This is a genomic window from Aquabacter albus (assembly GCF_040049275.1).
Lineage (GTDB): Bacteria > Pseudomonadota > Alphaproteobacteria > Rhizobiales > Xanthobacteraceae > Aquabacter.
The window spans coordinates 1-110,582 of the sequence record NZ_JBDZDT010000010.1 but is presented as its reverse complement, the minus strand read 5'-3'; the positions used below and the strand labels follow the sequence as shown (position 1 = coordinate 110,582).

Here is a 110,582-nt window from a genome sequence, read left to right as displayed (position 1 = left end):
GGCCTCGCCACCTTCCTGCGCGCCCAGGGGGCGAGCATGGTGACGGTCGGCCCCATCGAATATGTCTTCGCCTCCGACAACCCGCTTTACGAGACGTTGGAAGCGCGCCTCTCGGGCCGCTGACAGCCGCCTCCCGGCGCTCGCCGACGGCTTTTTTGCGGATCGAGGGTGCAAGCTCGGGCGAGGCATTTTATACCTCTGGACGCGACGCATTCTGCGTCCATGTCCCGGCTCTGGAGCTCTTCCATGACACGTCCCGCTAAGCGCGTCGCCATCACCGGCGCGGCCGGCCAGATTTGCTATTCCCTTCTGTTCCGCGTGGCCCATGGCGACGTGTTCGGTCCCGACCAGCCCGTCATCCTGCATTTGCTCGACCTGCCGCAGGCGCAGGCCGCCGTGGGCGGCGTGGTGATGGAGCTGGACGATTGCGCCTTCCCGCTGCTGGCGGGGATGGTGGTCACCGACGACCCGAAGGTCGCCTTCCGCGATGTGGACGCCGCCATCCTGGTGGGCTCGCGCCCGCGCTCGAAGGGCATGGAGCGCCGCGATTTGCTGCTGGCCAATGGGGAGATTTTCAAGGTCCAGGGCCGGGCGCTCAACGAGGCCGCCAAGCGCGATGCCCGCGTGCTCGTGGTGGGCAACCCCGCCAACACCAATGCGGCCATCCTCGCCCAGAACGCGCCGGACTTCCCGACCGCGAACATCAATTCCATGATCCGGCTCGACCACAACCGCGCCATCTCGCAGCTCGCCGCCAAGGCCGGCTTGGACGTGGCGAGCATCGAGCGCATGGTGGTGTGGGGCAACCATTCCCCCACCATGTTCGCCGACTGGCGCTTCGCCACCTCCGGCGGCAAGAGCCTGCCCGAGCTGATCGGCGATGAGGCCTGGTATCGCGAGACCCTCATCCCGACCGTCGCGCGGCGCGGCACTGCCGTGCTCGAAGCCCGCGGCGCGTCCTCCGCGGCGTCCGCCGGGAACGCGGCCATCGACCATATGCGCGACTGGATCCACGGCACCAATGGCGGCTGGGTCTCCATGGGCGTGCCGTCGGACGGCAGCTACGGCATTCCCGAAGGGCTCTATTCCGGCTTCCCGGCAGTCTGCGCCAACGGGAGCTATGACGTGGTCAAGGGGCTTCCCATCGACGACTTCGCGCGCACCATGATCGACCGCTCGGTGGCCGAGCTGAAGGAAGAGCTGGACGCGCTGAAGGCGTGAGAAAGAGGTGCTGCGGCGGGAGCACCGCCGCAGCGCCTGCGCATCCCAGGCGGCGCGCTCAGCGCCCGGGCACTTCCTGCCGGACATTCCGGCGGGCCATGGCATAGGCGCGGCGCACCGCCGTGCCCTGCTCCAGCCGGCCGGCGAAGGCATTGAAGGCGCGCCGGGCCGGTTCCTCGATGCGGGCATGGGTGAAGGCGGACAGGGCCAGCACCACCGCGAGCATGAGGGCGAGGAGCAGCAGGCTCGGGACCGTGCCCCCGAGATCGTAGAGCGCCTTCTCGTGTCCCTCGACGGCGACGCGCGTTTCTACCGCGCCGAGCGCCCAGACGGCGCAGATCGCGCCCACCAGCACCAATTGGTGCGTCATGTAGATGGAATAGGACCACCGGCCCAAAGCCGCGAAAGGCCGCGCCCGCAGGAGGCGCGAGAGCGCGCCCTCCTCCCGCGCGAACACAAGCACGGCGGCGCCGAACGCCAACGGCGCGGCGAGGCTGAGCACGGCCACCTCATCCGGGCCCGAGCCGGCATGGACCACGAACAGGCCGGCCATGACGACCGCGGCCACCTCCCAGAGGGTGGCTCCCGGCAGCCGCACATCCCCAAGGCGGCGATGCAGCGCATGGGCGGCGACGCCGGTGAAGAAACCGGCCACGCAGCGAAAGAGGCCGAAATCGGCGGTGGAGTTCATGTAGGTGGGAGAGGCCATGGCAAGCACGGCAAGGCCAACGCCCGCCACGCCCAGCGCCCAAAGCGCCCCCCGGCGCAGCACCAGCACGCACAGGGCTCCGAACAGGAGGTAGGTGTAGAATTCCGCCCCGATGCTCCAGCTCGGCGCGTTCCAGGCCATGCCGTGTAGGTTCATGGCGTTCAGCAGGAAGAGATGGATGGGGATGGCGATGAGCGAATATTCGCCGGGTCCCGCGGTGAGGTCGAAGCGCTCCGGGTGAGGCACAAGATTAATGAGGCCGATGAAGGCGATGAAGGCCGCCAGCATCGCCCCGTGCAGCGGCCAGAGCCGGCCGAACCGGCGCACCACGAACGCGCCCCAGGCCGCGCCCGAATTGAGCCGGGCGGCATAAGCGTGCGCCACCACGAACCCGCTCAGGACGAAGAAGAAATCCACGAAGAGATAGGCATTGGCAATCAGCCGCTCCCCGCTCAGCGGAGATTGAAATATGAAGCAGAAATGAAAGAGAACCACCAGAATCGCACAGATCCCGCGCCACGCATCCAAAGCTTCAAAACGCACCATAGACCATACCTCCGACACGGGAATGCGGAGGTGGCGTGTAAGGTTCCTATCTGGACAATGATTGTTCAAAAAGTGGAGGAGATGTGACCTTTCGGAAGGCCATTAATGGGTCGCATTTACTTCGAAAATGGAACGATCTTCAATTTTCCATGACCGCATATGGGCTCACGCAGCGTCATTTTGCGTCGGCTCCTGAATGATCACGCCGGCCCATTCCAGCCCCCGGTACGTCTCGTAGCCGGGGGTGAGGTGGAAGGCGGTGGTGCGGCCGTCGGTGTTATGCTCCACCCCGCTGCGCCGGCCCTTCGTATCGAGGGCGATCCGATCGCTCAGCTCGCCACGGCGGTTCGATGCGGCGAGGATGCGTCCCCGCGCATCCACTAGGAGCACGCGCGAGCGCGCGGCTTCGTCCGGCGAGAGGCGCACGCCCTCGATAACGGCACGGGCCTGGGGCTCCCAATCGAAATGGATGCCGAGCACGCCGATGGGCCGCCCGTGGGTCTGGCCGCCCTCGCGCACCGCCGCCGCATAGGTGGCGACGGGCGCCCCTTCGAGGGCCGCGCTGCGCGTGACGTCGGCCACCGCATAATCATCGCCTGAGCCGGAGGCGAGCGCCTGCTGGAACCATGGCTCGCGCGAAACGTCGAGGCCCCGCACGGAGGGGTATCGGTTCGGCCGCCCGTGCGCCACCACGCGCCCCTCGGGCGTGCAGATCCAGAGGTCGAGATAGACCGTGTAGGCGGAGAGGATGACGCCGAGCCGGCGCTGCGCCTCGGCGAGGATCTCCGGCACGGGCTCGGCGGCGGCCGCTACCACGGCCGCGTCGGTCGCCCACCAGCGCACATCGCAGGTGCGCTCGTAGAGATTGCGGTCGATGATCTCGATGGCGTGCAGGCAGAGATCAGCCAGCCTCTGGCCGCGCACGTCCTGGGCCATGCGCCGGCCGACGGCGCGCAATTCGTCGAGGGCGGCGGTCAGCTCCGTCGCCATCTCCGAGGCGAGCTGGCCGATTTCCGCGCTCACTCCCTTCACCTCCTGCGCCACGATGGCAAAGCCCCTGCCGGTGTCGCCGGCGCGGGCCGCCTCGATGGTGGCGTTGAGGGCCAGCATCCGGGTCTGGCTGGTGATGACCTGGATGGCCTTGGCCTTGCCGGCAGCGATGGCCGCGGCCCGGTCCGAAAGCGCGATCACCTGTTCGGGCGTATCTGAGGAGACAGATGCTTGAGGTAGGGAAGCCAGCGAGCCATGCATCGTGGACACCCATTCTACGCACAATCGTACGTAATATTCCACAAAAACACACACAAATACTCTGCCGCCTAAACAAACACTCCCTACATCAGGCTTATATAACCATTAATGCCTGTATATTTAGGGTAATGCGCCAGGCGTAACGATCGCATGACATCGGCCATCACGCGTGTGCCCAAATAATGATCGATATGCACTGGTGGCCTGCTCAAACCCTTTCCCAGGCGGGATCGCCGCCCTAATGTTAGCGTGACAGTTGCGGCCCGAAGTTTCCCCGGAGTTGTAAGATGCGTGACGCCGAACCCCATCCCGTGCGCCTGTCGGACTACCGGCCGCCGGACTGGCTGGTGGACACGGTGGACCTCGACATCTCCCTCCACCCCACTGCGAGCCGGGTGATTTCCCGCCTCGCCTTGCGCCGCAACCCCGAAGGGCAGCCCGATGCGCCGGTGGCGCTGGACGGCGACGGGCTGACTTTGGTGCGCCTCGCCATCGCCGGCGTGCCGGTCGCCGGCGGCGCCTTTGAGGCGACCCCGGACAGCCTGACGATCTCCGTCCCTCCGGCCGATCGCTTCGTGCTGGAGGTGGAGACGCTGGTGGACCCCACCGCCAACACCCAGCTCATGGGCCTCTACCGCACCAGCGGCAATTATTGCACCCAGTGCGAGCCCGAGGGCTTCCGCCGCATCACTTACTTTCCCGATCGCTCGGACGTGCTCGCGGTCTACACCACCCGCATCGAGGCGGACCGGGAGGAGGCGCCCGTCCTCCTCGGCAACGGCAATCTTGTGAAAAGCGGCCCCATCGAGGGCACGAGCCGGCACTATGCGGTGTGGCACGACCCCTGGCCGAAGCCGAGCTATCTGTTCGCCCTCGTGGGCGGGCGGCTCGCCAAAGTGCCGGGCCATTTCGTTACCGCTTCCGGCCGGCCCGTGGAGCTGGGCATCTACGTGGAGATCGGCAAGCAGGACCGCGCCGGCTACGCCATGGATGCGCTGAAGCGCTCCATGCGCTGGGACGAGCAGGCCTTCGGCCGGGAGTACGACCTCGACGTGTTCAACATCGTCGCCGTCTCCGACTTCAACATGGGGGCCATGGAGAATAAGGGCCTCAACGTCTTCAACGACAAATACGTGCTGGCGACGCCCGAGACCGCCACCGACGCGGACTATGCCAATATCGAGGCGATCATCGCCCACGAATATTTCCACAACTGGACCGGCAACCGCATCACCTGCCGCGACTGGTTCCAGCTCTGCCTGAAAGAGGGCCTCACCGTCTTCCGCGACCAGGAATTCTCCTCCGACCAGCGCTCGCGCCCGGTAAAGCGCATCGCCGACGTGCGGCTGCTCAAAGCCCAGCAGTTCACCGAGGATGCGGGCCCCCTCGCCCATCCCGTGCGGCCGGAAATGTATCGGGAGATCAACAACTTCTACACGGCGACGGTGTATGAGAAGGGCGCCGAGGTGGTGCGCATGCTGAAGACGCTCCTCGGCGAGGACGGCTTCCGGTCCGGCATGGACCTGTACTTCAAGCGCCATGATGGCCACGCCGCCACCATCGAGGATTTCCTCGCCTGCTTCGCCGACGCGACGGGACACGATTTGTCCCATTTCGCCCTCTGGTATTCCCAGTCCGGCACGCCGCGCCTGGAGGCGACCGGCACCTATGACGGCGAGGCCGGCACCTTCCGGCTGGACGTCTTCCAGTCCACGCCGCCCACCCCGGGCCAGACCGACAAGAAGCCCGTGGTCATCCCCCTCGCCCTCGGCCTCGTGGGGCCGAACGGCCACGACATGCCCCTGGTGCTGGAGGACGGGCGGAAGGTGGACCATGGCGTGGTGGAGATCACCAAGCACCGCCAGAGCTTCGTCTTCACTGGCCTCGGCGCCCGCCCGGTCGCCTCGCTCAATCGCGGCTTCTCGGCGCCCATCAATTTGTCGAACAACCTTTCCGCGGCCGACCTCGTCTTCCTCGCGGCGCACGACAGTGATCCCTTCAACCGCTTCGATGCCATCCAGGCGCTGGCCCTCGATCTTTTGAAGCGCGGCGCCGCCGAGGGCGCCCTGCCCGTGCCCGATGACCTCATCGACGCGGCCCTGCGCGTGCTGGACGACCCCGCCCTCGACCCCGCCTTCAAGGCGCAGGCCCTTGCCCTGCCCGGCGAGAGCGAAGTGGCCCGCGAGATCGGCACCAATGTGGACCCGGACGCGGTCTTCGCCGCCCGCAAGGCGCTGCGCCGCGCCTTTGCCGAGGCGCTCGCCGACGGTTTTGCGCGCACCTATGAGGCCATGGCGACCTCGGGCCCCTATTCGCCCGGTGCCGCCGCCGCCGGACGCCGGGCGCTGCGGAACCTCTCGCTTGATTACCTCACCCTGCCCGGCACGCCGGAGGCGATCGCCCGGGCGCAGGGCCAGTTCCGCGCGGCCGACAACATGACGGACCGCTTCGCCGCCCTCGCCATCCTCGCCCAGCATGATGTGCCGGAACGGCGCGCGGCGCTGGACGCGTTCTACCGGAGGTTCGAGAGCGACCCCCTGGTGACCGACAAATGGCTGAGCCTCCAGGCCCAGATCCCCGAGGCGGCGACCCTTGACCGGGTGCGCGACCTCACGCTCCTGCCGGTCTTCTCCATGTCCAACCCGAATCGCGTGCGCGCCCTCATCGGCGCCTTCGCCACCGGCAACCCCACCCAGTTCCACCGGCTGGACGGCCAGGGCTATGATTTCCTCGCGGACGTGGTGCTGAGCCTCGATTCCAAGAACCCCCAGGTGGCCTCGCGGCTGCTCTCGGCGTTCAAGACCTGGCGCCAGCTCGAACCCCGGCGCGCGGCCCTCGCGGAGCGGTCCTTGCGGAAGGTCGCGGATGCGGCAGGGCTTTCAGATGACGTCGCGGATATTGCGATGCGGTCGTTGGCCTAGCCGGACCTGGGCAGGATTAGGGCCGGTTTGCCCTCAAAAACGGGATAATAAGATTCAATTTATGCGTATTATCCCAAGGGACGCATGAGCATACGTTGCACTGCATCAAACCAGGGCCGGCCGTCGCCGGCAGATGCAAGGAAACAGGATCATGCGTTATCTCGCAATCGCCCCCCTCGCCGTCGCTGCGGCGATGAGCTTCTCCACCCTCGCCATGGCCGACGAGTATACGACCGCGCAGAACAAGGAAGACTACGCCGTCTCCGCTCTGTCCGCGCAGATCGCCCAGGAGCATGGCGCCGCTCCTCTCGGCTTTGCAGCCGCCCCGTCCCGCGCCAGCGCGGTGAATGCCATCTATGCGGCCCCCACCGTGAGCCAGGCTGATGCCCTGGAGCTTCACCTTGGCGACCGCGGCCTCGGCGGCAACTGACCTCTACAACAGCATTAAGCAGCGCCGGCCTTCGCCGGCAGATGCAAGGACTTAAGACAATGCGTTATCTCGCAATCACCCCCCTCGCCATCGCTGCGGCGATGAGCTTCTCCACTCTCGCGATGGCCGATGAATATACGACCGCGCAGAACAAGGAGAACTATGCGGTGCTCGCCTCCCAGTCGGCGCCGATCGTTCAGGAGCATGCGGCCTATGCCGTTGCGCCCCTCGGCTATGCCCCGAACGAGAGGCTTCTGCCCAGGGAGGCAAGCCCGACCAGCTTCACGCGCCACGTTGCCCAGGCGCCGGCGGCGACCCGCCCCGCCGTCAACAACCTCAACGGACCGGTCTTCTCTGATAGGGATGCCCATTGGGGTCCGTCCCATGGCGCCTCGCCTGCTTTGAACTGATCCCCCGGTCCGCAAGGACCTGGAAAGGTCGGATGGCGCTCGCCACCCGGCCCTTTCGCGTCAGCAGCCTCAGCATGGAAGCCGAAGGAGCTGGCGCGCTATAATGCCCGGCGGCGGAGACATCCGCCGCGCCGGGTGTTCCTTTGGGAGGAGCAGATGGCCCGCTTCGACGATGTGGAAGTCTTCCTGAGGGTGGTGGAGCGCGGCAGCTTCAACGGCGCCGCAGAGCAGCTCGGCCTTCCCTCCACCACGGTCAGCCGCAAGGTGAAGGCGCTGGAGGATCGGCTCGGCGTCCAGTTGCTTCACCGCACCACCCGCCGCGTCTGGCCGAGCGAGGCCGGGCACACCTATTACCAGCAATGCGTCGATGCCATCGCCGCTTTGGAGCGGGCCGACGCCTCCGTGCGCGCCCTCACCCAGGAGCCGGAAGGGCCGCTGAAGGTGCTCATCACCTATGCGCCCGCCATCCTCATCCTCGAGCCCGAGCTCGCCGCCTTCCGCCAGCGCTATCCCAAGGTGCAGCTTCACCTTACCCTGGACAGCCACCCCCTCGATCTCATCGAGCATGGCTTCGACGTGGGCGTGCGCTCCGGCCCGGTGCGCGATTCCAGCTATCACATCCGCCGCCTCGGGGGGCACTCGCTCACCCTCATGGCGAGTCCCTCCTATCTCGACCGCGTCGGCCGCCCCTCCCACCCCCGCGAGCTGGAGCAGCACGAGCTCATCGCCGTGCGCCATGGCCCCGGCCCGCTGAGTTGGGACCTGGAAGGGCCGGGCGGCGAGCATTCCCTCAAGATCACGCCCCACCTCGTCACCAACGACCCCATCCTGGCGCTGCGCCAGACCGTGGCGGGCGGCGGCATCCTGATGCTCTCGAGCTGCCTCGCCCGCCGGCGCATCCAGGCCGGCGAACTGGAGATGGTCCTGCCCGGCTGGCACCGCCGCGAGCCCTTGGACACGGTCGCGCTCTTTCCGGCCCGCGCCACCCTCGACCTGAAGGTCCGCGTGTTCGTGGACTTCATGGTGGAGATCTACAACCGCTGGTCCCGGCCGGACGAAGAAGAGGCGATTTCCGAACTTCTTAACGCGAGCGGTAAAGAGGCCCGGACAACCTGAAGATTTGCCTCTTTTTTTCCGCCTTGACTCCTCTGGACTCTAGACAGCAGCCTCCCGATTCGATTCAAATCGACCTTGATTCGGAGAGATGCGGCAACGTCCCTCCAGGTCATGCGAGGACGTAGGTCGGGGGAGCGGGACTGCTTCGTCGGCCGGGACACCGGAGGAGGCCGGCGATGGCACGCGCCAACGCTGCGAGCGCTGGCGTGCGCGGTCAAGCCATAGGTGGATTGGCGCGATCCGTCGCACGTCCTGCCTACCAGCGGCTCCTTGAAGCCGAGCCTTTTCTGCGCCGTATCGTCCCCGCTCTCATCATCACTTTCCTTGTCGTCATCGGCATTGGCGCCATGGTGCAGATCCATGGCCACCGCCAGGCGGTGCTGGACAATGCCAAGGACGACCTCTCCCTTCTCGCCCTCGCCACTGCCGAGGGCCTGTCGCAGAAGCTTGGCGGCAACCTCTCCCGCGCCCAGGCCGCCCTCAAGGAGGCGCTGCCGCCGCGCGCCACCCTCGGCGGCCGGCGCATTTATGTGACGGACCCCGCCGGCCGCGTGCTCGCCTCCGCGCCGGAAGGCCTGCCGCAGGTGGCGAGCCTTGCCGACATCCTCGACCCCTCCCAGCCGCTCACGGTCTTCGCCGAGCGCGCCGGCGTGCTGGAAGTGCCGGTGAAGGACGAGGCGGCGCTCGCCACCGTGCGGAACCTCAACCCGCCGCTGGGCCAGATCGTCTATGTCCAGCCCATGAGCCGGGCGCTTGCGGCGTGGTCGGATTCCACGACGCTCACCATCACTCTCTTCACCACCACCGGCGCAGTGTTGCTCATCCTCGGCTTCTCCTTCCACTGGCAGGCGAGCCGGGCGCGGGAGGCGGACCACATCTACGACACGGTGCGCATGCGCATCGACACCGCACTCAACCGCGGCCGCTGCGGCATGTGGGATTGGGACATGGCGCGGGGCCGCATGTACTGGTCCGACACCATGTTCGAGATCCTCGGGCTGGAGCGGCGCGACGACCTCCTCTCCTTCGGCGAGATCGCGAACCTCGTCCATCCCGAGGACGGCAACCTCTACGACCTCGCCAAGGAACTGGCCGAGCGCCCCGGCGCGTCGGTGGACCGGGTGTTTCGCATGCGCACCGCGCGCGGCGACTATGTGTGGCTGCGCATGCGCGCCGAAGTGGTGCAGCAGGCGGGCGAGGACGGCCCTCACCTCATCGGCATCGCCATGGACGTCACCGAGGCGCAGCACATGGCGGAGCGCACGGTGACCGCCGACATGCGCCTGCGCGATGCCATCGAGAGCATCTCCGAGGCGTTCGTGCTGTGGGACAGCCAGAACCGCCTCGTGCTCTGCAATTCCAAGTTCCAGACCCTGCACGAGCTGGCGGACGAGGCGATCCAGCCCGGCACGTCGTTCGAGACCATCGCGACGGTGGGCCGCCACCCCGTCACCCGCACCCCGCTGAAGCCCGAGGACAAGCCCGAGGAAGGCTCCCGCGCCTTCGAGGCACAGCTGTCCAACGGCCGCTGGCTGAAGATCGCCGAGCGCCGCACCAAGGATGGCGGCTACGTCTCGGTGGGCACCGACATCACGCCGCTCAAGCGCCATGAGGAACGCCTCATGGACAATGAGAAGCGCCTGATGGCCCTGGTGGCCGACCTCCGCAAATCCCAGCAGACCCTGGAGCACCAGGCCCAGCAGCTCGCCGAGCTGGCCGAGAAATACTCCGAGGAGAAGACGCGAGCCGAGGACGCCAACCGCGCCAAGAGCGAATTCCTCGCCAACATGTCCCACGAGCTGCGCACGCCGCTCAACGCCATCATCGGCTTCTCGGAGATCATGGAGAGCGGCATGTTCGGTCCGCTCGGCTCGGAGAAGTACGCCGAATATTGCAACGACATCAAAGGCTCCGGCACCTACCTCCTCGACGTCATCAACGACATCCTCGACATGTCCAAGATCGAGGCCGGCCGCATGCAGCTGGAGCTGGAGGAGGTCCGCCTCGACGAGATCGTGGCGGATGCCATGCGCGTCATGGCGCTGAAAGGCGAGGAAAAGCAGCTCGACATGACCGCCGAAGCGAGCGAGGGCCTATCCCTGCGCGGCGACAAGCGGGCGCTGAAGCAGATCCTCCTCAACCTGCTCTCCAACGCCGTGAAGTTCACGCCCGAGAGCGGGCGCATCTCGGTGCGGGCGCGGGTGAATGGCGGGGCGGCCGTGATCGCCATCGAGGACACCGGCATCGGCATCCCCAAGCACGCACTGGCGAAGATAGGCCGGCCGTTCGAGCAGGTGGAAAGCCAGTTCACCAAGACCCACAAGGGCTCGGGCCTGGGCCTCGCCATCGCCAAATCGCTCACCGAGTTGCACGGCGGCGCCATGCGCATCCGCTCCACCGAGGGCGAGGGCACCAGCGTCGTCATCCGCCTGCCGCTGGACGCGGGCGCCGCCAACGCCAATGACGCCTTCCGGCTGACAGCGGTGGTGTAGCGCCGGAACCCACGGCGCAAATTCCAGCCTTCCGAAGAAAAGCGCATCTCCCGTTTTTCAGGGTTCATGCTAGAACCTTGGATACGTGATCTTCGCCGCTGCAATGCACACAAGATTGCCGGTCGGGACCACGGGGGGCGATCGACATTTTCTCATGCTGCAGTTGCATTCTCCATTCGAAGTCGACTTGGAGTGCTGCTTCGCGGGCGGTGAAACTACTGTCGTTGCGCCATCGGCCTCAGCAGAGTTTCCCGCTCAACCGAAGAAAGCACCCTCATGGCAACGCTGCTTGTAAAGAACGCGCTCGTCGTCACCATGGACCCGCAGCGGCGGGAGCTGAAGGATGCCGGGCTTTATGCGGTCGACGGCGTCATCCAGGCGGTGGGGCCGAGCAACACGCTGCCCGCCACCGCCGACACCGTGCTGGACCTGAAGGACCACATCGTCCTGCCGGGCCTCGTCAACGGCCACCACCATCTCGACCAGACCCTCACCCGCAACCTGCCTTCCGCGCAGAACAACAACCTGTTCCGCTGGCTGCAGGCGCACTACCGCGTCTGGGCGGCGCGCACGCCTGAGGCGAGCCGCACCTCAACCCTCGTGGGCTGCGCCGAGCTGGCGCTCTCCGGCTGCACCACGGTGTTCGACCACGCTTACGTGTTCAAGAACGGGTGCAAAGTGGACGACCAGATCGCCGCCGCCGCCGAGATCGGCGTGCGCTTTGCGGTCTCGCGCGGCTCCATGTCCCTCGGCCAGTCCAAAGGCGGGCTGCCGCCAGACGATTGCGTCGAGGACGAGGACGACATCCTTCAGGACAGCGAGCGCGTCATCGCCCGCTATCACGATGCCAGGCCCGGCAGCATGACGCAGATGGTACTCGCCCCCTGCTCGCCCTTCTCGGTGACGCCGGAGCTGATGCGCGAGAGCGCGATCATCGCCCGACGGCATGGCGTGCGCCTCCACACCCATCTGTGCGAGACCCTGGACGAGGAGCGCTTCACGCTCCAGCGCTTCGGCAAACGGCCGGTGGACTATATGGCGAGCCTCGACTGGCTGGCGGACGACGTCTGGTACGCCCACGCCATCCATGTGAACGATGCGGAGATCGCCGCCTTCGCCCGCACCGGCGCCGGCGCCTGCCACTGTCCCTGCTCCAACATGCGCCTCGCCTCGGGCATCGCGCCCTTGTGGAAGTATCGCCGCGCCGGCGTGCGGGTGGGGCTGGGCGTCGACGGCTCCGCCTCCAATGACGGCAGCAACATGCTGGGCGAGGCGCGCCAGGCCATGCTGCTGGCCCGCCTGAAGATGGGCCTGCGCCCGCCCGAGGGACCGGACACCGACGTGCCCACTTCCGACCCGTCCCGCGACAACGAATGGATGACCGCGCGCGAGGTGCTGGAGATCGCGACCCTGGGCGGCGCCTCCCTTTTGGGCCGCACCGATATCGGTGCGCTGGCGTCCGGCATGATGTGCGATTTCTTCGCGCTGGACCTGAACGCGCTGGGATTTGCCGGCGGGCTGAGCGACCCGGTGGCCGCCACCCTCTTCTGCGCCCCCCAGACGGCGCGGGTGACGGTGGTTGGCGGGCGCGTGATCGTGAAGGACGGCCGGATCGTCACCGTGGACATGGAGCCGGTCATCGCCGAGCACAACCGCCACGCGGCCAGGATGGCCGAGGTGGGGGCGTAACGGCGCCCGCCGCGAAACAAGGCGATCGTCATGGCCGGGTTTGACCCGGCCATCTCCCTCAGGATCGCAGCAAGATTCCCTCTCCCGCTTGCGGGGGAGGGGGCGCATCGCGCATTCGGGGATGGTCTGCCCTACCCCGCCATCTCCTCGAACACCCGCGTGAAAATCTCCCGCACCTTGGCCTGGGTCTCGCCCAGATAGGCATCAAGAGTGGGGAAGTCCGGCATCTGGCCGGCGCGGGCGAGCAGCGCCCGCAAGGCGGGGCTCACCTCCTGCGACAGAGCATGGGTGTCGAGGGAGAGCCGCAGGACCTGGGTGAGGTCCTGGTAAAGGGCGCAAGCCTTGGCGAGAACCTCGATGTCCGCCGCCGGCAGCAGGTTCAGCCAGCCCGCCACCGCCAGGATGCGCGCCGTGGCGGTGTCCACCAGTTCCGGGTTCCGTGCGCCATGGACCAGCACGAGGTACTGGGCGATGAACTCCACGTCCACCTGCCCGCCCGCTGCGTGCTTCAGGTTCCAGCGCTTGTCCTCGCCCTTCTCGTCGGCGATGGCACGGCGCATATCGAGGATGTCGCCGGCGATGCGGCGCGGGTCGCGCGGGCGCGCCAGCACCGTGCCCACCGCCCGCTCCACCCGCGCGCCGAACGCCGCGCTCGCGGCGATCACGCGGGCGCGGGTGAGCGCCATGTGCTCCCAAGTCCAGGCCTCCTCCAGCTGATAGGCCTCGAACGAGGTGAGCCGCGTCGCCACCGGCCCGGCGCGGCCGGAAGGGCGCAGACGCAGGTCCACGTCATAGAGCTTACCGGCATTGGTGAGGCTGGTGAGCGCAGTGACGAGACGCTGGGTGAAGCGCGCGAAATATTGCGCCCCCGTGAGCGGGCGCGGCCCGTCCGAGGCGGGGTCCGCCTCGGGGTCGAAATCATAGAGCACGATGAGGTCGAGGTCGGAGCCCGCCGTCATCTCCCGCCCGCCCAGTTTGCCCATGGCGAGCACCGCCGTCTCGGCGCCGGGGATGGTGCCGTGGGCCTCGCGGAAGCGCACCCACACGCGCTTGTGGAGCGCGCGGATGATCACCTCGGCCAGCGTCGCATAGGCCTCGCCCGCCCGCTCCGCCGGCAGCGTGCCCGAGACGATGCGCACGCCGATGAGCACGTGCTGCTCCTGGCGGAAGCGGCGGGCGCGGTCGAGCTGGTCCTCGTCGCTCTCGGCGGCGTTGAGCAGGTCTTCCAGCCAGCCTTCAAGGGTCGGGCCGTCCGGCAGCGTGTCGAAGAAGGCCGGGTCCAGCAGCGCGTCCATGAGCGAGGGCCGCCGCGCCAGCGTCTCGCCGATGCGCGGCGCTGCCGTAAGCAGGGTCGCCAGCAGGCGCAGGAGATCGGGGTGGCGATGCAGGGCGATGAGCAGCTGCGGGCCGGACAGATCGGCAAGGAACTTGTCCATGGCGAACATGGCCCCGTCGGGGTCGCCGCCGCGCGAGAGCTGTTCGAGGAGGAGCGGGACGAGGGTCTCCAGCGTCTCGCGCGCAGGCGCATAGCGCAGCACCCGGTGATTGCCCGTGAGCCAGCCGCGCACGATGCCGCTGGCCGCAGGCGGATCGCGGAAGCCGAGCCGCTTCAGCTCGGTGAGCGTCGCCTTGTCGTCCTGGTCGGCGGGGAAGAGGAGCTGGCAGTCGAAGGCGGCCGGGGCCGGCGCATCCTCGAACAGCTGGGCATAATGGCGCTGCACCCGCGTCAGGCGCTCCACCAGCGCCGCCGCGAAGGCGTCGCGGTCCGCATAGCCCATGAAGCGGGCGAATTGCGCCAGCATCTCCCTCTGCTCGGGCAAGGTATGGCTCTGCGCATCCGCCACCATCTGGATGCGGTTCTCGACCCGGCGCAGGAATTCGTAGGCCTCGGCAAGCTCGTCCCGCACGTCGGAAGCAATCCAGCGGTCCTGGACCAGCGCATCGAGGGCGGAGAGCGTCCGGGGGGAGCGCAGGTTCGGGTCGCGCCCGCCGGCGATGAGCTGCTGGGTCTGGACGAAGAATTCCACCTCGCGGATGCCACCGCGCCCGAGCTTCACATTGTGGCCTTCCACCGCCACCACCTCGTGGCCCCGGAAGGCGTGGATCTCCCGCTTCATGGCGTGGACATCGGCGATGGCCTGATAGTCCATGATGCGGCGCCAGACGAAGGGCGAAAGGTCCGCCAGGAAATCGCGGCCCACATCCAGGTCGCCGGCCACCGGGCGCGCCTTGATATAGGCCGCGCGCTCCCAGGTGGCGCCTTCCCGCTCGTAATAAGCGAGCGCCGCCGCGGTGGAGAGCGCCACCTGGGTGGAACCGGGGTCCGGCCGCAGGCGCAGGTCCACGCGCAGCACATAGCCGTCGCCCGTGCGCTCCTGGAGCATGCGCACCAGTGCCTTGGTGATCTTCACGTAGAAGGGGGAGGGCTCCACCCCGTCAGCGAGGGGGGCGACCTCCCGGTCATAGACCACGATGAGGTCCACATCCGAGGAATAGTTCAGCTCCCGCGCGCCGTGCTTGCCCATGGCGATGACGGCAAGGCCACATCCCTTAGCCGGCTCACTCGGATCCGGGAGCAGCAGTCGCCCCGCTGCGCCGGCCTCGGCCAGCAGGTAATCCAGGGCAGCTGAAATCGCCGTGTCGGCCACGTCGGTCAGCGCCCGCGTCACGTCGGTGAGATCGAGGGCGCCGCCTATATCGGCCAGTGCGATGACCAGGGCCGCCTCCGCGCGCATGCGCCGCAGAGCCGTCATGGCGGTGGCTTCATCGGCAGCGGCGCGCACCCGCGCCTTTCCCTCCGCCACGAGCGCCGCCACCCGCACAAGCGGCGGATCGGCGAGTGCCCGCAGCAGGCGCGCGGGCTCGAAACGGATCAACTCCAGGAGGAAGGGGGAATCCTCTGCCACCCCCAGTATGACCCGGCGAGCGGTCGGATGGGCCGAAAGCAGCGCCTCGATCTCGGCCCGGCCCACAGAGTCCAGCCGTTCCAGCGCCTGGGAAAGCTTCAGCGACGCCGACTCAGAATCCGCAACAACCGGCCCCTCCCGCATCAGGGATGCGAGACCCTCTCGATTGATCGAATCCGGTGCGGTCGAAACGGGCATTGCCTCCCCTAAAGGCACAAGCCCGCTCTATTGCGCAAGCCCTTCCGCGATTCGCGTCGGAAGCCGGAGCGTCACGCGCAGGCCCGGCCCGGCATCGGACATGGTCAGCGCCCCTCCATGGAGCCGCGCCACCGCTGCCACTAGGGACAGGCCGAGGCCCGAGCCCGGGCGCGTGCGGGAGGCATCGAGCCGCACGAAGCGCTCCACCACCCGGTCGCGATCCTTAGCCGGAATTCCTTCTCCGGAATCGGCCACTTCCAGAAGCGCCGCGTCGCCCTCGCGCCGCAGGGACACCCGGATGCTGCCGCGCGTGCCGTCCTTCGGCAGGCCGTATTTGATGGCATTGTCCACGAGGTTCGCCAGCGCCTGGGCGAGCAATTCCCGCACGCCATGCACGGTGACGGGCTCCGCCTCCACGGTGAGGTCGAGGCCCTGCTCGTCGGCCAAAGGCTCGTAGAGTTCGCCCACGTTCTCGGCAATGTCCTTCAGGTCCACGTCCACCATGGTGTCGCGCGCCTGCCCCGCCTCCGCGCGGGCGATCATGAGCAGCGCATCGAAGGTGCGGATGAGCGCAGCGCTCTCCTCGATTGTGGTCTCCAGAGCGGTGCGGTACTGCGTTTCGCTGGTCGCCCCCCGCAGCGCCTCCTCGGCCCGGTTGCGCAGGCGGGTGAGCGGGGTTTTCAGATCGTGGGCGATGTTGTCGGAGACTTCCTTCAGCCCCACCATCAGGCCCTCGATGCGGTCCAGCATGGTGTTGAGGGAATGGGCGAGCCGGTCGAACTCGTCATCGGTGCCGTCCACCGCGAGCCGGCCGGAGAGGTCGCCGGCCATGATGGTTTCGGAGGTGGCGGTCATGGAATCGATGCGCTTCAGCACGCGCCGCGTCACGAAGAAGCCGCCGACGACGCCCAGCACGAGGATCAGCAGCAGCGCGCCCTGGGCCGGGCGCACCACCATCTGGCGCACCGTGTCCCGCTCCTCCACGTCGCGCCCCACCAGCAGCCGGTAGCCGCCGGGCAGCAGGAAGACCTGCACGAAGGCGAGGTTCTCCTTGGCGCCCGGCTCCTCGGAGCGGCGATAGGGCGTGAAGCGCGTGCCCTGGGATTCAAGCAGCCCCAGCGGCAGGTCCGACACGTTGGAGGCCAGCACCTCTCCGGCGAAGTTGGACAGCAGGTAGATGGACGACCCCGGCCGCCGCGTGCGCCGATCGATGGCGAGCACGAGCCTTTGGATGCCGCCCATGCGGTATTGCTCGGCGAGCGAGCGCACCTCGGTCGCCACATTCTCCGCCACCTGGCTCTCGATGAGCTGGCGCGTGTGCCACGCCACATAGCCGATCATGAACAGCGCGAAGACGGCGAAGACGAGCAGGTACACCGCCAGCAGCTTGAAGGCCGTGGTCCGGATGAGCCGGGAGAGGTTGCGGGGGAGCTTCATGGCGCGCTCCGGCCCTTGTCCTGGACAAGCGAAAGCGAAGCTTGAGCGCAGATCCGGGATCCAGCGCAAAGGACCGCCGAAGGCGCTTCAACCCGTTTCCGCTGCCACGCAGCGGGAACGCAAAAACGCTGGTCGCGGATTGCCGGCTTCGCCGACGTCTTGCGCTGGGTCCCGGATCTGCGCTCAAGCTTCGCCGTCGCTTGTCCAGGACAAGGGCTACCGTGCAGCCTCAGCTTGGCTATGATGGGGCCATGGCAGACTTCGCGGTCTACATCCTGGCGAGCCAGCGGAACGGCACTCTCTATACCGGCTCCACCGGCAACATTGTCCGGCGCCTTGAGGAGCATCGGTCTGGGGTCGTCGCCGGCTTCACGCAGACTCACAGCGTGAAGCTTCTCGTCCATCTGGAAACCTACCTCACCATCGACGAAGCCCGCGTCCGGGAAGCGGCTCTGAAGAGATGGCGGCGAGACTGGAAAATCGCTCTCATCGAAGAGCACAACCCCGATTGGCGCGATCTGGCGCAGGACCTCGCCTGAAGCGCCGTTGTCCTGGACAAGCGACGCCGCAGGCGGAGCGCAGATCCGGGACCCAGCGCAAGACTCCCGCGAAGCGGTCACCCCGCGACCAGCGCTTTTACGTTCCCGCTGCGTGGCAGCGGGAACGGGTTGAAGCGCCTTCGGCGGCCCCTTGCGCTGGGTCCCGGATCTGCGCTCGCGCTGCGCGCTCTCTTGTCCAGGACGAAGACCTGCGATCCCCCTCACCGCAGACCTTCGCGCACCATGTAGCCCGCTCCCCGCACGGTGTGGATCAGCGGCACGTCGAAACCCTTGTCGATCTTCGAGCGCAGCCGGGAGACGTGCACGTCGATCACATTGGTCTGCGGGTCGAAATGATAGTCCCACACATTCTCCAGCAGCATGGTGCGCGTCACCACCTGCCCCGCATGGCGCATGAGATATTCCAGGAGGCGGAATTCGCGCGGCTGGAGGGGAATGTCCTTGCCGCCCCGGCTCACCCGGTGGGCGAGGCGGTCCAGCTCCAGCTCGCCGACCTTGTAGAGCGTGTCGGCCGCCTGCGGGGCGCCGCGGCGGGACAGGGCCTCCACGCGCGCCAGAAGCTCAGTGAAGGCATAGGGCTTGGGCAGGTAATCATCGCCCCCGGCGCGCAGGCCCACCACCCGGTCGTCCACCTGTCCGAGCGCCGAGAGAATCAGCACCGGCGTCGCCTCGCCGCGCCGGCGCAGCTCGGCCACCACGGAGAGGCCGTCGCGCTGCGGCAGCATGCGGTCCACCACCAGCACGTCGTAGCGGCCGTCCAGAGCGAGGGCGAGGCCCTCCTCCCCGTCGGCCGCATGGTCCACCACGTGGCCGGCCTCGCGGAAGGCCTTGCGCAGATAGTCGGCCGCGTCCCGGTCGTCCTCGATCAGGAGAAGGCGCATGGCGAAATCATCATCCGTGCTGAGAAGGGCGCTCATGCTTCCATATCCCGGTTCGCGCCGCCATCACATGGCAGCGTCATGAAAAAAGGCCGGCGCAGAGAGCGAAAAGCCCTCCACGCCGGCGGAACCGAGGCGGCAACAGGGGCGACGTTGGCCGCCGGGGTTCAGAAGGCCGGCGCCCCCTCCCCCGTGGGAGCGCCGGGAAAGCGGGCCTCAGCCCGCCTTGTCGGCGAGGGAGACGGCGACGAAGCGCACGCCCTGCTCGCCCTTGACCCGCATGAGCACCGCCTTGCGGTTCTCCGCCTTCGCGGCGGCGAGGCCGTCGCGCACATCGTTCGCACTCGACACCGCCTTGCCGCCGACATCGAGGATGACGTCGCCGGAGCGGATGCCGCGCTGGGCAGCGGCGCCATTGGGATCCACCTCGGTGACCACCACGCCCTCGCTGCCGGCGCCCTGCACGGACTTGGCCGGAGCCAGCTGAAGGCCGAGGCGCGGCACATTGGTGCCGGGCTTCTCCGCGCCGTCCTTGTCTTCGAGGCTCGCCTGCTTCTCGTTGGGAAGCTGCTCCAGCTTCACATCGACATTCATGGTCTTGCCGTCACGGACCACCACCAGAGCGACGCTGGAGCCGGGCTTCATCATGCCGATGCGGCGCGAGAGGTCACGGGCATCCTTCACGGTGTCGCCGTTCAGCTTCTGCACCACGTCGCCGCTCTTCAGGCCGGCCTTGGCGGCAGGCGTGTCGGGCTGCACCTGGGCCACCAGCGCGCCCTGCGCCTCGCTGAGGCCGAGGCCGGAGGCGAGGTCGTCGGTGACGGGCTGGATCTGCACGCCGATATAGCCGCGCGCCACCTTGCCCGTCTCGCGGAGCTGGTTCACCACCGTCTTCACGGTCTCGGAGGGGATGGCGAAGGCGATGCCCACGTTGCCGCCCGAGGGCGAGACGATGGCGGTGTTCATGCCGATGACTTCGCCATTGAGGCCGAAGGTCGGGCCGCCGGAATTGCCCCGGTTCACCGCCGCGTCGATCTGGATGAAGTCGTCATAGGGGCCGGCGCCGATGTCGCGGCCGCGGGCCGAGACGATGCCGGCGGTGACCGTGCCGCCGAGGCCGAACGGATTGCCCACCGCGATCACCCAATCGCCGACGCGCGGGGTCGAGTCAGAGAGCTTCACCCACGGCAGGTCGCTCTTGCCCTCGATCTTCAGCAGCGCCACGTCGGTGCGCGGATCGGTGCCGATCACCTTGGCGGTGTATTCCTTGCCGTCAGTGGTGGTCACGTCCACTTCGCTCGCGCCCTCCACCACGTGGTTGTTGGTCACCACGTAGCCGTCGGCGGAGATGATGAAGCCGGAGCCCTGGCCCACCACGCGGCGGCCACCCGGCTCGCCGCGCTGCGCGCGGGGCGCCTGGCCGCCCTGGCCGTTCTCGAAGCCGAACCGCTTGAGGAAGCGCTCGATCTGGGGCGGGATGTCGCCGCCACCGAGGCCGTCCTCGTTCATGGCCATGTTCTTGGCGTCGACGTCCTTCTTGATCTTCACGGACACGACGGCGGGAGAGACCTTCTCCACCACGTCGGCGAACGAGTTCTGGCCGGCCGACTGGTTGGTGGTGATCTGCGCATTGGCGGGGGTGGTATAGGGCGGGATGAACTGGCCGGCGACGACGCCGGTCATGGCGAGGCCCACGACGCCCGCGAGAAGGGCGGCGCGGCGGCGGCGGACCTGGGAATTGGGGGAGGTGAAGCCGGTCATTGGGATCACTGTCTCTCTGGATATCGCCCCACCATGGGGCAGCCTCGAGAACGGATCGTAGGGACCGGTTTGTTACAGCGGGCTGGCGGGGGGATTACCGAGCTGTAATGTGCGTCACGCCTGCGTGAGAAGGGTTAAGACCCTGTATTCTCTGCAAGGCCCGGCCCCCGAGGAGGCCAGGCCAGGATCAGGAGCGTTCAGACCCAGAAAAGTTCGGGCACGGCCCCCTGGACGGTATTCACGGTGCTCAGCGTGACGCGATCGGCCGTCGTGCCGGTATCGTTGTCCGTGTCGAACACCGCGGTCGCAGTGAAGATATTGCTTTGACCCAGAATGCCCGTGAGCCCCGCCACCGAGGCAAGGTTGAGCGAATAATCCCCGCCGCCCAGCGAGGTGAGGTCATCCTGGTCGGCAATCAGCGTAGCCGGTCCGCCGTCGACGCTGAGGGTGAGGCCGAAGCTCACCAGCTCCGCTCCGAAAAGCGGCGAATTGGCAAAGACATCCCCCAGATCGGCCGCGGTGCCCACCACTTGCGAGCCGCCGGTATTGTCGAGCTGGTCCAGGGTCGCGGTGTTGATGCCCGCCCCGAAGCCCACGGCGGAGATGCTCGATATGGCCTTCAGCGCGGAGGCCTCATCGGCATGGGAGCCGATGTTTGGCATGCCGTCCGAGGCGAACAGCACGTAATTGTCCTCGGTGTTCGAGGGGTCGGCGCTTGCAAAGAATGCAAGGGCGTCCTGAAGCGCGGCCTCGTAGTTCGTGCCGCCGCCGTTCGAATAGTCCGTGATCGCCAGTTGCGAGATGTCGTTCAGCGCGGAGTTGTAGAGATCATAGGTCGTGGAATTGTCTGAACCCACGGAGAAGCGGATCAGCTGCACGCTGATGGTGTTCGAGGCTCCGGCATACTCCTCCCGCAAGGCATCGATGGTGTTCTGGACCGCCTGGATCTCCTGGACATATTGCGCGAGGCTCACGCTGCCGGATGCGTCGTAGATGAAGGCCACATTGATGGCCGCGCTCGGCAGGTCGCCGGACTGAAGCCCCACATTCACGAAGCTGGTGGTGTTCGCCGTGCGGTCTTCCGTGGTGAGGGTGAGGCCGAGCGCCTGGCCGTTCGGGCCCGCATCCATGTCGCTCGATACCTCCACCAGGGGGTCGATGATGTTGATGGTCACGCTCGCCTGGTCGGTCCCGCCCCCATTGTCGCTGATCTGATAGGTCAGCGTGTCGACGGCGCTGTTGTCGGCGGGGGTGTTGGTGATGGCGTCGTCATAGGTGATGGTGCCGTTGGCATTGGCCACGGCGCTGCCGAGCATCGGCGCAGTCGTGATCTGGACCGAGGAGGGAACGATGCTGCCGTCGGAATCGGTGTCGTTGGCCAGCGCACTGATGGTCTTCAGGTCGCCCAGCTCCAGATAGACGGTATCGTTGACTGCGTTGGGCACCGCATTCTGCGGCTCCGGATCCACCTTCGTGCCGGTCGCGGAATAGCCGGACAGGGCGATGCTCGAATAATGATCGGTGACCACCACGGCAAGATTGGTCTCGACGGCGGTGTCCGGCCCGACAGCCTGAACATCCACGTTGAAGCCGGCAAAATTCTCCTTGATGTCCACGTCGACATCAACGTTTCCATGGGCCTCGAAGTCGCTTTCGTAGTCGACCTTGGTATCGAAATCCATGCTGAGATCGAAGTCGAACTGCTTCGACACATCCAGCTCGAACTCGAAATCTTCCGCCGGATCGAAATCATGCGCGTGTGTATCGGACATGTCCGCCTCCTCGAGGTTGAATTGGCGGAACAGGCCGGCAGAGCACGGCTGTTTCCAGCCGGGATCTCGCAGCCGGATCCGCGCTTGTGGCCCTCGGGGCATGGAACGACGTCGTGCGGCTCGTGACGACACGATGAGGCGCTACGCGCGGAGCGGTCCTCAGGAAAGCACGCCCAGATTCTGACCGATCACGGCAGCATAATGCACCCGAGAACGATCATATTTACCTGAGATTCTACGAGGGTCTTCGGCTTATTAGCCGGACTCACCTTCTGAATGAACAAACATCCAGGACTTCGATTGCTTTAACATCTACCCACTTGAAGCAAAAAGACTTAACTGAAGGGGAGCGAGCCGCATGCGTCGAAGGCATCAGCGTGCTGCATGAGGCAGGCAGCGGCCCCGAGGCGGATTGCCGGCTCCAGAATCCTCGCCTTTCGGCGGATGAACAAACGGCTGAGGCCATGCTTGCCGCGTATGCGGAGGCGGTGTCTGGACTGAAAGAGTGCGGGAGGCAATGACGGCCGAACCCCTTCGCCGCTGCGTGAAAGCAGCGAGGACGGCTCAGTCCTGCGGCCCTTTTTCTGCGAGCAGCCGCGCCACCCGGGCCTCTTCCTCTGACGTCAGCGGCGTGGCGGGCGCAGCCTCCCGGCGGCGACGCATCCCAACCCATGCCACCACCCCGCCGAGGACCAGCACCAACACGGGTGCACCCCAAAGGAGGGCATTGCGCCAGGAGAAGACGGGGCGCATCAGCACGAACTCGCCGTAGCGGGCCACCAGGAAATCCAGGACTTGGCTGTCGCTGTCCCCCGCCTTCAGACGGTCGCGCACCAGGATGCGCAGATCCCGTGCGAGAGGCGCGTCGCTGTCGTCGATGGACTGGTTCTGGCAGACCATGCAGCGCAATTCCTGCGACAGCACCCGCGCCCGCGCCTCAAGCGCCGGGTCGGGAAGCACCTCGTCCGGCTGCACGGCGAAGGCGGGGAGCGCCAGCAGGAGAAAGAGGGCGGCAAGAACAGCGCGCACGGCCCTCACTCCGCCGGCACGGCCGAGGGCGCCCGGCGGCGGGCGGGCTTGGGGGCGCCGACGCGCAGCCGGCGGTCGGCCAGCGAGAGGAGGCCGCCCAGCGCCATCACCACCGCGCCGAGCCAGATGAGGGTCACGAGCGGCTTCCAGGTGGCCCGCACATTGATGTGCCCGTCCGGCGTCTCGTCGCCCACCGCCACGTAGAGCTGGCTGAAGCCGAAGGTGCGGATGCCGGATTCCGTGGTGGCGGACTGGCGCGCCGTGAAGAGGCGCTTGGCCGCCTCCACCGTGCCGTCGGAGACACCGCCTTCGCGAATATCGAACACCGCCACCCGGGCGTTGAAATTGGGGCCGGTGCGGTTCTCCAGGCGCGACAGGGTCAGGTTCCGCTCGCCGATAGTGACGGTATCGCCCACCTTCATGGAGGCGATCTTCTCCAGGCTCCAGGCGCTCTCGCAGACAATGCCGATGAGGCAGACGCCCACGCCGAAATGGGCCAGCGCCGTGCCGAAGGTGGAGCGCGGCAGGCCGGCAATGCGCGCCAGCGAGACCTTGGCCGGCACCCGACCGATGGCGCCGCGCTCGGCGATGTCGGTGATGGCGCCCGCCATCACGAACACGGCGATGCCGATGAAGACCGGCGCGAGCACCGGCCCGCGATCCTCCGCCGCCGCCGTCACCACCGCCGCTACCACGGCGAAGCCGGCGGCCAGCACGAGGCGCTGGGCAACGCCCATGAGGTCGCCGCGCTTCCAGGCGAGCAGCGGACCGAACGGCACCGCGAGGACGAGCGGCAGCATCAGGCCGCCGAAGGTGAGATTGAAGAAGGGCGGGCCCACCGTGATCTTGTCGCCGGTCAGCGCTTCGAGCGCCAGCGGATAGAGCGTGCCCACGAACACGGAGGCGCAGGCCGCCGTGAGGAACAGGTTGTTCAGCACCAGCGCGCCCTCGCGCGAGATGGGCGCGAACAGCCCGCCCTGGCGCAGGTCCCCCGCACGCAGGGCGAACAGGCAGAGCCCGCCGCCGATGAAGAAAGCGAGGATGGCGAGGATGAAGACGCCGCGCGTCGGATCGGTGGCGAAGGCGTGCACCGAGGTGAGCACGCCGGAGCGCACCAGGAAGGTGCCGATGAGCGAGAGCGAGAAGGCGAGGATGGCGAGAAGGATGGTCCAGACCTTCAGCGCGTCGCGCTTCTCCATCACCACGGCGGAATGCAGCAGCGCGGTGGCCGCGAGCCAGGGCATGAGGGAGGCGTTCTCCACCGGGTCCCAGAACCACCAGCCGCCCCAGCCCAATTCGTAATAGGCCCAGTAGGAGCCCATTGCGATGCCCAGCGTCAGGAAGATCCAGGCCGCCAGGGTCCAGGGGCGCACCCAGCGCGCCCAGGCGGCATCGATCCGCCCTTCCATCAGCGCCGCCATGGCGAAGGCGAAGGCGATGGAGAGGCCCACATAGCCCAGATAGAGCAGCGGCGGGTGGATGGCGAGGCCAGGATCCTGGAGCACCGGGTTCAGGTCCGCGCCCTCGGCGGGCGCCGGAGCGAGGCGCGCGAAGGGGTTGGAGGTGAAGAGTATGAAGAGGAGGAAGGCGGTGGCGATGGAGCCCTGCACGGCCAGCACGTTCGCCTTCAGCCGGTCCGGCAGATTGCCGCCGAAGATCGCCACCAGCGCGCCGAACACGGCCAGCACCAGCACCCACAGGAGCATGGAGCCCTCATGGTTCCCCCAGGTGGAGGTGATCTTGTAGATGATGGGCATGCGCGAGTGGGAATTGTCCACCACGTTCACCACCGAGAAGTCAGAGGTGAGATAGAGCGTCACCAGGGCCGCGAACGAAAAGCTGACGAACAGGAACAGCACGAGCGCCACGGGCACCGCGACGCCCATGAGCGCGGCATCGCCCTTCCGCGCGCCCCAGGCGGGCAGCACGGTCTGCATCACCGCCAAGGCGAGTGCGAGAATGAGGGCGTATTGCCCGAGCTCAGCGATCATTCGGTACCACTCCGGGCCGCAAGCTTCGTCCCCTCTCCCGCTTGGGGTGGACGGACACATCCATCATTGGGTCAGCGCTCCGCCGGGCTTGCCGGCATCGCTCGCGGCTTTCTTCTGGGCGTCTTCCATCCAGTGGCCGGACTTCTTCAGCGTGTCGGCCACCTCGCGGGGCATGTAGCGCTCGTCGTGCTTGGCGAGCACGGTGTCGGCAGTGAAGGTGCCGTCCGGCTTCAGCATGCCTTCGGCCACCACGCCCTGCCCTTCCCGGAACAGGTCCGGCAGCAGGCCGGCATAGGCGACGGTCACCTGGGCATTCCCGTCCGTCACCACGAACTTCACGCTGGTGCCCTGCTTCACAAGGCTGCCGGCCTCCACGAGGCCGCCGAGGCGCAGCCGCTCGCCGGGCGCGACCTGCCGCTGCGCCACCTCAGTGGGGGTGCGGAAGAAGACGATGGTGTCGTTGAGGGCGGTGAGGATCAAACCGGCGGCGAGCCCGAGCACGCCGAGCGCAGCGCCGATCAGCACCAGGCGGCGGCCTTTTCGCGTCACGTCCCTGAAGCCTTTCTCACGCTCATCCCCCGACCCCGAGTTCCTTCGCCGTCGCGTTGATGCGCGCCGCGGCCGCCTCATCTCCCGGAAAGGCCGCGCGCGCCGAAGAAAGCGCCGCGCGCACCTTGTCCTCATTGCCCATCACGCGCCAGGCCCGCGCGAGGCGCAGCCAGCCGTCCAAATCCCTAGGGTCGGCATTCAGCCGCTCCTGAAGGCGGTCCACCATGCCCTGGATCATGGCGGAGCGCTGATCATTCGTCATCGAGGCCGCAGCCGCCACGTCCTGCGCGCTCGGCCCGGGCGCCGTGGGCGCAGGGGCAGCGGCCGAAGGAGCGGCGGGCGCGCCGATCCGCGCCAGGGCCGCGCGCACCATGCCGAGCCAGGGCGCATTGGGCGGCGCGTCCTGCGCCATCTGGCCCCAAATGGCGGCGGCATCTTGGCGCCGGCCGTCCTGCTCGGCGGCAAGGCCCAGGAAAAAGCGCGCCTTGGGCATTTTCGGGTCCAGCGCCACCGCCGCGGTGAAGGCGCCGACGGCGTCCTGCGTCACCATGCCTTCGCTGCGCACCACCATGGCCTCGCCCAGCGCCGCCTGAAGCTCGGCGGAGGAGCCCAGCAGCCGGATGGCCTGGGCATAGGCCCGCACCGCATCGTCCGCGCGGCCGAGCTTGAGATAGACCGGCGCGAGGATCTCATATCCCCTGCCGTCATTGGGATTGGCGGCGAGATGGTCCTCCACCCGCCGCACCAGGATCGCGATATCCGTGCCGTCCGGCGGGGCCGCCAGCCGCTGGGCGAGCGGAAGGCCGGGCAGATCCGGAGAGCCGAGCTTGAGGTAAAGCCCCGCGCCGATGACGGGAATGACCACCAGCGCCGCCACCGCCGCCATGCGGCGCCGGTTGCCCGCGCTGGAGACGGCCTCAGGGGCGGTGTCGGCTGCCGCCAGCATGCGCCGGGCCACCTCCACCCGCGCCGCTTCCACCTGCTCGGGGGGCAGGCGGCCGGCGGCCTGGTCGCGGTCAAGTTCAGCCAATTGATCGCGATAAACGGCGAGGTCCGCCTCGCGGGCCGCGCGCTCGGTGCGCCGCCGGCTGAGCGGCCACAGCACGGCCATCACCGCCAAGGCGGTCATGAGCGCAAAGGCCGCAAAGAGCGGAGCAGAGACCATGGCACATGCCGTTACCGGAGGACGCCGGCAAAGCAAAGGATGCTTTCGGTCGCGGGACGGCGTGACGCGCCCGCCTCGCAAAGGCGTGATCTGGACGCGATTTGGTATAAAGGAGCTGACGCAAGGGGGCCACGTCCTGGAAGGCCGCACATCTGCCGCCTTCCAAGACGTGGCCCCGGCTTCGGCACGAGAGGGACACAATGGGCCTGTTCGATCATCTGGGCACCGCCATGGGAAAGGGCGGCGCCTTTTCCGGTTTTCTCACCTCCGCGCTCGCCAGCCAGCTTCCCGCGCGCCTTTCTGCGGCGCTGGCGGTGAGCCCCTATGGCAATGTCGACGGCCTCCTCGACCGTTTCCGGGAGGGTGGCTTCGGGGCGGAGGTGGAGTCCTGGCTGGGCGCGGAAGCGAATCTTCCCGTCACGTCCGAGCAGATCATGGAGGTGATCGACCCCATGACCATGGGCGACCTCGCCTCGGCCCTGGGCGTGCCTGCGGCCATGCTGCCCGGCCTGATCGCGCAGTATCTGCCCGTGCTGGTGGACAAGCTGAGCCCCAACGGAGTGGTGGAGATGCCGCAGGGGTGACCGGCCTTGTCCTGGACGAGCGAAAGCGAAGCTTGAGCGTAGATCCGGGACCTAGCGCAAAGCGCCGCGGAAGGCGCTTCAACCCGCCAGCGCCACCGCGCGGCGATGGTGCAAGGACGCTGGTCGCGGGGTGACGGCTTCGCCGGGGTCTTGCGCTGGGTCCCGGATCTGCGCTCAGCCTGCGGCTTCGCTTGTCCAGGACAAAGCCCCCGACCTCACACCCCCGTCGTCACCACCGTCCACGTGCCCGTATCGGACCGGCAGGCGGCGCCGCGGGCGAGCTGCGGCTTGTTCTGGATGAAGATGGTGTGGGAGAAATCGCGGCAGCGCACATAGCCCGGGCGCTGATAGGCCGGGCCGGCAATCACAGTGCCGTGGATGCCGTTCTCGCCGCGCCAGCCCACCGGGGTTCCCGGCCCGCCATCCTCCAGCGCCGCCACCTCGGCATTGGTGGCCCGCTGGCGATCCGCCTCGTCGAGGCTGCCGCCAATGGCATTGTTCAGCATGCCGCCGGCCGCCACAGGCGCCGGCGCGCGGGGGTCCGGTGCCCCGCCCGTTCCGGTGAGCGCGCTCACCATGCTGGCGCCCGGCTGGCCGCCATCGGTCACGCAACCGCAGAGCGTGGCGGACGCCAAAGCAACGACAAGCACCCTAGCCGCAATCATCGCCCCCGTCCCCGAGAGCGCCGCCGCGCTCCCGCTCCTTCCATAGAGCCGGACCAGAAAGGGAGGATTGGGGCGAAAGGGCGGCTGGCGCAAGGGGCAGATGGGGCGTCATCACGCCGCCGGGAGCACCAGTTCCACCCTGAGGCCGCCAATGGAGGCGGTGCCAAGCTCCAGCCGGCCGCCATAAAGCGAGGCCAGCTCCTGCACGATGGAGAGGCCAAGCCCCGATCCAGGCTTGGATTCATCGAGCCTGCGGCCCCGCCGGCCCACCTCCGCCCGCCTCGCCGGCGCCAGCCCCGGCCCGTCATCGGCGATGATCAGGTGCAGGAAGCTGCGGTCGAACGCCTGCCGTGGCGGCTCGGAATATATTTCCACCTCCACCCGCCCGTGGGCCCATTTGCAGGCATTGTCCACGAGGTTGCCCACCATCTCCTCGATATCCTGCCGCTCGCCCCGGAAGCGCACGTCCTCCGCGCCGCGAATGTCGATGGCGAGGTCCTTGGCGCGGTGGATCTTCTCCATGGTGCGCGCCATGGCGACGAGGATGGGCCGCACCTCGCACACGGTCGCGGGCACGGAGACGCGGGCGGCCATGCGCGCCCGCTCCAGATGGTGCGCCACCTGCCCGCGCATCACGCCCGCCTGGTCGCGCACCCGTTGCGCCAAAGGATCGTCCCGGGTGCCGGCCTCGTTGAGCAGCACGGAGAGCGGGGTCTTCAGCGCATGGGCGAGGTTGCCCACATGCATGCGGGAGCGCTCGACGATCTCGCGGTTGGCGTCGATGAGCGCGTTCACCTCGCGCACCAGCGGGCCGACCTCCTCGGGATAGTCGCCCTCCAGCCGTTCCGCCTTGCCCGAACGCACCGCGGCAAGGGCCTCGGAGATGCGCTTCAGCGGCTTCAGCCCGAAGCGGATCTGGAACATGACCGTGAGCAGGAAGGCGAGGCCGAGGATGGCGAAGGTGCCCACCAGCGCCAGGTTGAAGCTGGCAATTTCCCCGTCGATCTCGGTGGCATCGCCCGCCACCAGGATGACGAAGCGCCCGTCTTGTCCGAGGTCGAGGGCGCGCTCCACCACCCGCAGGCGCTGGCCTTCCGGGCCCCGCAGATAGCCCTCCCGCAGCCCGCCGGCACCGTCCTCCGCGCCGCTCTGCTCCAGCAAGGGCAGCACCGCGTCCACCAGCGAGCGGGAGGCGCGGGTGCGCCTTGCCTCGCCATCGGTGCGGGAGACCTGCCAATACCAGCCGGACAAAGGGAAGAGGAACAGCGGCTCGCCCAGAGCCTGCGGCGCGGGCAGTTCCGGGCCGGGGCTGTTGCCGGCCACCTCCGCCACGATGGTCTTCAGATAGATGTCGAGGCGCCGGTCGAAGGCGCGCTCCGTGCCGGAGCGGTAGAGCGAGGAGAGGACGAAGCCCACCACCAGCAGCACGGCGGCGGTGACCACCACCGCCGACAGGAACAGACGGAAGGCAAGCGAGCCGGTTCCGGGCTGCGGGGTCATGGGCCGGCGGATTGTAAACGGGCGGATCGAATGTGATGCAACGCTCTCTCCCGCCGGCGAGGCGGGACTCCCATCGCGCACTCCCTCCCCCCTTGAGGGGGAGGGGAAAATCGGAGGGGCCGGCTCTCTTCCTCGGCCTGCATTCCGCCGGCCATCACCGTCATCGCTGCGCCTCGGGCGGCGCGAGGAGGTAGCCGAGGCCGCGCACCGTCTGGATCACGTCGCACTCGATCTTCTTGCGCAGGCGCCCCACGAACACCTCGATGGTGTTGGAATCGCGGTCGAAATCCTGATCGTACAGATGCTCCACCAGCTCCGCCCGCGACACCACGCGCCCTGCATGGTGCATGAGATAAGCCAGCAGGCGGTATTCATGGCTGGTCAGCTTGACCGGCGCGCCGTTCACCGAGACACGGCCCGAGCGGGTGTCGAGCCGCACCGGCCCGCAATTCAGCTCGCTGGAGGCGTGGCCGGTGGCGCGGCGCAGCAGCGCGCGCAGGCGCGCCAGTACCTCCTCCATGTGGAAGGGCTTGGCCACATAATCGTCGGCCCCGGCGTCGAAGCCCTGGACCTTGTCGCTCCAGCGGTCCCGCGCGGTGAGAATCAGCACCGGCATGGTGCGGTTGGCGCGGCGCCAGTTCTCCAGCACCGAGATACCGTCCAGCTTGGGCAAGCCAATATCGAGAATCACCGCGTCATAAGGCTCGGTATCGCCGAGATAGAGGCCCTCATCGCCATCGAAGGCGCTGTCCACGGCATAGCCCGCATCACCCAAGGCAGCGACAAGCTGCCGGTTGAGGTCCGGATCGTCTTCAATGACCAGAAGGCGCACGTGTGCCGTCCCCGCTCCGCTTCACCGAGCCGGACATTGCCAGAAGACGCGCCGAGCGTCACCCGTGCCGGAAATCGATTATGAAAGCCGGGATCGGCAACGGACGCCTCTTATCCTGAGACGGAAGAAGCGGGGTGAGGGGGGACAGGTCGCTCAGAGTCTGAGGCGGTTCTTCCCCCTCACCCTTGGCTGCTCGGCAGCCACCCTTTCTCCCGGGGGGAGAAAGGTAAGACGGCAATAGCCGCATGTTTACAACGCCTTCCCCGCCATTCAGTTCCACCCGCACAAGGCCCGGCCCACTGCATTGTGGCTCTTGGCCTGGCGGATGGTCTCCGGCGTGTCGGCCGCCGACCAGCGCAGCGGCCGGGCGGCGGCGCAGAAGACGTCAGTCCCGCCGGAACCCGTCGTCGTCGCGCAGCCCGCCAGAAGAAGCATCAGCAGCGGCGCGCGCACCCTGCGCCACCTGGATCGCATCCTGAGCATCCCGTTCCTCCCGTGCCTGACGATCCGACCAGCCTTGCTGGCGCTGGCGTCGGCCATAAGCGAGCGCGGCGAGAACGGCGCCCGCCGCGGCGCCGAGCCGCAGCGCATTGGCGGCGCCGATGACCCGCGCGATGAAGAGCAAGGCGGGAATGGCGGCTGCCGCCACTCCCAGGGCCTGCACCCACCAGGGCAGGCCGTAGATCAGCGCTTCGGTGAGGCTCATGCCGCCCTCTGCCGCGTGATGAAGACGAAGGCGGCGATGCCCACCGCCAGCAGCACGGCGGCGGCCAACGCCCATTGAAGCGGGCCGGAAACGGCGGCAGCATTGGCAAGGGCGCCGGCGACCGCAAGCCCGCCGGCAAGAGCCTCGGGGGTCTTGGCCACCTCCTTCAGCGCAAGATCGGCGGGCGACGCCTTTGCCGTGCCGTCCGCCCACGGGACGGCCGCGCGGCCCGCGGCCGGTTCGCCGCGCACCATGGCCGTCGCGTCGCGCCTGACATCGGCGACCCGCGCCGCCCATCCCCTGCCGAACACCGGCCAGGTCTTCAGGCCCTTCAACATGGCAAGGCGCCGGTCGCACAGGCCGTCCACCACCGCCGCCTTGTCGGTCGCCGCCAGCGCGGCCGCGACCGTGACCGCGCCGATCTGCCCGTCATCGGCGACACCGAGCGCGCGCTGGAGCCATTTCGCCGCCTGGGCCGGGCCGGAATTCACGCCGGCATCGAACACCGCATAATCGATGCCCGGCGGCAGGTCGTCGCCCCACACCGCGTCCCAATACTGCCGGCGGTAGATGTCCCTGAGCTCAGCCTCCTCCAGCAGCTTCACGCTGCGCGCGGGAAGCCCCCTCCCCTGCCTGTGGGCATCATAGACCCGCTGGATCACTCCCTTGTTGGTCGGCCCGCCGGGGTCGGCGGGGTGGTTCGAGTAACCGCCCTCGTGGCGCAGCACGCGGGCGAGCGCGGCGCCGAAACTGGACGCTGCCATTCGGGTCTCCTATGATTCCGATGTTGGGAAGGGGAGTTCGGCCGCACCAGTCCGCCGGCGTGCCCCACGCTCGATCGCGCCTATGGGCCTGCAACGGGGCGTAGTGGTATGGAACGGATATTGGGCCGGAGCTTCCTGGTCCTGACGCTGGTCTTGATGACCTTCGTTTTCTATTTGCAGGTCAACTCGCTGGGCATGTATCTGCCGCTACGCGTTCTGATGCACTGGGAAGACCGGAAGAACGAAATCGAGTGCTATTACTTCACCGGCGTGACCATCCACAAAGTGACCTATCATAATTCCCGCGCCGTCTGCCCGCGCTGGCTGGATATCTACTGAGGCCCCTCACGGCGCGACCGCACCCACCGCCAGGAGGTAGGTGCGGACAGCCGCGTAGAGGCCGGCCACCTCCCCATCCGTGAGCCCGTCGCCCATAAACGCGAAGGCGATCCGCCGGGTGGTGAATTGCTGCGTGTTGCGGGCGCCGATGTAGAAATTGCCGCTTCCCGGCGCGACGGCCCCCACCGGAGAGACCACCGCGTTCGCGCCGTTCACATGGCTGGTGAAGCTGCCGAAGGCCAGTCTCGATGCGGAGAACAGGCCGAGCGAATGGCCGGCGGACGGGCGTGCATTGTCGCCCGCCCGGTTGAGCGTCACGTACATGTTGCCGTCGCCCGCCCAGGGAAGCAGGTAGGACTGGCCGCCGGTCGATACCCCGCCCATGAGCGCGGACGACCCCTGCTGGTTGGTCAGCGACCACGCCCCGATGCTCGCCGCGTTTTGCGTGAAGTGCGGCGCGGCGGCGGTTGCAGGATTGAAGCTTGTATCGAGATAGCTGTTGGTGCCGTTGCCGGCATATCCCCGATCCGCCAGGAAGGCGGGCGTGTTCACGGCGGTCAGGTTGTAGTGATCGGCAATCCAGTTCAGCCGTGCCGCCTGGGCGTCATGCGCGGCGAGCATGTAGAAGGCGTCGAGCTTCTGCCACAGGCCCGCCGCCAGCAGCGCGGACACAAGCGTTGAAATCTCGGCCGCGCGCGGCGCCGGCGCGGCGGGCGACATGCGGGCGAGCAGGCCCGCCACCTCAGAGGGCAGCGGTTCCACCGGGTGCGCGCGCCGTCCGCGATAGACGGCCGCGCTCGGGATGCCCAGGCCGAGCCGGGTCATCGGTCGCTCAAGGCATAGAGGGCGACGCCGGCGGTGGTGCCCGTCGCCCAGACGCGGCGCACCTGCACGGGCGGCAGCGGCTGGAGGCCGGGCGGCGCCAGCACATCCACCGTGTCCGCATCGCTCGCCGCACCGACGCAGGTGAGGCGCACGCTCGCCTCCCCGCCCGCCACGGCCTCGGGCACATAGAGCCACAGGCTCTTGGCATAGACCGCGAGATCCTCGGTGTCGGACGGCGTGACGCGCCGCAGCCGGCGCGCCCGCGAGGAGGCGGAAGTTGCAAGGGTGCGCAGGGGATCGCGCGCGGGATCATAGGCCATGGAGGTCTCCTTGAATGCGCGTCAGGCGACGGCGGCGGGGCAGAGGATGAGGTGGACGGCGACGCGCACCCGCCCGCCAGTGAAGGCGGCGCCATTGGCGCTGAGGCGCACGGGGGTCGGGGCATAGAAGGCGGTGGGGCCGATGACGCCGACATTCACCGAGCCGGGCACGGCGCCCAGCGAACCGCCGAACTTCGCCCGCTCGGCGGGAATGCCGCAATCGTAGGACGCTGCCCCCGTCACCGTGAGGAGGGTGCGGGTGGAGACCGCGAGCACTATGCCCCGGTCGGGGATGGAGATGGCGGCGTCGGTGGCGGCGCCAGCGAGCGTGACGTCCTCCTCCAGCACCAGCGCCTCCACCGCCGCGCGGTTCACGCTGGCGGCGAGCGGGGAGACGAAGGCGGTGCCGTCGAACACCCGCATGCGCCGCTGGTCGGCCACATAAGCGTGGAAGCCCGGCCGCGCGGGATAGAAGTCCCACGCCCCGGCCTCATAGGCGGCGATGGTGCCGGCTCTCCCGCTCCAGATGCCGAGCGCGCCCGCCGGCACGTACCAGCACTGCCCGTCGGAAGGCGCGCCAGGGGGCGAGGTCTCGGTCACGCTCTGCAAGGCGAGCTGCGCCAGCGCATCGAGCGCGCGGATGGCGGCATTGTGCGTGACATGCTTCTGCGCCTGTGCGGCGGCGATATAGGGCAAGCCCAAGCGGGCCGTGGTGTCGGGCATGGGGGCTTTCCGGAGGTGCGAGTGCCGCGGGTTTCCCTCTCCCGCTTGCGGGGGAGGGCTAGGGAGGGGGCGTGATCGGCGCTATGGCCCCGGAGCCAAGGGTTGTCCTGGACAAGAGAGCGCGCAGCGCGAACGCAGATCCGGGACCCAGCGCAAAAGTGCTGCGAAGCAGTCAATCAGCGACCAGCGTGAAGAACATCTCCGCCGCGTGGCGTCGGAGATGGGGTGAAGCGCCTTCGGCGGTCTCTTGCGCTGGGTCCCGGATCTGCGCTCCGCCTGCGGCGTCACTTGTCCAGGACAACCGCTTCCGCCAAGCCCGACCGCACCCGAAAGCGCTCAAAGCACGCACGTCGCCTGCACGAACGCCCCTGGCCCGAGGACGGCCGAGAGCTGCGCCACGCGGAAAGTGACGGCGCCGAGCGGGCCGCCGAAATCGGCCGCCTCCAGCGCGGCGGGATAGGTCAGCGCGGGCGCCCCCACGTCGAAGCTGCGGCGGATGTCGGCCCCGGCCAGGATCTCCACGCGATAGGCCTCCATGGCCTCACCGAGGGGGGCGTCCACCGCATCCCAGTCGCCGTCCGTGCGGGTACGGCGGATCCAGGAGAGCGCGATGCCATCGGGCGCGCGGCGCGCGGCGAGGTGCACCGGCGCGAGTGGGGTCAGCGCCCGCCCGCTTACGGCCCCCGCCACCTCGCGCACCATCTCGTCGCCATGGTCCCGGTCGGCGCGGCCGACGCGATAGATGAAGCTGCGGCCATAAGAGGAAAGCCCGCTTGCGCCCACCGCGAGATTGCGGTCGACGAGCACGATGCGCGTGCCCGCGGGCCAAGGCGTGGCCCCCGCCGCCTCCGTCCCCACCTGGCCGCGCAGAAGGCCGGAGAGCGCATAGACCCCCGCCTCCAGCAGCTCGGCATCCAGGAACTGGACGATCTCCGGCGCGCGGCCCTCGGCCACGAGGGCGAGCGCATTGGCGCCGTCCAGCACCTGCGTCTCGCTCGCGCCCATGAGCAGCCCGCCCGCCACGCGCACCGTGAGGCGGGCGGAGCGGTCGAAGCGCCAGACGGGGCCAGGGGCGAGATCATCCAGCGTCTCACCCAGCGTGGCCGGCGCGCCGATGGCGGCCACCGGCTCGAAGCTCGCGCCGTCCGCCGAGCGCCACACGGCGAGGGTGCCCGGCCAGGGCGAGGCGAAGGCGGCCATGTGCTGCAGCGGCACCGGCTCGCCCGCCTCCAAAAGCGGCAGATCGAGAAGCTGCACCTCCGGCGGCCCGAAGGCGGCGGGCAAGTGCACCGTGCCGGGGCTCGCCATGCGCAAGGCGGTCTCGAACACTTCAGGCTCGATGGCGCGCGCCGACACCGCCCGCCCCTCCGTATCCTCGATGCGGGTGATCTCGAAAAGGCGCGCACGGCCACCGTGCGTGACCTCCACAACGTCGCCCGGCGTCAAGGCGAGGCGCGAGGGCGGCAGGGCGAAGGTCGCGCTCTCGCGCCCGGCCCAGAGATCCTGAAGCCAGATGTCCGCCGCCCGGCCCATCATGGCGGCGGTGGCCACCACCGGCACCTCCGCACGCGCCACGTGCCGGCTCGCTCCCACGAGGCGCCGGGAGGCGACGGAGGCGGTGCGGTAGTCGGCGCCGCTATCGGTGAAGGTAATCCCCACCTCCAGCGGCAGCTCGCTTTCCTGCGCCCGCACCAGGGAGAGCGGCGGGCGGTCCTCCTCCATCAGCAGGTCGGCCTCGTCGATCTGCGCCACCGCCGCTCCGCCGCGCGGCGTGAACGTGATGCCCCCGTCGGTCTCCGTCGCCTCGAAGGCGAAGGCGCGGGCGAGCGGCTCCAGCGCGGCGCGGGCGGACATGGGGCGGTCCACCAGATAGCCGTCCACCACGCCCACGATCCCGCCGGTTGAGACGGCAACCCCATGGTCCGCGCAGAGGGTCCGCACGAGATCGCCCAAAGGCGCGGCGCCGAGCCGGCCGGTGAGCCAATGGCCGGTCTCCCAGTTCGCCCCGTCCGCCCACACGGAGGTGGCGAGGGGAAACTGCGGATAGGGCCGCGCATCCCAGGTCCAGAAGAAGACGGCCCCCTCCTCCACCATGCGTCCGGGATAGAGGGTGGCGGAGGGATTGTCCGTCTCGTCCAGGGTATCGAAGGCAGAGAGCACCGCCTCCAGCACGCAGCGCTGCATGAAGTCGTCGCGCCTCCGGCTGGAGAAAGGCGGGTAGCCGCCATCGATGGATTTCGGGTCCGGAAACACGCTGGGCCGGTTCGCGCCCTTGTCCACCGCCGGGCAGCCGGCCTCCATCAGGCGGATGGGCTTGGAGCCGGCGACCCATGCGGTGGCACCGCCCTCGCGCACGCCGCCGAAGCGCTCATGATGGGGGCGGCTCCACCAGTTCCAGAGGTCCTTCTGACGGTAGATCCACGGCTCCCCATAGGCGCCGTCGGTGATGGCCGCGCGCGCCTGCCCGGCCCGCGCGCCGTCGCTTGGATAGTACCAGTCATAGGCCTCGCCCGAGCGCAGGCGCGCCTTCAGGAAGGCGGTGTCATAGATGCTGCGGGCCTCCTGCGCGTCCAGATGGCCCGCGCCGTCGCGCCAGTCGGTGATGGGCGCGTAATAGTCGATGCCGATAAAATCCACCGCGCCGGAGGCCCAGAGCGGATCGAGGGGATAGCGCACGTCGCCGCCCTCGAAAGTCTGGGCGCCGTACTCCGTCCAGTCGGCGCCATAGGAGACCTGCGTGCCCGGCGCGAGGATGCCTTTCACGTCCTCCGCAAGATCGACCAGCGCGGCGGTTGCCGGAAAGCTTCCCCCCGGCCCGCGCACCCGCGTCAGCGATGCCATCTCCGAGCCGATGAGGAACGCCTCCACGCCCCCCGCCAGCCGGGCGAGGTGGGCATAGTGGAGCACCATGCGCCGGATGCTCCATTCGTCCGGCCCGAAATAGAGGAGCACCCCGCCGAAGGTGGAGAAATGGGCCGACTGGGCGTTGCCGAACAGGTGCGCCACCTGGGTGGCGGCGGCCGCCGTGCCGTCCACAGAGCCGGCGCGGCCCGGCGCGGGATCGCAGGTGATGCGCCCGCGCCAGGGATAAGGCGGCTGGTTCGCGCCGCCGGTCCAGGGGTCCGGTCGCCCGTTGCCGGCCGGCACGTCCATCATCACGAACGGGTTCAGTGTCACCTTGAGGCCGCGGGCCCGCAGCGCCTGGATGGCGGCCATGACGCTGGCATCCGAAGGCGTGCCGCCATAGGCCGCGCGGCCCTCATAAGTGGAGGTGGGCTGCGCCAGGATGCGCGGCAGGCCGTTCACGTTCCACACATAAGGGGTGGTCTGCTTTCCCACCCGGTCCACCTTCGGCCGCACGCTGCAGGCACCGGCCCTGAGATCATCCCCGAACCAGGAGACCACCAGCGACACCCGGGTCAGGTTCGGGCAGACCGAGAGGAACTGGTCGAGGGAGGCCTCGAAGTCGCTGCCGGCGGTGACCACGTGGCGGTTCTCCGCCTCATAGGCGCCCGCCCCCACCACCCGCTGCACTTGGCGCGGGTCATAGCCGAACTCGGTGGCGCCGGGGATCAGGGTCACCGCCCGGATAGCGCGCTCCAGGCCGCCGATGGCCCGCTCCACCTCCACCGTGATCTGTGGGACGCGGTTGCCGAACTTCGCCAGCGGCAGGCGCTCGAACACGAGATAGGCGAGGCCCCGATAGGCGGGGACGTTGCCCGCCCCCTGCTTCGCCGCGATCCAGGGATCGGGGCCCTGGCCCTGCGTCCCGAGATAGGCGCGCATGGTGATGGAGGTGTCGTCCAGCGGCTTGCCGTCGGCCCAGATGCGGCCGATGCGGGTGATGGGACCCTCGCACAGGGCCAGGGCGAAGCTGGCGAAATAGGCATAGGAGATGGAGGTGGTGGTGGCGCGCGCGAAGCGCCCGCCCTTGCCGCCGGAGGACTGCACTTGGGTGGAGACCACCTCCTCCAGCCGCGTCGCCCAGATCACCTGGCCCGAGAGGCGCACCCGGCCATAGATGCGCGGGATGGGCGCGCCTTCATTGGAGGTCATCACGTCGAGATCGGAGAGGCGCGGGCCCTCCACCACGCGGCTCCTGCCGCCGCCCGAAAGCGCCGCATCCGCCATCGCCCCGCCAACGGCGCCGAGCGCCCGCCCGGCAATGGCGCCGACGGGACCGAACAGCGTGCCGCCCACGAGCGATCCCGCCGCGCCGAGAAGCAGCGTCGCCATGAAGGTCTCCGGAGTATGAGTGAGGGGGACGGGATGGGGATGAGCGTGCCATCCCCTCTTTGCGCCGTCATGGCCGGGCTTGACCCGGCCATCCACGTGGCTCCGCTGGATACGGACAAAGGGATAGACGTGGATGAGCGGGTCAAGCCCGGGCATGACGGTCGCTCTGGTGGAGAGCTTGTCCCGGGCTCCGTGTTCGAGCTGCGCTCTCACTTGGCCAGGACAAAACCCCCAGCTAGCGCCCAGCCCCGGGAAACGCGAACGCCAGCGCGAGCCGGCGCCGCCACCAGGGCGCAAGGTCGCCCTCGCAGACGCAGGCGCCATCATAAGCGTGGATCATCCGCCCCGCGTCCGAGAGGATCGCCGCATGCTTTGCCGGCAGGTGCGGGCGGAAGCGGAACAGCAGCACGTCGCCCGGCGCCATCTCCGCGAGCACCACCGGCATCATGTGCCGCGCGGCGGTAAGCGCCAGCGTCTCGGCGCGCCCCGCCTCGGCCCAATCGGGGGCATAAGCGGGCATGGCCTCGGGCTCCGGCCCGATCACCGCGCGCCACACGCCGCGCACCAGGCCGAGACAGTCCGCCCCCGCCCCGCGGACTGAGGCGCGGTGGAGATAGGGCGTGCCGATCCAGGCCCGCGCCTCGGCCACGATGGCGTCCCGCAGCGCGGCGCTCATTTCAGCACCGAGCCGTCATGCCCCCCCTCGCCGGGCACCGCGATGGCCACCACGAAATCATTGCCCGGCATCTGCGGGAAGCCGCGGAAATTGTCCTGGTTGCCGAAGCGGTCGCGGCAGGTGGAGAAGCGCTTGTCGCAGCCCGCCGTCACCGTGAAGCCGTCGCCCGGCGCCATGGGCTGGGGCGGTCTCTGCCAGAGCTGGAGAATGCCCGGCGCATGCACCTTCACCTCCGTGGCGAAGCCCGCATTCGCGCCCGACGTGAAGGCGACGCGCCCCTCGGTGAACGTGCCCTCGGAGAAGCCCTCTAACCCCGACACCGCGAGCCGCAGCGCCCCCTCCACCGCGACGACCGAGCCGGTGCCTTGCCGGCCCGACGCGGCAAGGTCGATGCCGCAGCGCGGATCGCCGAGATCGGCATCGCAGAGCGCGCCGAAGACGCGCCCGCGCACCTGGTTGAGGGCGTCCGCCGGCGAGCGCAGTTCGGCGATGAAGCTGCCGCCCTCGCGCCGCACCTCGCCGATGGTTCCCCGCCGCAGCAGCATGCGGTTTTCCGGGTTCGACCAATCGATGAGGAACTGGTCCACGCTTGCTCCGTCATAGCGGCCGGAGGCGAGGTCCTCCTCGCGCAGCGCGGCGTCGCTGAGCGCCCCGTGCAGCTCCGCGCCGGTGACCCCGAGGCCCTGCGCAACGGCGCTCTCGCTGCCCGCGATGCCCGAGGCGGCGATGAAGGCGAGGCCGTCCACCATGAGGTCGCGGTCATGGTCGGTGAAGCCTTGCACCAGCCCGTCGCGGCGCGTGATGCGCCAGCCATGGCAAAGCGTCGTCGCGCGCTCGTCCAGCATGGCCTGGAGGGCGGAGGGAACCTCTCTCATGATATTTTCTCTTTCCAGACTGGGGCTTGCAACGCGCAGCGGACGACGCGATCCAGGCCCGTCGCGCTCCCTCTCCCCGCGGGGGAGAGGGCTGGGGTGAGGGGGAACCACCCTCTCCAATCCTGAAGCGCCGGAGCCCCCTCACCCGGCTGCTGTGCAGCCGACCTCTCCCCCTCGGGGAGAGGTGGCCCGCTCGGCCACCGCGCTCCTCAATGGATGCCTCAGAGTCCCTTCAAGGACGGATCTCGATGACCGGAATGCGGGGGATCTCCCCCGCCGCGAAGGCGGTCAGGTTCACTTCCAGGAAATCCGTGTCGAAGCGCACCGGCACGTCGAACCGGAAGCCCGCCGAGACCCACGCGCCGGGCCACGGCACATGGCCCGGCAGGAAGGTGACGAGGCCGCGTGTTGGATCCACCGCGAAGGCGGTTCCCTCGGCCTGCTCCACCCCCGCGACGGCGATCCGCACGCTGCCCGCGACGGGCTTCGCGATGGCCCGCATGTACGGCGCATGGAGGCCGCCATAGGTCTTCACGAGCGGGAAGACGGAGCGGCTTCCATCGCCGGTTCCCAGCCCCTGGTCCGTGGGTGCGATGAGGGTGCCAGGAGGGCTCGAGGAATGGTCCAGACGGTCCCGCCATCGGAAGCCGTAGAGGCGCCCGCGGCGCTCCTCAAAGAAGGCCACCACGTCGTGCAGAACGGCGAGGGTTTTCACCCCGTATCCGGCATCAAATCTGCGCCGCGAATCAGCCCGCCGCGCATTGCGCTCCTCGCGCCCCGACACGCTCGTCGTCACCTCAGTGACACGCTCCGGCCCGCCCGATGCCCCCAAAGAGACATCAAGGGGGAACAAAATCTCATGAAAGGCGGGCATATTCTTTACTCTCCTGCCAATTCTGAGCGTTTTTCAATATCCGCCGGCTTGACATAGTTTACCCGCGCGCTTTGACTTCCATCTCCTCATCGAGGATGGAGCCAAAGCATGGCCACGAAGCCCGAGAAGAAGCCCGCCGCCGCCCCCGCCAAAGCGCCCGCGAAAGCGGCTGCCAAGGCCCCCGCGAAGCCCGCGGCCGCGGCACCCAAGACTGCGACGAAGACCGCCGCGAAGGCCCCGGCCAAGACGGCCGCCAAGGCCCCCGAGAAGAAGGTCGAAGCCGCTCCTGCGAAGGCGCCTGCAAAGGCCCCCGCCAAGGTTGCTGCGAAGGCTCCGGCGAAGACCGCTGCCAAGGCGCCCGCCAAGGCCGCTGCCAAGCCTGCTGCTGCCCCGAAGGCTGCGGCCAAGCCGGCTGCCGCCCCGAAGGCCGCCGCGGCCCCCAAGGCTGCTGCCAAGCCGGCCGCTGCCCCGAAGGCTGCCGCTGCGAAGCCCGCTGCCGCCCCCAAGGCTGCCGCCAAGCCGGCTGCAAAGGCTGCGGCGAAGCCCGCCGCTGCGAAGGCCCCCGCCAAGGCGAAGGCGCCCGCCAAGAAGTGATGTTCGCGCAGGCCCGCGCGGGCCTGCCGGCGGACCCGGAAGACCGGGTCCTCATGCGGTGCCGGAGGAGCTTCCTCCGGCCGAATTTCCGCACCGGAATGGGCGGTGCGGGGTTACTTTGGAACTACTTTGCGCCCGAAGGCGCAAAGGCGAGGGGTTGTCCGCTCTCCGAAGCCCCTCTTCCACCCCTCGCGGCGCGTTTGTTCACGCCGCTTTCACCCCGGTGACACCCCCTTTTTTGACGCGCGGCGCGCGGCCTTTTCCAGGCTGCGCCGCGCGTGCGCCAAGGGGCCGTTCACACCCCCCTCTGGCCCCGCGCCACGGCCCGCGCCACCAGCCCCGACAGATAGACGTCGGAGCGGCGGAAGGCGCCCGCATCGGGCGTGCTGACATTCACCACCACGGAGGCGTGCGGCCCCCCGCTCCCCTCCATGCGCACGCCCAGCGCACCGTCCGCGCCGCGCGCCAGAGGCAGGATCGCCTCGGCCCCCTTCTCGCCCATGAGGCCGGCGCCGCCGGCGAGGGGAAAATAGGTGGGCGCCGCCACCACGCCGCCCTTCGCGAAAGGCCGCACGGCTCCCTCGGCAATCACCCCGCCTTTGGCGAAAGGCGAGATGCCAAGCACGCTGGAAAACGCGCCCGCAATGCCCTGCTCCACCGGCTTCAAGGCGAGGTTGAGGGCAAGGTTCGAGAAGCGCTGGCCGATACCCTCCACCACGTCGTCCACATCCTTGCCGCGCACCGCGACGCCGGTGAAGGCATCGGCCAAAGTCGAGGCGAAGCCCCGCGCCAGCCGTTCGGTGTTCGCGAGCTCCGCGCGGAAGGCGCGGGTATCGGCGGCGATCGCCACCGAGACGCTGTCGATGGGGGCATCGAGCGCGGCCATGACGTCTCCTTTTTATACTGTTGATGCATCCGGAAAGCGCAGCATCAGATCCTCGAGCGCGGCCCGGTCGAGCTGCGCGGATGCGCGCGCGAGAATGCCGAGCGCGGCGGCGAGCTCGCGCGGTGTCATGCGCCAGAACTGGTCCGGGGGAAGCCGCAGGAGGCCGAGGCCGGCATGCATGGCCTCATCCCAGGGGAAAGGCTCCGCACGCGGCCGCGCCGGCTGTGTCACGCCTGCTGCGGCTCCTGAGGGCGCGGCGCCTCCCGCAGGCCGAAGGTGGCGGCGAGCAGCGCATTGACGAGGCGCACGCAGCCCACCGCACCGTCCTCCACGCGCAAGGCGGCGACCTCGTCCTCCGTGATGTTCTCCCCCGCCCCGCGCAGCCCCGCCGCGATGATGCGCATCGCATCGCGCGCCGCGAGCCGGCCCTCGCCGAGGCGCTCCGCCAGCGCCATCAGGTCGGCGGCGCCGAAGGCTGCCTCAAGTTCTGCCAGCGCGCCGAGGGTGAGGACGAGGGTGCGGGGATGGCCGTCAAGGACGGCCTCCACTTCGCCGCGCCGGGGATTGGGCATGGGGGTCTCCTTATGTTGAAGAACGGCTGCGGTCCCAGGTCCAATCGTCATGGCCGGGCTTGTCCCGGCCATCCACGGGGCTCCGCTGGTGCTTAAGGGAGGGACGTGGATGCAATGAAAGTCGGCTGTTGCCGACTTTCACACTTTTGAAGCCGAAGTCGGAAACATCCGACTTCGGGACAAGCCCGGGCATGACGGCCTGGAGGAGAACGCGGCCTCACAGTACCGCGAAGGTCAGCTCCCCAGCGCTTTCCAGCGTCAGGTCGAAGGTCACCTCGCGGTCATGGTCGCCGCCAATGTCGAGGCCGGTCACCTGGAACGGGCCGGTCACCGTCCCGAAATCAGGAATCAGCACCTGGCAGTCCTTCAGCGCCCCGTCGAAGAAGGCCGCGCGCACCATCGCATCGGAGGTCGCGTCCTTGAACACGCCGGAGCCGGCGATGCTCGCCCGCTTCAGCCCCGCACCGGCGAGCAGCTCGCGCCAGCGGCCGGCGGAATCCGCATGGGTCACGTCCACGCCTTGCGCATTGAAGGCGAGGCGGCGCGAGCGCAGGCCAGCCACCGTCACGTAGGACACCCCGTCATGGATCTTCAGCAGCAGGTCCTTGCCCTTCTGCGCGGCCATCATTCTCTCCTTTGTCTGTGACCAACGCGATCGGTCTCCGACCGATCGCGAGTGGGTTTCGCTCAGGCGCCGCGCGGGCTTCCCCATGGCCTCGGCCATGGGTGAGATCAGGCGGGCTCGGTCACGGCGCGGAAGCGCATGAGGGCGTGGAAGGTGCGTCCGTCGCCCTCGCGCCGCACCTCGGCGGTGGTGGCGCGCAGGTTCGCGAGACGGTGGCCGTCCAGCGCCAGCGGCGCATCGTGCAGCGCCTGCTGCACGGCGGCGGCGATGGCGAAGGCCTCGCGCCGTCCCCCGGCGCGGGACCAGGCATGCAGCGTGAGGCTCTGCTCGGTACCTCCCTCGGTGGCAGTGGACCAGTCGGCCACCAAGGCCTCGCCGAGGGTCACGAAGGGAAATTCGGCCGTGGAGGGCGGCGTGTCGTGGATGCGCGCGCCGCCCAGCAGGGCAGCGAGCGGCGCGTCGGAAACGAGGCGGTCATGGAGCGCCTGCCGCAGAGCCAAAGCCGCGCTCATGCCCGCCGCCTCAGCGCGGCGAGCGCCGGCGCGAGCCAGGGCGCGGGGGGAAGCGTCAGCGTGCCGGTCTCGCGCGCCACGGCCTCGGGATCGGCGCTGCCGACCCGGCGCGTCGCCCCCTGCCCGGCCCTATCGACGGAGACGCCCGCGCGCGCCGCCTCCGCCGCGAGGGCCGAGGCGGCCGCGTCCACGGCGTCCGACGCGAGGCGCGGCGCGAGCGCAGCGTCCAGGCGCTGGGCGAGCCCCTCGATGCCGGTGATGCGGGTGGTCACGATCATGCCTGCTCCTCCTGACAGCGGCAGCGGCTGAAGCGGCCGCGCCCGTCCGGGTCGGCCACCGCCTGCACGTGGAAGACGCGCGTGCCCATCACCAGCCGGTCGCCCGGCGCCAACGTGTTGGGCGCCCGCACGGTGATCCGGTGGGCGAGCGTCGCAATGGGCCGCTCCTCTGACAGCGAGGGGGCGGCGGACAGGGTCTCGATGGCGCCCCAGAGGCGGTCCACCGTGAGCCAGGTGCGGGAGATGCCGCCCATGCCGTCCGGCAGGTCGACGCCCGTCTGGTGCTGGAGCGGATGGCGCAGCGCGGCCGCGGTCACAGGCGCACCGTGCGGTAGGGCTTCAGCAGGGCGGCGACGCCCTCCGACAGCAGCCCGGCTTCACCCGCTTCGTCGCGCCGCTCATAAAGATGTCCCGCCAGCAGCCGCACCGCCTGCACGAGATCGGCGGGCACATCGGCCGCCGCCCCGTAGCCTAGCACAAGGTCCAGCTCGATGCCCCCGAGCGTCCGGCTCGGCGCCGGTGCGCGGGCGCGGTCGAAGGCGATCACCGCCGGCGTGCGGTCGCCGCGCAGGGTGAAGAGGTCGAGCGGCAGCGCCGTCTCGCTCCCGTCCTGGTGGCGCAGCCGCGCTGCGGGGATCTCGGCCACCGGCGCCAGGGGCGCGAGGATGAGGCCGGAGGGCGGCCACCCATCGCGCGCGACGCGCCAAGTCTGGGTGAGGAGGATGCGCGAGGCCGCGCTCTCCACCATCTGCCGCGCCGCCGTGAGGAGGGTTGAGAGCACGATGTCCTCCTCGTCGTGGGTCACGCGGAGGAAGGCTTTCAGGTCGGCAAGGGTCAAAGGCTCCGCTTCGGGGCCTGTGAGGAGGAGGGGCATGGGGTCTCCGCAAGGTGGATGTCGCAGGTCCGACGGGCGGCCCCCTCTCCCCAGTGGGGAGAGGGTTGGGGTGAGGGGGAACCACTCTCTCAAGTCCTGAACCGCCGGAGCCCCCTCACCCGGCTGCTACGCAGCCGACCTCTCCCCCTCGGGGAGAGGTGAGAAACTCAGCCATCCGGGTCGTTTGGCGAGTACTCAAACGGTCCCGCAAGGGGAGGAGAAAAGGTCTCGAATTGACGCCGCCGCCCGCCCGCGCCAGAAAGCAAGTGATGAACCGCTTGTCCTTCTCCCGCCTCCGGCGTGCCGCTGCGGCACTGGTCGCCACCGCCCTCCTGCCCGCAGCCCCGGCCTTCGCCATCGTCGGCGGCGGGCCGGCGCCGGCGGATGTGGCCGCGCGCACGGTGATGATCGTCTCCACGCGCGGCGCCTCCTGCACCGGCACGGTGCTGGCGCGCGACCTCATCCTCACCGCCGCGCACTGCGTCGGCCCCAAGGCCGATTATGCGGTGGCGCTGGTGGGCGGCGGCGCGCCGCAGCTCATCCCGGCGCTGCGGGTCGCGCTCAATCCCGGCTTCGACGCCGAGCAGTTCCGCACCCGGCGCCCGACGCCGGACCTCGCGCTCGTCAAGCTCGCCGAGCCCCTGCCCGCGCGCTTCGTCCCGGCCACCCTCGCCGCCAATAATGGCCTGCCGGCGCGTGGGGCGTCCTTCCTCATTGCCGGCTACGGCATGACGGCGGACGGGGCGGAGAAGACCGCAGGCACCCTGCGGGCCGTCCCGCTCGCCTCGGTGGGCAATACCGGCGGCATCATGACCCGCCTCTCCCCGGCCGAGGGCGGCGGGGCCATGCTGGCCGGCGCCTGCACCGGCGACAGCGGGGGCCCGGCCTTCGAGGGCAATGTGGTCTCCGGCGTCATCGGCTGGGTCACGGCGCCCAACGGCGCGCGCGGCTGCGGCGGGGTCACGGGCATCACGCTGGTGGGCCTGCAGCGGGGCTGGATCATCGCCACCGCCCGCAGCCTCGGCAGCCCGGTCGGGGACTAGGCGATGCGCCGCGCGATCCTTCTCGCGTGGCTCTTGATGTTTGCCGCCGCGGCGCCCGTGGCGGCGCAGACCGGCGGGGAAAGCGTCGAGCAGGCGGTGTGCCGCCTCATCGAGGATGCGGCGCGCGCACAATCCCTGCCCACCGACTTCCTCACCCGCCTCATCTGGCAGGAAAGCTCGTTCCGCCCGCGCATCGTCAGCCCCAAGGGCGCGCAGGGCATCGCGCAATTCATGCCGGGCACCGCCTCCGAGCGGGGCCTGAAGGACCCGTTCGATCCCGAGGCCGCCCTACCCGCCGCCGCGCGCCTGCTGAAGGACCTGCGCGAGCGGTTCGGCAATCTCGGCCTCGCGGCCGCCGCCTATAATGCCGGGCCGGGCCGCGTGGAGAGCTTCCTTGCCGGCCGCTCCGGCCTGCCGGGCGAGACGCGCGCTTATGTGCGCATCATCACCGGCCGCACCGCGGAGGACTGGGTGAAGGCGGGGCGCATCCCGCCCGAGCCGCCCTCCCCCGAGCCAGTTCCGAACCCGCCCCGCTGCCTCGAGGTGGTGGCCGCACTCCGGCGCGGCGCGCCGGCCGTGGACGTGGCGCTGAGCCCGGACTTCGCGCCCTGGGGCGTGCAGGTGGCGGGCGCCTTCTCCAAGACCGTGGCGCTCGCCGGCTATCAGCGCGCGGCCGGCCGCCTCGCCGAGGTGTTCGGCGACCTCCAGCCCATGATCATCGGCACGCGCATCGCCGGACGCGGGCCACGGGCCTTCTACCGCGTGCGCCTGCCGGCGCAGACGCGGGCCGAGGCGAACACCTTGTGCGGGCGCATCCACAAGGCCGGGGGCGCCTGCATCGTGCTGGCGAACTGAAGGCGTCTGTCCCTGGGCAAGCAGAGCCGGCTTGGCTTGTTTCCACCCCTCAGGGACAGGGCCCCTGGCCGGGGATTAATTCATGAGCCGGGCACACAAATGGTAAGTTATTAGCGATTGTTCCCGGTTCCGATTTCACTTAGTGGAGAAAGCGGGGTTGGGGGCATTACCATGAGATTTGGGCGTGACGCGCCTGCCGTGCTGATCGCGGCGGTGGTTGTCGTAATCAGCGTGCTCGGTGTCCTGTCGTACGGGCTTTTCAACAGCCTCACCAATACGGTGGAGACGGGCCAGTTCGAGCTGATGCAGTCCATCGTCGATGACGCGCTGCGCGGCGCTGAAAACAAGGCGCTCGCACGGGCCGAACTGGTGGCCGATCTGCCGGCGACGAAGCGTCTGATGGCGGCGCGCGACCGGCCCGGGCTGCTGGCCGAATTCGGCGAGATGTTCGCAAAGCAGAAGGCCCGGCACGGGGTCGATCAGGCCCAGTTCCACGTCCCACCCGCGACCTCGTTCCTGAGGCTCAATGATCCCAGCAAGTTCGGCGATGACCTGACCCGCTTCAGGCCAATCGTCGTTGCCGTGAACCGCGAGCGCGCATCCCGCAAAGGATTTGCCATCGCACGCTCCGGACCGGCCATTTTCGGTGTCGCACCGATCAGTGACCCCTCGGGCAACGCGCTGGGCAGCTTCGAAATCGGCATCGATTTTGCCCCGCTGCTGGTCGCCCTGAAGTCAGCACATGGCCTGGACCTCGCTTTGTTCGTGGAGGGAGCCTCCCTGCGCGAGTTTGCTGCGGGCATCGACCCGGCGAAGTTGGGCGACCAGAACCAGGTCGGGCGCTTCATCCGGTTCACGGCCACCAACGCCACCTTGATGCAGGGTCTGGTAGGCGCAGCGGATATCGCCGCCGTCAACGCGCCGACCCACTACACCCGCGAAGATCAGGGCAACTTCTACGGCGTATTGCTCATTCCGCTCAAGAACGGCTCGGGTGAATCGCTCGGCGTCATTGCGGCGGCCCGCAATTTCAACGGCACCAGGGCGGCAGCCGGCCAATCCCTGGTCTGGCAGATCTGCTTCTCGATCATCGCGATCGTCATCCTGTCGGGAATGATCGTCATCGTGATCCGCGGCTTTCTGCTCCAGCCGCTGAAGGTCATCAACACCCGCTTTGCGGCGCTGTCCGCCGGGCAGCCGGCGGAGCCGATCGAGGATCCCGGCGCGTATCCGGCGGAGATGAGCCAGATCCTCGCTCTCTACGAGCGCATCAGGTCGCGCAAAAGCCGGCCCGGAACCACCCCATGAAGACCGGTCTTGAGGCCCTGCTGGGCAGGGCGCTTGGGGCGGCGATCTGGTTGCTTGGCTTTGCGGCCTGCGCCTTCGCGCAATCGCCCACCGACATTCCGACGGAACGGGGCCTGCCGGTCGCCGTCCAGGTGGGTGTCGCATTCATCGACGTCACGGCGTTCGACGAAAATGCGGGCACCTTCACGGCGACGGTGGACCTGCGCGTGCGCTGGGAGGACCCGCGCCTCGCAAAGCCGCCGGAAGAGGCGAGCGGTCCGCCTCTCGTCTATCGTGATGCGGCCGCGGAGGCCCGGCTCGCCGAGATCTGGTCGCCGGGCGTCGAGCTGATCAACCTCCATGACGAGGCCACCTTCCGCGCCCAGGGCCTGCGCATCTTCCCGGATGGCACCGTGGAGCTGATGACCCGCACAAGCGGCGACTTCACCACACCGGTCGATATCCGGCGGTTTCCCTTCGATCGCCAGCTGCTGGAGATTTCGGCGGCCGTGCGCCGCTACACGACGAATTCCGTCATTCTCCAGTTCGACCAGGACGACCTCGATTTCTCCGAGGTCTCCAACACGGCCAGCCTGGACGGCTGGGATCTCGGCTGGATCGGCCTCACCAGCAAGCCCTTGAGCGGCTGGTACAATTCAAGCCATGCGCGCGTCGTGGTCTCGCTGGAGGTCCAGCGGCAGGTGGGTCTGGCGGTTGCGGCCATTTTCATCCCGCTTCTGGCCTCCCTTCTCATCCCCTTGCTCGCCATATGGCTGAACCGGATGGAAGACGGCGTGTTTCAGATCGAGACCTTCGAGCTTGTGAATCTCATCGTCGGCGGCCTGTTCGCGGTCATCGCGCTGAATTTCACGGTTTATTCCAGCTATGCCGCCCTGGCGACGAGCAACAATGCCGTCAATCAACTGTTCGCCCTGAACTATGCGACGCTCGGCGTCAGCCTGCTCGTCAATATCCTGTTCTACCGCTTCCAGGTTTTCGAGCGTCTTTTCGGCCGCCTGGTGCAGGAGCAGATCTACCGATTCCTGATGTGGGCGATCCCCGTCATCGTATTCACGCTGGCGGTTTCCTTCATTCTCAACGCCCTGGCGTGACGGGGCGGCGGGCGTCGCCGATCTCGCCCTCCCCCTCGAGGGGGAGGGTTGCGATGTTCATCGGACGGCCTGAAAGCAGGCGCCGTGCCCCCTCTCCCCGAGGGGGAGAGGGCTGGGGTGAGGGGGACCCACTCTCTCCAGTCCTGAACCGCCGGAGCCCCCTCACCCGCCGCCTGTGGCGTCGACCTCTCCCCCTCGGGGAGAGGTGGAAAGCCCAGTCGCCTCTGTCCTTCGACGGGTATCGCAACGGTCCCGCAAAGAGAGAGACTGCCGCGCTTCTGGAACGCCCTCAGCTCGCTGCGAACTTCAGCAGCTTCGCCGCGTCGAAGTCCTGGATGCCGCCACCCACGCGCTTCGTCGTGTAGAACAGCACGTAGGGCTTGGCGGAGTACGGGTCGCGCAGCACCCGCACCCCGGCGCGGTCCACCACCAGATAGAAGCGCCGGAAATCCCCGAAGGCGATGGGGAAGGCGCCGTCGGCGATGTCAGGCATGTCCTCGCTCTCCACCACCGGGAAGCCCATGAGGCTCGCCGGCTGGCCCACGCCCGCGGGCGGCGCCCAGAGATAGGTGCCGTTCTCGTCCTTCAGCTTGCGCACCGCCGCCTGGGTGCGGCGGTTCAGGACGAACACCGCATTCTGCCGGTAGCCGCCCTTCAGGGCATAGACGAGGTCCACCAGCGCGTCGGAGGGGTTGGTGGCATCGAAGCCGCCCGCCGTGCCGGTGGCGATATAGCCCACCTTGTCCCAGGTCCAGGCGCTCTCCGCCGCCTTGGTATAGGCGAGGAACCCCTTCGGCTTGGCGATGCCGTCGCCATTCACGAACGCGGTGCTCTCCTGCTCGGCGAAGGCGGCGTCCACCTCGCTGGCGATCCATTCCTCCAGGTTCACCTGCGCATCGTCCAGCAGCGCCTGGGTGGCGGCCGGCATGGCGTAGAGCTCCATGGCGGGGAAGGAAAGTTCCGCGAGCACCGGGCTGTCGGTCTGGGGCCGCGCGGCGGTTTCGGCGGCCCAGCCGGTGGCGGGGCCGGTCTTCATGAAGGGCTTCTTATAGGTGCCCGCGCCGATGGTGCGCACGGTCGAGATGGCGCGGATGGGCGAGAGCACGGCGAGGCGCCGGCCGATCTCCACCTCGATCTCGGTGGGCACCAGATAGCCCCCGTCCGCGCCCGAGCCGACCGAGAGCGCCTTCGCCTCTAGCCCCTTCAGGCCGCCGGCCTCGCCATGGCGCACATAAGTGTGGAAGGCATCCACATGCTCGCCCACCGCCGGGGCGCGCGGAACTCCGCCGAGCGGCGGCCGCAGCCCCTTGGCCATGAAGCTGTCGAGGCGGGATTTGTGGGCGTCCATCGCCGCCTCGATGCGCGCCATCTTGTCCTCGGTGAGCGGATCGGCGGCGCCGCGCCGCTCGATATCGGACACGCGCTGGTCGTTGGTGCGCTTGTAGGTCTCGAATGCGACCATCATGTCGTCATAGAGCGACACCTCGCCGGGCGCGATCACCTTGGTCTCGGGGGCGGCGGGAAGCTGGGTCATGGATCATCCTTTGGGTGAGGGATCGGAAGGCCGGCGCGATGCGGGCGTCGGGCTGCATGGGGAAGGTCACGACGGACACTTTCCAAAGGTCGATGCGCGAGAGCCGCCGCACGCGGCTGCGGGGGTCTGTGCGGGCGAGCACGGCCTTGAAACCGATGGAAAGGCCGTCAATGGCCCCCTCGCGCACCAAATTCATTACCTCGCGTCCGCGCCGGACATCGAGGGCGAGGCGGCCGCGCACATAAAGGCCGCGCGCGTCCTCCATCACATCGGTCCACACGCCGATGGGCTCGGCGGGGTCGTGCTGGTAGAGGAGCCGCACGCCGGAGGCCCCGCGCAGGGCAAGGCTCTGGGCGAAGGCGCCGCGCTCGATGAGGTCGCGGCCGAGATCCACCTTATCGAACAGGCAGGCATAGCCCTCGATCCGGCCGTCCACCGCGCTCTGGATTGCGGCGCCCATCAGCGGGCCTTGGTCTCGGGCGCGCGCGGCTTGCGCCGTCCCTTGGCGCGCTCGAGCCGTTCGAGGGTCGCCACGAAATCGCGGAACACGCCGCCCGGGGCGGGCGCGGGGGCCGCCGCGCGGGCGCGCAGCATGGCCGGCCCGAGCGCGCGGATGCGCGGCGCGGGCGCCTTCTGGAACGGGGCACGCATGCCTGAGGTCTCCTTGGGAATGAAGGTCAGTCGCTGCCGTTGCGCGCATTGAAGCGGGCCAGCTCGCGCACGAAATCGTCCAGCCGCTCGGTGGCCTTCGCGAGCCCCACCAGCGCCCGGAGCGCGACGACGCTGGCGCTCGCCGCCCACAGCAGCAGCGCCAGATGCGCGAGATCGCCCCGCTCGGCGAAGATGCGGATAAGCGCGTCCATTGGGTGTCTCGCGTGCTGGAAAAGAAAGAGGGTTTTGTCCCGGACAAGCGACGGCGCAGCCGGAGCGCAGATCCGGGATCCAGCGCAAAAGTTCTGCGAAGCAGCCACCCCGCGACCAGCGTAAAAGGGCATCTCCGCCGGGTGGCGTCGGAGATGGGGAGAAGCGCCTTCGGCGGTCCCTTGCGCTGGGTCCCGGGTTGCATTCCGCGCCTTACGGCGCTCCATGCCCCCAGGACAAACCACCCTAATCCCTCACCCCATACCCCACCGCCGCGCGCTTCTCGTCCTCCGTGATGAAGTCCGCCGCCGAGACCCGCGCCCACAGGGCCGAGCGCTCCAGCGAGAGCGCTTCCACCTGGTCGAGGTCCGGCACCAGCGCCAGGTCCGCGCCATAGGCCGGCGCCAGCCAGCCGCAGAGCGCATCGGCGATGCGCCGCACCAGGGGGATCACGGTGAGCCGCCACAGCGCGCGGTTGGCCTCGGCATAATTGGAATAGGTGGCGTCCCCCGGAATGCCCAGCAGCATGGGCGGCACGCCCAGCGCCAAGGCGATCTCCCGCGCCGCGCCGCTGCGGGCGGCCTCGAAATCCATGTCCTTGGGCGAGAGGCCCAGCGGCTTCCAGTCGAGCCCGCCTTCCAGCAGCAGCCGGCCGGCATTGGAGGCGCCCTGGAAGCTCGCCTCCAATTCCCCCTTCAGCCGCTCGAACTGGTCGTCGGTGAGCGTCCCGGTGCCGCCATAGATAAGCGCGCCGGAGGGTCGCGCCGCATTGTCGATGAGCGCCTTGTTCCAGGCGCCCGCCGCATTGTGGAGGTCGAGCGCCTGGGCGGCCGCCTCCAAAGGCGGGAAGCCGTAATGATCGTCGAGCGGATTGAAGAAGGAGAGGTGGAGGATGGGCGAGACCCCCTCCCCGCCAATCCCCGGCCCGTTCTGGGGAATGCGCAGGGTGCGCCCCTCCAACGTGTAGTCGAAGGCTTCCGGCCAGCCGTCGGCGCCGGGCACCACCTTCACCCGGTCGGGGCGCAGCACGTGCAGCTCGCGCGGTGCGCCCTCCAGGCTCACCGCCTCCAGATAGGCATTGCCCGCCACCAGCATGTGCCCACACACCGCCTCCACGAGATCGGCGAGACGCAGGCGCGGATTGGGCTTTGCGAGGAGGTCCAGCATGGGGTGCCGGTCCACGTCCCGCCCGCCCTCGACGAGGAGGAAGGGCACGGACGCCGCCGCCTCCGCCACGAGGCGCACCGCGCGATAGGCGATGGCGTTGCGGGCAAAACCCTCGCGGGCCAGTGAAGCATAGTCCCGCGGGGTCCAGCGCGCCCGGCCCTGGGCGAGGAAGGCGACGGGGGCCGCCGTGCGGCTCGCCTTCCCCTCCGGTGGCCGGGGGCGGAAGGGCGCGAGGAGGGACGACAGCATGAATGAGCTCCGCTTGAAGATGACGTTGCGGAAATCCGCCGGAACGGACGCGCGCCGCTTGCGTTGACCGGGGAACTGGGACCTCACAGGAGACGCGGCATGACGACCACGGTCAGCGCCCTTTACGACACCCATGACGCCGCCTCGGGCGCCGTGCGCGACCTGAAGGTCGCCGGCATTCCGGACGAGGACATCTCGCTCATCTGCACCCGCGAGGCCGCCGCGGCGGCCGGGAATGCGGACCACGAGAGCGACATCCTGCACGATGCCGGCACGGGCGCGGCGGTGGGCGCGGGGCTCGGCGGCACGGGCGGGCTGCTCGCGGGCCTCGGCCTCTTCACCATTCCCGGCCTCGGCCCGGTGCTCGCCGCCGGCTGGCTCGCCTCGACGGCGGCCGGTGCGGTGGCTGGCGCGGCCGTGGGCGGCGCGGCGGGTGGGCTCATCGGCGCGCTGATGGAGGACGGCGTCGATGAGGAGGACGCGGAAGTCTATGCGGAAGCGGTCAAGCGCGGCGGCACCCTGGTGGTGGCCCGCGTGTCGAACCTGCGGCTCGATGCGGCACGCACCGTGCTGGAGGCGCGCAAGTCCGTGGACGTCAAGGCGCGCCGCACCGCCTATCTGGACGACGGCTGGACCGGCTTCGACCCGCAAACTCCCATGCGCGAGCCCCGCGCGCCGAAGCGGCCGGACCGGCTGGTCTGAGCCTAATCGCGCGGCGGCTTGGTGGTGTCAAAGCGCGCCTCACCGATCCCGTCCTTGTGACGCACCATGAAGCGCCACAATGCGATGGAGGCGGTGAGCGTCAGCAGCGCCAGGCAGATGACGATGGCAAGCTCCAGATTGGTGCCGCGCGGCAGCGTGGTGACGGCGGCATAGCCGGTCATCAGGATGACGCCGACGCCGCCGGCAGCGGCGGTTTCCCGGACCATGGACGGGCGCTTCTTCATGCCCCGATCCTTGGCATATCGGCGGGGGTTACGCTAGGTGGGCCCCACGCCTCCCGTGCCAGCCGAAGCCCCCTCTCCCCGAGGGGGAGAGGGCTGGGGTGAGGGGGACAACCCTCTCCAGTTCTGAAGCGCCGGAGCCCCCTCACCCGGCTGCTGCGCAGCCGACCTCTCCCCCTCGGGGAGAGGTGAGACAGCGCCTAAAGCCCCCGCACCCGCGGCCTTGCCTTCTCGCCTAGCGCCAAAGCGGTGACCGCCCAGACCAGGGCGTCCAGCCGGTCCGGCGAGCGGCCGGAGGAGAGGCCGTCGCTGGAAAAGTCACACATCTCGTCCTCCAGCTCCGGGAAAGCGCCGGCATGGCGCACGCGGCCCTGCTCGTACAAGGCCGCCACCGGCTCGGCGCGCAGGAATTTTCCGCGGGTGGCGCGCACCATGTCGACCGGAACCGAAGGGTCCACCTCCGCCAGCACGGCCCTCACCATCTCCCCGCCCTGGTTCACCTCGGCGACGATGCGGTCGGCCTCGAAGCGCTTGAACAACGCCACCGCCCGCGCGGCCCACAGAGCCGGGCGCAGGCCGGCGGCGCTCTCGTCCGCGAGCACATGGATGAGGCCGCCCCCGTCGATCCCCGCGCAGATAAGGCCGCAGGCGTCGGCGCCTGAGCGGGAGGAGGCCGGCGGGTCCACGCCCACCACCACCCGGGCGAGGGGCGGCGCCTCCGCCTCCCGCGCGGCCTCGACAGCTGCGCGGGACCAGAGCGCCCCCGGCCGGTCCTCGATCAATTCCCCGTCCAGCTCCTGCCGGCCGAGCCGCGTGCCGCCATAGCGGGCGATCACCGCATCTATGAAGCCGGGCGCCAGATGCCGGGCATTTTCCGCCGTGCGCGCCCGCGTCACGGCGGTCGCCGGGTCCGCCAGAAGGCGCTTCAACAGCGTGGTGGGCCTCGGCGTCGTCGTCACCATCTGGCGCGGCCGGGTGCCGAGCCGCAGCCCGAACTGCAGCATGTCGAAGGTGGCGTCCGCCCGGCGCCATTTGGCCAGTTCGTCCAGCCACGCGGCCTCGAACTGGGGCCCGCGCAGGCTCTCCGGATCCTCGGCGGAAAAGCCCTGCGCCACGGCGCCATTGGGCCAGACGAGCCGGCGCCGGGTCGCCTCCCAATGCGGCCGCTCGCCATTGCCGTGGACCGCGAGAAGCCCGGAGACGCCCTCCACCATCACCTCGCGCACATCCGCCATAGTCTCGGCGACGAGGGCGATGCGCCCCACCGGCCGCTCCGCGAAGGGCGGGCGGCCCAAAGCGAGGCCGCGCACCCATTCGGCGCCGGCCCGCGTCTTGCCCGCCCCGCGCCCGCCCAGCACCAGCCAGGTGGACCAGGGCTTTCCGTTCGCCGCCGTCTCCGGCGGCAACTGGTCGTCCCGCGCCCAGATCTCCCAATCGGTGAGCAAACCGTGAGCGACGGGCTCGGTGAGGAGCGCCAGCAGCGCGTCAGTCCGCCCCGTCTGCACGCAGCGCGTCAAGGCGGCGCGCAAGCTCGCGGCGGAAGGTGTCGAGGTCGGTGGGGGCACGCGCATCCTCGTCGTCTCTCAGGGTGTCGGCGTCCTTGGGCCCGCTTTTCTTCGTGGCCGCATCGAGCGCCGCCAACTCCCGCACCACGCGGGCGAGCACGGCGAGCGCGCGGGCATCGCGCTCCGCCTCGGCGGGGGCGGCGCCGAGCTGGGCGAGCCGCGTCTCGATCTCGCACACCTGCGCCTCCGCCGCCCGCCAGATGCGGTTGGCCAGCGCCCGGCGGCGCTTCGGGCCGGGATTGCGGCTCCGCATGGTGCCGGGCATGCGCCGCGCCATGGGGCGCTCGCGCACCCCGCCGTCGGGGCCGATCTCCCTGTCGATCCACACATAGACCTGGGCATAGGTGAAGCCGGTCTCGGCCATGATGTCCTTGATGGTGCGGCCGGCGGCATAAAGGGCGCGCGCATGCGCCACCTGCTCCGCCGAGGGCTGCGGCAAGGGGTCCGTCATGGGAAGGGCCTGGAAAGTGAAGGGGTGTCCCGCCGGCGCCGCATCGGGCGCAACTCCGGAACATAGAGGAAACCTAACCTAGGAGCGGTACGGTGTCAAGGGATATTTTCCTATAAACCCGCACCCTGCCCCGCGCCACTGATGCTATTGCACCACCGTCACCGCCGGCGGCGTCCACTGGCCGTTCCGCACCATGTCCTTGGGCACATAAGTGCGGAAGGTGAGGGAGAAGGGCCGGCTGGGCGTCGAGGGCAGCCAGTTGGCCTCGGGCACACCGGCCACGGGCTTTGGCCCGATGCCGATCTTCAGCGCGCCGTCCGCCTCTTTCTCCAGCTTCGACTGGTTGTTGAGGTTGAAGCGGTTGAGCGGGTTCGGCATCACCCTGTAATCGGGCATGCCCACGAGGATCACCGACCAATAGGCGTCCACCACGCTGTCCGGCAGGGCGTTGGCGGGGAAGTGGATCACATAGCTCTGCCCGCCATTCAGCGGCTTGTCCTGCGCATCGCGGGAGGCGACGAAATAGACCACCTCCTCAGGGCTGTTGGCCCAGATGCCGGCATAGTTCGCGACCGTGCGCATCCCGACATCGCTGCCATAATTGCCGCCCTGCCCTCCCACCAGCCAATGGTTGCGATAGGGCGCGCTCTTGGTCAGCGCGTCCTCGATGAATTGCGGAACGATCTTCTCCTTCAGCCGCCGGTCCACATCCGCCCGCGCCTCCGGCCCGCTCGCCACATAGTCCGCGATGGCCCGCACCTTCTGCTGCATCGGGGCGGCCACGGGCGAGACATCCAGCGCGCTGGCGAAGGCCGCATCCACATGGTCGAAGATCTCGGCGCCCAGCAGCGTCGCATTGTCGAAATCCGGGATGGCCGGGGGCGCCGCCACGTCGATCTTGCCCAGCGGCTTTGCGGTGAACGCCTTCTGGAGCGCCACCGCCCCCTCCGGGTCGCCCTTCAGCTCCACCCGGCCCAGGAGCTTCGCCTTTGCGGAATGCAGTTCGATGCGCCCGGCGCCCGCAGGGATAGGCGGGTTGGTGCCGGGCTTCACCAGAGCGAACGCGCCATGGGGTTTTGAGGGAAAGGTGCGCTCATTGATGTTGGCGATCACCTCGCCCCATTCGTCGAGGATCTGGGCGGTGTAATAGCGCCCCTCGATCTTGGGCACCTCCAGCAGCACGGCTGCATCATCGTCCGCGGCGAGCCAGGCCTCCAGATAGGCCACGTCGAAATTGGGATTGACGAAATCCGCCGAGCCCAGGGGGTTATATTTGATGGCGTTGTAGGCGAAGCCCGCCGCGCCGGCATCCTTGCGCTCCTGGCGGATCACCAGCATGCGGCCGAGGAGATAGACATAGGCCTCGGTGAGCGCCGCATCATCCGGCCGCCCCGCCTTCGCCTGCGCCCGGAGGGTTCGCGGAAGCATAGGCGCCATGGCCGCCGAGGCCAGGAGAGCGAGCATCATTCTGCGCGTGAAAGGCATGGTCACCTCCCCTGCGGGGAGAGGAAGCGTGCGCCTGGGTGGGGCGGGCGTCAAATGGATTGGGGGAAGAGGGATCTTTGCAGGATACCCTTGGAGACAGCAGCGGCGCCAACGCGCATGTGAAGGGCCCGGGATTGGATGGTGCTCGGCAAACGCCGCGCTATTACCGTGATTTGCAAATGCATCAAATAGTTGCAATTACCCTGCTACCGCATTAAACTAAGTGCCAGACCCGACTAGGTGAAACAGATGTCAAAAAGTAAAGATGAATCGAAAATAGATAACAATTACAAATCTATGATAAACCGCGATTTTTTTCGCTTAGATAATAAAGCTCAATTAAAGAAAATAAATAATATTTTTATTGAAACGGAACTATCTATAAAAGGATTAAAGATGGTTCTTGAAGATGTTGAGAGAGCGAAGAGAGATAATAAAGATCGATTTCATATTTCAGCACCCACCGCAAAGGGAAAGATTGGAAATATATCTCGGAGCGTTAATGACGTTTTACGAATTATAAACGAGAGAATTGGAAACAAAGAATATTTACAATCCTTAGTATTTTCTATTTCATTAACTGAGGATTACATATCTAGAACGTTAATTCGTATTATAAAGGCATATCCAGAGAAGATACTCGTATCAACTAAAGGGAACGCAGTAGCCGATTCAGGATCATTATCGGTTGATATGCGAGATATTTTAAAAGCGGGCAACTTGGATGAAATCATAGCAGGAAAAATTAACCATCGCGTTCGCGATGCATTATATGCCTCTCCCGCCAATTATTTTACATACTTGAATTCTATACTTGGATTCTCTCTTCCTGAGGATGTCTGGAAATCATTCGTGGAAATAAAAGCCACACGAGACACGTATATCCATGGAGATGGATGTGCAAATGATACGTATATATTTAAGTGCAGAGATCTTTCTAGAGCAAAACTAGGTGAAAAACTGATAGTTGATGGGAAATACCTTGCCGAGAGCATTACTTGCATGAAACGTATTTTCACAGAAATATACAGTGGATTGCAAATGAACTATGGAAATAGTGAAGAAGTTCACAACATATTCTTACTTGAAGGGGGAGATTAGTTCCTGAATTAAATAACGTACTTGTTGTCCGAAATTCCTGAAGAAGATGTGGGGCAGTGCGCGCTGCCCTCTCCTCTACTCCTCCTCATCCAGGATGAACCGTTCCTCCACCGTGGGCACGGAATGGTGCTCGTGGGTGATGATCCAGTCGCCCTCCTGCTTCGTGAGGCCCACGGTGAGGCGGAAGTCCAGCGGCCCGGCGGAAGTGCCGTCGCAATGGACCTCGCAGGTGGCAAACGCGACGTCGCTGCCGGCGGTCACCGCGATCTCGCCGGGGCGGAAGACAATGGGGTCCAGCGGCTCGGCATAGAAGAAATCCCAGGTCTCGGCATAGGCGTCGAGGCCCCGCACGGTGTTGGGAAAGTCGAACATCAGCACGTCCTCCGCGTGGCGCGAGAGGATGCCGCGACGGTCCCCCGCCTCCACGGCGGATGCCCAGGCCCTGATGATGTCCCGGACGCGCTCCTCATCCGCTTCGGCCATGTCACCCTCCTTGGCTGAGTGAAGGATGAAAGGCGGATGATGCGGCGCGGGTTCCCGGGGGCCAGATCATGTCCGGCGGCGGAGGAAGGCGCGCCCTCCTCTCAAGGGGGCCATTGCGATATTGCAAGCAGCCTGAAGGAAAGCGCGGTCCTCCCTCTCCCCGAGGGGGAGAGGGCTGGGGTGAGGGGGAGCCACTCTCTCAAGTCCTGAACCGCCGGAGCCCCCTCACCCGGCTGCTGCGCAGCCGACCTCTCCCCCTCGGGGAGAGGTGAAAAGCTAAGCCGCTTCCCCTCGGACGTATCGCAGCGGTCCCTCAAGGAGTGAGGGAATGCCGCCGCAGGGCTTCAGCGCACCCCCTCACCCGTAGCGGCGGCCCGCCTCGATGGCGAGGCCCATGCCCACGGAGCCGAACGTGTCGCCTTCCGCGATCTTCGCCCCCGGCACGGTGGCGATGATGGCCGCGCGCACATGGGCAAGGCGGGTGGAGCCGCCGGTGAGGAACAGCGCGTCGATATCGTCCGCGTTCACCCCCGCCGCCTTCAGGCAGCCGTGGATGCGGGCAGCGATGCGCTCCGCCAGAAGGCCGGTATGGGCCACCAGATCCTCATGGGCGATGCCCACGGACAGCCCCGCCTCCAGCCATTGCAGATCGAGCGCGGTGCGGCCCGCCTCGGCCACTTCGATCTTCGCCGCCTCGGCCGCCAGAGCGAGGGAATGGCCGCGCTCCTCGGCGACCACGCGGGCGAGGCGGGCGACCTTTTCCGGGTGGGCGGCGTCGCGCTCCAGTTCGCGGATGGTGCGGTGGACCTTTGAATCATAGAGCCGGTTGATGGCGGACCAGGTGGCGAGGTCCTGGTAGAGCGCGGCGGGCATGGAGAGGCCGGCGCGCTTCAGCGCCGAGCCGTGGCCGAGCAGCGGCATCACCATGCCGAGCGAGAGCCCCCGGTCGAAATCCGTGCCGCCGATGCGCACGCCGTCATTGGCGAGGATGTCGCCCGCCCGCTCCTGCCGGCCCCGCCGCTCGGGCGAGAGGCGGACGATGGAAAAATCCGACGTGCCGCCGCCGATATCGGCGATGAGCGCCAGTTCCTCGCGCGTCACCTGCCGCTCATAATCGAGGCTCGCGGCGATGGGCTCGAACTGGAACGAGCGGGTGGAAAAGCCGATCTCGGCGGCAATAGTGCCCAGCACCTCCTCGGCGCGGGCATCGCCCTCTTCGTCCCCGTCCACGAAATGCACCGGGCGGCCCAGCACCACGGCCTCCAGAGGCGCGCCGGCCGCCGCCTCGCCCCGCGCCTTCACCTCGGCGAGGAAAGCGGCGATGACGCCGCGAAAGCCGAGGCGCTGGCGGCCCACGGCTGTCGTCTCATCCATGAGGCTGGAGCCGAGCACCGCCTTCAGCGAGCGCAAAAGGCGGCCCTGGTGGCCGCCCACATAGGCCGCCATGGCCGCGCGGCCCACCTCCGGCGCGCCGATGCGGGGATAGAAGATGGCGCTGGGCAGCGTGTCCGCCGGCCCTTCCAGGGGAGCGAGGCGCGGGCCCTGTGCGGAGAGAAGTCCCAGCGTCGTGTTGGAAGTGCCGAAATCGAGGCCGCACGCCGCCATGGCTCGCTCCTGAAAATGCTTCAAGGAAGGGCGCGCTTGCTAGGCCATGTTGCAGCGCAGCGCAAGGGGCGGCGTGGATATGCGCCTCAGTCGCTGCAGGCCATGCGCCGGCCGAACAGCAGCATGAAGGCGAAGGCGGCGAGGAAGACGAGGCCGTGGACCCAGGCGGCGAGCCAGTCGAAGAAGCCGTAGCTCACCCCCGTCGCCACCAGCGCGATGAACAGCGCCACCAGCACCAGTTTGGCGGTGATGGCCGGCTCCGCCTCGGAGTGCGGCGCCAGGGGGCTCTCGGGGGCGCCGTAGGGCTCCCCGGATTTCACAAGCTTCAGCATATTGCGCCGCTCAGCGCTCATCACCACACCCTGGCCAATGCCGCTCCCGGCAAGGATCATCTGGATTCGTAAGGGTTCCGTATCGACTGCGATTTAAACGCAGCATCCTGTGCTGGCTCAAGTCCCGCCGCGCGCAAATGTTGCATTTTATTCACACGCAGCGGCACTCCCCGCCGCCAGCGCCGCGCTCCCGCCGGGAACCGAAGCGGCCACCGGGGCTTATGTGCCTGAAGACGCGGTGCTGGAGGGCAGCCGGCGTCAGGGAGAAGCACATGAATTCCAATCGGGACATGAACGAATTCGAGCGCTGGGCCTCGGGGCTCGCCTCCACGGCCATGGGCACCTGGGGCCTCAAGCGGGGCGGGCTGTTCGGCATCCTGGCGCTGGCGGGCGCCGGCCTCCTCGCCTGGCGCATGAGCGCCAATAGGAGCCTCCTGGCGCTTGAGGACAAGCGCCCCGCGCCCCGCGCGCTGCCGGCCGCCGACAAGCCCCGCCGCACCCGCAGGGCATCGGCAACCGCCGCCAAGACCCGCAAGGCCGCCCCCACCCGCCGCCCCGCGGCGGCCAAGACGGCCGTCGCGAAATCCGCCACTGCAAAATCGGCTGCGGCAAAACCTGCGACCACCCGCGCCAAGGCGAAGCCCGCGACCCGCAGGACGTCCACCCGGACCCCCGCGGAAAAGGCGCCCAATTCCAGCGCCTCCACCCATTGAGGCGCGGGCGTCACACGCTCTCGGCGTAGCGCTCGTAGGCGTGCTCGACGGTGACGATATGGCTGCGCATGGCGGCGGCGGCTTCCGCCTTGTCGCCGCGCAGGATGGCGGTCACCACCTTGTCGTGCTCGGCATAGGACAGCGCGAGGCGCCCGAGCGTGCGGAACTGGGCGCGGCGGAAAGGCTGAAGCCGCGCCCGGGTCGCCAGGGTCAGTTCGCAGAGGTAATCGTTGTGCGCGCCGGAATAGAGGAAGGTGTGGAAGCGGTCATTGAGGAAGGTGTAATTGGTCTCATCGCCCCGGCGGGTGAGATCGGCAAGATCCGCATGGATGGCCTGAAGCTGGCCGCGCTCGGTTGCGGTCATATTGACTGCGCATAGTCCCGCGCAAAGCGCCTCCAACTCCGCCATGACTTCGAACATGCCGCGCAGCCGTTCCAGAGTGGGCTTCGCTACCAGGGCCGAGCGGTGCGGGCGGGTCTCCACGAGGCCGGAGGCGGCCAGGTCCCGGATCACCTCGCGCACCGGCGTGCGGGAGACGCCGTAGCGCTTGGCCACGTCCATCTCCTCCAGCGCCGTGCCCGGCGCGATGCGCCCGCGCACGATGTCGTCGGCGATCTGGAGACGCAGTTCCTCGGTGCGGGTGACGCTGCGGACCGGCCCGCGCCGGCGGCGCGGACGGGCCGGACGCTCCGGGCCGAGGCTCTGGGAGACAACGCTGCTCATGAGGTTGAATTTACCGGGATTCTCTTGGGAGACGAAGCGCTTCAGGCAGGAATGGGAATGACGCTCACATGGGCCGCCACCACCTTCCAGCCGTCGGGAAAGCGCACCCAGCTCTGCTGCTGGCGGCCGATCTTGCCCGGCGCGTTGTCGCGCGCGAACAAGGTGGAGGCGGTGGCGAAATCGGTGCCGTAGGTGGTGATGACGGTGCGCTCGAGGGTGCGCATCAGCCCCACCGGCGAACGGGCGCGGCGGAAGGCCTTGATCTCGTCCATGCCGTAGAGGTTCTCGCCTGCGCCGTAGCGGATGGTCGCCGGATCATCGCGGAAGGTGTCTTCCAGCACGTCCACGTCATTGTTGATGAGGGCTTCCTCGTAACGGGCGAAGGCTTGCTCCACTTCCGCGAGCACGTCGGGACGGTTGATCTCCACGGATACTCCTCACAGGTTCGCCACCGGCGCGCGGGCCGCACCCACCTCGCTCAGGGCATGCGCGACGCGCAGGGCCAGATCCTCCCGCCAGGGCGGCGCGATCACCTGCACCCCGAGCGGCAGCCCCTCATCGATAAAGACCGGCACCGCCGCCACCGGCAGGCCGATGAAGGAGATGGGCTGGGTGAAGAGGCCGAGATTGGGTCGCACGAGCAGGGTCTCGCCGTCCAGCACGAAAGTCTTCTGCCCGAGCGTGGGCGCGCGGCAGGGTGTGGACGGGGCGAGGATCACGTCCACCTCCTCGAACAGCTTCAGCATCTCAAGCCGGAAGTGCCGGCGGAAGCGCTGGGCCGCGATCACCCAGGCGGAGGGGATAGCGAGGCCGGCGATCAGCCGGTCGCGCACCGCCGGGTCGAAATCTCCCGGGCGGGCATGGAGGCGGTGGGCATGCTGGGCCGCGCCCTCGGCGGCGGTGATCACATAGGCCGCGGCGCGGGCGCGGGCCGCCTCGGGGATCTCCACGGTGCGGTCCACGCCCAAAGCGGATGCCGCCTTGTCCACGGCGGCGAAGCATTCGGGCATGCCCTTGGCGCGGAAATAGCCGCCCGCCACGGCGATGCGCAGGCCCTCCGGCCATTCAGCCAATGTCGGCGCGACGGGCTCGTAGGGTCGCGCCGTGAGGGAGGGATCGTCGATGTCCTCCCCCTGCATGGCGTCATAAGCCAAAGCGAGGTCCTGGGGGCAGCGGGCGAACGGGCCGAGATGGTCGAGGGAGGAGACGAAGGGAAAGCTGCGCGCCCGCGAGAGCCGGCCGAAGGTGGGCTTCAGCCCGAAAATGCCGCAGAGCGCGGAGGGCACGCGGATGGAGCCGTTGGTGTCCGACCCCAACGCCAGCGGCACCTCGCCGGACGCCACGGACGAACCCGAGCCGCCCGAGGAGCCGCCGGACATGTGGTTCAGGTTGTGCGGGTTGCGGGAGGGGCCGTCATGGGCGTTCTCGCCGGTGAAATCATAGGCGTACTCGCCCATGTTCAGCCCGCCCACCAGCACCGCGTCCGCCGCCTCCAGCCGCTCCACCAGGGTGGCGTCGCGGGGCGCAGGGGGAAGGTCGCGGTTGATCTTGGAGCCCGCGCGGGTCGCCAGCCCCTCGATGTCGAACAGGTTCTTCACGGCGAAGGGCACGCCGGCGAGCCGGCCCAGTTCCTGGCCCGCCGCACGGGCGGCATCCACCGCATCCGCCTTGGCGCGGGCGCGCTCGACGGTCACGTCGGTGAAGGAATTCACCTTGGGCTCCAGCGCGGCGATGCGGGCGAGTGTTGCCTCAAGGACCGCGCAGGCGGTCACCTCGCCCGCCTTCACGGCGGCGGCGATGGTGTGGGCGTGGGCGGTGGCGAAGGGCGCGGCCTCCGCGGCGGGTTCGAGAAGATCGCTCATGGGCGGTACACCGGCGCGGGATCGAACTCGTCGCCGAGGTCGTAGGTCATCACGAAAGAAGCGGCGTCCGCCACGTTGCGCAGATAGGCCATGGCCTCGCGGTGCCATGCCGGCTCGATGGGAATGTCGAAGACGCCGATGGCCCCGTCGAGGAGGCGTTCGAGATCGCGGTCATGGGGCGGGGGGATCGGGGTCTTTTCCGGCGTCTTCGGTTCCGACATGAAGCGCTCCCTCAATTCAATTGCACAATTCCCCCTCCCCCCTTGCGGGGGAGGGAACGACCGTACCCCCTCTTCATTCGTCATGCCCGGGCTTGACCCGGGCATCTCGTGCCGATGGCGCGCGCCCGGAGGCCCGGGAGATCCCCGGGTCAAGCCCGGGGAGGACGCTCCAAAGAAGGCCGCCCCTCACACCGGAGGATGGGGAATGGCGGCGATCAGCTCGCGGGTATAGGCGTCCTTGGGCGCCTCCAGAACCTCATCGGACGTGCCCTCCTCCACCACGCGGCCCTGGCGCATGACGATCACCCGGTCGCACAAGAGCTTCACCACGTGCAGGTCGTGCGAGACGAAGAGATAGCTCATGCCGAGCGTCTGCTTCAGCTCCTCCAGAAGGTTCAGCACCACCGCCTGCACGGAGACGTCGAGCGCCGCCGTGGGCTCGTCCAGGATCACGAGGTCCGGGTTCAGCGCGATGGCGCGGGCGATGCCCACGCGCGCCTTCTGGCCGCCGGAGAGCTGGTGGGGGAAACGGTCGAGCAGGTCGCCGGGCAGGCCCACCATGCCGGCCAGTTCCTCCACCTTGGCGCGCAGCTTGGCGCCGCCACTGAGGCCCGCCATGCGCAGCAGCGGGTCGGCGATGGCGCGGGCCGCCGTATAGCGCGGGTTGAGACTCTCGGTGGGGTCCTGGAACACCATCTGGATGCGCTTGCGCATGGGATGATGGGCGAAATCCTTGGCAGGGATGGCGCCGATATCCTCACCGTCGAAGGTGATCTTGCCGGACGTGGGATCGATCAGCCGCATGACGATGGTGGAGGTGGTGGACTTGCCACATCCGCTCTCGCCCACGAGGCCGACGCTCTCGCCCTTCTTCACCTCGAAGGAGATGCCGTCCACGGCGCGGAAGATGGTCTCCGAGGCGGGCGGCTTCTTGCCGAAGAGGGAGGAGAGGAAAGCGGAGGGCGCGCCCTGGCGGGGGTATTCCTTGAGGAGGTTTTCCACCTTGAGGAGGGGTTGCGCCGCTGACGCGGCGGCCCCCTCCCTGCCCTCCCCCGCAAGCGGGAGAGGGTTGCTAAGGGCGGGATTGGTTTTCAGTTCTGAAGGGCCGCCATCAGCGTCGAGCGCTACAGCCACTCCCTCTCCCGCTTGCGGGGGAGGGCTGGGGAGGGGGCCGGCCGGGACCTCACTCTCCGGCAGCAAATCCCGCAGCATGATCCCCGGCCGGGGCGTCGCCCGCATCAGCTTGCGCGTATAGGGATGCTGCGGGTTGCGGAAAATCTGCTCTGCCGGCGCGGTCTCCACCACCACGCCCTTCTCCATCACCATCACGGTGTCGCAATAGGCGGCCGCGAGCCCGAGATCGTGGGTGATGAGGATGGTGGACATGCCCCGCTCGCGGGTGAGCTCTGTCACCAGATCCATCACCGCCTTCTGCGTGGTCACATCGAGCCCGGTCGTCGGCTCATCCGCGATCATGAGCTGCGGGCGGCACGCCAGCGCCAAGGCGATGACGATGCGCTGGCACATACCGCCCGAAAGCTCGAACGGATAGGCGTGGTAGCGCTCCTCGGGCCGGGCGATGCGCACCTGGTTGAGGATGTCGATCACCTTCTCTTTCACGTTGGAGGGCTGCGCCTGCAAATGATGGAGCAGCACGTCGCCGATCTGGTGCCCCACCTTGCGGATGGGGTTCAGCGCCGTGCGCGGGTTCTGGAAGATCATGGACATTTCGCGTCCGCGCAGGTCGCGCATCTGGCGCTCCCCCGCATGAGCGAGGTCGATGCCGGAAAAGGCGATGGAGCCCTCCGCGATGCGCCCCACCCGGTCGAGGATGCGCATGACCGTATAGGAGGTGACTGACTTGCCAGAGCCACTCTCCCCCACGATGCCCAGAGTCTCGCCCTTGGCCACCGTGAGGTTCACCTGTTTCACCGCCTTCACGATGCCCTTGCGGGTGGCGAACTCCACCGTGAGGTCCTTCACCTCCAGCAGCTTGCCGTGGGGCTCCTCGGAGGGGGCGAGCACGCCGGCCACGGCCGGGTCGATGACGCCATGCATGCGGGCCTCCATCAGGTGCGGCGCTGGGGATCGACGATGTCGCGCAGACCGTCGCCCAGCAGGTTGAAGCAGAACACCGCGAACATGAGCGCGAGGCCGGGGAACAGGGCGATCCACCATTCGCCTGAGATGATGTAGGAGGCGCCCTCCGCCACCATGATCCCCCATTCCGCCGTGGGCGGGCGCACGCCGAGGCCGATGAAGGACAGGCCCGCCGCGTTGAGGATGGCGTAGCCCATGGTGAGCGACATCTGCACCATCATGATGGGCATGATGTTGGGCAGGATCTGCGTGAGCAGGATGCGCCACTCGGAATTGCCCGTGAGCCTTGCGGCCTGCACGAACCCCGCCTGCCGGCGCACCTGCGCCTCCGAGCGGGCGACGCGCACATAAAGCGGGAAATTGATGATGGCGGTGGCGATGACGATGTTGGTCACCGTATTGCCCAGCGCCGCCACAATGCCCATGGCCAGCACGAACAGCGGGAAGGCCATGATGGTGTCGGAGATGCGTCCGATGATGCGGTCCGTCCACCCGCCGAAGAAGCCGGAAGCGATGCCGGCAATGCCCCCCGCCGCGAAGACGAGGGCCACCGAGAAGACGGCGATGCCCATGTCCAGCCGGGTGGCGACCACGACGCGGGAGAAGATGTCGCGGCCCAATTGGTCGGTGCCGAACCAGTGCGCCCAGGAGGGCGGCTTCAGCGCCATGGCGGTGTTGGAGGCGAGCGGATCATAGGGGACGATGAACGGCCCCAGCAGCGCGCACACCACCAGCACCAGGAACATGCCGAAGGCGAGGCCCGTGACCGGATTGTCCGAGATCACGTACTGGGCGTGCTTCAGGGTGGCGGCGAGGCCGCCTGCGGGACGCGGGGCGTCCGCCGGACTAGCGAGGGTCATGCTTCGCTCCGGGCGCGCGGATCGATGATGCCATAGGCGATGTCGATCAGGAGGTTGAGGAGGATGTAGAGGACCGCCATGGCGAGGACGAAGCCCTGCACCGGCGCGAAATCGGAGGTTATGAGCGCCTCCACCGCATAGGAGCCGATGCCCGGCCAGGCGAACACCTTCTCCACCAGCACATTGGCGCCGAGCAGGAAGGAGAACACCATGCCCAGCGTGGTGATCACGGGGAGCATGGCATTCCGGAACGCATAGACGATGATCACCTTGTAGGGCGTGAGCCCCGCCGCCCGTGCCGTGCGCACGAACTCGGAGGAGAGCACCGCCAGCATGGAGGCGCGCGTCATGCGGGCGATGGGGGCGAGGGCGAAGATGGCCAGGGTGATGGCCGGGATCACCAATTGCGCGGCGGCGGCGCGGAAGGTCTCAAGGTCGCCCGCGATGAGGCTGTCGATGAGGTAGAAGCCGGTGACCTCGGGCGGCGCGGTGGCGAAGGCATCGAGCCGCCCCAGCGGCGCGGGCGCCCAGCCGAGCTTGAAATAGAAGATGTAGACCAGCAGCAGGCCGGTGAAGAAGACCGGCAGGGAGACGCCCGCCGTGGTGATGATGCGGCAGGAATGGTCGATCCACGTGCCCTGCTTCACCGCGGCCGCGATGCCGTAGGGAATGGCGATCACGAGCGCCAGGATGAGCCCGGCCAGGGTCAATTCGGCGGAGGCGGGAAGCCGGGTCGCGATCTCCTTCGCCACCGGCTGGCCGGTGGAGAGGGAGGAGCCGAGGTCGCCCTTGGCGAGCGCAGCCACATAGTCCGCGAACTGGGCGGGGAGCGGCTTGTCGAGGCCGAGCTTGGTGCGGATCTCGGCGATGGCCTGCGGGGTCGCGGCGGGGCCGGCGAAATAGGCCGCCGTGTCGCCGGGCAGAACCCGGGTGAGAAGGAAGGTCACGATCACCACCCCGATCAGGCTCGGTACGGCGGTGGCGAGACGGCTTCCGATCAGCTTCAGCATGACGGCCTCCTCCTCTCAGCGAAGGTGCTTTTGCCTGGATCCATGGTCCTGGATGCAAGGACGGCGCCAGACGATGGCGCGCCCTCACCTCTAAGTGCGTTCCTTCTCCCGCTTGCGGGGGAGGGCTAGGGAGGGGGCCGGCCGCAGGCCGGAAGAGCCGGGACATCGGGAGAGGTCGTATCTGCCCCTTCCCCCCCCTCCCCCGCAAGCGGGAGAGGGGGTCCATCTCGCGCCCTTCAGCGCCTCCTCACCCCTTGGAGAACGGCGCGTAGGCGAGGCGCCGGTGGAACCAATACTGGTACCCCGTCACGTTCTTCTGCATGGCCACGTTCACGTAGGGCTGGAACAGCGGGATGCGCGGCACGTCGGCGAAGGCGAGGTCCACCATGCCCTTGATGTCGCTGTCATAGGCGGCCTTGTCGCCAGTGGCGGCGGCGGCGCGGGCGCCGTCGATGAAGGCATCCATGGCCTTGGACTGGTAGCTCATGGTGTTGAACACGGAATTCTGCCCGTGATAGCACCAGAAGAAGAAGTATTCCGGATAATCGAGCCAGCCCGAGAAGACATTGGTGAAGAATGGCATCGTCTTCTTGTTCAATTCTGTGCGCCAGTTCGCGCCCGGGATCTTGTTGATGGTGGTCTTGATGCCGATCTGGCCCAAATTCTCCTGCACCAGGATGGCGAGCGGCTCGTTGACGCCGGCAAAGCCCAGGTCGAAGGAGATGTCGGTCTCGAACCCGTTGGGATAGCCCGCCTCGGCCAGCAGCGCCTTCGCCTTGGTGAGGTCGGTCACGTACTTGGTGGGCTGCGGCCAGTGCACCTCGGTCTTGGCCTCCGCCGGCGCGCCGAACATGGGCTTGGAGAGGCCGAACAGCACCGCGTCCATGATCTTCTGGTAGGGCATGGCATAGGCCATGGCGAGGCGCACCTTCGGATTGTCGAAGGGCGGCTTCGTCACGTTCATGCCCATATATTGCAGGCCGTTGGAATAGGGGGTCGAGATGATGGTGAGCTTGCCGCTCTCCTTCAGCTCCACGAAATCCTTGTTCGGCAGGTCGTAGGAGATGTCGGCGTCGCCGCGCTCCAGGAGCGCCCGGCGGTTGCCGGCGGAGGGCACCATGCGCCAGATCACCCGCTTCATCTTCGGGGTGGGGCCGCCCACCCAGGCATCGTTGCGCTCGAAGACGACCTCAGTTCCAGGGGTCCATTTCGCAACCTTGTAGGGCCCCGAGCCCACCGTGTTCTGCTTGGCATATTCGAGCCCCCAGGGGTCCTGGGCGGTGGCGTTCTTCTTCACCAGCTCGGAATTCATGATGCACGGCACCACCACCGCGAGGTCGGGGATGGTGAGCCGGTCCTTGCGGATGAAATCGACCCGGAAGGTGTTGTCGTCCACCACCACGAACTGCTCGGGCTTCTCCAGCGAGCCCGCCTTCATCTGGAAGGTGGGGAAGCCACCGACGCTCACCGCCCGGTCCATGGACCATTTCACATCCTTGGCCGTCACCTTCGTGCCGTCATGGAAAGTGGCGTTCTTCTTCAGCTTGAACGTGACCGACATGTCGCCGACATTCATGTCCTCGGCGAGCTGGCCCTCGAACTTGTCGCGGTCATAATATTGGGTGCCGTTCACATCCTTCATGGGATGGGTGATGAGCCGGTCGTAGCTGTTCCAGCTCACCTCATAGCCGGGCACATTGGTGCCCACGCCCTGCACGTCCAGATTGTTGGGGCCGCTCTCGGAGACGATGAGCAAGGTCTCGTTCCGCGCCTGGGCCTTGGCGGGGGAAAACACGGAGGGAGCGGCGACCCCGGTTCCGGTGGCGACGGCGGTGGCGGAAGCGGACTGCAGGAATTCACGGCGGTTCATCGAAATCCCCCATCTGGAGCGGCTGTCGATCCCTTCTCATTCAAACACCGTGCCAATTGCATACCGATTTTGGAATATCGTTATTTTCCAGTTGTATAGCTGTGTTCTGGGAGAGTTGATCCCTGGCTCCAACAGGCCATTCTGCTGATTACTTCAGCATATGAGTGCACATTGCATGCAATCATCCCTCCAGCATTTGCCCAATTCCCATGCGGCAGCATCAGGCCCGTGCCTGCCGCGCAGGCGCGGAACGGCCCGCCAGGGGCGGGCGTTTTCTCTCCGGAGAGAGCAATTGCCGGGAGGCAAGCCATGACGGACCGCGAAACCCGAATCCAGAACAAGGCGCTCCAGCTCTGGATGGAGGATGGAAAGCCGGAGGGGCGCGAAGACATCTATCGCGAGCTCGCCAAGGAGCTGGTGGCCCAGGAAGACTCCTATCTGTCCACCACCCGTCCTGTCCGCGGCAGCGGCGCGCCGCCGGCCGAACCGGCGGAAGTCTTGGAGAACCAGGGGGAATTCCCAACCCTCACCGACCAGGGCGAGATGAACATTCCGCGCCGATGACCTCCGACCCGTGAACACGCGCTCCAGCGCACATCCAGTGACGGCGCCCATGCCCGCAAACATCCGCATCGGCATTTCCGGCTGGACCTACAAGCCCTGGCGCGGTGCCTTCTACCCCAAGGGCCTCGGCATCAAGCGGGAGCTTTCCTTCGCGGCGGAGGTGTTTCGCTCCATCGAGGTGAACGGCACCTTCTACGGCCTCCAGCGGCCCAGCACGTTCGAGCGGTGGGCGGAGGAGACACCGGACGACTTCCTCTTCTCGGTGAAGGGCCCTCGCTTCCTCACCCACATCAAGCGGCTGCGGGAGCCATTGCCGCCGCTCGCCAATTTCTTCGCCTCGGGCGTGCTGAAGCTGGGCGGAAAGCTTGGGCCGCTGCTCTGGCAGTTTCCCCCCAGCTTCCAGTTCGACGAGAAGCTGTTCGAGGATTTCCTCAAGCTCCTGCCGGCGGACAGCGACGCGGCCGCCCATCTCTCCCGCAAGCACGATGAACGCATGAACGGCCGCGCTTTCCTCGGAACGGGGCGCGATCACGCGCTGCGCCATGCGGTGGAGATCCGGCACGAGAGCTTTCTGGTGCCCGCCTTTGTGGACCTGCTCCGGCACCACAAGGTGGCGTTCGTCATCGCTGACACCGTGTCCTATCCCTGCCGGATGGACCTCACCGCCGACGACTTCGTCTATTGCCGGCTGCACGGTTCCGAGGAGCTTTACCGCAGTCGCTACGCGCCCGAGGCATTGGAGCGCTGGGCCAAGCGGGTGAAGGCCTGGACCAGCGGGCGCGCCATGAAGGACGGCCGCTTCATCGCCCCCACGAGAGCCGACCGCAAGAAGCGCGACGTGTTCCTCTATTTCGACAACACCGACAAGCTGCATGCCCCGGAGGATGCCCAGTTCCTGATGCGGCTGCTGGGCCAGGAGCCGGGCGGGCAGGAGATCTCAGTGGACACCATGCGGACGGCCACGGAGGGCCATGCCCGGGCTTGACGGCAATGCCGCTTCAAAACCGATGGCGAAGCGTGAGCACGCGGAAAAAGTGTGCCACACTTCCTCTACGAGCGCCGAAAAACCAAGAACGCTCGATTGGAGGAAGCCCATGCGGATGTTGACCCACCCGCCAGCCTTTGCCTTGTCCTGCGCGGCGGCTCTGATGCTCAGCCTTGCCGCCCCGGTCGGCGCCAGTGCAGCGGACTACCCGACCAAGCCGGTGCACATGGTCGTGCCCTTCCCGGCCGGCGGGACCACGGACATTTTCGCCCGCCTCATGGCCGACCGGCTCACCAGGGCGCTCGGCCAGCAATTCATCATCGAGAACAAGGCGGGTGCGGGCGGCAATACCGGCACGGAGGGCGTCGCGCGCTCGGACCCGGACGGCTACACGCTCGTCATGGGCACGGTGGGCACCCACGCCATCAATCCCAGCCTCTACGTCAAGATGCCCTACGACCACATCAAGGATTTCGTGCCCGTCGCCTTCGTGGCCGGCGTACCGAACGTGCTGGAGGTGAACCCGCAGAAAGTGAAGGCGAAGACGGTGCAGGAGTTCATCGCCGAGGCGAAGGCGGCCAAGCCGCCGCTCACCATGGCATCCTCCGGCAACGGCACGTCGATCCACCTCTCCGGCGAAATGTTCAAGCAGGCCGCGGGGGTCGATCTCGTCCACGTGCCCTATCGCGGCTCGGGCCCGGCGGTAAACGACCTCGTGGGCGGACAGGTGGACGTGATGTTCGACAACCTCCCCTCCTCCATCGGCCAGATCCGCGCCGGCGCGCTGCGGCCCATCGCGGTCACCTCCGCCCAGCGCTCGCCCGCTCTGCCCGACGTTCCGACCATCGCGGAAAGCGGTGTTCCCGGCTTCGAGGCTTCAAGCTGGTTCGCTTTGTTCGCCCCCGCCGGCACGCCCAAGGAGGTGGTGGATAAGCTCAACGCCGAGGTGCTGAAGGCGCTTCAGGACCCGGCGGTGAAGCAGCGCTATGCGGAAGTCGGCGCCGAGATGCGCCCCATGACGCCGGCCGAATTCGGCACTTTCGTCAAAAGCGAAACCGATAAGTGGGCCAAGGTGGTAAAGGCCTCCGGCGCCAAGGTCGACTGATCCAACGGAACCCCGCCGCGTCGGCAAAAAAAGCCGGCGCGGCAAAAAAAGTTTGGAACCTTCCCCGGCAGACACGGTTCAAGCCGTCAGCGGGCATTAAGGGGGTGTTTTGTCCCGGCCCGCACCTCCCGCCTATGTTCCCGTCCGTCCGCAAGGTCGGACTTGGCATGGAAGAACCACCAATACGCTGCCCGTTGAGGGTGGCGGATAAGATGGAGGACGCCAACGTGATTGAGTCCCGCCATAATGCCGAGCCCCTGCCCCCGTTAAAAATCGCCGTCTCCGGTTCCAGTATTGTCCTAAGGTCACTGGAGGACGCGGCCACCTTCATGCGTGGCCATCCTGTCGGCGAACATGCCGAAATGCTTCTCGACCAGATGGAGTCGGCCTGCCGGCCCGACCTGAAACGCCGCGCTTGGCGCGCTTTCGAGACCTTCGCCGAAGCGATGAAACTCACCCCCGGATCCCAGCCCCGCGTGATGTGACACGCGAGACCTGTTTTGCCGTCCCCCTCGACGCCGCCCCGGCTGCCCCGTGCATCCGGGGCGGCGGCATTTTTGTACTGATGTTCAGGCAAAACTCCTTAGCGAACGGCAGTGCGAGGAGGCGCAGGGCTACCTGTTCGCCCGCCTCATGCCCGCCGACGCCTTCGAGACCTCTCTCCGCGGCACAGCCGATCGTCAGGGCGCTGGGGGAATACCCTGCGAGACCCGGTCCATCATGTAGGGAAGGAACGGGTTGGACGACATGCGCATCAGCACGTCGAGGCTGACGGTGAGCACGTCCCGCTCGCCCCGCATGACGATGTTGCCGAGGTTGATGCCGAAATTGTCCAGAGGATCCGGCTGGAGCCCATAGAGCCCGTCCGCCAGCGGGAACGGCATGGCCACGTGGGACAGCGAATAGACCGAGCGCGGATAGGCAAGGTCCAGCGGCTGGCGCGTCACCTCCGTCTGCCCGGCCTCCGTCACCCGCGCCTCCACCTGCGCCTGCGAAGCGGAGCGGTTGGTGATGACGGTGGTCTTGAACCGCCGCGGCGCCGCCGGCAACAGGCGCTCCAGCGCGGTGTCGGACGCGGTGTTCACCAGGGACGCCAGCTCCGCATTCCGGTTGAGGTCGAACAGCACCAGTTCGCTGCGGCCCGGCGACAGCTGGGCATGGAGATGGGTGATGATGGCCTCGGTGCTCACCGTCTCGTCCACCACGGACTGGAAGGAGAGGACCGGCGGCATGCGGTCCATGACGGCGGCATGGCGCGCAATATTGTCCTGGAGCACCTGGGTGAGCAGGTAGGACTGCCGTGCCGCGTTCACCGGGAAGGAATTGTATTTGAACGGATTGTATTCCGGCATGATGCCCAGCCACGCCGCCTGGGCGAAGGCGGGGACCATGGCCGGTATTGCGGCGAGCCCTGCATAGCGTGCGAACGGGGTGATCCCCACCATGGGCGAGACCAGAACCACCCGCTCCGGTCGCTCCAGCTTCGCGTCGTCCAGCGCATCGAGCGTGTACATGAGCGCCAGCGCGGCGCCGTTGGAATAGCCCACCAGCTGGATGGGCGCGCCCGGCCCCGCGCGCCGGCGCGCCTCGCGCACCGCAAGGCGGACCGCGGCCATCCAGTCCGGCCAGGTGATGTTGGTCAGCGCGCCCGGCACGAGGCCGTGCCCCGGCAGGCGGATGCCGATGGAGACGAAGCCCTTCGCGGCGTAGAGCTTCGCGAAATGGCGCAGGCTGTAGGGGGAATCCGTGAGCCCGTGCAGGAAAACGGCGGCGCCGCGCACCAGCCCTTCGGGCGCGATCTCAAATGAGCGGTTCCAATCCTGCGCGAAGCGCTCGGGATAGATCGGACTGCTCGAGAAATAACGATTGAGTGGAGTGCGCTCCTGCGGGGGCAGCTTGTCGGTAACGTTGGCCTTCACATCCGCGAAGAGGCGGGCTTCGGTGGCGAGATAGCCGGCCCAGTCGGACTGATCGATCTCGGCAATGCTCGGCTCACGCGGGACGTAGGTGTGCCAGAGCTCCAGCGGCGGTCCGCGCAGCACGTCGACGGTGCGGAAGACCAGCAGGGCGACGACCGCCAGAGCGACGAAGATCACCAGGCGCTTCAAGAAGTTCCACACACGCAAGCTGACCGCCCTCCCCGCCTTGATCCGGCCTCACGCTGCAACGCGCGCCAAGCCGCCCGGCTCACGCTTATCCCGGCGCGCGCCGCAGCGCCAGCGGCGGCGCAACCCGCGAAATGATGGCTTCCTTATCTGCCCGCCCATCAAACACCATCGAAGATTTATGGGCGGGCGCACTATGAGACACCTCCTCGCGCAACAGCCTTCAAGGGCGGCAAGGAGGTCGGAATGTTGCTCACCGCCTTGGACGACAAGTCCCGCGCGACCATTGGCCGTTTCTGGCTGAAGCTCGCATGCGCGGCGGTCTTCGCCGTCCTCACCCGGGAGAGCTATCTGGCCAGCCTCGGCGGGTGGCTTTCCCTTTATGCCCTGTTCACGGCGGGCATCGCGCTATTGCTGGAGAAGGGACTGAGCCCGACGGGCTTCAACCACTGGGACGAGGTCCTGTGGCTGACGTTCCTCGCGCAGGCGATGAAGCTGGCCCACCGGATGGTGACCTAGCTGGAACGGCCCCGGCCTTCGTCTCTTCTTTCGGAAACCGGACATTCCTCCCGGAAAGACGGGCTGCCCTTCTCCCACGCGCAGTTATTCGCCCTGAAAGAAAGCAATTTGCTCAATTTTTATACGCTGGAATGCACGATCTTTGACCGAGAAAACACAGTGCATACGCGCCATTATTCAGAACGTATACTGAAACGCGAGGGAAGCTGTCGGCTTCTGCCGCGGGGAGAATGGCGATGGGCAAGACGGGTCGGGGTCTGGATCGTTTGATGCGGATGGCAGCGTGCGCGGCCTTCACCGGTGCGGCTCTTGCCGGTGCGGCGATGGTCGCGCCCGCGGCGGCGGAATATCCGGACCGCAACCTCGTCATGGTGATCCCCTTCCCGCCGGGCGGCCCCAACGACGTCATCGGCCGCCTCGTGGCGCAGAAGGTGTCGGAGGCTTTCGCGAAGACGGTGGTGGTGGAGAACAAGCCCGGCGCCGGTGGCTCCACGGCCATCGATTTCGTCGCCCGCTCGGGGCCGGACGGCTATACTGGCATCCTCTCCTCCATGGGCTATGTGGTGAACCCGCTGATCGGCAAGACGCCCTACAAGGTGGAGGACCTGCGGCCCGTCTCCATCGTCACCTCGGGTCCTTCGGTGCTGGTGGTGCGGAACGACCTGCCGGTGGGTTCCGTGCAGGAGCTGATCGCCCTCGCCAAGTCGAAGCCCGGCGGCCTCACCTATGCCTCTTCCGGCAACGGGACGCCGCTGCATCTGGCGGCCGAGCTCTTCAAGCATGATGCCGGCGTCGACATCCTCCACGTGCCTTACAAGGGCACGGGCGAACTCATGGTGGACCTCGCCGCCGGCCGGGTGGACATGAGCATCGTCAGCCCCCTCATCGCCGCCAACTTCGTGAAGGACGGCCGCCTGAAGGCCATCGCCACCACCGGCACCGCCCGCATGAAGGGCTGGGAGAGCGTGCCGACCATGGCGGAAGCCGGCCTGAAGGGCTACGCCATCGAGGCGTGGTATCCCGTCCTCGTCCCCGCCGCGACACCCGACCCGGTGGTCGCCAAGCTGAACAAGGCCATCGCGGACGGCGTGAAGATGCCCGACGCCACCGAACGCCTCGAAGGCCTCGGCTTGCGCGCCATCGGCTCCAGCGTCGCCGATGCGGACGCCTATGTGAAGGCGGAAGCGGCCAAGTGGAGCCAGTTGGTGAAGGACGCGAATCTGAAGGCGGATTGAGCTCGGCCTCAGCGTTTTCGGGACGGACGAATGCTGGCGGCTCTATGTCATGGGGCGGAGCGCCAGCCTGATCCGCTCCGCAAGCTCGTCCTCCGTCAGCTCTCCTGCCGCCAGAGCGCACCACACCGTCACCACCGTGGCATCGTCCAATGTCAGTTCAAAGCCGTTGAGAGCGAGGAAGAGTTCGGCGATGACGAGCGATGTGCGCTTGTTCCCGTCCACGAATGGGTGATTCTTGGCGATGCCGTAGGCATAGGACGCGGCCATGGCAGCCATATCGGGCGCGCCATAATGCAGGAGGTTCCGCGGGCGGCTGAGAGCCGCTTCCAGCGAACCGTCGTCCCGCACGCCCTCCCCACCGCCATGCTCCGCGAGCTGCTCCTCGTGGATCGCAAGTGCCACGGCCTTCGACACCCAACGAGGCTGGTCCATGCCCTACTTCGCGAGTTCGCGAAGTGCGTTGCGGCGCTTCTTCATGATGCCACGTGCTATTTCCATCTGGGCTTCGAATTCCGGCGTGTAGGGCGTGAGGCGATAGCCATCGGGCGTCTCTGTCAGGTAGACGGTGTCTCCCTGCTCCACCTTCAGCCGCTGGAGCACTTCCTTCGGGATGACTGCCCCCACCGAATTTCCGACCTTGGTCAGTTTCAGCGCGACCATGGCACGACCTCCGTCACGTCAAGCCCTCCGCCGACGTACCAACATATGTAGTAACGCCGGCTTCATCAATCCAGGCCAAAGACCGTGAACGTCACCGCGCGTGCCACCCTCCTCGCGTGCCCGACGCCTTATGCCCCATCGAACCTTTGGCGCCTGATCCCTATGTAGTCTCCCGGACACCATGAGGAGCAGGACGATGGAGATCAAGCGAAGTGGCTCGCAGCCCTCCGGAAAAGGGCCCGAGGATTATTTCACCGGAACGGTTCGCATCGATCCCCTGTTCACCGCTCCCGACCCGGCGCGCGTCGTCGGCGCGAGCGTCACGTTCGAGCCCGGCGCGCGGACGGCGTGGCACACCCATCCGCTAGGCCAGACCCTCATCGTCACCGCCGGCTGCGGATGGGCCCAACGGGAGGGCGGCGCCGTCGAGGAGATCCGGCCGGGTGACGTGGTCTGGTTCCCGCCGGGGGAAAAGCACTGGCACGGGGCGACCGCCACGACGGCCATGACCCATATCGCCATTCAGGAAAAGCTGGACGGCAAGACCGCCGACTGGATGGAACAGGTGAGCGACGCGCAGTACCGGGCGTGATCCCGCTGCCGGCCAACGCCTGCGGACAGAAGGCCGCCCCGGTGGCCTTCTGGAACACCTCAGGCCGGAGAGCCGAGCACGGACGACAGAAGCGCTGGAGAAAGATCGATTGTCTGTTCAATGCGATGAATTTATTTGACCCAACGGCAACTTCTTTTGGATCTGCAGTCAAAGGCGCAGCGGCGACTGTGATCTTTTTGGCGCAGTGCCGCTATGTCAAGAATGAGAACACCTAAAAACCTGCTGAATTCTATCTCCAGTATTTTATGATCTCGGTCAGCGAACGCATCTTTCTTCCCCCCAATATGTTCGCGGCTAAATAATTATTGAGGTCTTGCCGTGAGGATTAGTCATATTCTACCCGTTCTGGCGGCTGCGGCTGTCCCGTCGGGTGCGGCCTTTGCTGCCGACCTGCCCGTGAAGGCCCAAGCTGTGGAGTATGTGAAGGTCTGCGCCGCATACGGCGCCGGCTATTACTACGTCCCCGGCACCGACACCTGCCTGCGCGTCGGCGGCTATGTCCGCTTCGACACCTACATCAATGCGGTCGGCACGTTCAACCCGGCGATCTCGTCTGCCGGCGCCACGATCTTCAATGGTCCCGGCGGCGGTCTCGGCGGCTATCCGTTCACCACGAACGATTCGTCCGACTACCTGACCCGCGCCCGCGCGGTCGTGGACCTCGACGCCCGCACCGCCACCGACTACGGCGTGCTGCGTTCGTATGCCCGCTTCGGCGTGCAGTGGGACTCGGCGGCTTCGGCCGGCAGCCCGGCGGGTAACGCCCCGTACTTCGAGCGCGCCTTCATCCAGTTCGCCGGATTCACCTTCGGTTATACCCAGTCGTTCTTCGACACGGGTATCGACTACATGATGACGACCCCGTACGCGGGCTCCAACACCTGGACCTCCGCGCTCGCTTACACGGCGGAGTTCGGCAACGGCTTCTCGGCGACCATCGCCCTCGAGGACGCCGCCAACCGTGTGACCGGCGTTCAGACCGGCCCCGCGCAGGGCACCTTCGCGGGCGGCACGGCGCTGACCGGCCTCGCCGGCATGTCCTACACCAACTACCAGGAAGGCCAGCAGGCTCCTGACATCGTCGCCAACATCCGCGTCGACCAGGCGTGGGGCACCGCGATGCTGTCCGGCGCTCTGCATCAGGTCGGCGGCGTCACCCCGCTCAACGCGGGCGGCGGGCCGTTCCTCGGCGCGCAGGGTTCGGACACCTGGGGCTGGGCACTCGGCGGCTCGCTGGAGTTCAAGCTCCCCATGCTCTCGCCGGGCGACAGCCTCTACATCCAGGCCAACTACACTGAAGGCGCCCTGAACTATGCCGGCCTCTCCGGCAACTTCCAGAGCCGCGCGACCGGCCTCGGCTCCATCGACCTGAACAACACCCTCTCGGGTGCTGACGGCGCCTTCTACCCGATCGCCGACGCGATCTGGAACGGGACCGGCTATTCGAAGGAAACCGCCTGGGCGATCCAGGGGCAGTACCGTCACTATTGGGTGCCGAACCTGCGTTCGGCGATCTATGGCGGCTACGTCAAGGTTGAGGTTCCGACCAACGCGGCCTTCACCGGCCCCAGCCTCCCGGTCGGCGCTGCGCTGTTCAACGCCGGCTATGACGTCGAACTCTGGCAGATCGGCCTGAATACCATCTGGTCGCCGGTTAAGAATCTCGATCTCGGCCTTGAGGTTCTCTACAACAAGGTCGAAGGCAGCCTGCCGTCCAGCGCCGTGCTTACCTCCGGCAACAGCACGGCTGGCAATGTCGCGGTGTTCGGCGGCTCGTCCGACGTGTGGTCGGGCGGCTTCCGCGCCCAGCGCAACTTCTGATCCCACCCCACTTCAAGGCGATGCCCCGCTCGAGTGATCGAGCGGGGCATCTGCGTTTCAGGGGCATGGCGGGCGGACATGCGGCACCGCTCGGGCGCGCGGAGTGTCTGTCGGGACGTTGCGCGGGATATGAGCTGACGACCCGCCGAAACGTTTGCGGCCCTGTTCGGGAATACCGAACAGGGCCGCAAATGACGGCGTAATGGTTGCGGGGACAGGATTTGAACCTGTGACCTTCAGGTTATGAGCCTGACGAGCTACCGGGCTGCTCCACCCCGCGTCAGAGCTGACAGATAAGCCGGCGAAGCGGCGTGTCAGTGAGGGGTATGTAGCCCCGCACCCCGCCAATTGGAACCCCTAAAGCGATAAATTTCTCGGCAAAGAGATCTTGCCTGTGGATGAGCGCAAGCTCAGCCCTCGTCCTGCTGTGGCGCCGCGCCTTGCGCTGCAACACGTTGCGCACGGCGGGCGGCGGCCTCCGCATTGTGGGCGGCCTTGCGCGCCTCGCGGCCCGTGCGGCCCTCCACCAAGGCCGTGATCATGCCGTGCAGGGTGGCAAGGTCCTGCTTGCTGAGCGCGAGGCGGTGGAAAATGTTGCGGATGTTGCGGGTGGTGGAGGGCTGCTTCTCCGGCGAGCGGAAGAAGGCCGCCTCCTCCAGCTCCCGCTCCAGATGGTCGAAAAAGGCGAACAGGTCCTGCTTCTCCGCGATGGGCGAGCCCTCGGGCGGCGCGAAGGGCAGCGCCCCGCCGCTCGCCGCCTTGAACCATTCATAGGCCGTGACGGCGACGCAGGTGCCGAGATTGAGCGAGGCGAAGGCCGGATTCACGGGCAGCGTCAGGATGGCGTCGCACAGCGAGACCTCCTCGGTATAGAGCCCGGTGCGCTCGCGGCCGAACACGAGGGCCACCTCCTCCCCCTGGCGCAGGCGCGCAAGGCCGTCCGCTGCGGCATCGTCCGCGCCCACCACCGGCTTTGCCATGCCCCGCTCCCGCGCGGTGGCGGCGAAGGCGAAATTGACGTCGGTGAGCGCCGCGCGCAGGTCCGGATAGAGCTGCGCCCCCTCCAGGATGCGGTCGGCGCCGGCGGAGAAGATGCGGGCGCGCTCATCCGGCCAGCCCTGGCGCGGATTGACGATGCGCAGGCGCGACAGGCCGAAATTGCCCATGGCGCGGGCGGCCGAGCCGATATTCTCGCCGAGCTGCGGCTCCACCAGGATGACGAGTGGGCCGCCTTCGGCCCATGGCTTTGTGCTGTCTGTTCCAGAACCGGGCATGGGGCTCTCTTGCCTCCAGTCGCGCCGGGAGTCGAGGCCCCCATTCATGCAGGGGGGCGCATTGCCGCGCCGCAAATCCGCCCGGGCGCTTCTTCTTCGCGTTTTCGGGTGCTATAGCGGCCCCGCTGGGATTTGTGGCATCGGCATGAAGTGGGGCGCGCGCCGGGCCACACCCTCTCCTTCCCAAACGCTCTCAGAGCGCCCCGAAAGGCCGTCCACATGGCGAAGATCAAGGTGGCAAACCCCGTCGTTGAACTCGACGGCGATGAAATGACCCGGATCATCTGGCAGTCCATCAAGGACAAGCTGATCCATCCTTATCTCGACATCGATCTGAAATATTACGACCTTTCCGTCGAGAAGCGCGACGAGACCAACGACCAGATCACCATCGACGCCGCCGAGGCCATCAAGCAGTACGGCGTCGGCATCAAGTGCGCGACCATCACGCCGGACGAGGGCCGCGTGAAGGAGTTCGGCCTGAAGGAAATGTGGAAGTCGCCCAACGGCACCATCCGCAACATCCTGGGCGGCGTGATCTTCCGCGAGCCCATCATCTGCAAGAACGTGCCGCGCCTCGTGCCGGGCTGGACCCAGCCCATCATCGTCGGCCGCCACGCGTTCGGCGACCAGTACCGCGCCACCGACTTCAAGGTGCCGGGCAAGGGCACGCTCTCCATCTCCTTCGTGGGCGAGGACGGCACGAAGATCGAGAAGGAAGTCTACAAGTTCCCGGGCGCCGGCGTCGCGCTCTCCATGTACAATCTGGACGAGTCCATCACCGACTTCGCCCGCGCCTCGTTCAATTACGGCCTGAACCGGAAGTATCCGGTCTACCTCTCCACGAAGAACACGATCCTCAAGCAGTATGACGGTCGCTTCAAGGATATCTTCCAGGCGGTCTTCGACGCGGAGTTCAAGGCCGAGTTCGAGAAGAACAAGATCACCTACGAGCACCGCCTCATCGACGACATGGTGGCGGCGGCGCTGAAGTGGTCCGGCGGCTATGTCTGGGCCTGCAAGAACTATGACGGCGACGTGCAGTCGGACATCGTGGCCCAGGGCTTCGGCTCGCTCGGCCTCATGACCTCCGTGCTGATGACGCCGGACGGCAAGACCGTGGAGGCCGAGGCCGCCCACGGCACCGTGACGCGCCACTATCGCGAGCACCAGAAGGGCAAGGAGACCTCCACCAACTCCATCGCCTCCATCTTCGCCTGGACCCGCGGCCTCGCCCACCGGGCGAAGCTCGACAACAATGCGGAGCTGGCGAAGTTCGCCTCGACCCTGGAGAAGGTCTGCGTCGACACCGTCGAGGCCGGCTACATGACCAAGGACCTGGCGCTGCTCGTGGGTGCGGACCAGCAGTGGCTCTCCACCACCGGCTTCCTGGACAAGATCTCCGAGAACCTCACCAAGGCCATGGCGGCCTGAGCTTCGAGGGGCTGACGCTTCAGGCCGCGGGCGGTTCGCCGCCCGCGGCCTTTATTTTTCCTCCGCGCCCTGCTCGATCCGCGCGAGCTCCTTCTCCCGCGCCGCATCGATGCGCGCCGCCACTTCCGCCTCCGGCAGGCCCAGCACCTCGAGGAGCCGCGCGGAGAGCTGAAGGCTCGCCTCCACCGTTTCCGGAATCACGTGCGACACGCCGAGCCCCACCAGCTTGCGGGCGTGGGCGGCATCCTTCACGCGGGCGAGGATGATGGCGTCGGGCCGGTGATGCCGGATGGCCCGCACCATGCCGTCGGCCGCCTCCGGCGCATCGAGGGTCACCACGAAGGCGCTGGCGCGCTCGCAATCCACCCGCTCCAGAAGCTCGGCGCGGCTGGCATCGCCCAGGAAGACCTGCCGCCCGGCGGCCTGCTCGGCGCGCACCCGTTTTGCGTCCGCATCGAGGGCGACGAAGGCGACCCCCTCCTCCTCCAGCGCCGCGGCGACGATGCGGCCCACGCGCCCGAACCCGCCGATCACCACGTGCCCCCCGCCAAGCGACGGGGGCGGCATCTCCTGCGCATCCTGCTGCTGCCACTCCAGGCGCGCCCGCAGCAGCCCGCCGAGGCGGGCAAGGAGCGGCGTGAACACCAGCGAGAGCGTGACGACGGTGACCAGCAGGCTCGCGCGCTCGGAGGAGAGAACGCCTTCCGCCGCCAGGAGCCCCAACACCACGAAGGCGAACTCCCCGGTCTGCGCCAGCAGCATGGCGAGCTCACCGGCCAGCGGGCGCTCCACGGAAAAAAGCCGGGCGGCAGCGTAGATCATGGTCATCTTCACCAGGATCAGCACCAGCACGGCCACCAGCACGTAAGGCAGGCGCGGCAGCACGGCCACGAAATCCACGCTCATGCCCACGGAGACGAAGAACACGCCGATGAGCAGGCCCTTGAAGGGTTCGAGATCGACACTGATCTGGTGCCGATAGGCCGTGCCGGAGAGAAGCATGCCGGCGAGAAACGCCCCGAGCGCTGCGGAGAGGCCCGCCGCCTGGGTGAGCCCGGCGGTGAGCGCCACCACCGCGCAGGTGATGGCCATAATGAGCTCGCGCGACCCCGTTCCCGCCGCCGCCGTGACGAGGGGCGCCAGCACATAGCGCCCGGCCACCAGGATGACGCCGACCGCCGCCACCGCCTTGGCAAGGGCGGTGAGGACAAGGAGGAAGATGCCGTCCTCATGGCTGCCGAGAATCTGCGCGGCGAGCAGGACGGGAACGACGGTGAGGTCCTGGAACAAGAGAATGGCGAGCGCGGCCCGCCCCAGCGGCGCCAGCGCGCGCCGCTCCGCCAGCAGGATCTGCATCACCACCGCCGTGGACGACATGGCAAGGGCGAAGCCCACCACGAGACCGAGGCCGGCCTCAAGGCCCGTCCACATGGCGACCAGCGCCATGGCGATGCCGCAGAACACCACCTGCAGCAGGCCGACCCCGAACACCTCCCGGCGCAGCGACCAGAGCTTGCCGGCGGAGAATTCGATGCCGAGCAGGAACAGCAGGAAGACGATGCCCACTTCGCCGATGAAGGCGATCCGCTCGGTATCGCGGATGGTGATGTATTCCACCCACGGCATGCTGGCCGCGAACTGGCCGAGGCCGTGCGGGCCGAGCAGGCCGCCAATGACGATGAAGCCCACCACCGCGCCGATGCGGGCGCGCTGGAACAGCGGCACAAGCACGCCGGCTGCGACCAGATAGACGAAGGCATCCTTGGCCCAGGAAGAATGTTCCATGCCCCGCCCGATGCTGCTGCCAAGAAGCGAATCGCCGCTTCGGCGAAGTTTAGTGCGAGGGCGGGGCGGCAGGCGAGAAGCCGGCATGGGAGAAGGATGGATCGCGGCGCGCGCGGATCTCGGCTTCGCTGCCGGATATTCCCTCCCCCGCCGGCGGGGGCGGGAGGGATCCAGTCAAACCTGAGGGCTTCCGGTCAGCCGCGCTGGGCGCGTTCCTTCAGAAGGGCGTCGAGCAGAGCTTGCTGCTCGGCGATGCGATCAGCGGCGCGCTCCTCGTCCGCCGCCCCGGAATAGGCGGCCGCCTGCTCCGTAAGCTGCCTGAGATTATCCCTGGCGATGGCGATGCGGTCATCCAAATCGTCTTTATCGGGTCCGTCGGTCATGGCCGGTCTCTCAATTGCCTTGCCATTTTAACGCGGAATGCGGGCGGAGCGGAGTTGCGCGTTGATTTTTCACGTTCCCCCCTGGCGCCAGCTTCGCATGGCGCGGCCGCAATCATTTCACCCCAAGCATAGCCATGCCACGCATATCCAGTTCTCGCAAAAGCCTTTAGGTCTTTGGCGGCCGGAGCCGCGCGCCCGGCGTGTGGGACCATCAAGAATCAAGGGCAGGGCATCATGTCCACGACACAGGGCTTTGTGTTCGATCACATCCACATCTTCACGTCCGATCTCGAAGCGACCGTTCACTGGTTCCGCGAGGCGCTGGGGGCGGAAATCATCACGTCACCGCTGCGGACCCAAGCCAAGATCGGCGCGCTTGCCGTCTTCTTCGAGGATGTTTCAAACAAGAGCGGCATCAATCCCGCGGCCGCTACGCCTCACAGAGGCGCGGATCATTTCGCCTTCGCCGTAAAGGACATCGATAATGTCGTGGCCGACCTGAAGGCAAAAGGGATCGTCTTCACCAAGGAGCCGCACAGCCCGCGTCCCGGCATCCGGCTTTGCTTCATCCAAGGGCCGGATGGCATCTCCGTTGAGCTGCTTGAGAGAGACCCGAAATACAGCTGAGCGCTTTTGCGTATGCCCGCCGGAGGATCGCTCATGAGCCCCATCAATGCGGGGCGCCACGATACCTTTCCGGTGCTCGACGCGGGGACTTGGCCCCCTCTCCCGCAAGGGGACAGGCAAACTGACCGTCATCCCCGGGCTTGACCCGGGGATCTCCCGCCACCCTATGAGATGGCCGGGCCAAGCCCGGCCATGGCGAGACAGAACGGACTTTCCCGGCCTGCCCTCGGCCGTCAGCCCGCCATGGCGGCTTCGATGGCGGCCAGGGCCGCTTCGGCCTTCGAGCCGTCCGGGCCGCCGGCCTGGGCCATGTCGGGGCGGCCGCCGCCGCCCTTTCCGCCCAGGGCCTCCGCGCCGAGGCGCACCAGGGCCACCGCATCGAAGCGCGCGGTCAGGTCTGGCGTCACGCCCACCACGATGCCGGCGCGCCCGTCATCGGTCACACCGACGATGGCGACGACACCGGAGCCGAGGCGCTTCTTGCCTTCGTCCACCAGGCTTTTGAGGTCCTTCAGGTCGATGCCGGAGACGTGCTTGGCGAGCAGCTTTACGTCGCCCACCTCGCGCGCCGTATCCTCCCCGCCGCCACCGCCCATGGCGAGCTTGCGGCGGGCGTCGGACAAGTCGCGCTCCAGCTTGCGGCGCTCCTCGACGAGAGCGGCGACGCGCGCCTCCACTTCGCCCACCGGCACCTTCAGGGCGGCGGAGGCGGCCTGGAGGGAGGCGTTGGCGGCGTTGAGATGATGGCGCGCCTGGGTGGCGGTGAGCGCTTCCAGGCGCCGCACGCCGGCCCCGACCGCGCTTTCCCCTACCAGGGAGACGAGGCCGATATCGCCGGTGCGGTTCACATGGGTGCCGCCGCACAATTCGATGGAGAAGGGCGCGCCATTGCCCTCGTCGGTGCCCATGGAGACCACGCGCACCTCATCGCCGTATTTCTCGCCGAACAGCGCGCGGGCGCCGGAGGCCACCGCATCGTCCACGGCCATGAGCCGGGTTTCCACCGGCTCGTTGCGCAGCACATAGGTGTTGGCGATCTCCTCCACCTCGGCCAGCTCGTTGTCCGTCATGGGCTTAGGGTGGGAGAAGTCGAAGCGCAGCCGGTCGGCGGACACCAGCGAGCCCTTCTGGGCCACGTGGTCGCCCAGAACGCGGCGCAGCGCCTCGTGCAGCAGATGGGTGGCCGAATGGTTGGCGCGCACGGCGGCGCGGCGTGCATGGTCCACTTCCAGCGCCAGCGCGGTGCCGCGCGTGAGCGTGCCCTCGGCCACCTGCACCTCGTGAACGAACAGATCGCCCAGTTTCTTCTGGGTGGAGAGCACGGTGGCGCGCACGTCCTCACCCGCCAGCAGGCCGGTATCGCCCACCTGCCCGCCCGATTCGCCATAGAAAGGCGTCTGATTGAGCACAACGAGGCCCTGCTCGCCGGCGTTCAGGGCCTCGACCTCCTTGCCGTCCTTCACCAGGGCACGCACCACGCCCTCGGCGCTTTCCGTGTCGTAGCCGAGGAATTCGGTGGCGCCTTCGCGCTCGCGCAGGGCGAACCAGACCGTGTCGGTGGCCGCCTCGCCCGAGCCCTGCCAGGCAGCGCGGGCATCCGCCCTTTGGCGCTCCATGGCGGCGTTGAAGGCGGCGGTGTCCACATGGATGCCGCGGCCGCGCAGCGCGTCCTCGGTGAGATCGAGGGGGAAGCCGTAGGTGTCGTAGAGCTTGAAGGCCACCTCGCCCGGGAAGCTGGCGCCGGAAACGAGGCCCGCGCTCTCCTCTTCCAGGAGGCCGAGGCCGCGCTCGAGGGTCCGGCGGAAGCGGCGCTCCTCCAGCAGCAGGGTTTCGGAGGCGAGCGCCTCGGCCCGCACGATCTCGGGATAGGCGCGGCCCATCTCGCGCACCAGGATGGGCACGAGGCGGTGCATCAGCGGGTCGCGCGCGCCCAGCAACTGGGCGTGGCGCATGGCGCGGCGCATGATGCGGCGGAGCACGTAGCCGCGGCCCTCATTGGAGGGCAGCACGCCGTCGGCGGTGAGGAAGACCGAGGCGCGCAGATGGTCGGCGATGACACGGTGGCTCGCCTTCTGCGGGCCGTCGGGGGAGACGTCGGTGAGTTCAGCGACCTCGGCGATGATCGCCCGCATGAGGTCGGTCTCGTAATTGTCGTGGGTGCCCTGGAGCAGCGCGGAGATGCGCTCGAGACCCATGCCGGTATCGATGGAGGGCCTGGGAAGATTGACCCTCTCCCCGCCCGGCAGCTGCTCATACTGCATGAAGACGAGGTTCCAGATCTCGATGAACCGGTCACCGTCCTGGTCCGGCGAGCCGGGGGGGCCGCCGGGGATGTGGTCGCCGTGGTCGAAGAAGATCTCGGAGCAAGGCCCGCATGGGCCGGTATCGCCCATGGCCCAGAAATTGTCTGAGGTTGAGATGCGGATGATCCGGTCGTCCGGCAGTCCCGCAATCTTCTTCCAGAGGGCGTGCGCCTGCTCGTCCTCGGAATAGACGGTCACGAGGAGCCGGTCCTTCGGCAGCTCGAACTCGCGCGTCACGAGGTTCCAGGCGAGCTCGATGGCCCGGTCCTTGAAATAATCGCCGAAGGAGAAATTCCCCAGCATCTCGAAGAAGGTGTGGTGGCGGGCCGTGTAGCCCACATTGTCGAGGTCGTTGTGCTTGCCGCCCGCGCGCACGCACTTCTGCGCCGTCACCGCGCGGGAATAGGGCCGCTTCTCGACGCCGGTGAAGACGTTCTTGAACTGCACCATGCCCGCATTGGTGAACATCAAGGTCGGGTCATTGCGCGGGACCAGCGGGGAGGAGGACACCGCCTCGTGACCCTCTTTGACGAAATAGTCGACAAAGGTCGACCGGATCTCGTTGACGCCGCTCATGTGCCGACCACCATCACTTCTGGAACGCGCCTGACAAAGCCCCTCGCGGCTTCGTCGCCCCTGCCGGTGCCCGAGAGAGGCCTAGCAAAGGGACCCGACCCTTTAGCGATGCCGTTTCCGCTTGTCCAGAAAGCCGTACCGGAAGGTGTGCGCGCCCATGTCGGAGCGCGCACACCGGAACCTCATTCCTCCGAAGTTCCGTCTGCATCCTCTTCCGGGCTGCCGGCGAGGATCTGATCGGCGATCAGCCCGGAATTCTGGCGGATCGCTGATTCGATCCGGCCTGCAACCTCTGGATTCTGCTTGAGGAAGGTCTTGGCGTTCTCACGCCCCTGGCCCAGGCGCTGGCTGTCATAGGAAAACCAGGCACCGGATTTCTCGACGATCCCGGCCTTGACGCCGAGATCCAGGAGTTCGCCGGTCTTGGAGACGCCCTCGCCATACATGATGTCGAACTCGACCTGCTTGAAGGGCGGTGCAAGCTTGTTCTTCACCACCTTCACGCGGGTCTGGTTGCCCACCACCTCCTCGCGCTCCTTGATCATGCCGATGCGGCGGATGTCGAGGCGGATGGAAGCGTAGAATTTCAACGCGTTGCCGCCGGTCGTGGTCTCGGGCGAACCATACATCACGCCGATCTTCATGCGGATCTGGTTGATGAAGATCACCATGGTGTTGGACTTGGAGATGGACGCGGTGAGCTTGCGCAGCGCCTGGCTCATGAGCCGCGCCTGCATGCCCGGCTGGCTGTCGCCCATCTCGCCGTCCAGCTCGGCGCGCGGGGTCAGCGCCGCCACCGAATCCACCACCAGCACCTCCACAGCGCCGGAGCGCACCAGCGTGTCGGCGATCTCCAGAGCCTGCTCGCCCGCATCGGGTTGGGAGATGAGCAGTTCGTCGAGATTCACCCCGAGCTTGCGCGCATAGATGGGGTCGAGCGCATGCTCGGCGTCGATGAAGGCGCATACGCCGCCCTTCTTCTGCGCCTCGGCCACAGTATGGAGCGCAAGCGTCGTCTTGCCCGATGATTCCGGGCCGAAAATCTCCACCACGCGTCCGCGCGGCAGCCCGCCGATGCCGAGCGCGATGTCGAGCCCGAGGGAACCGGAGGGAACGGTATCAATCTCCATCACCTTGCCGCTCTTGCCGAGCCGCATGATCGAGCCTTTGCCGAAGTGCCGCTCGATCTGAGACAGCGCGGCGTCGAGTGCCTTCGTCTTATCCATTGAGGAACCTTCGACGAGTCTGAGGGTCGACTGAGTCATCGCTGCGCTCTCTTCCCAGTGCAAGGGCTAATCCGATGCGGATTTTCGTACCGCATTTGTTCTCTGTTCGCAATCTGTTCTTTTCGAAACACACGCAGAGATGGTGAAGAAACCCTTGCCGGAGACAGGCGCGGCGCCCGATACCGGACGCCACGCCCGGGGATCAGCCGACCCGCAGCGGCGCCAGGGCGCCGGCCCATTTGTGAAGCTCGCCCAGAAGCTCGCCCACGCTCTGCCGCTGGAGGTCGTTGGCGGCGAAGACGCCTTCCTTGAGCTGCTGCGCCACCATGGGCACCATCACGGCTTCCACCATGGGCATCATCTTCAGGGTGGTGACGATCTGCTTGGTCATCTGCACTGCGCGCAGGCCGCCGGAGACGCCGCCATAGCTGACGAAGCCGCAGGGCTTGTAGTTCCACTCGCCGTAGACGTAGTTCAGCGCGTTCACCAGCGCCGGCGTCGGGCCGTAATTGTATTCCGGCGTCACGAAGACGTAGGCGTCCGCCGCCTCCACGCTCGCGCTCCAGCGGCGGGTGTGCTCGTGGGTGTATTTGCGCATGCGCGGATGGTGCGGCTCGTCATAGACCGGCAGCTCGAAGTCCGCGAGGTCCACGAGATGGGCGTCGAACGCGCCATGCTCGCGGGCGGCTTCGTGGAACCAGGTCGCAACTGCAGGGCCGACGCGGCCGGGACGGGTGCTGGCAATGATGGTGTGAAGGCGGAGCGCCACGAAAATTCTCCAGGTTTGTCGCTTGAAAGAAGAGGCCGATTCGGCCCGCAGGCTAGACCATCTAGACCCGGGTGATGACGTGATTATTCAAGAAGGGTCGCTGGCGCTCAGCCCTGGCGGCGCAGGAAGCCGGTGATGGTCACGCACTCCCAGATATTGGCCGCGTGGAACGGGTCCGCCTTGTTGAAGCGCTCGACAGTGGCGCGGTCGGGCGCCTCCAGGAGGAACAGGCTGCCAATCATGGTGGCGCCGTCGTCCGCCACCAGCGGGCCGGACATCACGATGGTCACGCCATAGGGGCTGGTGTCGGAGAGAAAGGCCTTGTGCGCCTCGTAATGGGCCTTGCGCGCATCGAGCGCGCCTTCGCGGTCGATGCCGTGAATGACGAACAGCATGTCTCTCTCCTCAGGCGGATGGGCCGGCATCAGCCGGCCGGTCGATGAAAACGGGGGGAACGGTCATGCCCGGCTGGGGCCAGTTGGAGAAGATCTCCGCATAGCTGTGGGAGATGATCTCTATGACCGTGCCCCAGGGGTCCTCGCAATAGACAAGCTGCCAGGGCCGGCCCGGCACGAAGAAGGTGGGGGAATTGCGCAGCTTCCCGCCATTCTCCTCGATCCTTTGTGCCATGCCCGACACGTCGGGATGGGTGAAGCACAAGTGCCAGGGGCCGCGCCGCCAATAGGCCATGTTCTCCGCCTCCCGCTCGTCCACGGGCGGCTCGACGAACTGGAACAGCTCGATGCCGGTGCCGTTGGCGGTGAGGAGATGGGCCTGATAGGCGCGCTTGAAGCGCGGGCCGAAAATGGAGGGCGTCTCGTGGGTCGCGGCCGAGGCCGGCTCCAGGAGGCGCGGCCCCATGATGTGGGTGAAGCCCAGCACGCGGCTGTACCAGTCCACGGCGGCGAAAATGTCCGGCACGGTGATGCCGGCATGGTTGAAGGCGAGCGGGGCGAGCATGGCGCATGGCGGCCGGGCTTGAACCCGGCCGCCCCTTCTTTCAAAGATCAGTTGGTCTTGGTGGCCATGGCGGCCGCCTGGTCCCAGGTGGGGCAGGTGCGGGTTTCCACCGCGGCGTCGTAGGGCTGGTAATTGGTGTTGTCGACGACCGTGGGCTTCAGCACCACTTCGGTGACGATGGGCTGGCCGCGCAGCGAGCGGATGGCCACCATGGTGCCGATGCAGCCCTGGACGAAGCCGTTATAGTCGCCGGAGGCGAGCAGCTTGCCGGCCTTGATGGCGTCCACCGCTTCCTTGGTGCCGTTGATGCCGATGACCTGCGCCTTGCGGTTGGCGCCGTCGAGCGCCTCGATGGCACCGATGGCCATGGCGTCGTTGGCCGCCATCACGCCGTCGATCTGCGGGTGGGACTGCATCAGGTTCTCCATCACCTGGAGCGCCTGGAGCCGCTGGTAATTGGCCGGCTGGCTCGCCAGCAGCTTCACGTCCTTGAATTCCTTGATGGCATCGTTGAAGCCGCGCACGCGGTCGATGGAGGTGAGCGAGCCCTTCACGCCCTCGATGATGACAATGTTGCCCTTGCCGCCCAGCTTCTTCAGCATGTAGCGGCCGGTCTCAAGACCCAGGTTGTAGTCGTCGGCCCCCACGAAGGCGAGGAACTTGCCGCCGGCCGAGCGGTCGGTGACGTTCACCACAGGGATCTTCGCTTCGTTGATCTGCTCCACGCCCGGCACCATGGCTTTGTAGTCCACGGGGATGAAGACGATGGCGCTCGGCTTCTTCACGATCACGTCCTCGATCTGGCTGAGCTGCTCAGGGATCGAGTCGGGCTTGGTGGGGATGTAGTGGTTGACCTTGGCGTTCAGCGACTTCGCCGCATTGTCGGCGCCGACGCGGACCGCCTGGAAGTAAGGGTTGGTCTGGTTCTTGGTGAACACGGCGATGGTCTCGCCGTCGGCGAGCGCTGCCGTCGCGAGAAAGGCGGCGGGGATCGCCACCGCGAGGGACTTCAGGTTCAGCATGTGCGTTTCCTCCAGGCTTGTTGTTGTGGGATGCGGTTTCAGGTCCGCCGCCGGCCGATCATGTCGAGCCAGACGGCGAGGACGACGATCACGCCCGTCACCAAGGGCTGCCAGCTCGCATTCACTGCGAGCAGGTTCATGCCGTTGAGCACGAGCGTGAGGATCAGGGCGCCGACGAACGTGCCGAACACGGTTCCGACGCCACCGAACAGGGACGCGCCGCCGATGAGCACCGCCGCGATGGCCGGCAGGGTCATGGCCTCGCCGACATCGCCCTCGGCGGAGTTGAGGCGGGCGAGGAAGACGAGAGAGGCGACCCCGGCCATGGCGCCGGAGAAGGCGTAGACGAGGATCAGCCGCCGATCGACCGGGATGCCGCAGAGCCTTGCCGCCACGGGGTTCGCGCCGATGGCATAGATCTGCTGCCCCCACACGGTGCGCTGGGCGAAGAAGGTGCCGGCGGCGAGGAAGCCCAGCATCAGATAGACCGGGATCGGAATGCCGAGAAAATAGCCGGAGCCGATCTGCCGGAAGCCGGGCGGGAAGCCGTGAATGGTCTCCCCTGCCATGTAGTAATAGGTCACGCCGTGCAGCACCCAGAGCATGCCGTAGGTGGCGATGAAGGAGGGGATGCGCAGCTTCGCCACCATCAGCCCGTTGCAGATGCCCACCAGCGTGCCCACCCCTAGACCCACCAGCGTGCCGAGAGCCGGCGAGCCGGTGGCCTTGATGGCCGTGGCTGCAAGGCAGGCGGAGAGGCCGATATTGGCGCCAATGGAGAGATCGAGCCCGCCGGTGAGGATCACCAAGGTGAGGCCGGAGGCGAGGAAGAAGAGGAGGCTCGCCTGCCGCAGCACGTTGAGGATGTTGTTCATGCTGAGGAAGGAATCCGTCAGCACGCTCAGGAGCAGGCAGAGCAGCCCGGCGGCGAGGAGCCGGTAGACTATCTGCACCACATCCTTGGAGAGGTGGAAGCGGGCGCCGGGCGCCGCGATGTCGCTGGCAGTGCTCATGGCTTGCGGCTCCTCATGCCGTCGAGGAAGAGGGCGAAGATGACCAGGGCGCCGATGCAGGCCACCTGCGCCGAGGACGGCACCGCCATCAGGTTCAGCCCGTTGCGCAGGATGCCGACCGTGAGCACACCCAGCAGCGTGCCGAAGATCCAGCCATTTCCGCGCTCGAAGGAGGTGCCGCCCAGCGCCACGGCGGCGATGGCGTCGAACTCCATGCCGATGGCGGCGGTGGGGTGGCCGGCATTCATGCGCGCCGTCATCAGCAGCGCGGCGAAGCCCGCCATGGCGCCGCCCAGCATGTAGACGGCGATGAGCATGCGCTGCCACTTCACGCCGGCCAGCGTCAGCGCATCCCGGTTGCCGCCCAGCGCGCGGATATAGACGCCGAATTTGGTGTGGTAGAGCAGCACGTGGAACAGGGCGTAGAAGGCCGCGCCGATGAGGATGGGGTTGGGGATGCCAGCCGTCTCGCCGGAATAGACCAGCCGCACGAAGCGCGGGATGCCCACCACGCTCTGCCCGTCGCTGACGATAAGTGCGAGCCCCTGCGCCACGCCCAGCGTGCCGAGGGTCGCGACGAAAGGCGGGATGCGCAGGGCCGAGACCAGCCAGCCGTTCACGAAGCCGAAGGCGAGGCCCACCCCCACCGCGCTGGCAAGGCCCAGCACGAGGGACTGGGTGGACACCACCGTGAGCGCCAGGACGAGGGAGGCAAGGGTCAGCACCGCGCCCATGGAGAGGTCGAGCCCCTCCGTCATGATGATCAGCGTCATGGGCAGGGCCAGGAGCAGCAGGATCACCGACTGGACGAGGATGTTGGAGAGGTTGCCGGTGGAGAGGAAGTTCGGGCTGATGAGCGCGAACACCACCGCCAGCGCCACGAGGACGATGGCGACGCCGGGAACCGAGGGAAGGCGCAGGCGCGGACGCGCGGCGCTGAGGGCATGGTCACTCATCGTGCATCCCCATTCTGACGATGTTCTCTTCGGAGAGTTCGGAGCGGGAGAGTTCGCCCACGATGCGCCGCCCGCGCATCACATAGGCGCGGTCACAGACATGGACGATCTCGGCCTGCTCGGAGGAGATCATGAGCACGGCGGCCCCCTCCCCCACGAGTTGGTCGATGAGCGCGAAGATCTCGGATTTCGCGCCCACGTCGATGCCGCGGGTCGGCTCGTCGAAGATGAAGAGGCGGGCGCCGGCCGCGAGCCATTTGCCGATGACCACCTTCTGCTGGTTTCCGCCGGAGAGGAGGCCCACGCTCTGGTTCGGCGAGGGGGTGGCGATGCGCAGGCGCTTGATCAGTTCCTCGGCGGAGCGCCGCGCGCGGCCGGGGCTGAACAAGTGGTTCGGGAACAGCTTGGGCAGGCCGGCCACCGCGAGGTTGTCGCTCACCGTACGGATCAGCGCGAGCCCTTCCGTCTTGCGGCTTTCCGGGATAAGGGCGATGCCCTCCGCCGCCGAGAGGTCCGGGCCCCCGGTCTTGACGCGGCCGAACACGCGCACCTCGCCGGATGTCACCGCGTCCGCACCGAACACCGCGCGGGCGACCTCGGTGCGGCCTGAGCCCACGAGCCCGCACAGGCCGACAATCTCGCCCGCGCGGACCACGAGGTTGATGTCGGCGATGCCGTTGGTGGCCGAGAGATCCTTCAGCTCCAGCACCACCTCGCCGGGGGCGCGGAAGTTGCGGGGATAGCTCATATCCACATTGCGGCCGACCATCATGCGAACGAGCTGGTCGGGGCTGGTTTCGCCGGGAATGGCGCGACCCACATTCTTGCCGTCGCGCAGCACCGTGATGCGGTCGCCGAGCGCGAACACTTCCGCCATGCGGTGGGAGATGTAGACGATGGCCGTGCCCTTCGCCTGGAGCTGGCGCATCACCGCGAACAGGCGCTCGGTCTCGCGGTCGGAGAGCGCGGCGGTGGGCTCGTCCATGACGAGGATGGAGGCGTCCTGCGAGAGGGCCTTGGCGATCTCCACCATCTGCTGCTGGGCGACGCCCAAAGTGTGGACCTTGGTGCGCGGATCCACCTCGAGGCCGATGCGGTCCAGCACCTTCTGCGCCTCGGCATAAAGCCGGCGGCGGTCGAGGAGGCCGGGGACCCTGGACTTGAACTCGCGCCCCAGGAAGATGTTCTGGGCGATATCGAGATAGGGGACGAGGGAGAATTCCTGGAAGATCACCGCGATGCCGAGCTTCTTCGCGTCGGCCGGCGTGCGGATCTCCACCTTCTCGCCCTTGTGGAAGTATTCGCCCGCATCCGCCTGATAGGCGCCGCAGAGGCACTTCATGAGCGAGGACTTGCCGGCGCCGTTCTCGCCGAGGAGCATGTGCACCTCGCCGGGCCAGATGGCGAAGGAGACGTCGTCCAGCGCCTTCACGCCGGGAAACTGCTTGGAGATGCCCTTCAGCTCCAGGAGCGGGGTGCCGAGGTCGGGCTTCTCTTCCAACACCTCCGGCGCGGGCGGGCTCTTCACGGCGGCCCTCATGGGTGCCCTCCTTCCTGTCCCGGGACCTTGAAGATCTTGCCGGGATTCATGATGCCGAGCGGGTCGAGCGCGAGCTTCACGGCGCGCATGACGTCCACCGCCTCGCCCAGCTCCTTTTCGAGGAACGGGATCTTGCCGAAGCCGATGCCGTGCTCGCCCGTGCAGGTGCCCTCCAGGGACAGCGCGCGGTCCACGAGGCGTTCGTTGAACGCCTTGGCGCGGGGCAGCTCCGCAGGGTTTTCGGGGTCCATGAGGACGAGGAGGTGGAAATTGCCGTCGCCCACATGGCCCACCACGGGGCAGATGAGGCCGGTCTCCGCGATGTCCTTCGCCGTCTCCACCAGGCATTCCGCCAGGCGCGAAATGGGCACGCAGACATCGGTGATCATCGCCTTGGCGCCGGGGCGCAAGGCGAGGCCGGCATAGAGCGTGTTGTCGCGCGCCTGCCAGAGGCGGCTGCGCTCCTCCGGCGTCGAGGCCCATTCGAAGCCGAGGCCGCCGAAGTCGCCGGCCAGCGCCTGCGCGGTCTCCGCCTGCTCGGCCACAGAGGCTTTCGAGCCGTGGAACTCGAAAAAGAGGTGCGGCAGCTCGGGCAAACCGAGCTTGGCGTGCAGGTTCATGCCCCGCATCATCACGGCATCCAGCAATTCGATGCGCGCCACCGGCACGCCGGACTGAATGACGGAGATGGCCGTGTCCACAGCGGCTTTGAGGTCCGGGAAGGCGCACACGGCGGAGGAGATGGCCTCGGGCTGGGGATGCAGCTTCAAGGTCACTTCGGTGATGACGCCGAGGGTTCCTTCCGCGCCCACGAACAGGCGGGTGAGGTCATAGCCCGCCGCCGACTTGCGGGCGCGCTTCGCCGTGCGGATGACGCGGCCGTCCGCCAGCACCACTTCCAGCGAGAGGACATTGTCCTTCATGGTGCCGTAGCGCACCGCCATGGTGCCCGAGGCACGCGTCGAGGCCATGCCGCCGATGGAGGCGTCCGCGCCGGGATCGATGGGGAAGAACAGGCCGGTGTCACGCAGATGGGCGTTGAGCTGCTTGCGGGTGATGCCCGGCTGGACTCGCACGTCCATGTCCTCGCCATTCACCGCGAGCACCGTGTTCATGCGCCCCATGTCGAGGCAGACGCCGCCCTCGATGGACGCCGCATTGCCCTCCAGCGAGGTACCGGCGCCGAACGGGACGATGGGCATTTTGAGGTCGCGGCAGGCCGCGACGATGGCCCGGACCTCCTCCGTGCTCTCGGGGAACACCACCACGTCCGGCGGGCGCGCGGCGTGATACGCCTCGCTGCGGCCGTGGCCGTCCAGGATACCGGGGGCGCGGGTCGCCCGCTCGCCGACGATCTGCGTCAGGCAAGCCATGGCCTCCTCCGCGCGCACATGCGCCGTCATCTTTTCCTCCCTCCGCAACAGGCCCGTTTTCCGGGCTCTCCGCGTTTGCGGTCTTGCTGGTCCTCAGGCCGCCTGCGAGGCGGTCTTCGTGCTCGGCTTCAGGTGAAAGTCGTAATTGAGGTGGCAATAGTCCCGGTCCACCTGCCGGCCGTCCGCGGCCTGCCCGGCGGGCTGCACCTGGAAGTCGCGGATGAGCGAATCCTTCACCCCGAACACCGCGTCGGAATCCAGATACTGGTCGCCGGAGACGAAGACGTGGGTGACGAGGCCCTCATAGCCGGGCGCCTCGATCATGAAATGCACATGGGCCGGCCGCCAGGGATGGCGCCCCTGCGCCTCCAGCATCTTGCCCACCGGGCCGTCATGCGGAATGGGATAGGCGGCGGGCTTGATGCTCCAGAAATGGAACTTGCCCGCAGCATCCGTGCGGAAGCGCGCGCGGCCCGCAAGGCCCGCATCCTCCGCCGTGCTCTGCACGTCGTAATAGCCGTCATCGTCCGAATGCCAGACATCGACGATGGCGCCTTCCAGCGGCGCGCCGTCCGGCGCGCTCACCGAGCCCGTCACCAGCATGGGCTGGCCGACAAGACCGCCGGAAATGTCCGCGCCCGCCGCGAATTCCGGCGGCCCCTGCACATAGAAGGGGCCGAGCACCGTGCTCTCGGTGATCAGCCCGCCGGCTTCGTGATTGATGGCATCCACCAGCATGGAGACGCCCAGCGTGTCCGAGAGCAGGATGAATTCCTGCCGCGAGCCCGAGCACATGTGGCCGGTGGCGGTGAGGAAATCCACGCCCGCCGCCCATTCCTCCTGGGTCGGGCGCACCTCGCGCACGAAGGCGTGGAGGTGGCGGACGAGCGCCTCGCTGATCTCCTTGATCCTGGGATTGGGCGCATCGGAAATGCGCTCCAGGACAGCGTCGGTGATGGTGAACTGGTTGAAGTTCCGCATCCTGGCCTCCTACTTGCCGAGGTCCGGCTCGCCGAGCCCGGCCATCCATTCCGAGAGCCGCACGGTCGCGCTGAAATCCGCCTCGCCGTCCCCACGCCCGATCACGGCGCCGTAGAGCTGGCGCGTCATGCTGGCGAGCGGCATGGACATCTCGGCCGCCTGCCCGGCGCCGATGATGAGGTCGAGATCCTTCGCCATCTGGCGGCAGGAGAAGGAGGAATTGAAATCGCGCGTGGCCAGCGTCGCCGCCTTGTAATGGACCATGGGCGAGCCCACCGCGCTGTCCTTCAGCACGTCGAGAATGTCCTGCCAGCCGATGTTGCCCTTGCGGCCGAGCACGATGCTCTCGCCCATCATGGCGGCGGAGACCGCGATCATGAGGTTCACGGACAGCTTGGCGTAGCGTGCCTCCTCCGCCTCGCCGAGATATTTCTGGGCGCGGGTGTAGGAGGTGAAGACCGGCAGCAGCGTATCGAACGCCGCGCGCGGGCCGGAGACGAAGCAGGTGAGGTTGCCCGTATGGGCGATGGAGGCATTGCCGGAGACCGGGGCGCGGAGATAGGCGATGCCAAGGCCTTCCGCCGCCCGGCCCACCTCAGCTGAGATTTCCGGGCTGACCGTGGAGGTCTCCACCAGGGTGGCGCCGCGCCGCATGGCGGAAAGCAGTCCGCCCTCCGCCATCGCCACGGCGGCGAGCGCCTTGTCGTCGGGCAGCGAGGTGAAGACGATGTCGCTCCTGGCCGCCTCGGCCAGCGTCGCCACGGGCGAGACGCCCTTGCCGGCGGCGGTGGAGATGGCGCCCTGGTCGCGGTCATAGCCGGACAGGCTGAGCCCCTGCTCCACCATGCGCCCGGTGATGGGAAGGCCCATCTTGCCGAGGCCGACCCAGCTGATCGTTGGCGTCTCACCCATCTTCATCTCCCTACGCAGCCGATTGAAGGCCGAGCTCGGTCACGATGCGCGTGCCCGAGGCGGCCAGCTCGGCCAGCTTTGTGTCGAGGCCCTGGTAATCCAGGCGCCCTGCCCTCTTTCGGAACCGGCCCGCGATCATCACCGCTTCGATGTCGCCGCGCCCGGCCTGCATCACCACGGTGGCGACCGGGTCGTGCACCGGCTGGAGGTGCAGCGAGCGCGCGTCGACCAGCACGATGTCCGCCTGCTTGCCGGGGCTGAGCGAGCCGATGCGGTGCTCCTGGCGCAGCATGCGCGCGCCTTCCATGGTGATCCAGGAAAGAGCCTGACGGACACGCACCGTTGAAGTCGCCGGGATGGCGCCCGTCTCGGCGCGGCTCTTCGCATTGTCGAGGGCGCGCTGCATGCCGAGCGCGATGCGCGCCACCCCCATCATGTCGCCCGCCAGCACGGATTCGAGGTCCACGCCCACGGAGGGCGCCGCGCCCAAAGCCAGCAGGCGGCCGGTGACCGGGAAGCCGTGGCCCTGGCTCATCTCGTTCTCCGGCGTCGCGGAGAAGGTGGCGCCCCGCTCCACAAGCCGGGCGAACAGGTCGTCAGAAAGATCGTTGCCGTGGACGATGTTGATGGCAGGGCCCACCAGCCCCTCCTCCAGCAGCGTCTCCCAGCCGCCCGGCGTCTTCGCCGGTCCGCCGCCCTGGTGCATGGAGGCGACAAGCCCGAATTCCCGCGCGAGGCGGAAATCGGACAGCGCCACCGGCAGCGTCGAATAATGCGGCCCGAGAATGGCGAGGCCGAGGGTCATCAGCCCCTCGTCGCTCGCGAAGCGCCCGCGCCGCAGCCGCTCCACCTCGTGGCGAGGGTGCGGAACCTCGGAGAAATGGGGCTCGCCGGGCTTTGGATCCGGCTTGGGAGAGCCGTGGAAGAAGGCGGCGCGGATGCCGCTCTCGGCCAGGGCCTCCACCGCCGCGTCCGTGTGGTCCGGCGTTGGATTGTTGTGGCACCAGTCCACCAACGTCGTGGTGCCGGCATCGATCTGGCCGAGCGCCCCCACGAGGGTCGCGATGCCGATATCCTCGGGGCGGAAGCGGGTGGCGAGGCCCGCATGCACCCAGCGGAAATACTCCAGCAGCGTCCAGTCCGCCGCGAGCCCGCGCAGCCCGGTCTGCCACGTGTGCATATGGGCGTTGATGAGTCCGGGAATGGCGATGCGGCCCGCCGCATCCACCAGCTCGGCATCGGGCGCCTCGATGCGCGGGGCGATGGCGGCGATGCGCTCGCCCTCCACCAAGATATCGCCGCGCACGAGATCACCCACCTTGTCGTCCATGGAGACGATGGCGGCGCCGGAGATGAGGATGGGCCGGGCCATGGCTCAGGCCGCCCGTTGCGCGGTGGCGCCGGGCCGCTCGCCGGCATAGGCGCGGGCGATCAGGTCGCGGATGGCGTCGCGCGCGATGGGGCGCGGGTTCCAATAGGGCTTCTCGACGGCAATGTCCGCCGCCTTCTCGATGCCGTCCGCCGGCATGCCGATCTGCGAGAGCGCCTGGGGCACACCCAAGGCCCGCACCAGATCGAACAGGCCCCGCGCCGCATCCGGCGCCCCGAGCGCGCGGGTGATGGCCGCCATGGCCTCTGGCGCAGCGGCGGCGTTGTAGGCCACCGCATGGGGGAGCACGATAGTGTGGGTCTCCGCATGGGGCAGGTTGAAGGAGCCGCCGAGCGTGTGGCAGAGCTTGTGGTGCAGCGCCATGCCCACCGCACCGAGCACGCAGCCGCAGAGCCACGCCCCATAGAGCGCCTTGGTGCGCGCCTCCAGATTGTGGGGCTCATGGACGATGATGGGCAGCGCATCCGCCAGCGTGCGGATGCCGTCCTCGGCCATGAGCGAGATGACCGGGTTGCGGTCCTGCGCATAGAGCCCTTCCACCGCATGGGCGATGGCGTTGACGCCTGACGTGGCGGAGAGCGCCGGCGGCAGGGTCAGGGTGAGGTCCACGTCGTAGATGACGGAGTCGGGCAGAACCTCCAGCGACTTGATGGTGGTCTTCAGCCCGTCCTTGGTCTCGCCCAGGATGGGGGTCATCTCCGAGCCCGCATAGGTGGTGGGGATGCAGACCTGCTTCACGCCGGTGCGCAGCGCGAGCGCCTTGCCGAGCCCGGTGGTGGAGCCCCCGCCCAGCGCCACCACGCAATTGGCATCAGAGGATTTCAGCGCCTCCAGCGCCTTCTCCGTCACATCCGTGGGCGTGTGCATGGCGGCGCCGGGGAACACGCCGACAAAGGCATCGCCCAGCAGCGCGCCGATGCGCCGGCCTTCCGCCTCCTGCTGCGGCGTGGTGAGCACCAGCGCCCGGGTCGCGCCCAGATGCGCCACTTCGGCGGCGACTTGCGACACCATCCCCCGGCCGAACCGGACCCGGATGGGCAGCGCCTCATACGTGAATGTGTCCATCATCTCGTTCGTCCCCGTGACGGGTGCGGCCCAAAGGCCGCGCCGAGGAAAATCAGCCGCGCTCGCTTGCCTCGATGGCGTAGTCCACCTGGAACCGCGCGGTGCGCAGGTCACCCAGCTCCTGGCGCACCCGCAAATGCTCGGGATGGGTGGCATAGGCCTCGAGATGGGCGGCGTCGGCGAACTCGCTCACCAGCACCACGTCGCAGGCATAGTCCACATCGGAGACGTCCACGCCAACCTCGATATGGTTCAGCCCGTCGATGCGGCCCTTCAGCCCCTCGAACGCGGCCTTGACCTTGAGGCGTGCCGCAGCGCGCTCCTCGGCGGTTTCACCACGCAGGCGCCACATGACGATATGCCTGACGGGACCGGACATCCGGCGTTCCTCACCCAAATTGGTTCTTTGTTGGCGAAGAGTTTTGGCTTGCGGGACGCGGAAATAAACCCGTATTTTCGCAACGGTCTTTTCCAGCAGGCGGAAGAATGGATCGCCTCACCCAGATCGAGGTCTTCGTGAAGACCGCCGAGCTCGGCAGCCTGTCCCGCGCCGCCGAGGTGCTGGGCATGTCCAACGCCGCTGCGAGCCGGCATCTCACGGCGCTTGAGGAGCGCCTCTCCGCGCGCCTCATCGAGCGCAACACCCGCCGCCTCTGGCTGACCGAGGCGGGGCAGGAATTCCTCCAGCGCAGCAGCGCGGTACTGAACGAGCTGACCGACGCCGAAGAGGCCATCAACGAGCGCACCCTCTCGCCGAAGGGCCTGCTGCGGGTAACCTCGTCGCTCTCCTTCGCGCTGATCTATCTCGCGCCCATGCTGCCGGAATTCCGCGCCCTCTATCCCAAGCTCAACGTCCATATCGCGGCGGCGAACCGTTATCCCGACTTCATCGAGGCGGGCATCGATGTGGCCATCCGCACGCGCCTGCACGAGCCGGATACCAACATCATCGTGCGGCGGCTCGGCCGCATGCGCCGGGTGCTTGCCGCCTCCCCCGCCTATCTCGAGCGCTACGGCATGCCGAAGGAGCCGGCCGACCTCACGCGCCACGACATGCTGGTCTACAATCTCGCCGCAGACCCCTATTCCCTGCGCCTCACCAAGGGCGACATCGAGCGCACCGTGCGCATTTCCGGCGCGCTGGACAGCAATGACGGGCAAATCATCCGGGAAGCCGCGCTCCACGGGCTCGGCATCCTCATCCAGCCGCTCTACATCGTGCAGGGGGATATTGAGGCGGGAACCCTGGTGCCCGTGCTGCTGGACTGGGAACTTCCCATGCTCACCATGAACATCGCCTACCAGAACCGGGTGCAGCTCCCGGCCAAGATCCGCGTGTTCACGGACTTCCTGGTGAACTACGTGCGCAAGAACTCCTCCAGCCAGATCTGGGCGGGTTAGAGGGGTAGCAGGTCCGCGGAGAACCCATCTTCCCACGGTCGTCATGCCCGGACTTGATCCGGGCATCCACGGGGTTCCGCCAGAGAAGTGCTGCGAGGTCTGCGCCATCGGCCCGGCGTGGATGCCCGGATCAAGTCCGGGCATGACGGCTCTTCTTTACTCATGCCCCATCATCCATCCCCCGGCTCAAGACTTTCCCGTTTTCCTTCAATGCGTTCCCCCTTAAAGTGCGGCCTCGGATTCGGGCCGTGGGGGATATGCCGATGATGAGCTTGCCGTTCTTTGGAATTTTCATCGCGCTCGCTTTGGTCCTGGCGGGCCAGCGTGTGGCGTCCATCGTCCTGTTCGCGGCGTCCCTTGCCGCGCTGCTCGTGCTGTTCAAGCTGCACGCCACCGACTCTCTCAATCTCGTTCTGTGAGAGGGCGCGCCATGTCCATCGAACTCTCCCGCACCCTAAACGCCCTCGGGCTCCTCGCCATCTCGGCGGTGCTCGGCGTCGCCTTCTTCGACCAGCTCGTCTATGGCGATCTGCCCTGCCCGCTCTGCCTCCTGCAGCGGGCGGGCTTCGTCGTCGCCGGCTTCGGCCTTGCGCTCAACATCAAGTTCGGCCCGCGGCCGAGCCACTATGCCATGATGATGCTGGGTGCCATTGTCGGCGGCCTCGTTGCGGGGCGGCAGACGCTGCTGCACATCGTTCCCGGCACGGGGACCTATGGCGATGCCTTCTTCGGCATGCACTTCTATGCCTGGGCCACCATCGTCTTCTTCTTCATCGTGCTGGGCGCCGCCGTCATGCTGCTGTTCGACCGGCAGTTCGCGGCGCGCGACGTGCCGCTCTCGCCCCTCTCCATGCTGGCTTTGGCGAGCCTCGTCATCGCCACCCTCATGGCGCTGGGCAACGGCGTCTCCACGGTGCTGGAATGCGCGGGCGGCCTCTGCCCTGATAATCCCACCTCCTACATGCTGCTGCAGGACGGGGCTCTGAAAAACCTGCTCGGCCAATAGCTTGAAGATCCATCAGCATCGCTGATGGATCTGCTGCGAAAGTTTGTCTTTCCCCGACGGCCTGCGGCGGCTAAACCGCAGGCACGTCAGGAATGTCCATGTCTTCTTCCCCGCTCGCCCGCATCGGCCGGCGCCTGTACGACGCCCCCTATCTCCTCTTGAGCCTCACCGCCCTTTTCTGGTCCAGCAACATCGTGCTCGGCCGGTATGTGGCGGGGCATATCCCGCCGGTGACGCTGGCCTGCGTGCGCTGGTCGGTGGCCACGCTGATCATCCTGCCGTTCGCCTGGCGGCAGTTGCGGGCGGACTGGCGCATCATCCTGCACAACATCCCGTTCCTGGTGGTGCTCGGGGCGGCCGGCATCGGCTGCTACAACGCCATGAGCTATTACGGCCTGCAATATACGCAGGCCCTGAACGGGCTCCTGGTCCAGTCCATCTCGCCGCTGCTGATCGCGCTGTGGAGCCTCGTTCTGTTCCGCGACCGGCTCTCGCGCGGCCAAACCATCGGCATCCTGATCTCGCTTCTGGGCGTCACCGTCATCATCAGCCGGGGCGATCTCGACGTGCTGCTGCACCTGAAGCCCAATGCGGGCGACATGTGGATCCTCGCCGCCCTCGTCATCTATTCCTTCTATGCCGCCATCCTGCGCATCCGCCCGCCGCTGAGCGCCTTGTCCTTCCTGGCGGTGATCATGGGCTTCGGCGCGCTGCTGCTGATCCCCGCGGCCATCTGGGAGGCGCAGAGCGGCCTGACCCTGACGTTCAATGCGGAGACCATCGCGGTGCTGCTCTATGTGAGCATCTTCCCCGCGCTCATCGCCTATCTGTTCTTCAACCGGGGCGTGGAGCTGGTGGGCGCGAACCGGGCGGCGCCGTTCTTCCATCTCATGCCGGTGTTCGGCTCCGCGCTCGCCATCGTGTTCCTGGGCGAGGCGTTCGAGTGGTTCCACGGGCTCGGCTATGCCCTCGTCATCGCCGGCATCATCACCGCCACCCGCGCCAAAGGCGGCGCGCGCACAGACCCCGCGCCGGAAATGTAAAAGGCCGCCAGGAGCACCAGCGGCCTTTTTTGTCCTGGACAAGTGAGAGCGCAGCTCGAACGCAGATCCGGGACCCAGCGCAAGACTCCGGCGAAGCCGTCAACCCGCGACCTGCGCCCCCGCGCCATCGCCGCGTGGCGGCAATGGCGGGTTGAAGCGCCTGCGGCGGACTCTCACGCTGGGTCCCGGATCTGCGCTCCGGCTACGCCGTCGCTTGTCCAGGACAAAGTGCGCCTGTCCGCCGCTTGCTCTTATGTAGCTCAGAAGCCCAGCGGCTTTGCCTGCTTCACGTGGGGCAGCGCCTCGACCTTGGCCAGCACCTCGGCCGGCAACGGGCCGTCCACTTCCACCAGCGCGATGGCATCGCCGCCCTGCCGGTCGCGGCCGAGGGCGAAAGTGGCGATGTTGACGCCCGCATCGCCGAGCAGGCTCGCGAAGCGGCCGATGAAGCCCGGCTTGTCCTCGTTGGTCACGTAGATCATGGACGGGGCGAACTCGGCGTCCACCTTGATGCCCTTGATGTTGACGATGCGCGGCAGGCCGTCCGCGAACACCGTGCCGGAGACCGAGCGCTCATACTGGTCCGTCACCACGGTGAGCGTGATCAGGCTGTCGAAATCGCCCTCGGCGGCGCGGGTGGTCTCTTCCACCACGATGCCGCGCTCCTTCGCGACGCTCGGCGCGGAGACCACGTTGATGTCGGCGAGAGCCGGGCGCAGCAGGCCCGCCACCGCCGCGCTGGTCAGCGCCTTCACCTTCAGGTCCGCCACCGCGCCCTCATAGGTGATGCGGATGGTCTTGATGTCGGTGTCGGTGAGCTGGCCGGCGAACGAGCCGAGCTTCTCGGCCAGTTCGATGAAGGGCTTCAGCTTGGGCGCTTCCTCGGCCGTGATGGAGGGGAAGTTCACCGCGTTGGAGATGGCGCCCGAGAGCAGGTAATCGCTCATCTGCTCGGCCACCTGGAGCGCCACATTCTCCTGCGCCTCTGTGGTCGCCGCGCCGAGATGGGGGGTGCAGACCACGTTCGGGTGGCCGAACAGCGGGTTGGTCTCCGCCGGCTCCTCGGTGAACACGTCGAAGGCCGCGCCGGCCACATGGCCGGAATCCAGCGCGGCGCGCAGGGCCACCTCGTCCACCAGGCCGCCGCGGGCGCAGTTGATAATGCGCACGCCTTTCTTGGCCTTGGCGATGTTCTCCGCCGAGAGGACGTTCTTGGTCTTCTCGGTGAGCGGGGTGTGCAGCGTGATCACGTCGGCGCGGGCGAGCAGGTCGTCCAGCTCCACTTTCTCGACGCCGAGGTCGACGGCGCGCTCGGGCGAGAGGAAGGGATCATAGGCGATCACCTTCATCTTCAGGCCCACACCACGCTCGGCGACGATGGAGCCGATATTGCCGCAGCCGATGATGCCCAGCGTCTTGGCGGTGAGCTCCACGCCCATGAAGCGGTTCTTCTCCCACTTGCCGGCCTGGGTGGAGGCGTCGGCCTGGGGGATCTGGCGGGCCAGCGCGAACATCATGGCGATGGCGTGCTCGGCGGTGGTGATGGAATTGCCGAACGGCGTGTTCATCACGATCACGCCCTTTGCGGTGGCGGCCGGGATGTCCACATTGTCGACGCCGATGCCGGCGCGGCCGATCACCTTCAGGTTTGCGGCCTTCTCCAGGATCTTCGGGGAGACCTTGGTGGCCGAGCGGATGGCGAGGCCGTCATAATTGCCGATGATCTCGGCGAGCTTGTCCTTGTCCTTGCCAAGGGCCGGCTGGAAATCCACCTCGATGCCGCGATCCTTGAAGATCTGGACGGCGGCCGGGGACAGGGCGTCGGAAATGAGAACGCGGGGGGCCATGGTGTGGGCTCCGGGATGAGGGTTTGCGAGTTCGGCCGCGCGCATGCAGCAGGCCGGTCATTCAAGCCCTCTCCCGCTTGCGGGGGAGGGTTGGGAGGGGGCCGGCCGCAGGCCGGATGACGTCAGGAAATTGGAAGGGTAGCGTCTGCCCCCTCCCCGGCCCTCCCCCGCAAGCGGGAGAGGGAGAGGGAGCTATTGCGCCCTTAGAAAACCCTCACGCCGCCTGGGACAGCGAGCCCTTGGCGACGCCATAGGCCCAGTCGAGCCAGTGGGTCAGCGCTTCCACGTCGGAACGCTCGACGGTGGCGCCGCACCAGATGCGCAGGCCGGGAGGGGCGTCGCGATAGGCGCCGATGTCGTAGGCGATGCCGCCCTTCTCCAGCCCGCCGGCAATGGCCTTGGCGAAGGCCGCCTGGGCCTCGGCGGGAAGCGCGGTGACCTCCGGGTCCACCACCTTCAGGCACACGCTGGTGTTGGAGCGGGTGACCGGGTCCTTGGCAAGGAAGTCCACCCACGGGGTGCGGTGCACCCACTGCGCGATGGCTTCGAAATTGCGGTCCGAGCGCGCCTGGAGGCCGAAAAGACCGCCCACCGCCTGCGCCCAGCGGAGCGCGTCGATATAGTCTTCCACGCAGAGCATGGAGGGGGTGTTGATGGTCTCGCCCTCGAAGATGCCTTCGATCAGCTTGCCACCCTTGGTGAGGCGGAAGATCTTCGGCAGCGGCCAGGCGGGCTTGTAGGTCTCAAGCCGCTCCACGGCGCGGGGCGAGAGGATGAGCATGCCGTGCGCCGCCTCACCGCCCAGCACCTTCTGCCAGGAGAAGGTGACCACATCGAGCTTGGCGAAGTCGAGACGCTGGGCGAAGGCCGCCGAGGTGGCGTCGCAGATGGTGAGGCCCTGGCGGTCGGCGGGGATCCACTCCGCGTCCGGCACCATCACGCCGGACGTGGTGCCGTTCCAGGTGAAGACCACGTCATGGGTGAAGTCGACGGCTTTCAGGTCCGGCAGCTCGCCATAGGGGGCGTTGAGCACGCGGGCGTCGGCCAGCTTGAGCTGCTTGACGACATCCGTCACCCAGCCTTCGCCGAAGCTTTCCCAGGTGAGCATGTCCACCGGGCGCGCGCCCAGCATGGACCACAGCACCATCTCCACCGCGCCCGTGTCGGACGCGGGCACGATGCCGATGCGATAATCCGCCGGCACGTTCAGCACGTCGCGGGTGAGGTCGATGGCTTCCTTCAGCTTCGCCTTGCCGATCTTGGCGCGATGCGAGCGGCCGAGCGGCGCATCGCGGAGCGCATCCAGCGTCCAGCCGGGACGCTTGGCACAGGGGCCGGAGGAAAAATTGGGGTTTTCCGGACGGGTGGCCGGAGCATCATTCGTCGTCATGTAGTCCATCCTCGCAGATGGGCGCTCCTCGTTGGGGAGGAGTGTCCCGCCGCGGGAGATAGGCCCGCCTCAGGTCCGGCGCAAGGAAAATATCAGTGAACAGGCGGCGCCGCGTTACCGGCGGTTCAGCAGGCCCGCCACCTCGCCGCCGAGCCGTTCGGCAAAGCCGGACACTTCTCCGGCAACCGAGCTCACGCCCCCGGCCGCATCGCGGATCTGGGCGGACGCCTGGGAGACGCCGGTGATGCTCTCGCTCACCTCGCGGCTGGTGGCGGACTGCTCGTCCATGCCGGCGGAGAGGGCGACGAACACCTCGCTGAGCTGGCCGATATTGCCGGTGATCTCGGACACGGCGTCGGCCGCCGCCCCGCTCGCTTCCTGAACCGCGCCCACCTGGAGGCGGATGTCCTGGGTCGCCTTGGCGGTCTGGAGCGCCAGCGCCTTCACCTCCTGGGCGACCACTGCGAACCCCTTGCCCAGCTCCCCCACCCGCGCCGCCTCGATGGTAGCGTTGAGGGCCAGGAGATTGGTCTGCGAGGCGATCTTCTCGATCAGCGTGGTGACGGTGCTGATATGCTCCACGCTCTCGTCCAGGCTGCGCACCAGCTTGTCCGTGGCGCCCGCCTTGTCCGAGGTCTCCCGCGACATGTTGCTGGCGCGGCGGATCTGGTTGGAGAGTTCGTCGAAGGACGCCGACATCTCCACCGCGGCGGTGGACACCGCCGAAGCCATCTGCTCGGAGCGCTCCGTCAGGCTCAGCAGGCGCTGGCTGGACGCCTCGGCCGTCTCTGAGGTGCGCTTCATGGCGTCCACCACCTCGGTGACGCCATTCGCGATGGCCACGGTCTCGGTGACGAGGGACCATGTGATCATAGGGCCGGCATAGCTGCCATCGGCATTCATGATGGCGGAGGCGCGCAGGTCCATGGTCTCCGGCCCGATGCGGAAGCGCGCCGAATGCGGCAGCTTCTTCGGATCGGCAAGGATGGCCCGCACATGGGTGGGCTGCTTGTGGAAGATGTCGATGGAGGACCCGACGAGCTGGTCGATCTTGATGGGCAGGTAGCGCTCGATGCGGCGCAGGGTGGCGAGGCTCGCCTTGTTGGCATAGTCGATGCGGAAATCGCCCAGCGTGCAGGTCATCACGTTGATGGGCATCTCATCCACCATCTGGAGGAGACGCTGGGTGTGGGCGTCCGTCGCGGCGCCCTTCGTCTTCACATTCCAGGTGAGTTGTGCGTAGCGGGGCCGGCCCTGCGGATCGCGAACCGCGTCGATGTGAAATTCCAGCACCTCGCCGCGGAGAGCGACCACCGCCTTGTGGGGCAGCTTCGGGGAATTGGCGAGGAGGCTCTTCTTCGGGTCCGGACCGTCATGGAAGATGCTGATGGGCGCGCCCACCACCTCTTCCGGCTTCACCGGCAAGGCATGGGCGATGGACTGCAGCAATTCCAACGACTTGGCGTTGACGTACGAGATCACGAAGCTGCGCGGGTCGCACAGCATGACGCCGACCGGCAGGTGGTCCAGGAGCTTCGTGTCGATGGCGGACGGAGCGGTGGTCTTGCGCAACACTTGAACCGAGCCGAATGCCATCTCAGGACCTCCATCTGCGCACGCGCGTGCGAACGTCCGACTTAATCGGACGCGAGGGTCTCTGGTGCCGGAGCGAGCTTGCGCGAGCCTTGACCTGCCGCAAACCCACGGACGGCAGGCGCCCGCTTGGGAGAAATGTCACCTAAGCCATGCTGGCCGGCGGCGCTCATGGGGCGCCCCTTGCGCCCAGCGACAGAGGAATCCGCTGACGTTGGAAGGGCGCCATGTCAGGCGAGCCTCCGCATCTCGCATTGGCCTGCCGCCGGTTTTGTGGACACCAGGTTAAGCTAATTTAGCTCGCTCCTCGAACTCGATCGGGCTCAGATAGCCTAGCGTCGAGTGCCTGCGTCGGCGATTGTAGAAGCGCTCGATGTAGTC

Annotated in this window: 110 protein-coding genes and 1 tRNA gene (1 of these 111 running past the window's edge); 34 read left to right on the top strand and 77 right to left on the bottom strand. The window is 67.6% G+C overall.

Annotation, left to right across the window (positions count from 1 at the left end; genetic code table 11):
* Window positions 1-123 carry the final stretch of an ATP phosphoribosyltransferase gene (gene hisG / locus ABLE91_RS23910; protein ID WP_348934939.1) on the top strand. It extends 858 nt beyond the left edge of the window, so 123 of the gene's 981 nt are visible here — the last part of the coding sequence; its start codon lies off the left edge, out of view; it ends in the stop codon at window positions 121-123.
* A 123-nt stretch (window positions 124-246) separates the two neighbouring features.
* The gene (locus ABLE91_RS23905) at window positions 247-1,221 is read left to right on the top strand and encodes a malate dehydrogenase (protein ID WP_348934938.1); all 975 of its coding nucleotides are present in this window, start codon (window positions 247-249) and stop codon (window positions 1,219-1,221) included.
* Window positions 1,222-1,279: 58 nt separating this feature from the next.
* Here ABLE91_RS23905 and ABLE91_RS23900 read toward each other — a convergent pair whose 3' ends face one another.
* Together ABLE91_RS23900 and ABLE91_RS23895 are read right to left on the bottom strand one after the other, a co-directional pair.
* Window positions 1,280-2,476: an acyltransferase family protein gene (locus ABLE91_RS23900; protein WP_348934936.1), complete on the bottom strand. Its 1,197-nt coding sequence runs from the start codon at window positions 2,474-2,476 to the stop codon at window positions 1,280-1,282.
* Window positions 2,477-2,641: 165 nt separating this feature from the next.
* Window positions 2,642-3,727, bottom strand: coding sequence for a cache domain-containing protein (locus tag ABLE91_RS23895; RefSeq protein WP_510181991.1), 1,086 nt, complete (start codon window positions 3,725-3,727; stop codon window positions 2,642-2,644).
* Between the two features lie 287 nt (window positions 3,728-4,014).
* On the opposite strand from ABLE91_RS23895, the gene pepN reads away from it, so the two are divergent.
* From pepN to ABLE91_RS23865, 6 genes are all read left to right on the top strand, one after another.
* On the top strand, window positions 4,015-6,648 hold the full coding sequence (gene pepN / locus ABLE91_RS23890) for an aminopeptidase N (RefSeq protein ID WP_348934933.1): 2,634 nt from the start codon (window positions 4,015-4,017) through the stop codon (window positions 6,646-6,648).
* Between the two features lie 151 nt (window positions 6,649-6,799).
* Window positions 6,800-7,078: a hypothetical protein gene (locus ABLE91_RS23885; RefSeq protein ID WP_348934932.1), complete on the top strand. Its 279-nt coding sequence runs from the start codon at window positions 6,800-6,802 to the stop codon at window positions 7,076-7,078.
* A gap of 59 nt (window positions 7,079-7,137) precedes the next feature.
* Complete coding sequence (locus ABLE91_RS23880; protein WP_348934930.1) at window positions 7,138-7,488, top strand: hypothetical protein; 351 nt, start codon at window positions 7,138-7,140, stop codon at window positions 7,486-7,488.
* A gap of 156 nt (window positions 7,489-7,644) precedes the next feature.
* Window positions 7,645-8,604 (top strand): LysR family transcriptional regulator, encoded by a 960-nt coding sequence (locus tag ABLE91_RS23875; protein ID WP_348934928.1) that lies wholly within the window; start codon window positions 7,645-7,647, stop codon window positions 8,602-8,604.
* Window positions 8,605-8,780: 176 nt separating this feature from the next.
* Window positions 8,781-11,096, top strand: coding sequence for an ATP-binding protein (locus tag ABLE91_RS23870; RefSeq protein ID WP_348934926.1), 2,316 nt, complete (start codon window positions 8,781-8,783; stop codon window positions 11,094-11,096).
* Between the two features lie 276 nt (window positions 11,097-11,372).
* On the top strand, window positions 11,373-12,785 hold the full coding sequence (locus tag ABLE91_RS23865; protein WP_348934925.1) for an 8-oxoguanine deaminase: 1,413 nt from the start codon (window positions 11,373-11,375) through the stop codon (window positions 12,783-12,785).
* A gap of 131 nt (window positions 12,786-12,916) precedes the next feature.
* Here ABLE91_RS23865 and ABLE91_RS23860 read toward each other — a convergent pair whose 3' ends face one another.
* Window positions 12,917-15,889, bottom strand: coding sequence for a bifunctional [glutamine synthetase] adenylyltransferase/[glutamine synthetase]-adenylyl-L-tyrosine phosphorylase (locus ABLE91_RS23860; RefSeq protein ID WP_348934924.1), 2,973 nt, complete (start codon window positions 15,887-15,889; stop codon window positions 12,917-12,919).
* Between the two features lie 27 nt (window positions 15,890-15,916).
* Window positions 15,917-17,326, bottom strand: a complete 1,410-nt coding sequence (locus ABLE91_RS23855) for a sensor histidine kinase (RefSeq protein ID WP_348934922.1) — start codon at window positions 17,324-17,326, stop codon at window positions 15,917-15,919.
* Window positions 17,327-17,577: 251 nt separating this feature from the next.
* Here ABLE91_RS23855 and ABLE91_RS23850 point away from each other — a divergent pair, with 251 nt between their 5' ends.
* Window positions 17,578-17,865, top strand: a complete 288-nt coding sequence (locus ABLE91_RS23850) for a GIY-YIG nuclease family protein (protein WP_348934920.1) — start codon at window positions 17,578-17,580, stop codon at window positions 17,863-17,865.
* 221 nt (window positions 17,866-18,086) lie between these two features.
* On the opposite strand, the gene ABLE91_RS23845 is transcribed toward ABLE91_RS23850, so the two are convergent.
* The 7 genes from ABLE91_RS23845 to ccmI all read right to left on the bottom strand — a co-directional run bounded on the left by ABLE91_RS23845 (window position 18,087) and on the right by ccmI (window position 27,031).
* Window positions 18,087-18,803 (bottom strand): response regulator transcription factor, encoded by a 717-nt coding sequence (locus ABLE91_RS23845; protein ID WP_348934919.1) that lies wholly within the window; start codon window positions 18,801-18,803, stop codon window positions 18,087-18,089.
* A gap of 177 nt (window positions 18,804-18,980) precedes the next feature.
* Window positions 18,981-20,525: a DegQ family serine endoprotease gene (locus tag ABLE91_RS23840; protein WP_348935062.1), complete on the bottom strand. Its 1,545-nt coding sequence runs from the start codon at window positions 20,523-20,525 to the stop codon at window positions 18,981-18,983.
* A 197-nt stretch (window positions 20,526-20,722) separates the two neighbouring features.
* A complete protein-coding gene (locus ABLE91_RS23835; protein ID WP_348934917.1) occupies window positions 20,723-22,297 on the bottom strand; it encodes an Ig-like domain-containing protein in 1,575 nt (524 codons plus the stop codon).
* A 564-nt stretch (window positions 22,298-22,861) separates the two neighbouring features.
* The gene (locus tag ABLE91_RS23830; protein WP_348934916.1) at window positions 22,862-23,335 is read right to left on the bottom strand and encodes a cytochrome c-type biogenesis protein; all 474 of its coding nucleotides are present in this window, start codon (window positions 23,333-23,335) and stop codon (window positions 22,862-22,864) included.
* A complete protein-coding gene (locus ABLE91_RS23825; RefSeq protein ID WP_348934914.1) occupies window positions 23,332-25,317 on the bottom strand; it encodes a heme lyase CcmF/NrfE family subunit in 1,986 nt (661 codons plus the stop codon). Before ABLE91_RS23825 ends, ABLE91_RS23830 begins: the two co-directional genes overlap by 4 nt.
* Window positions 25,318-25,380: 63 nt before the next feature.
* Complete coding sequence (gene ccmE, locus ABLE91_RS23820; protein WP_348934913.1) at window positions 25,381-25,866, bottom strand: cytochrome c maturation protein CcmE; 486 nt, start codon at window positions 25,864-25,866, stop codon at window positions 25,381-25,383.
* Window positions 25,867-25,888: 22 nt separating this feature from the next.
* Window positions 25,889-27,031, bottom strand: a complete 1,143-nt coding sequence (gene ccmI, locus ABLE91_RS23815; RefSeq protein ID WP_348934911.1) for a c-type cytochrome biogenesis protein CcmI — start codon at window positions 27,029-27,031, stop codon at window positions 25,889-25,891.
* A gap of 200 nt (window positions 27,032-27,231) precedes the next feature.
* On the opposite strand from ccmI, the gene ABLE91_RS23810 reads away from it, so the two are divergent.
* Window positions 27,232-27,615, top strand: a complete 384-nt coding sequence (locus ABLE91_RS23810) for a YidB family protein (protein WP_348934910.1) — start codon at window positions 27,232-27,234, stop codon at window positions 27,613-27,615.
* A 215-nt stretch (window positions 27,616-27,830) separates the two neighbouring features.
* Here ABLE91_RS23810 and ABLE91_RS23805 read toward each other — a convergent pair whose 3' ends face one another.
* The 5 genes from ABLE91_RS23805 to ABLE91_RS23785 form a co-directional block, all read right to left on the bottom strand.
* Window positions 27,831-28,280, bottom strand: coding sequence for an RT0821/Lpp0805 family surface protein (locus tag ABLE91_RS23805; RefSeq protein ID WP_348934908.1), 450 nt, complete (start codon window positions 28,278-28,280; stop codon window positions 27,831-27,833).
* A 111-nt stretch (window positions 28,281-28,391) separates the two neighbouring features.
* The gene (locus ABLE91_RS23800; RefSeq protein WP_348934907.1) at window positions 28,392-29,780 is read right to left on the bottom strand and encodes a sensor histidine kinase; all 1,389 of its coding nucleotides are present in this window, start codon (window positions 29,778-29,780) and stop codon (window positions 28,392-28,394) included.
* A gap of 160 nt (window positions 29,781-29,940) precedes the next feature.
* Window positions 29,941-30,612, bottom strand: a complete 672-nt coding sequence (locus ABLE91_RS23795) for a response regulator transcription factor (RefSeq protein ID WP_348934906.1) — start codon at window positions 30,610-30,612, stop codon at window positions 29,941-29,943.
* Between the two features lie 385 nt (window positions 30,613-30,997).
* Window positions 30,998-31,318 (bottom strand): hypothetical protein, encoded by a 321-nt coding sequence (locus ABLE91_RS23790; RefSeq protein ID WP_348934905.1) that lies wholly within the window; start codon window positions 31,316-31,318, stop codon window positions 30,998-31,000.
* The gene (locus ABLE91_RS23785; protein WP_348934904.1) at window positions 31,315-32,082 is read right to left on the bottom strand and encodes a glycoside hydrolase family 108 protein; all 768 of its coding nucleotides are present in this window, start codon (window positions 32,080-32,082) and stop codon (window positions 31,315-31,317) included. The genes ABLE91_RS23790 and ABLE91_RS23785 overlap by 4 nt, the downstream gene beginning before the upstream one ends.
* 108 nt (window positions 32,083-32,190) lie before the next feature.
* Between ABLE91_RS23785 and ABLE91_RS23780 the strand changes: the two genes are divergently transcribed.
* Window positions 32,191-32,421: a hypothetical protein gene (locus ABLE91_RS23780; protein ID WP_348934903.1), complete on the top strand. Its 231-nt coding sequence runs from the start codon at window positions 32,191-32,193 to the stop codon at window positions 32,419-32,421.
* A 6-nt stretch (window positions 32,422-32,427) separates the two neighbouring features.
* On the opposite strand, the gene ABLE91_RS23775 is transcribed toward ABLE91_RS23780, so the two are convergent.
* The 7 genes from ABLE91_RS23775 to ABLE91_RS23745 form a co-directional block, all read right to left on the bottom strand.
* Window positions 32,428-33,246: a hypothetical protein gene (locus tag ABLE91_RS23775; RefSeq protein WP_348934902.1), complete on the bottom strand. Its 819-nt coding sequence runs from the start codon at window positions 33,244-33,246 to the stop codon at window positions 32,428-32,430.
* Window positions 33,243-33,566, bottom strand: a complete 324-nt coding sequence (locus ABLE91_RS23770; RefSeq protein ID WP_348934901.1) for a spike base protein, RCAP_Rcc01079 family — start codon at window positions 33,564-33,566, stop codon at window positions 33,243-33,245. The genes ABLE91_RS23775 and ABLE91_RS23770 overlap by 4 nt, the downstream gene beginning before the upstream one ends.
* 21 nt (window positions 33,567-33,587) lie before the next feature.
* A complete protein-coding gene (locus ABLE91_RS23765; RefSeq protein ID WP_348934900.1) occupies window positions 33,588-34,289 on the bottom strand; it encodes a DUF2793 domain-containing protein in 702 nt (233 codons plus the stop codon).
* A gap of 336 nt (window positions 34,290-34,625) precedes the next feature.
* Entirely contained in the window at window positions 34,626-38,525 is a 3,900-nt protein-coding gene (locus tag ABLE91_RS23760) for a baseplate multidomain protein megatron (RefSeq protein WP_348934899.1), read from the bottom strand.
* Window positions 38,526-38,760: 235 nt separating this feature from the next.
* On the bottom strand, window positions 38,761-39,201 hold the full coding sequence (locus ABLE91_RS23755; RefSeq protein ID WP_348934897.1) for an NlpC/P60 family protein: 441 nt from the start codon (window positions 39,199-39,201) through the stop codon (window positions 38,761-38,763).
* The gene (locus ABLE91_RS23750; protein WP_348934895.1) at window positions 39,198-40,076 is read right to left on the bottom strand and encodes a phage/gene transfer agent baseplate hub protein; all 879 of its coding nucleotides are present in this window, start codon (window positions 40,074-40,076) and stop codon (window positions 39,198-39,200) included. The genes ABLE91_RS23755 and ABLE91_RS23750 overlap by 4 nt, the downstream gene beginning before the upstream one ends.
* Window positions 40,077-40,308: 232 nt before the next feature.
* On the bottom strand, window positions 40,309-40,950 hold the full coding sequence (locus tag ABLE91_RS23745) for a phage distal tail protein, Rcc01695 family (protein ID WP_348934894.1): 642 nt from the start codon (window positions 40,948-40,950) through the stop codon (window positions 40,309-40,311).
* Window positions 40,951-41,058: 108 nt separating this feature from the next.
* Here ABLE91_RS23745 and ABLE91_RS23740 point away from each other — a divergent pair, with 108 nt between their 5' ends.
* Complete coding sequence (locus tag ABLE91_RS23740) at window positions 41,059-41,544, top strand: hypothetical protein (RefSeq protein ID WP_348934892.1); 486 nt, start codon at window positions 41,059-41,061, stop codon at window positions 41,542-41,544.
* Window positions 41,545-41,839: 295 nt separating this feature from the next.
* Here ABLE91_RS23740 and ABLE91_RS23735 read toward each other — a convergent pair whose 3' ends face one another.
* The 8 genes from ABLE91_RS23735 to ABLE91_RS23700 all read right to left on the bottom strand — a co-directional run bounded on the left by ABLE91_RS23735 (window position 41,840) and on the right by ABLE91_RS23700 (window position 45,291).
* Window positions 41,840-42,430: a phage tail tape measure protein gene (locus tag ABLE91_RS23735; RefSeq protein ID WP_348934891.1), complete on the bottom strand. Its 591-nt coding sequence runs from the start codon at window positions 42,428-42,430 to the stop codon at window positions 41,840-41,842.
* Between the two features lie 12 nt (window positions 42,431-42,442).
* Complete coding sequence (locus ABLE91_RS23730; RefSeq protein ID WP_348934890.1) at window positions 42,443-42,661, bottom strand: rcc01693 family protein; 219 nt, start codon at window positions 42,659-42,661, stop codon at window positions 42,443-42,445.
* Entirely contained in the window at window positions 42,658-43,002 is a 345-nt protein-coding gene (locus tag ABLE91_RS23725; protein ID WP_348934888.1) for a gene transfer agent family protein, read from the bottom strand. Before ABLE91_RS23725 ends, ABLE91_RS23730 begins: the two co-directional genes overlap by 4 nt.
* A 217-nt stretch (window positions 43,003-43,219) precedes the next feature.
* A complete protein-coding gene (locus ABLE91_RS23720; RefSeq protein WP_348934886.1) occupies window positions 43,220-43,627 on the bottom strand; it encodes a phage major tail protein, TP901-1 family in 408 nt (135 codons plus the stop codon).
* A 107-nt stretch (window positions 43,628-43,734) separates the two neighbouring features.
* Window positions 43,735-44,139 carry a DUF3168 domain-containing protein gene (locus ABLE91_RS23715; RefSeq protein WP_348934885.1) on the bottom strand — a complete coding sequence of 135 codons (405 nt, stop codon included), beginning with the start codon at window positions 44,137-44,139 and terminating at the stop codon, window positions 43,735-43,737.
* Complete coding sequence (locus tag ABLE91_RS23710; protein ID WP_348934884.1) at window positions 44,136-44,417, bottom strand: hypothetical protein; 282 nt, start codon at window positions 44,415-44,417, stop codon at window positions 44,136-44,138. The genes ABLE91_RS23715 and ABLE91_RS23710 overlap by 4 nt, the downstream gene beginning before the upstream one ends.
* Entirely contained in the window at window positions 44,414-44,734 is a 321-nt protein-coding gene (locus ABLE91_RS23705; protein ID WP_348934882.1) for a head-tail adaptor protein, read from the bottom strand. Before ABLE91_RS23705 ends, ABLE91_RS23710 begins: the two co-directional genes overlap by 4 nt.
* Window positions 44,731-45,291, bottom strand: a complete 561-nt coding sequence (locus ABLE91_RS23700) for a head-tail connector protein (protein ID WP_348934881.1) — start codon at window positions 45,289-45,291, stop codon at window positions 44,731-44,733. The genes ABLE91_RS23705 and ABLE91_RS23700 overlap by 4 nt, the downstream gene beginning before the upstream one ends.
* 269 nt (window positions 45,292-45,560) lie before the next feature.
* On the opposite strand from ABLE91_RS23700, the gene ABLE91_RS23695 reads away from it, so the two are divergent.
* The 4 genes from ABLE91_RS23695 (at window position 45,561) to ABLE91_RS23680 (ending at window position 49,588) form a co-directional block, all read left to right on the top strand.
* Window positions 45,561-46,334, top strand: coding sequence for a S1 family peptidase (locus ABLE91_RS23695; RefSeq protein ID WP_348934879.1), 774 nt, complete (start codon window positions 45,561-45,563; stop codon window positions 46,332-46,334).
* 3 nt (window positions 46,335-46,337) lie between these two features.
* Entirely contained in the window at window positions 46,338-47,189 is an 852-nt protein-coding gene (locus ABLE91_RS23690) for a lytic transglycosylase domain-containing protein (protein ID WP_348934878.1), read from the top strand.
* Between the two features lie 198 nt (window positions 47,190-47,387).
* Entirely contained in the window at window positions 47,388-48,497 is a 1,110-nt protein-coding gene (locus tag ABLE91_RS23685) for a cache domain-containing protein (RefSeq protein WP_348934877.1), read from the top strand.
* A complete protein-coding gene (locus tag ABLE91_RS23680) occupies window positions 48,494-49,588 on the top strand; it encodes a ligand-gated ion channel (RefSeq protein WP_348934875.1) in 1,095 nt (364 codons plus the stop codon). Before ABLE91_RS23685 ends, ABLE91_RS23680 begins: the two co-directional genes overlap by 4 nt.
* A gap of 289 nt (window positions 49,589-49,877) precedes the next feature.
* Here ABLE91_RS23680 and ABLE91_RS23675 read toward each other — a convergent pair whose 3' ends face one another.
* The 5 genes from ABLE91_RS23675 to ABLE91_RS23655 form a co-directional block, all read right to left on the bottom strand.
* Window positions 49,878-51,122 (bottom strand): phage major capsid protein, encoded by a 1,245-nt coding sequence (locus ABLE91_RS23675; RefSeq protein WP_348934873.1) that lies wholly within the window; start codon window positions 51,120-51,122, stop codon window positions 49,878-49,880.
* Window positions 51,058-51,582, bottom strand: coding sequence for an HK97 family phage prohead protease (locus ABLE91_RS23670; RefSeq protein WP_348934872.1), 525 nt, complete (start codon window positions 51,580-51,582; stop codon window positions 51,058-51,060). The genes ABLE91_RS23675 and ABLE91_RS23670 overlap by 65 nt, the downstream gene beginning before the upstream one ends.
* A complete protein-coding gene (locus ABLE91_RS23665; protein ID WP_348934870.1) occupies window positions 51,582-51,773 on the bottom strand; it encodes a hypothetical protein in 192 nt (63 codons plus the stop codon). Before ABLE91_RS23665 ends, ABLE91_RS23670 begins: the two co-directional genes overlap by 1 nt.
* 26 nt (window positions 51,774-51,799) lie before the next feature.
* Window positions 51,800-51,985 carry a hypothetical protein gene (locus ABLE91_RS23660; RefSeq protein ID WP_348934869.1) on the bottom strand — a complete coding sequence of 62 codons (186 nt, stop codon included), beginning with the start codon at window positions 51,983-51,985 and terminating at the stop codon, window positions 51,800-51,802.
* 244 nt (window positions 51,986-52,229) lie between these two features.
* Window positions 52,230-53,399 carry a phage portal protein gene (locus tag ABLE91_RS23655; protein ID WP_348934867.1) on the bottom strand — a complete coding sequence of 390 codons (1,170 nt, stop codon included), beginning with the start codon at window positions 53,397-53,399 and terminating at the stop codon, window positions 52,230-52,232.
* 99 nt (window positions 53,400-53,498) lie between these two features.
* Here ABLE91_RS23655 and ABLE91_RS23650 point away from each other — a divergent pair, with 99 nt between their 5' ends.
* Complete coding sequence (locus ABLE91_RS23650; RefSeq protein WP_348934865.1) at window positions 53,499-54,101, top strand: hypothetical protein; 603 nt, start codon at window positions 53,499-53,501, stop codon at window positions 54,099-54,101.
* Between the two features lie 2 nt (window positions 54,102-54,103).
* On the opposite strand, the gene ABLE91_RS23645 is transcribed toward ABLE91_RS23650, so the two are convergent.
* From ABLE91_RS23645 to ABLE91_RS23630, 4 genes are all read right to left on the bottom strand, one after another.
* Window positions 54,104-54,346, bottom strand: a complete 243-nt coding sequence (locus tag ABLE91_RS23645) for a hypothetical protein (RefSeq protein WP_348934864.1) — start codon at window positions 54,344-54,346, stop codon at window positions 54,104-54,106.
* 197 nt (window positions 54,347-54,543) lie between these two features.
* On the bottom strand, window positions 54,544-55,860 hold the full coding sequence (locus ABLE91_RS23640) for a DNA-packaging protein (protein ID WP_348934863.1): 1,317 nt from the start codon (window positions 55,858-55,860) through the stop codon (window positions 54,544-54,546).
* Complete coding sequence (locus ABLE91_RS23635; protein WP_348934861.1) at window positions 55,829-56,359, bottom strand: hypothetical protein; 531 nt, start codon at window positions 56,357-56,359, stop codon at window positions 55,829-55,831. Before ABLE91_RS23635 ends, ABLE91_RS23640 begins: the two co-directional genes overlap by 32 nt.
* Window positions 56,360-56,503: 144 nt before the next feature.
* Window positions 56,504-57,844 (bottom strand): DUF1214 domain-containing protein, encoded by a 1,341-nt coding sequence (locus tag ABLE91_RS23630; RefSeq protein ID WP_348934859.1) that lies wholly within the window; start codon window positions 57,842-57,844, stop codon window positions 56,504-56,506.
* A gap of 240 nt (window positions 57,845-58,084) precedes the next feature.
* Between ABLE91_RS23630 and ABLE91_RS23625 the strand changes: the two genes are divergently transcribed.
* A complete protein-coding gene (locus tag ABLE91_RS23625; RefSeq protein ID WP_348934857.1) occupies window positions 58,085-58,945 on the top strand; it encodes a hypothetical protein in 861 nt (286 codons plus the stop codon).
* A gap of 75 nt (window positions 58,946-59,020) precedes the next feature.
* On the opposite strand, the gene ABLE91_RS23620 is transcribed toward ABLE91_RS23625, so the two are convergent.
* The 3 genes from ABLE91_RS23620 to ABLE91_RS23610 all read right to left on the bottom strand — a co-directional run bounded on the left by ABLE91_RS23620 (window position 59,021) and on the right by ABLE91_RS23610 (window position 61,425).
* On the bottom strand, window positions 59,021-59,428 hold the full coding sequence (locus ABLE91_RS23620) for a YybH family protein (RefSeq protein WP_348934856.1): 408 nt from the start codon (window positions 59,426-59,428) through the stop codon (window positions 59,021-59,023).
* A gap of 357 nt (window positions 59,429-59,785) precedes the next feature.
* A complete protein-coding gene (locus tag ABLE91_RS23615; RefSeq protein ID WP_348934854.1) occupies window positions 59,786-61,033 on the bottom strand; it encodes an Hsp70 family protein in 1,248 nt (415 codons plus the stop codon).
* A gap of 86 nt (window positions 61,034-61,119) precedes the next feature.
* On the bottom strand, window positions 61,120-61,425 hold the full coding sequence (locus ABLE91_RS23610) for a hypothetical protein (protein WP_348934852.1): 306 nt from the start codon (window positions 61,423-61,425) through the stop codon (window positions 61,120-61,122).
* A 212-nt stretch (window positions 61,426-61,637) separates the two neighbouring features.
* Between ABLE91_RS23610 and ABLE91_RS23605 the strand changes: the two genes are divergently transcribed.
* Window positions 61,638-62,078: a hypothetical protein gene (locus ABLE91_RS23605; protein WP_348934850.1), complete on the top strand. Its 441-nt coding sequence runs from the start codon at window positions 61,638-61,640 to the stop codon at window positions 62,076-62,078.
* A 10-nt stretch (window positions 62,079-62,088) separates the two neighbouring features.
* Here ABLE91_RS23605 and ABLE91_RS23600 read toward each other — a convergent pair whose 3' ends face one another.
* The 8 genes from ABLE91_RS23600 to ABLE91_RS23565 all read right to left on the bottom strand — a co-directional run bounded on the left by ABLE91_RS23600 (window position 62,089) and on the right by ABLE91_RS23565 (window position 70,725).
* Window positions 62,089-62,802 carry a GntR family transcriptional regulator gene (locus tag ABLE91_RS23600; RefSeq protein WP_348934849.1) on the bottom strand — a complete coding sequence of 238 codons (714 nt, stop codon included), beginning with the start codon at window positions 62,800-62,802 and terminating at the stop codon, window positions 62,089-62,091.
* 41 nt (window positions 62,803-62,843) lie between these two features.
* Complete coding sequence (gene hpxZ, locus ABLE91_RS23595; protein WP_348934848.1) at window positions 62,844-63,230, bottom strand: oxalurate catabolism protein HpxZ; 387 nt, start codon at window positions 63,228-63,230, stop codon at window positions 62,844-62,846.
* Window positions 63,231-63,239: 9 nt separating this feature from the next.
* Complete coding sequence (locus tag ABLE91_RS23590; RefSeq protein ID WP_348934846.1) at window positions 63,240-64,664, bottom strand: AtzE family amidohydrolase; 1,425 nt, start codon at window positions 64,662-64,664, stop codon at window positions 63,240-63,242.
* Complete coding sequence (locus ABLE91_RS23585; protein WP_348934845.1) at window positions 64,661-64,885, bottom strand: AtzG-like protein; 225 nt, start codon at window positions 64,883-64,885, stop codon at window positions 64,661-64,663. The genes ABLE91_RS23590 and ABLE91_RS23585 overlap by 4 nt, the downstream gene beginning before the upstream one ends.
* Window positions 64,886-65,071: 186 nt before the next feature.
* The gene (locus ABLE91_RS23580; RefSeq protein ID WP_348934843.1) at window positions 65,072-66,943 is read right to left on the bottom strand and encodes a dipeptide ABC transporter ATP-binding protein; all 1,872 of its coding nucleotides are present in this window, start codon (window positions 66,941-66,943) and stop codon (window positions 65,072-65,074) included.
* 11 nt (window positions 66,944-66,954) lie between these two features.
* Window positions 66,955-67,845 carry an ABC transporter permease gene (locus tag ABLE91_RS23575; RefSeq protein WP_348934842.1) on the bottom strand — a complete coding sequence of 297 codons (891 nt, stop codon included), beginning with the start codon at window positions 67,843-67,845 and terminating at the stop codon, window positions 66,955-66,957.
* Window positions 67,842-68,855, bottom strand: a complete 1,014-nt coding sequence (locus ABLE91_RS23570) for an ABC transporter permease (protein ID WP_348934841.1) — start codon at window positions 68,853-68,855, stop codon at window positions 67,842-67,844. Before ABLE91_RS23570 ends, ABLE91_RS23575 begins: the two co-directional genes overlap by 4 nt.
* 247 nt (window positions 68,856-69,102) lie before the next feature.
* Window positions 69,103-70,725 carry an ABC transporter substrate-binding protein gene (locus tag ABLE91_RS23565; RefSeq protein ID WP_348934840.1) on the bottom strand — a complete coding sequence of 541 codons (1,623 nt, stop codon included), beginning with the start codon at window positions 70,723-70,725 and terminating at the stop codon, window positions 69,103-69,105.
* Window positions 70,726-71,034: 309 nt separating this feature from the next.
* Here ABLE91_RS23565 and ABLE91_RS23560 point away from each other — a divergent pair, with 309 nt between their 5' ends.
* The 4 genes from ABLE91_RS23560 (at window position 71,035) to ABLE91_RS23545 (ending at window position 73,864) form a co-directional block, all read left to right on the top strand.
* Window positions 71,035-71,289 (top strand): DUF2934 domain-containing protein, encoded by a 255-nt coding sequence (locus ABLE91_RS23560; RefSeq protein WP_348934839.1) that lies wholly within the window; start codon window positions 71,035-71,037, stop codon window positions 71,287-71,289.
* 49 nt (window positions 71,290-71,338) lie between these two features.
* Window positions 71,339-72,274: a DUF72 domain-containing protein gene (locus tag ABLE91_RS23555; RefSeq protein ID WP_348934838.1), complete on the top strand. Its 936-nt coding sequence runs from the start codon at window positions 71,339-71,341 to the stop codon at window positions 72,272-72,274.
* 109 nt (window positions 72,275-72,383) lie between these two features.
* Entirely contained in the window at window positions 72,384-73,379 is a 996-nt protein-coding gene (locus tag ABLE91_RS23550; RefSeq protein ID WP_348934837.1) for a Bug family tripartite tricarboxylate transporter substrate binding protein, read from the top strand.
* A 212-nt stretch (window positions 73,380-73,591) separates the two neighbouring features.
* Window positions 73,592-73,864 (top strand): hypothetical protein, encoded by a 273-nt coding sequence (locus tag ABLE91_RS23545; protein ID WP_348934836.1) that lies wholly within the window; start codon window positions 73,592-73,594, stop codon window positions 73,862-73,864.
* 195 nt (window positions 73,865-74,059) lie between these two features.
* Here ABLE91_RS23545 and ABLE91_RS23540 read toward each other — a convergent pair whose 3' ends face one another.
* Complete coding sequence (locus ABLE91_RS23540; protein ID WP_348935060.1) at window positions 74,060-75,499, bottom strand: alpha/beta hydrolase; 1,440 nt, start codon at window positions 75,497-75,499, stop codon at window positions 74,060-74,062.
* A 231-nt stretch (window positions 75,500-75,730) separates the two neighbouring features.
* Here ABLE91_RS23540 and ABLE91_RS23535 point away from each other — a divergent pair, with 231 nt between their 5' ends.
* Window positions 75,731-76,003: a hypothetical protein gene (locus ABLE91_RS23535; RefSeq protein WP_348934834.1), complete on the top strand. Its 273-nt coding sequence runs from the start codon at window positions 75,731-75,733 to the stop codon at window positions 76,001-76,003.
* A 269-nt stretch (window positions 76,004-76,272) separates the two neighbouring features.
* Window positions 76,273-77,238: a Bug family tripartite tricarboxylate transporter substrate binding protein gene (locus tag ABLE91_RS23530; RefSeq protein WP_348934833.1), complete on the top strand. Its 966-nt coding sequence runs from the start codon at window positions 76,273-76,275 to the stop codon at window positions 77,236-77,238.
* Window positions 77,239-77,280: 42 nt separating this feature from the next.
* On the opposite strand, the gene ABLE91_RS23525 is transcribed toward ABLE91_RS23530, so the two are convergent.
* Together ABLE91_RS23525 and ABLE91_RS23520 are read right to left on the bottom strand one after the other, a co-directional pair.
* The gene (locus ABLE91_RS23525) at window positions 77,281-77,670 is read right to left on the bottom strand and encodes a type II toxin-antitoxin system death-on-curing family toxin (protein ID WP_348934832.1); all 390 of its coding nucleotides are present in this window, start codon (window positions 77,668-77,670) and stop codon (window positions 77,281-77,283) included.
* Window positions 77,671-77,673: 3 nt separating this feature from the next.
* Window positions 77,674-77,898: an AbrB/MazE/SpoVT family DNA-binding domain-containing protein gene (locus ABLE91_RS23520; protein ID WP_348934831.1), complete on the bottom strand. Its 225-nt coding sequence runs from the start codon at window positions 77,896-77,898 to the stop codon at window positions 77,674-77,676.
* A 196-nt stretch (window positions 77,899-78,094) separates the two neighbouring features.
* On the opposite strand from ABLE91_RS23520, the gene ABLE91_RS23515 reads away from it, so the two are divergent.
* The 3 genes from ABLE91_RS23515 to ABLE91_RS23505 all read left to right on the top strand — a co-directional run bounded on the left by ABLE91_RS23515 (window position 78,095) and on the right by ABLE91_RS23505 (window position 80,332).
* The gene (locus ABLE91_RS23515; protein WP_348934830.1) at window positions 78,095-78,490 is read left to right on the top strand and encodes a (R)-mandelonitrile lyase; all 396 of its coding nucleotides are present in this window, start codon (window positions 78,095-78,097) and stop codon (window positions 78,488-78,490) included.
* Window positions 78,487-78,726, top strand: a complete 240-nt coding sequence (locus tag ABLE91_RS23510) for a hypothetical protein (protein WP_348934829.1) — start codon at window positions 78,487-78,489, stop codon at window positions 78,724-78,726. The genes ABLE91_RS23515 and ABLE91_RS23510 overlap by 4 nt, the downstream gene beginning before the upstream one ends.
* Before the next feature lie 181 nt (window positions 78,727-78,907).
* Entirely contained in the window at window positions 78,908-80,332 is a 1,425-nt protein-coding gene (locus ABLE91_RS23505) for a porin (RefSeq protein WP_348934828.1), read from the top strand.
* 203 nt (window positions 80,333-80,535) lie between these two features.
* Here ABLE91_RS23505 and ABLE91_RS23500 read toward each other — a convergent pair.
* Window positions 80,536-80,612, bottom strand: a tRNA-Met gene (locus ABLE91_RS23500).
* A gap of 130 nt (window positions 80,613-80,742) precedes the next feature.
* Complete coding sequence (locus ABLE91_RS23495) at window positions 80,743-81,606, bottom strand: RNA methyltransferase (RefSeq protein WP_348934827.1); 864 nt, start codon at window positions 81,604-81,606, stop codon at window positions 80,743-80,745.
* A gap of 219 nt (window positions 81,607-81,825) precedes the next feature.
* Between ABLE91_RS23495 and ABLE91_RS23490 the strand changes: the two genes are divergently transcribed.
* The gene (locus tag ABLE91_RS23490) at window positions 81,826-83,040 is read left to right on the top strand and encodes an NADP-dependent isocitrate dehydrogenase (protein WP_348934826.1); all 1,215 of its coding nucleotides are present in this window, start codon (window positions 81,826-81,828) and stop codon (window positions 83,038-83,040) included.
* Window positions 83,041-83,091: 51 nt separating this feature from the next.
* On the opposite strand, the gene ABLE91_RS23485 is transcribed toward ABLE91_RS23490, so the two are convergent.
* The gene (locus ABLE91_RS23485; protein ID WP_348934825.1) at window positions 83,092-84,825 is read right to left on the bottom strand and encodes a cation:proton antiporter domain-containing protein; all 1,734 of its coding nucleotides are present in this window, start codon (window positions 84,823-84,825) and stop codon (window positions 83,092-83,094) included.
* Window positions 84,826-85,019: 194 nt separating this feature from the next.
* Window positions 85,020-85,208 (bottom strand): hypothetical protein, encoded by a 189-nt coding sequence (locus ABLE91_RS23480; protein WP_348934824.1) that lies wholly within the window; start codon window positions 85,206-85,208, stop codon window positions 85,020-85,022.
* A 234-nt stretch (window positions 85,209-85,442) separates the two neighbouring features.
* Between ABLE91_RS23480 and ABLE91_RS23475 the strand changes: the two genes are divergently transcribed.
* Window positions 85,443-85,835, top strand: a complete 393-nt coding sequence (locus ABLE91_RS23475; RefSeq protein ID WP_348934823.1) for a VOC family protein — start codon at window positions 85,443-85,445, stop codon at window positions 85,833-85,835.
* Window positions 85,836-86,068: 233 nt separating this feature from the next.
* On the opposite strand, the gene alaS is transcribed toward ABLE91_RS23475, so the two are convergent.
* The 15 genes from alaS to ABLE91_RS23400 all read right to left on the bottom strand — a co-directional run bounded on the left by alaS (window position 86,069) and on the right by ABLE91_RS23400 (window position 102,300).
* The gene (gene alaS / locus ABLE91_RS23470) at window positions 86,069-88,714 is read right to left on the bottom strand and encodes an alanine--tRNA ligase (protein WP_348934822.1); all 2,646 of its coding nucleotides are present in this window, start codon (window positions 88,712-88,714) and stop codon (window positions 86,069-86,071) included.
* A 182-nt stretch (window positions 88,715-88,896) separates the two neighbouring features.
* On the bottom strand, window positions 88,897-89,979 hold the full coding sequence (gene recA / locus ABLE91_RS23465) for a recombinase RecA (protein ID WP_348934820.1): 1,083 nt from the start codon (window positions 89,977-89,979) through the stop codon (window positions 88,897-88,899).
* Window positions 89,980-90,142: 163 nt separating this feature from the next.
* On the bottom strand, window positions 90,143-90,709 hold the full coding sequence (locus ABLE91_RS23460) for an NADPH-dependent FMN reductase (protein WP_348934818.1): 567 nt from the start codon (window positions 90,707-90,709) through the stop codon (window positions 90,143-90,145).
* A 107-nt stretch (window positions 90,710-90,816) separates the two neighbouring features.
* Window positions 90,817-91,104 carry a YciI family protein gene (locus ABLE91_RS23455; RefSeq protein WP_348934817.1) on the bottom strand — a complete coding sequence of 96 codons (288 nt, stop codon included), beginning with the start codon at window positions 91,102-91,104 and terminating at the stop codon, window positions 90,817-90,819.
* A gap of 10 nt (window positions 91,105-91,114) precedes the next feature.
* Entirely contained in the window at window positions 91,115-91,669 is a 555-nt protein-coding gene (locus ABLE91_RS23450) for a VOC family protein (protein ID WP_348934815.1), read from the bottom strand.
* A 47-nt stretch (window positions 91,670-91,716) separates the two neighbouring features.
* A complete protein-coding gene (locus ABLE91_RS23445) occupies window positions 91,717-92,691 on the bottom strand; it encodes a sugar ABC transporter substrate-binding protein (protein ID WP_348934814.1) in 975 nt (324 codons plus the stop codon).
* A 38-nt stretch (window positions 92,692-92,729) separates the two neighbouring features.
* Complete coding sequence (locus ABLE91_RS23440) at window positions 92,730-93,704, bottom strand: ABC transporter permease (RefSeq protein ID WP_348934812.1); 975 nt, start codon at window positions 93,702-93,704, stop codon at window positions 92,730-92,732.
* A complete protein-coding gene (locus ABLE91_RS23435) occupies window positions 93,701-94,660 on the bottom strand; it encodes an ABC transporter permease (protein ID WP_348934811.1) in 960 nt (319 codons plus the stop codon). The genes ABLE91_RS23440 and ABLE91_RS23435 overlap by 4 nt, the downstream gene beginning before the upstream one ends.
* Window positions 94,653-96,200: a sugar ABC transporter ATP-binding protein gene (locus tag ABLE91_RS23430; RefSeq protein ID WP_348934809.1), complete on the bottom strand. Its 1,548-nt coding sequence runs from the start codon at window positions 96,198-96,200 to the stop codon at window positions 94,653-94,655. Before ABLE91_RS23430 ends, ABLE91_RS23435 begins: the two co-directional genes overlap by 8 nt.
* Window positions 96,197-97,603, bottom strand: coding sequence for an FAD-linked oxidase C-terminal domain-containing protein (locus tag ABLE91_RS23425; protein ID WP_348934808.1), 1,407 nt, complete (start codon window positions 97,601-97,603; stop codon window positions 96,197-96,199). The genes ABLE91_RS23430 and ABLE91_RS23425 overlap by 4 nt, the downstream gene beginning before the upstream one ends.
* A gap of 63 nt (window positions 97,604-97,666) precedes the next feature.
* Complete coding sequence (locus ABLE91_RS23420; protein ID WP_348934807.1) at window positions 97,667-98,554, bottom strand: intradiol ring-cleavage dioxygenase; 888 nt, start codon at window positions 98,552-98,554, stop codon at window positions 97,667-97,669.
* Window positions 98,555-98,563: 9 nt separating this feature from the next.
* Window positions 98,564-99,466, bottom strand: a complete 903-nt coding sequence (locus ABLE91_RS23415) for an NAD(P)-dependent oxidoreductase (protein WP_348934806.1) — start codon at window positions 99,464-99,466, stop codon at window positions 98,564-98,566.
* A 10-nt stretch (window positions 99,467-99,476) separates the two neighbouring features.
* Complete coding sequence (locus tag ABLE91_RS23410) at window positions 99,477-100,838, bottom strand: amidohydrolase family protein (protein WP_348934804.1); 1,362 nt, start codon at window positions 100,836-100,838, stop codon at window positions 99,477-99,479.
* Window positions 100,839-100,841: 3 nt separating this feature from the next.
* Window positions 100,842-101,924 carry a maleylacetate reductase gene (locus ABLE91_RS23405; RefSeq protein WP_348934803.1) on the bottom strand — a complete coding sequence of 361 codons (1,083 nt, stop codon included), beginning with the start codon at window positions 101,922-101,924 and terminating at the stop codon, window positions 100,842-100,844.
* A 49-nt stretch (window positions 101,925-101,973) separates the two neighbouring features.
* Complete coding sequence (locus tag ABLE91_RS23400; protein ID WP_348934801.1) at window positions 101,974-102,300, bottom strand: Dabb family protein; 327 nt, start codon at window positions 102,298-102,300, stop codon at window positions 101,974-101,976.
* Window positions 102,301-102,407: 107 nt separating this feature from the next.
* On the opposite strand from ABLE91_RS23400, the gene ABLE91_RS23395 reads away from it, so the two are divergent.
* The 4 genes from ABLE91_RS23395 to ABLE91_RS23380 all read left to right on the top strand — a co-directional run bounded on the left by ABLE91_RS23395 (window position 102,408) and on the right by ABLE91_RS23380 (window position 105,371).
* On the top strand, window positions 102,408-103,322 hold the full coding sequence (locus ABLE91_RS23395) for a LysR family transcriptional regulator (RefSeq protein WP_348934799.1): 915 nt from the start codon (window positions 102,408-102,410) through the stop codon (window positions 103,320-103,322).
* Window positions 103,323-103,588: 266 nt separating this feature from the next.
* Complete coding sequence (locus ABLE91_RS23390) at window positions 103,589-103,741, top strand: DUF5993 family protein (RefSeq protein ID WP_348934798.1); 153 nt, start codon at window positions 103,589-103,591, stop codon at window positions 103,739-103,741.
* 11 nt (window positions 103,742-103,752) lie between these two features.
* Entirely contained in the window at window positions 103,753-104,328 is a 576-nt protein-coding gene (locus ABLE91_RS23385; RefSeq protein WP_348934797.1) for a disulfide bond formation protein B, read from the top strand.
* Between the two features lie 98 nt (window positions 104,329-104,426).
* Complete coding sequence (locus ABLE91_RS23380; RefSeq protein WP_348934795.1) at window positions 104,427-105,371, top strand: DMT family transporter; 945 nt, start codon at window positions 104,427-104,429, stop codon at window positions 105,369-105,371.
* Window positions 105,372-105,631: 260 nt separating this feature from the next.
* Here ABLE91_RS23380 and serA read toward each other — a convergent pair whose 3' ends face one another.
* From serA to ABLE91_RS23360, 4 genes are all read right to left on the bottom strand, one after another.
* Window positions 105,632-107,218 (bottom strand): phosphoglycerate dehydrogenase, encoded by a 1,587-nt coding sequence (serA, locus tag ABLE91_RS23375; protein ID WP_348934793.1) that lies wholly within the window; start codon window positions 107,216-107,218, stop codon window positions 105,632-105,634.
* A gap of 214 nt (window positions 107,219-107,432) precedes the next feature.
* A complete protein-coding gene (locus ABLE91_RS23370; protein ID WP_348934791.1) occupies window positions 107,433-108,608 on the bottom strand; it encodes a phosphoserine transaminase in 1,176 nt (391 codons plus the stop codon).
* A 114-nt stretch (window positions 108,609-108,722) separates the two neighbouring features.
* Window positions 108,723-110,204 carry a methyl-accepting chemotaxis protein gene (locus ABLE91_RS23365; protein WP_348934789.1) on the bottom strand — a complete coding sequence of 494 codons (1,482 nt, stop codon included), beginning with the start codon at window positions 110,202-110,204 and terminating at the stop codon, window positions 108,723-108,725.
* Window positions 110,205-110,486: 282 nt separating this feature from the next.
* On the bottom strand, window positions 110,487-110,582 hold a 96-nt coding region (locus ABLE91_RS23360), incomplete at its 5' end, for an IS3 family transposase (protein ID WP_348930610.1).

Coding starts and splice junctions, on each gene's coding strand:
- ABLE91_RS23905 (WP_348934938.1), top strand. CDS start 247: ATGACACGTCCCGCTAAGCGCGTCGCCATCACCGGCGCGGCCGGCCAG.
- ABLE91_RS23900 (WP_348934936.1), bottom strand. CDS start 2,476: ATGGTGCGTTTTGAAGCTTTGGATGCGTGGCGCGGGATCTGTGCGATT.
- ABLE91_RS23895 (WP_510181991.1), bottom strand. CDS start 3,727: ATGCATGGCTCGCTGGCTTCCCTACCTCAAGCATCTGTCTCCTCAGAT.
- pepN (WP_348934933.1), top strand. CDS start 4,015: ATGCGTGACGCCGAACCCCATCCCGTGCGCCTGTCGGACTACCGGCCG.
- ABLE91_RS23885 (WP_348934932.1), top strand. CDS start 6,800: ATGCGTTATCTCGCAATCGCCCCCCTCGCCGTCGCTGCGGCGATGAGC.
- ABLE91_RS23880 (WP_348934930.1), top strand. CDS start 7,138: ATGCGTTATCTCGCAATCACCCCCCTCGCCATCGCTGCGGCGATGAGC.
- ABLE91_RS23875 (WP_348934928.1), top strand. CDS start 7,645: ATGGCCCGCTTCGACGATGTGGAAGTCTTCCTGAGGGTGGTGGAGCGC.
- ABLE91_RS23870 (WP_348934926.1), top strand. CDS start 8,781: ATGGCACGCGCCAACGCTGCGAGCGCTGGCGTGCGCGGTCAAGCCATA.
- ABLE91_RS23865 (WP_348934925.1), top strand. CDS start 11,373: ATGGCAACGCTGCTTGTAAAGAACGCGCTCGTCGTCACCATGGACCCG.
- ABLE91_RS23860 (WP_348934924.1), bottom strand. CDS start 15,889: ATGCCCGTTTCGACCGCACCGGATTCGATCAATCGAGAGGGTCTCGCA.
- ABLE91_RS23855 (WP_348934922.1), bottom strand. CDS start 17,326: ATGAAGCTCCCCCGCAACCTCTCCCGGCTCATCCGGACCACGGCCTTC.
- ABLE91_RS23850 (WP_348934920.1), top strand. CDS start 17,578: ATGGCAGACTTCGCGGTCTACATCCTGGCGAGCCAGCGGAACGGCACT.
- ABLE91_RS23845 (WP_348934919.1), bottom strand. CDS start 18,803: ATGAGCGCCCTTCTCAGCACGGATGATGATTTCGCCATGCGCCTTCTC.
- ABLE91_RS23840 (WP_348935062.1), bottom strand. CDS start 20,525: ATGACCGGCTTCACCTCCCCCAATTCCCAGGTCCGCCGCCGCCGCGCC.
- ABLE91_RS23835 (WP_348934917.1), bottom strand. CDS start 22,297: ATGTCCGATACACACGCGCATGATTTCGATCCGGCGGAAGATTTCGAG.
- ABLE91_RS23825 (WP_348934914.1), bottom strand. CDS start 25,317: ATGATCGCTGAGCTCGGGCAATACGCCCTCATTCTCGCACTCGCCTTG.
- ccmI (WP_348934911.1), bottom strand. CDS start 27,031: ATGGTCTCTGCTCCGCTCTTTGCGGCCTTTGCGCTCATGACCGCCTTG.
- ABLE91_RS23810 (WP_348934910.1), top strand. CDS start 27,232: ATGGGCCTGTTCGATCATCTGGGCACCGCCATGGGAAAGGGCGGCGCC.
- ABLE91_RS23805 (WP_348934908.1), bottom strand. CDS start 28,280: ATGATTGCGGCTAGGGTGCTTGTCGTTGCTTTGGCGTCCGCCACGCTC.
- ABLE91_RS23800 (WP_348934907.1), bottom strand. CDS start 29,780: ATGACCCCGCAGCCCGGAACCGGCTCGCTTGCCTTCCGTCTGTTCCTG.
- ABLE91_RS23790 (WP_348934905.1), bottom strand. CDS start 31,318: ATGAGCCTCACCGAAGCGCTGATCTACGGCCTGCCCTGGTGGGTGCAG.
- ABLE91_RS23785 (WP_348934904.1), bottom strand. CDS start 32,082: ATGGCAGCGTCCAGTTTCGGCGCCGCGCTCGCCCGCGTGCTGCGCCAC.
- ABLE91_RS23780 (WP_348934903.1), top strand. CDS start 32,191: ATGGAACGGATATTGGGCCGGAGCTTCCTGGTCCTGACGCTGGTCTTG.
- ABLE91_RS23775 (WP_348934902.1), bottom strand. CDS start 33,246: ATGACCCGGCTCGGCCTGGGCATCCCGAGCGCGGCCGTCTATCGCGGA.
- ABLE91_RS23770 (WP_348934901.1), bottom strand. CDS start 33,566: ATGGCCTATGATCCCGCGCGCGATCCCCTGCGCACCCTTGCAACTTCC.
- ABLE91_RS23765 (WP_348934900.1), bottom strand. CDS start 34,289: ATGCCCGACACCACGGCCCGCTTGGGCTTGCCCTATATCGCCGCCGCA.
- ABLE91_RS23760 (WP_348934899.1), bottom strand. CDS start 38,525: ATGGCGACGCTGCTTCTCGGCGCGGCGGGATCGCTCGTGGGCGGCACG.
- ABLE91_RS23755 (WP_348934897.1), bottom strand. CDS start 39,201: ATGAGCGCCGCGCTGCGGGACGCCATCGTGGCCGAGGCGCGGGCCTGG.
- ABLE91_RS23750 (WP_348934895.1), bottom strand. CDS start 40,076: ATGAGAGAGGTTCCCTCCGCCCTCCAGGCCATGCTGGACGAGCGCGCG.
- ABLE91_RS23745 (WP_348934894.1), bottom strand. CDS start 40,950: ATGCCCGCCTTTCATGAGATTTTGTTCCCCCTTGATGTCTCTTTGGGG.
- ABLE91_RS23740 (WP_348934892.1), top strand. CDS start 41,059: ATGGCCACGAAGCCCGAGAAGAAGCCCGCCGCCGCCCCCGCCAAAGCG.
- ABLE91_RS23735 (WP_348934891.1), bottom strand. CDS start 42,430: ATGGCCGCGCTCGATGCCCCCATCGACAGCGTCTCGGTGGCGATCGCC.
- ABLE91_RS23725 (WP_348934888.1), bottom strand. CDS start 43,002: ATGCCCAATCCCCGGCGCGGCGAAGTGGAGGCCGTCCTTGACGGCCAT.
- ABLE91_RS23720 (WP_348934886.1), bottom strand. CDS start 43,627: ATGGCCGCGCAGAAGGGCAAGGACCTGCTGCTGAAGATCCATGACGGG.
- ABLE91_RS23715 (WP_348934885.1), bottom strand. CDS start 44,139: ATGAGCGCGGCTTTGGCTCTGCGGCAGGCGCTCCATGACCGCCTCGTT.
- ABLE91_RS23710 (WP_348934884.1), bottom strand. CDS start 44,417: ATGATCGTGACCACCCGCATCACCGGCATCGAGGGGCTCGCCCAGCGC.
- ABLE91_RS23700 (WP_348934881.1), bottom strand. CDS start 45,291: ATGCCCCTCCTCCTCACAGGCCCCGAAGCGGAGCCTTTGACCCTTGCC.
- ABLE91_RS23695 (WP_348934879.1), top strand. CDS start 45,561: ATGAACCGCTTGTCCTTCTCCCGCCTCCGGCGTGCCGCTGCGGCACTG.
- ABLE91_RS23690 (WP_348934878.1), top strand. CDS start 46,338: ATGCGCCGCGCGATCCTTCTCGCGTGGCTCTTGATGTTTGCCGCCGCG.
- ABLE91_RS23680 (WP_348934875.1), top strand. CDS start 48,494: ATGAAGACCGGTCTTGAGGCCCTGCTGGGCAGGGCGCTTGGGGCGGCG.
- ABLE91_RS23675 (WP_348934873.1), bottom strand. CDS start 51,122: ATGACCCAGCTTCCCGCCGCCCCCGAGACCAAGGTGATCGCGCCCGGC.
- ABLE91_RS23670 (WP_348934872.1), bottom strand. CDS start 51,582: ATGGGCGCCGCAATCCAGAGCGCGGTGGACGGCCGGATCGAGGGCTAT.
- ABLE91_RS23665 (WP_348934870.1), bottom strand. CDS start 51,773: ATGCGTGCCCCGTTCCAGAAGGCGCCCGCGCCGCGCATCCGCGCGCTC.
- ABLE91_RS23660 (WP_348934869.1), bottom strand. CDS start 51,985: ATGGACGCGCTTATCCGCATCTTCGCCGAGCGGGGCGATCTCGCGCAT.
- ABLE91_RS23655 (WP_348934867.1), bottom strand. CDS start 53,399: ATGCTGTCGTCCCTCCTCGCGCCCTTCCGCCCCCGGCCACCGGAGGGG.
- ABLE91_RS23650 (WP_348934865.1), top strand. CDS start 53,499: ATGACGACCACGGTCAGCGCCCTTTACGACACCCATGACGCCGCCTCG.
- ABLE91_RS23645 (WP_348934864.1), bottom strand. CDS start 54,346: ATGAAGAAGCGCCCGTCCATGGTCCGGGAAACCGCCGCTGCCGGCGGC.
- ABLE91_RS23635 (WP_348934861.1), bottom strand. CDS start 56,359: ATGACGGACCCCTTGCCGCAGCCCTCGGCGGAGCAGGTGGCGCATGCG.
- ABLE91_RS23630 (WP_348934859.1), bottom strand. CDS start 57,844: ATGCCTTTCACGCGCAGAATGATGCTCGCTCTCCTGGCCTCGGCGGCC.
- ABLE91_RS23620 (WP_348934856.1), bottom strand. CDS start 59,428: ATGGCCGAAGCGGATGAGGAGCGCGTCCGGGACATCATCAGGGCCTGG.
- ABLE91_RS23615 (WP_348934854.1), bottom strand. CDS start 61,033: ATGGCGGCGTGCGGCCTCGATTTCGGCACTTCCAACACGACGCTGGGA.
- ABLE91_RS23610 (WP_348934852.1), bottom strand. CDS start 61,425: ATGATCCTTGCCGGGAGCGGCATTGGCCAGGGTGTGGTGATGAGCGCT.
- ABLE91_RS23605 (WP_348934850.1), top strand. CDS start 61,638: ATGAATTCCAATCGGGACATGAACGAATTCGAGCGCTGGGCCTCGGGG.
- ABLE91_RS23600 (WP_348934849.1), bottom strand. CDS start 62,802: ATGAGCAGCGTTGTCTCCCAGAGCCTCGGCCCGGAGCGTCCGGCCCGT.
- ABLE91_RS23590 (WP_348934846.1), bottom strand. CDS start 64,664: ATGAGCGATCTTCTCGAACCCGCCGCGGAGGCCGCGCCCTTCGCCACC.
- ABLE91_RS23585 (WP_348934845.1), bottom strand. CDS start 64,885: ATGTCGGAACCGAAGACGCCGGAAAAGACCCCGATCCCCCCGCCCCAT.
- ABLE91_RS23580 (WP_348934843.1), bottom strand. CDS start 66,943: ATGCATGGCGTCATCGACCCGGCCGTGGCCGGCGTGCTCGCCCCCTCC.
- ABLE91_RS23575 (WP_348934842.1), bottom strand. CDS start 67,845: ATGACCCTCGCTAGTCCGGCGGACGCCCCGCGTCCCGCAGGCGGCCTC.
- ABLE91_RS23570 (WP_348934841.1), bottom strand. CDS start 68,855: ATGCTGAAGCTGATCGGAAGCCGTCTCGCCACCGCCGTACCGAGCCTG.
- ABLE91_RS23565 (WP_348934840.1), bottom strand. CDS start 70,725: ATGAACCGCCGTGAATTCCTGCAGTCCGCTTCCGCCACCGCCGTCGCC.
- ABLE91_RS23560 (WP_348934839.1), top strand. CDS start 71,035: ATGACGGACCGCGAAACCCGAATCCAGAACAAGGCGCTCCAGCTCTGG.
- ABLE91_RS23555 (WP_348934838.1), top strand. CDS start 71,339: ATGCCCGCAAACATCCGCATCGGCATTTCCGGCTGGACCTACAAGCCC.
- ABLE91_RS23550 (WP_348934837.1), top strand. CDS start 72,384: ATGCGGATGTTGACCCACCCGCCAGCCTTTGCCTTGTCCTGCGCGGCG.
- ABLE91_RS23545 (WP_348934836.1), top strand. CDS start 73,592: ATGGAGGACGCCAACGTGATTGAGTCCCGCCATAATGCCGAGCCCCTG.
- ABLE91_RS23535 (WP_348934834.1), top strand. CDS start 75,731: ATGTTGCTCACCGCCTTGGACGACAAGTCCCGCGCGACCATTGGCCGT.
- ABLE91_RS23530 (WP_348934833.1), top strand. CDS start 76,273: ATGCGGATGGCAGCGTGCGCGGCCTTCACCGGTGCGGCTCTTGCCGGT.
- ABLE91_RS23525 (WP_348934832.1), bottom strand. CDS start 77,670: ATGGACCAGCCTCGTTGGGTGTCGAAGGCCGTGGCACTTGCGATCCAC.
- ABLE91_RS23520 (WP_348934831.1), bottom strand. CDS start 77,898: ATGGTCGCGCTGAAACTGACCAAGGTCGGAAATTCGGTGGGGGCAGTC.
- ABLE91_RS23515 (WP_348934830.1), top strand. CDS start 78,095: ATGGAGATCAAGCGAAGTGGCTCGCAGCCCTCCGGAAAAGGGCCCGAG.
- ABLE91_RS23495 (WP_348934827.1), bottom strand. CDS start 81,606: ATGCCCGGTTCTGGAACAGACAGCACAAAGCCATGGGCCGAAGGCGGC.
- ABLE91_RS23490 (WP_348934826.1), top strand. CDS start 81,826: ATGGCGAAGATCAAGGTGGCAAACCCCGTCGTTGAACTCGACGGCGAT.
- ABLE91_RS23485 (WP_348934825.1), bottom strand. CDS start 84,825: ATGGAACATTCTTCCTGGGCCAAGGATGCCTTCGTCTATCTGGTCGCA.
- ABLE91_RS23480 (WP_348934824.1), bottom strand. CDS start 85,208: ATGACCGACGGACCCGATAAAGACGATTTGGATGACCGCATCGCCATC.
- ABLE91_RS23475 (WP_348934823.1), top strand. CDS start 85,443: ATGTCCACGACACAGGGCTTTGTGTTCGATCACATCCACATCTTCACG.
- alaS (WP_348934822.1), bottom strand. CDS start 88,714: ATGAGCGGCGTCAACGAGATCCGGTCGACCTTTGTCGACTATTTCGTC.
- recA (WP_348934820.1), bottom strand. CDS start 89,979: ATGACTCAGTCGACCCTCAGACTCGTCGAAGGTTCCTCAATGGATAAG.
- ABLE91_RS23455 (WP_348934817.1), bottom strand. CDS start 91,104: ATGCTGTTCGTCATTCACGGCATCGACCGCGAAGGCGCGCTCGATGCG.
- ABLE91_RS23450 (WP_348934815.1), bottom strand. CDS start 91,669: ATGCTCGCCCCGCTCGCCTTCAACCATGCCGGCATCACCGTGCCGGAC.
- ABLE91_RS23445 (WP_348934814.1), bottom strand. CDS start 92,691: ATGCTGAACCTGAAGTCCCTCGCGGTGGCGATCCCCGCCGCCTTTCTC.
- ABLE91_RS23440 (WP_348934812.1), bottom strand. CDS start 93,704: ATGAGCACTGCCAGCGACATCGCGGCGCCCGGCGCCCGCTTCCACCTC.
- ABLE91_RS23435 (WP_348934811.1), bottom strand. CDS start 94,660: ATGAGTGACCATGCCCTCAGCGCCGCGCGTCCGCGCCTGCGCCTTCCC.
- ABLE91_RS23430 (WP_348934809.1), bottom strand. CDS start 96,200: ATGAGGGCCGCCGTGAAGAGCCCGCCCGCGCCGGAGGTGTTGGAAGAG.
- ABLE91_RS23425 (WP_348934808.1), bottom strand. CDS start 97,603: ATGACGGCGCATGTGCGCGCGGAGGAGGCCATGGCTTGCCTGACGCAG.
- ABLE91_RS23420 (WP_348934807.1), bottom strand. CDS start 98,554: ATGCGGAACTTCAACCAGTTCACCATCACCGACGCTGTCCTGGAGCGC.
- ABLE91_RS23415 (WP_348934806.1), bottom strand. CDS start 99,466: ATGGGTGAGACGCCAACGATCAGCTGGGTCGGCCTCGGCAAGATGGGC.
- ABLE91_RS23410 (WP_348934804.1), bottom strand. CDS start 100,838: ATGGCCCGGCCCATCCTCATCTCCGGCGCCGCCATCGTCTCCATGGAC.
- ABLE91_RS23405 (WP_348934803.1), bottom strand. CDS start 101,924: ATGATGGACACATTCACGTATGAGGCGCTGCCCATCCGGGTCCGGTTC.
- ABLE91_RS23400 (WP_348934801.1), bottom strand. CDS start 102,300: ATGTCCGGTCCCGTCAGGCATATCGTCATGTGGCGCCTGCGTGGTGAA.
- ABLE91_RS23395 (WP_348934799.1), top strand. CDS start 102,408: ATGGATCGCCTCACCCAGATCGAGGTCTTCGTGAAGACCGCCGAGCTC.
- ABLE91_RS23390 (WP_348934798.1), top strand. CDS start 103,589: ATGAGCTTGCCGTTCTTTGGAATTTTCATCGCGCTCGCTTTGGTCCTG.
- ABLE91_RS23385 (WP_348934797.1), top strand. CDS start 103,753: ATGTCCATCGAACTCTCCCGCACCCTAAACGCCCTCGGGCTCCTCGCC.
- ABLE91_RS23380 (WP_348934795.1), top strand. CDS start 104,427: ATGTCTTCTTCCCCGCTCGCCCGCATCGGCCGGCGCCTGTACGACGCC.
- serA (WP_348934793.1), bottom strand. CDS start 107,218: ATGGCCCCCCGCGTTCTCATTTCCGACGCCCTGTCCCCGGCCGCCGTC.
- ABLE91_RS23370 (WP_348934791.1), bottom strand. CDS start 108,608: ATGACGACGAATGATGCTCCGGCCACCCGTCCGGAAAACCCCAATTTT.
- ABLE91_RS23365 (WP_348934789.1), bottom strand. CDS start 110,204: ATGGCATTCGGCTCGGTTCAAGTGTTGCGCAAGACCACCGCTCCGTCC.